At 36.6% G+C, this 115343-nt stretch carries 126 protein-coding genes and 1 pseudogene (2 of these 127 only partly in view); 40 read left to right on the top strand and 87 right to left on the bottom strand.

The window, feature by feature from the left end; genetic code table 11:
- The 7 genes from B1NLA3E_RS06490 to B1NLA3E_RS06460 form a co-directional block, all read right to left on the bottom strand.
- On the bottom strand, positions 1 to 1968 hold the 5' portion of the coding sequence (locus B1NLA3E_RS06490) for a penicillin-binding protein (protein ID WP_015593039.1). It extends 255 nt beyond the left edge of the window; only the first 1968 of its 2223 coding nucleotides appear in the window; its start codon is at positions 1966 to 1968; the stop codon falls past the left edge of the window.
- A gap of 2 nt (positions 1969 to 1970) precedes the next feature.
- Positions 1971 to 2321 carry a cell division protein FtsL gene (gene ftsL / locus B1NLA3E_RS06485; protein ID WP_015593038.1) on the bottom strand — a complete coding sequence of 117 codons (351 nt, stop codon included), beginning with the start codon at positions 2319 to 2321 and terminating at the stop codon, positions 1971 to 1973.
- Between the two features lie 31 nt (positions 2322 to 2352).
- Positions 2353 to 3288: a 16S rRNA (cytosine(1402)-N(4))-methyltransferase RsmH gene (gene rsmH / locus B1NLA3E_RS06480; protein ID WP_015593037.1), complete on the bottom strand. Its 936-nt coding sequence runs from the start codon at positions 3286 to 3288 to the stop codon at positions 2353 to 2355.
- Positions 3289 to 3330: 42 nt separating this feature from the next.
- Positions 3331 to 3762 (bottom strand): division/cell wall cluster transcriptional repressor MraZ, encoded by a 432-nt coding sequence (gene mraZ / locus B1NLA3E_RS06475; RefSeq protein ID WP_015593036.1) that lies wholly within the window; start codon positions 3760 to 3762, stop codon positions 3331 to 3333.
- A gap of 542 nt (positions 3763 to 4304) precedes the next feature.
- On the bottom strand, positions 4305 to 5939 hold the full coding sequence (bshC, locus tag B1NLA3E_RS06470) for a bacillithiol biosynthesis cysteine-adding enzyme BshC (protein WP_041580359.1): 1635 nt from the start codon (positions 5937 to 5939) through the stop codon (positions 4305 to 4307).
- A 91-nt stretch (positions 5940 to 6030) separates the two neighbouring features.
- Positions 6031 to 6423 carry a DUF3397 domain-containing protein gene (locus tag B1NLA3E_RS06465; protein WP_015593034.1) on the bottom strand — a complete coding sequence of 131 codons (393 nt, stop codon included), beginning with the start codon at positions 6421 to 6423 and terminating at the stop codon, positions 6031 to 6033.
- On the bottom strand, positions 6416 to 7324 hold the full coding sequence (locus B1NLA3E_RS06460; RefSeq protein ID WP_015593033.1) for a 2-dehydropantoate 2-reductase: 909 nt from the start codon (positions 7322 to 7324) through the stop codon (positions 6416 to 6418). The genes B1NLA3E_RS06465 and B1NLA3E_RS06460 overlap by 8 nt, the downstream gene beginning before the upstream one ends.
- A gap of 223 nt (positions 7325 to 7547) precedes the next feature.
- Between B1NLA3E_RS06460 and B1NLA3E_RS06455 the strand changes: the two genes are divergently transcribed.
- A complete protein-coding gene (locus B1NLA3E_RS06455; protein WP_015593032.1) occupies positions 7548 to 8021 on the top strand; it encodes an N-acetyltransferase in 474 nt (157 codons plus the stop codon).
- Positions 8022 to 8064: 43 nt separating this feature from the next.
- On the opposite strand, the gene B1NLA3E_RS06450 is transcribed toward B1NLA3E_RS06455, so the two are convergent.
- From B1NLA3E_RS06450 to B1NLA3E_RS06435, 4 genes are all read right to left on the bottom strand, one after another.
- Positions 8065 to 8694 (bottom strand): RsfA family transcriptional regulator, encoded by a 630-nt coding sequence (locus tag B1NLA3E_RS06450; protein WP_015593031.1) that lies wholly within the window; start codon positions 8692 to 8694, stop codon positions 8065 to 8067.
- Between the two features lie 69 nt (positions 8695 to 8763).
- Positions 8764 to 9525, bottom strand: a complete 762-nt coding sequence (locus B1NLA3E_RS06445) for an enoyl-CoA hydratase/isomerase family protein (RefSeq protein WP_015593030.1) — start codon at positions 9523 to 9525, stop codon at positions 8764 to 8766.
- A gap of 150 nt (positions 9526 to 9675) precedes the next feature.
- A complete protein-coding gene (rpmF, locus tag B1NLA3E_RS06440) occupies positions 9676 to 9852 on the bottom strand; it encodes a 50S ribosomal protein L32 (RefSeq protein ID WP_015593029.1) in 177 nt (58 codons plus the stop codon).
- An 86-nt stretch (positions 9853 to 9938) separates the two neighbouring features.
- Positions 9939 to 10466, bottom strand: coding sequence for a YceD family protein (locus B1NLA3E_RS06435; RefSeq protein WP_015593028.1), 528 nt, complete (start codon positions 10464 to 10466; stop codon positions 9939 to 9941).
- A 268-nt stretch (positions 10467 to 10734) separates the two neighbouring features.
- Here B1NLA3E_RS06435 and B1NLA3E_RS06430 point away from each other — a divergent pair, with 268 nt between their 5' ends.
- Positions 10735 to 11961, top strand: coding sequence for a nucleotidyltransferase (locus tag B1NLA3E_RS06430; protein ID WP_015593027.1), 1227 nt, complete (start codon positions 10735 to 10737; stop codon positions 11959 to 11961).
- A gap of 108 nt (positions 11962 to 12069) precedes the next feature.
- On the opposite strand, the gene B1NLA3E_RS06425 is transcribed toward B1NLA3E_RS06430, so the two are convergent.
- Together B1NLA3E_RS06425 and B1NLA3E_RS06420 are read right to left on the bottom strand one after the other, a co-directional pair.
- Positions 12070 to 13092, bottom strand: coding sequence for a SepM family pheromone-processing serine protease (locus B1NLA3E_RS06425; protein ID WP_015593026.1), 1023 nt, complete (start codon positions 13090 to 13092; stop codon positions 12070 to 12072).
- On the bottom strand, positions 13089 to 13880 hold the full coding sequence (locus B1NLA3E_RS06420; protein WP_015593025.1) for a patatin-like phospholipase family protein: 792 nt from the start codon (positions 13878 to 13880) through the stop codon (positions 13089 to 13091). The genes B1NLA3E_RS06425 and B1NLA3E_RS06420 overlap by 4 nt, the downstream gene beginning before the upstream one ends.
- Positions 13881 to 14128: 248 nt before the next feature.
- Here B1NLA3E_RS06420 and ylbJ point away from each other — a divergent pair, with 248 nt between their 5' ends.
- Complete coding sequence (ylbJ, locus tag B1NLA3E_RS06415; RefSeq protein ID WP_015593024.1) at positions 14129 to 15343, top strand: sporulation integral membrane protein YlbJ; 1215 nt, start codon at positions 14129 to 14131, stop codon at positions 15341 to 15343.
- 36 nt (positions 15344 to 15379) lie between these two features.
- On the opposite strand, the gene coaD is transcribed toward ylbJ, so the two are convergent.
- Both coaD and rsmD read right to left on the bottom strand, forming a co-directional pair.
- Positions 15380 to 15871, bottom strand: a complete 492-nt coding sequence (gene coaD / locus B1NLA3E_RS06410; RefSeq protein WP_015593023.1) for a pantetheine-phosphate adenylyltransferase — start codon at positions 15869 to 15871, stop codon at positions 15380 to 15382.
- Positions 15872 to 15885: 14 nt separating this feature from the next.
- On the bottom strand, positions 15886 to 16443 hold the full coding sequence (gene rsmD / locus B1NLA3E_RS06405; RefSeq protein WP_015593022.1) for a 16S rRNA (guanine(966)-N(2))-methyltransferase RsmD: 558 nt from the start codon (positions 16441 to 16443) through the stop codon (positions 15886 to 15888).
- A 625-nt stretch (positions 16444 to 17068) separates the two neighbouring features.
- Here rsmD and B1NLA3E_RS06395 point away from each other — a divergent pair.
- A complete protein-coding gene (locus tag B1NLA3E_RS06395; protein WP_015593020.1) occupies positions 17069 to 17458 on the top strand; it encodes a DUF7147 family protein in 390 nt (129 codons plus the stop codon).
- Positions 17459 to 17515: 57 nt separating this feature from the next.
- Here the strand turns inward: B1NLA3E_RS06395 and B1NLA3E_RS06390 are convergent, their stop codons facing one another.
- From B1NLA3E_RS06390 to B1NLA3E_RS06370, 5 genes are all read right to left on the bottom strand, one after another.
- A complete protein-coding gene (locus B1NLA3E_RS06390; protein WP_015593019.1) occupies positions 17516 to 17791 on the bottom strand; it encodes a YlbG family protein in 276 nt (91 codons plus the stop codon).
- A gap of 71 nt (positions 17792 to 17862) precedes the next feature.
- Positions 17863 to 18312, bottom strand: a complete 450-nt coding sequence (locus B1NLA3E_RS06385) for a YlbF family regulator (protein WP_041580358.1) — start codon at positions 18310 to 18312, stop codon at positions 17863 to 17865.
- 62 nt (positions 18313 to 18374) lie between these two features.
- Positions 18375 to 18800 carry a hypothetical protein gene (locus B1NLA3E_RS06380; RefSeq protein ID WP_015593017.1) on the bottom strand — a complete coding sequence of 142 codons (426 nt, stop codon included), beginning with the start codon at positions 18798 to 18800 and terminating at the stop codon, positions 18375 to 18377.
- Positions 18801 to 18868: 68 nt separating this feature from the next.
- Positions 18869 to 19108, bottom strand: coding sequence for a YlbE-like family protein (locus B1NLA3E_RS06375; RefSeq protein WP_015593016.1), 240 nt, complete (start codon positions 19106 to 19108; stop codon positions 18869 to 18871).
- A gap of 15 nt (positions 19109 to 19123) precedes the next feature.
- The gene (locus tag B1NLA3E_RS06370) at positions 19124 to 19537 is read right to left on the bottom strand and encodes a YlbD family protein (RefSeq protein WP_015593015.1); all 414 of its coding nucleotides are present in this window, start codon (positions 19535 to 19537) and stop codon (positions 19124 to 19126) included.
- 145 nt (positions 19538 to 19682) lie between these two features.
- On the opposite strand from B1NLA3E_RS06370, the gene B1NLA3E_RS06365 reads away from it, so the two are divergent.
- Positions 19683 to 20168, top strand: a complete 486-nt coding sequence (locus tag B1NLA3E_RS06365; RefSeq protein WP_015593014.1) for a PaaI family thioesterase — start codon at positions 19683 to 19685, stop codon at positions 20166 to 20168.
- Positions 20169 to 20188: 20 nt separating this feature from the next.
- Positions 20189 to 20548, top strand: a complete 360-nt coding sequence (locus B1NLA3E_RS06360; RefSeq protein ID WP_015593013.1) for a hypothetical protein — start codon at positions 20189 to 20191, stop codon at positions 20546 to 20548.
- A 98-nt stretch (positions 20549 to 20646) separates the two neighbouring features.
- On the opposite strand, the gene B1NLA3E_RS06355 is transcribed toward B1NLA3E_RS06360, so the two are convergent.
- Entirely contained in the window at positions 20647 to 21666 is a 1020-nt protein-coding gene (locus B1NLA3E_RS06355; protein WP_051120127.1) for a CAP domain-containing protein, read from the bottom strand.
- Positions 21667 to 22208: 542 nt separating this feature from the next.
- On the opposite strand from B1NLA3E_RS06355, the pseudogene B1NLA3E_RS25200 reads away from it, so the two are divergent.
- Positions 22209 to 22349 (top strand): annotated as a pseudogene (locus B1NLA3E_RS25200) (IS5/IS1182 family transposase); the annotation flags it as partial.
- Between the two features lie 841 nt (positions 22350 to 23190).
- Here the strand turns inward: B1NLA3E_RS25200 and B1NLA3E_RS06345 are convergent.
- On the bottom strand, positions 23191 to 23625 hold the full coding sequence (locus tag B1NLA3E_RS06345) for a CBS domain-containing protein (protein ID WP_015593009.1): 435 nt from the start codon (positions 23623 to 23625) through the stop codon (positions 23191 to 23193).
- Complete coding sequence (locus tag B1NLA3E_RS06340) at positions 23609 to 24262, bottom strand: CAP domain-containing protein (protein WP_041580356.1); 654 nt, start codon at positions 24260 to 24262, stop codon at positions 23609 to 23611. Before B1NLA3E_RS06340 ends, B1NLA3E_RS06345 begins: the two co-directional genes overlap by 17 nt.
- Before the next feature lie 206 nt (positions 24263 to 24468).
- On the opposite strand from B1NLA3E_RS06340, the gene B1NLA3E_RS06335 reads away from it, so the two are divergent.
- Positions 24469 to 24828: a YugN family protein gene (locus B1NLA3E_RS06335; RefSeq protein WP_015593007.1), complete on the top strand. Its 360-nt coding sequence runs from the start codon at positions 24469 to 24471 to the stop codon at positions 24826 to 24828.
- Positions 24829 to 25017: 189 nt separating this feature from the next.
- Positions 25018 to 26076: a sporulation integral membrane protein YtvI gene (ytvI, locus tag B1NLA3E_RS06330; protein ID WP_041580355.1), complete on the top strand. Its 1059-nt coding sequence runs from the start codon at positions 25018 to 25020 to the stop codon at positions 26074 to 26076.
- Positions 26077 to 26119: 43 nt separating this feature from the next.
- On the opposite strand, the gene B1NLA3E_RS06325 is transcribed toward ytvI, so the two are convergent.
- The 7 genes from B1NLA3E_RS06325 to cyoE form a co-directional block, all read right to left on the bottom strand.
- The gene (locus tag B1NLA3E_RS06325; protein WP_015593005.1) at positions 26120 to 26587 is read right to left on the bottom strand and encodes a DUF420 domain-containing protein; all 468 of its coding nucleotides are present in this window, start codon (positions 26585 to 26587) and stop codon (positions 26120 to 26122) included.
- Between the two features lie 139 nt (positions 26588 to 26726).
- A complete protein-coding gene (gene ctaG / locus B1NLA3E_RS06320; protein WP_015593004.1) occupies positions 26727 to 27635 on the bottom strand; it encodes a cytochrome c oxidase assembly factor CtaG in 909 nt (302 codons plus the stop codon).
- Between the two features lie 117 nt (positions 27636 to 27752).
- Complete coding sequence (ctaF, locus tag B1NLA3E_RS06315) at positions 27753 to 28088, bottom strand: cytochrome c oxidase subunit IVB (protein WP_015593003.1); 336 nt, start codon at positions 28086 to 28088, stop codon at positions 27753 to 27755.
- 4 nt (positions 28089 to 28092) lie between these two features.
- Positions 28093 to 28725 carry a cytochrome (ubi)quinol oxidase subunit III gene (locus tag B1NLA3E_RS06310; protein ID WP_015593002.1) on the bottom strand — a complete coding sequence of 211 codons (633 nt, stop codon included), beginning with the start codon at positions 28723 to 28725 and terminating at the stop codon, positions 28093 to 28095.
- Positions 28725 to 30593 carry a cytochrome c oxidase subunit I gene (gene ctaD, locus B1NLA3E_RS06305; RefSeq protein ID WP_187292156.1) on the bottom strand — a complete coding sequence of 623 codons (1869 nt, stop codon included), beginning with the start codon at positions 30591 to 30593 and terminating at the stop codon, positions 28725 to 28727. The genes B1NLA3E_RS06310 and ctaD overlap by 1 nt, the downstream gene beginning before the upstream one ends.
- A 27-nt stretch (positions 30594 to 30620) precedes the next feature.
- Entirely contained in the window at positions 30621 to 31688 is a 1068-nt protein-coding gene (coxB, locus tag B1NLA3E_RS06300) for a cytochrome c oxidase subunit II (RefSeq protein ID WP_015593000.1), read from the bottom strand.
- Positions 31689 to 31796: 108 nt separating this feature from the next.
- Positions 31797 to 32723, bottom strand: coding sequence for a heme o synthase (gene cyoE / locus B1NLA3E_RS06295; protein ID WP_015592999.1), 927 nt, complete (start codon positions 32721 to 32723; stop codon positions 31797 to 31799).
- Positions 32724 to 33278: 555 nt separating this feature from the next.
- Here cyoE and B1NLA3E_RS06290 point away from each other — a divergent pair.
- Positions 33279 to 34247, top strand: a complete 969-nt coding sequence (locus tag B1NLA3E_RS06290) for a COX15/CtaA family protein (protein WP_041580354.1) — start codon at positions 33279 to 33281, stop codon at positions 34245 to 34247.
- Between the two features lie 320 nt (positions 34248 to 34567).
- Here B1NLA3E_RS06290 and pyc read toward each other — a convergent pair whose 3' ends face one another.
- The 3 genes from pyc to B1NLA3E_RS06275 all read right to left on the bottom strand — a co-directional run bounded on the left by pyc (position 34568) and on the right by B1NLA3E_RS06275 (position 40074).
- A complete protein-coding gene (gene pyc, locus B1NLA3E_RS06285; RefSeq protein WP_015592997.1) occupies positions 34568 to 38008 on the bottom strand; it encodes a pyruvate carboxylase in 3441 nt (1146 codons plus the stop codon).
- 157 nt (positions 38009 to 38165) lie between these two features.
- On the bottom strand, positions 38166 to 39374 hold the full coding sequence (locus B1NLA3E_RS06280; protein WP_015592996.1) for an FtsW/RodA/SpoVE family cell cycle protein: 1209 nt from the start codon (positions 39372 to 39374) through the stop codon (positions 38166 to 38168).
- A 418-nt stretch (positions 39375 to 39792) separates the two neighbouring features.
- A complete protein-coding gene (locus B1NLA3E_RS06275) occupies positions 39793 to 40074 on the bottom strand; it encodes a YlaN family protein (protein ID WP_015592995.1) in 282 nt (93 codons plus the stop codon).
- 193 nt (positions 40075 to 40267) lie between these two features.
- On the opposite strand from B1NLA3E_RS06275, the gene B1NLA3E_RS06270 reads away from it, so the two are divergent.
- Positions 40268 to 40768 carry a hypothetical protein gene (locus B1NLA3E_RS06270; protein WP_015592994.1) on the top strand — a complete coding sequence of 167 codons (501 nt, stop codon included), beginning with the start codon at positions 40268 to 40270 and terminating at the stop codon, positions 40766 to 40768.
- A 58-nt stretch (positions 40769 to 40826) separates the two neighbouring features.
- On the opposite strand, the gene B1NLA3E_RS06265 is transcribed toward B1NLA3E_RS06270, so the two are convergent.
- On the bottom strand, positions 40827 to 42155 hold the full coding sequence (locus B1NLA3E_RS06265; protein WP_015592993.1) for a PhoH family protein: 1329 nt from the start codon (positions 42153 to 42155) through the stop codon (positions 40827 to 40829).
- A gap of 215 nt (positions 42156 to 42370) precedes the next feature.
- Between B1NLA3E_RS06265 and B1NLA3E_RS06260 the strand changes: the two genes are divergently transcribed.
- Complete coding sequence (locus B1NLA3E_RS06260; protein WP_015592992.1) at positions 42371 to 42958, top strand: YhcN/YlaJ family sporulation lipoprotein; 588 nt, start codon at positions 42371 to 42373, stop codon at positions 42956 to 42958.
- Between the two features lie 156 nt (positions 42959 to 43114).
- Positions 43115 to 44487 (top strand): IS1182 family transposase gene (locus tag B1NLA3E_RS23220; RefSeq protein WP_144061434.1). Its coding sequence is split into 2 segments (ribosomal slippage): positions 43115 to 43679 and positions 43679 to 44487, totalling 1374 coding nucleotides; the frame shifts between segments, so codons are not numbered across the junction.
- Positions 44488 to 44768: 281 nt separating this feature from the next.
- Here the strand turns inward: B1NLA3E_RS23220 and B1NLA3E_RS06245 are convergent.
- The gene (locus B1NLA3E_RS06245) at positions 44769 to 45233 is read right to left on the bottom strand and encodes a pyridoxamine 5'-phosphate oxidase family protein (protein WP_015592990.1); all 465 of its coding nucleotides are present in this window, start codon (positions 45231 to 45233) and stop codon (positions 44769 to 44771) included.
- A gap of 157 nt (positions 45234 to 45390) precedes the next feature.
- Here B1NLA3E_RS06245 and B1NLA3E_RS23715 point away from each other — a divergent pair, with 157 nt between their 5' ends.
- Positions 45391 to 45591 carry a YlaI family protein gene (locus B1NLA3E_RS23715; protein ID WP_015592989.1) on the top strand — a complete coding sequence of 67 codons (201 nt, stop codon included), beginning with the start codon at positions 45391 to 45393 and terminating at the stop codon, positions 45589 to 45591.
- 65 nt (positions 45592 to 45656) lie between these two features.
- On the opposite strand, the gene B1NLA3E_RS06240 is transcribed toward B1NLA3E_RS23715, so the two are convergent.
- From B1NLA3E_RS06240 to typA, 3 genes are read right to left on the bottom strand one after another with little or no spacing between them, the layout of a single operon-like run.
- A complete protein-coding gene (locus B1NLA3E_RS06240) occupies positions 45657 to 45947 on the bottom strand; it encodes a hypothetical protein (RefSeq protein ID WP_015592988.1) in 291 nt (96 codons plus the stop codon).
- Between the two features lie 15 nt (positions 45948 to 45962).
- Entirely contained in the window at positions 45963 to 46277 is a 315-nt protein-coding gene (locus B1NLA3E_RS06235; protein WP_015592987.1) for a YlaH-like family protein, read from the bottom strand.
- Between the two features lie 23 nt (positions 46278 to 46300).
- Complete coding sequence (typA, locus tag B1NLA3E_RS06230; protein WP_015592986.1) at positions 46301 to 48139, bottom strand: translational GTPase TypA; 1839 nt, start codon at positions 48137 to 48139, stop codon at positions 46301 to 46303.
- Positions 48140 to 48300: 161 nt separating this feature from the next.
- Between typA and B1NLA3E_RS06225 the strand changes: the two genes are divergently transcribed.
- Positions 48301 to 48480, top strand: a complete 180-nt coding sequence (locus B1NLA3E_RS06225) for a YlaF family protein (RefSeq protein WP_015592985.1) — start codon at positions 48301 to 48303, stop codon at positions 48478 to 48480.
- Positions 48481 to 48563: 83 nt separating this feature from the next.
- Here the strand turns inward: B1NLA3E_RS06225 and B1NLA3E_RS06220 are convergent, their stop codons facing one another.
- Both B1NLA3E_RS06220 and B1NLA3E_RS06215 read right to left on the bottom strand, forming a co-directional pair.
- On the bottom strand, positions 48564 to 49367 hold the full coding sequence (locus tag B1NLA3E_RS06220) for an inositol monophosphatase family protein (RefSeq protein WP_015592984.1): 804 nt from the start codon (positions 49365 to 49367) through the stop codon (positions 48564 to 48566).
- A gap of 620 nt (positions 49368 to 49987) precedes the next feature.
- A complete protein-coding gene (locus B1NLA3E_RS06215) occupies positions 49988 to 50182 on the bottom strand; it encodes a hypothetical protein (protein WP_015592983.1) in 195 nt (64 codons plus the stop codon).
- Between the two features lie 198 nt (positions 50183 to 50380).
- Between B1NLA3E_RS06215 and B1NLA3E_RS06210 the strand changes: the two genes are divergently transcribed.
- Positions 50381 to 51007 carry a DUF1054 domain-containing protein gene (locus B1NLA3E_RS06210; RefSeq protein WP_015592982.1) on the top strand — a complete coding sequence of 209 codons (627 nt, stop codon included), beginning with the start codon at positions 50381 to 50383 and terminating at the stop codon, positions 51005 to 51007.
- Positions 51008 to 51138: 131 nt separating this feature from the next.
- On the opposite strand, the gene B1NLA3E_RS06205 is transcribed toward B1NLA3E_RS06210, so the two are convergent.
- Together B1NLA3E_RS06205 and B1NLA3E_RS06200 are read right to left on the bottom strand one after the other, a co-directional pair.
- Positions 51139 to 51417: a UPF0223 family protein gene (locus B1NLA3E_RS06205; protein WP_015592981.1), complete on the bottom strand. Its 279-nt coding sequence runs from the start codon at positions 51415 to 51417 to the stop codon at positions 51139 to 51141.
- A gap of 41 nt (positions 51418 to 51458) precedes the next feature.
- Positions 51459 to 52418 (bottom strand): NAD(P)H-dependent flavin oxidoreductase, encoded by a 960-nt coding sequence (locus tag B1NLA3E_RS06200; protein ID WP_015592980.1) that lies wholly within the window; start codon positions 52416 to 52418, stop codon positions 51459 to 51461.
- Between the two features lie 277 nt (positions 52419 to 52695).
- Here B1NLA3E_RS06200 and B1NLA3E_RS06195 point away from each other — a divergent pair, with 277 nt between their 5' ends.
- Positions 52696 to 54165 carry an aminotransferase class I/II-fold pyridoxal phosphate-dependent enzyme gene (locus tag B1NLA3E_RS06195; protein WP_015592979.1) on the top strand — a complete coding sequence of 490 codons (1470 nt, stop codon included), beginning with the start codon at positions 52696 to 52698 and terminating at the stop codon, positions 54163 to 54165.
- A 63-nt stretch (positions 54166 to 54228) separates the two neighbouring features.
- Here the strand turns inward: B1NLA3E_RS06195 and B1NLA3E_RS23705 are convergent, their stop codons facing one another.
- Positions 54229 to 54357, bottom strand: coding sequence for a GapA-binding peptide SR1P (locus tag B1NLA3E_RS23705; protein WP_015592978.1), 129 nt, complete (start codon positions 54355 to 54357; stop codon positions 54229 to 54231).
- Between the two features lie 301 nt (positions 54358 to 54658).
- A complete protein-coding gene (locus B1NLA3E_RS06190) occupies positions 54659 to 54958 on the bottom strand; it encodes a DUF3055 domain-containing protein (RefSeq protein WP_015592977.1) in 300 nt (99 codons plus the stop codon).
- 215 nt (positions 54959 to 55173) lie between these two features.
- On the opposite strand from B1NLA3E_RS06190, the gene B1NLA3E_RS06185 reads away from it, so the two are divergent.
- Positions 55174 to 55608 (top strand): DUF1885 family protein, encoded by a 435-nt coding sequence (locus B1NLA3E_RS06185; protein ID WP_015592976.1) that lies wholly within the window; start codon positions 55174 to 55176, stop codon positions 55606 to 55608.
- Positions 55609 to 55808: 200 nt separating this feature from the next.
- Here the strand turns inward: B1NLA3E_RS06185 and B1NLA3E_RS06180 are convergent, their stop codons facing one another.
- A complete protein-coding gene (locus tag B1NLA3E_RS06180; protein WP_041580353.1) occupies positions 55809 to 56060 on the bottom strand; it encodes a hypothetical protein in 252 nt (83 codons plus the stop codon).
- 414 nt (positions 56061 to 56474) lie between these two features.
- On the opposite strand from B1NLA3E_RS06180, the gene B1NLA3E_RS06175 reads away from it, so the two are divergent.
- Positions 56475 to 56864 carry a hypothetical protein gene (locus tag B1NLA3E_RS06175; protein WP_015592975.1) on the top strand — a complete coding sequence of 130 codons (390 nt, stop codon included), beginning with the start codon at positions 56475 to 56477 and terminating at the stop codon, positions 56862 to 56864.
- A gap of 57 nt (positions 56865 to 56921) precedes the next feature.
- Here B1NLA3E_RS06175 and lpdA read toward each other — a convergent pair whose 3' ends face one another.
- From lpdA to B1NLA3E_RS06150, 5 genes are all read right to left on the bottom strand, one after another.
- Positions 56922 to 58331: a dihydrolipoyl dehydrogenase gene (gene lpdA, locus B1NLA3E_RS06170; protein WP_015592974.1), complete on the bottom strand. Its 1410-nt coding sequence runs from the start codon at positions 58329 to 58331 to the stop codon at positions 56922 to 56924.
- A gap of 3 nt (positions 58332 to 58334) precedes the next feature.
- Positions 58335 to 59672, bottom strand: coding sequence for a dihydrolipoamide acetyltransferase family protein (locus B1NLA3E_RS06165; protein ID WP_015592973.1), 1338 nt, complete (start codon positions 59670 to 59672; stop codon positions 58335 to 58337).
- A gap of 114 nt (positions 59673 to 59786) precedes the next feature.
- Positions 59787 to 60764 (bottom strand): alpha-ketoacid dehydrogenase subunit beta, encoded by a 978-nt coding sequence (locus B1NLA3E_RS06160; protein ID WP_015592972.1) that lies wholly within the window; start codon positions 60762 to 60764, stop codon positions 59787 to 59789.
- Positions 60765 to 60767: 3 nt separating this feature from the next.
- Positions 60768 to 61880, bottom strand: a complete 1113-nt coding sequence (gene pdhA, locus B1NLA3E_RS06155) for a pyruvate dehydrogenase (acetyl-transferring) E1 component subunit alpha (protein ID WP_015592971.1) — start codon at positions 61878 to 61880, stop codon at positions 60768 to 60770.
- Between the two features lie 400 nt (positions 61881 to 62280).
- Entirely contained in the window at positions 62281 to 62949 is a 669-nt protein-coding gene (locus B1NLA3E_RS06150; protein ID WP_015592970.1) for a YkyA family protein, read from the bottom strand.
- 212 nt (positions 62950 to 63161) lie between these two features.
- On the opposite strand from B1NLA3E_RS06150, the gene B1NLA3E_RS06145 reads away from it, so the two are divergent.
- Positions 63162 to 63308: a YjcZ family sporulation protein gene (locus tag B1NLA3E_RS06145; protein ID WP_041580352.1), complete on the top strand. Its 147-nt coding sequence runs from the start codon at positions 63162 to 63164 to the stop codon at positions 63306 to 63308.
- A 180-nt stretch (positions 63309 to 63488) separates the two neighbouring features.
- A complete protein-coding gene (def, locus tag B1NLA3E_RS06140) occupies positions 63489 to 64043 on the top strand; it encodes a peptide deformylase (protein ID WP_015592969.1) in 555 nt (184 codons plus the stop codon).
- Between the two features lie 47 nt (positions 64044 to 64090).
- On the opposite strand, the gene B1NLA3E_RS06135 is transcribed toward def, so the two are convergent.
- On the bottom strand, positions 64091 to 64861 hold the full coding sequence (locus B1NLA3E_RS06135; protein WP_015592968.1) for a Cof-type HAD-IIB family hydrolase: 771 nt from the start codon (positions 64859 to 64861) through the stop codon (positions 64091 to 64093).
- Between the two features lie 939 nt (positions 64862 to 65800).
- Here B1NLA3E_RS06135 and B1NLA3E_RS06130 point away from each other — a divergent pair.
- A complete protein-coding gene (locus B1NLA3E_RS06130; protein WP_015592967.1) occupies positions 65801 to 66013 on the top strand; it encodes a DNA-dependent RNA polymerase subunit epsilon in 213 nt (70 codons plus the stop codon).
- Positions 66014 to 66016: 3 nt separating this feature from the next.
- Positions 66017 to 67684 carry a ribonuclease J1 gene (rnjA, locus tag B1NLA3E_RS06125; protein ID WP_015592966.1) on the top strand — a complete coding sequence of 556 codons (1668 nt, stop codon included), beginning with the start codon at positions 66017 to 66019 and terminating at the stop codon, positions 67682 to 67684.
- A gap of 238 nt (positions 67685 to 67922) precedes the next feature.
- Here rnjA and B1NLA3E_RS06120 read toward each other — a convergent pair whose 3' ends face one another.
- From B1NLA3E_RS06120 to B1NLA3E_RS06080, 9 genes are all read right to left on the bottom strand, one after another.
- A complete protein-coding gene (locus tag B1NLA3E_RS06120; RefSeq protein ID WP_015592965.1) occupies positions 67923 to 68582 on the bottom strand; it encodes a potassium channel family protein in 660 nt (219 codons plus the stop codon).
- Between the two features lie 70 nt (positions 68583 to 68652).
- Positions 68653 to 69534: a DUF4349 domain-containing protein gene (locus B1NLA3E_RS06115; protein WP_015592964.1), complete on the bottom strand. Its 882-nt coding sequence runs from the start codon at positions 69532 to 69534 to the stop codon at positions 68653 to 68655.
- A 130-nt stretch (positions 69535 to 69664) separates the two neighbouring features.
- The gene (locus B1NLA3E_RS06110; RefSeq protein ID WP_015592963.1) at positions 69665 to 70207 is read right to left on the bottom strand and encodes a peroxiredoxin; all 543 of its coding nucleotides are present in this window, start codon (positions 70205 to 70207) and stop codon (positions 69665 to 69667) included.
- Positions 70208 to 70491: 284 nt separating this feature from the next.
- Entirely contained in the window at positions 70492 to 71619 is a 1128-nt protein-coding gene (locus B1NLA3E_RS06105; protein WP_015592962.1) for an N-acetyldiaminopimelate deacetylase, read from the bottom strand.
- A gap of 67 nt (positions 71620 to 71686) precedes the next feature.
- Entirely contained in the window at positions 71687 to 72397 is a 711-nt protein-coding gene (dapD, locus tag B1NLA3E_RS06100; RefSeq protein WP_015592961.1) for a 2,3,4,5-tetrahydropyridine-2,6-dicarboxylate N-acetyltransferase, read from the bottom strand.
- Positions 72398 to 72464: 67 nt separating this feature from the next.
- Positions 72465 to 73349 carry a LysR family transcriptional regulator gene (locus tag B1NLA3E_RS06095; protein ID WP_041580350.1) on the bottom strand — a complete coding sequence of 295 codons (885 nt, stop codon included), beginning with the start codon at positions 73347 to 73349 and terminating at the stop codon, positions 72465 to 72467.
- A 54-nt stretch (positions 73350 to 73403) separates the two neighbouring features.
- Positions 73404 to 74921 (bottom strand): MDR family MFS transporter, encoded by a 1518-nt coding sequence (locus B1NLA3E_RS06090; RefSeq protein ID WP_015592959.1) that lies wholly within the window; start codon positions 74919 to 74921, stop codon positions 73404 to 73406.
- 55 nt (positions 74922 to 74976) lie between these two features.
- Positions 74977 to 75423: a cyclic-di-AMP-binding protein CbpB gene (gene cbpB, locus B1NLA3E_RS06085; RefSeq protein WP_015592958.1), complete on the bottom strand. Its 447-nt coding sequence runs from the start codon at positions 75421 to 75423 to the stop codon at positions 74977 to 74979.
- A gap of 121 nt (positions 75424 to 75544) precedes the next feature.
- Positions 75545 to 75781, bottom strand: a complete 237-nt coding sequence (locus B1NLA3E_RS06080) for a YkuJ family protein (protein ID WP_015592957.1) — start codon at positions 75779 to 75781, stop codon at positions 75545 to 75547.
- Between the two features lie 179 nt (positions 75782 to 75960).
- On the opposite strand from B1NLA3E_RS06080, the gene B1NLA3E_RS06075 reads away from it, so the two are divergent.
- The 4 genes from B1NLA3E_RS06075 (at position 75961) to B1NLA3E_RS06060 (ending at position 78452) form a co-directional block, all read left to right on the top strand.
- Positions 75961 to 76917 carry an MBL fold metallo-hydrolase gene (locus tag B1NLA3E_RS06075; protein WP_015592956.1) on the top strand — a complete coding sequence of 319 codons (957 nt, stop codon included), beginning with the start codon at positions 75961 to 75963 and terminating at the stop codon, positions 76915 to 76917.
- An 18-nt stretch (positions 76918 to 76935) separates the two neighbouring features.
- On the top strand, positions 76936 to 77178 hold the full coding sequence (locus B1NLA3E_RS06070; protein ID WP_015592955.1) for a glutaredoxin family protein: 243 nt from the start codon (positions 76936 to 76938) through the stop codon (positions 77176 to 77178).
- 129 nt (positions 77179 to 77307) lie between these two features.
- Entirely contained in the window at positions 77308 to 77511 is a 204-nt protein-coding gene (locus tag B1NLA3E_RS06065) for a DUF1657 domain-containing protein (protein WP_015592954.1), read from the top strand.
- An 83-nt stretch (positions 77512 to 77594) separates the two neighbouring features.
- Positions 77595 to 78452: a DUF421 domain-containing protein gene (locus B1NLA3E_RS06060; RefSeq protein WP_041580349.1), complete on the top strand. Its 858-nt coding sequence runs from the start codon at positions 77595 to 77597 to the stop codon at positions 78450 to 78452.
- Here the strand turns inward: B1NLA3E_RS06060 and B1NLA3E_RS06055 are convergent.
- The 3 genes from B1NLA3E_RS06055 to B1NLA3E_RS06040 all read right to left on the bottom strand — a co-directional run bounded on the left by B1NLA3E_RS06055 (position 78444) and on the right by B1NLA3E_RS06040 (position 81024).
- On the bottom strand, positions 78444 to 79145 hold the full coding sequence (locus tag B1NLA3E_RS06055; protein ID WP_015592952.1) for a DUF3993 domain-containing protein: 702 nt from the start codon (positions 79143 to 79145) through the stop codon (positions 78444 to 78446). The two genes, B1NLA3E_RS06060 and B1NLA3E_RS06055, sit on opposite strands and share 9 nt — an antisense overlap.
- Positions 79146 to 79506: 361 nt before the next feature.
- Positions 79507 to 79746 carry a hypothetical protein gene (locus B1NLA3E_RS06045; RefSeq protein WP_015592950.1) on the bottom strand — a complete coding sequence of 80 codons (240 nt, stop codon included), beginning with the start codon at positions 79744 to 79746 and terminating at the stop codon, positions 79507 to 79509.
- Between the two features lie 63 nt (positions 79747 to 79809).
- Positions 79810 to 81024 carry an EAL domain-containing protein gene (locus tag B1NLA3E_RS06040; protein WP_015592949.1) on the bottom strand — a complete coding sequence of 405 codons (1215 nt, stop codon included), beginning with the start codon at positions 81022 to 81024 and terminating at the stop codon, positions 79810 to 79812.
- 123 nt (positions 81025 to 81147) lie between these two features.
- Here B1NLA3E_RS06040 and B1NLA3E_RS06035 point away from each other — a divergent pair, with 123 nt between their 5' ends.
- The 5 genes from B1NLA3E_RS06035 (at position 81148) to B1NLA3E_RS06015 (ending at position 84515) form a co-directional block, all read left to right on the top strand.
- Positions 81148 to 81912 (top strand): C39 family peptidase, encoded by a 765-nt coding sequence (locus B1NLA3E_RS06035; RefSeq protein WP_041580348.1) that lies wholly within the window; start codon positions 81148 to 81150, stop codon positions 81910 to 81912.
- A 203-nt stretch (positions 81913 to 82115) separates the two neighbouring features.
- Positions 82116 to 82991, top strand: coding sequence for a metallophosphoesterase (locus B1NLA3E_RS06030; RefSeq protein ID WP_015592947.1), 876 nt, complete (start codon positions 82116 to 82118; stop codon positions 82989 to 82991).
- A gap of 102 nt (positions 82992 to 83093) precedes the next feature.
- Complete coding sequence (locus tag B1NLA3E_RS06025; protein ID WP_041580347.1) at positions 83094 to 83330, top strand: hypothetical protein; 237 nt, start codon at positions 83094 to 83096, stop codon at positions 83328 to 83330.
- Positions 83331 to 83502: 172 nt separating this feature from the next.
- Complete coding sequence (locus tag B1NLA3E_RS06020; protein ID WP_041580939.1) at positions 83503 to 83964, top strand: YkyB family protein; 462 nt, start codon at positions 83503 to 83505, stop codon at positions 83962 to 83964.
- Positions 83965 to 84311: 347 nt separating this feature from the next.
- Positions 84312 to 84515: a hypothetical protein gene (locus B1NLA3E_RS06015; protein WP_041580346.1), complete on the top strand. Its 204-nt coding sequence runs from the start codon at positions 84312 to 84314 to the stop codon at positions 84513 to 84515.
- Between the two features lie 88 nt (positions 84516 to 84603).
- On the opposite strand, the gene corA is transcribed toward B1NLA3E_RS06015, so the two are convergent.
- Positions 84604 to 85596: a magnesium/cobalt transporter CorA gene (gene corA / locus B1NLA3E_RS06010; protein WP_041580345.1), complete on the bottom strand. Its 993-nt coding sequence runs from the start codon at positions 85594 to 85596 to the stop codon at positions 84604 to 84606.
- A 137-nt stretch (positions 85597 to 85733) separates the two neighbouring features.
- On the opposite strand from corA, the gene B1NLA3E_RS06005 reads away from it, so the two are divergent.
- Positions 85734 to 86888, top strand: coding sequence for an aminotransferase A (locus B1NLA3E_RS06005; protein ID WP_015592944.1), 1155 nt, complete (start codon positions 85734 to 85736; stop codon positions 86886 to 86888).
- Positions 86889 to 86984: 96 nt separating this feature from the next.
- Here the strand turns inward: B1NLA3E_RS06005 and B1NLA3E_RS25195 are convergent, their stop codons facing one another.
- The 7 genes from B1NLA3E_RS25195 to B1NLA3E_RS05980 form a co-directional block, all read right to left on the bottom strand.
- On the bottom strand, positions 86985 to 87161 hold the full coding sequence (locus tag B1NLA3E_RS25195) for a hypothetical protein (protein WP_015592943.1): 177 nt from the start codon (positions 87159 to 87161) through the stop codon (positions 86985 to 86987).
- An 87-nt stretch (positions 87162 to 87248) separates the two neighbouring features.
- Positions 87249 to 88127 (bottom strand): NAD(P)-dependent oxidoreductase, encoded by an 879-nt coding sequence (locus B1NLA3E_RS06000; RefSeq protein ID WP_041580344.1) that lies wholly within the window; start codon positions 88125 to 88127, stop codon positions 87249 to 87251.
- A gap of 89 nt (positions 88128 to 88216) precedes the next feature.
- The gene (locus B1NLA3E_RS05995) at positions 88217 to 88678 is read right to left on the bottom strand and encodes a hypothetical protein (RefSeq protein WP_015592941.1); all 462 of its coding nucleotides are present in this window, start codon (positions 88676 to 88678) and stop codon (positions 88217 to 88219) included.
- A 104-nt stretch (positions 88679 to 88782) separates the two neighbouring features.
- Positions 88783 to 90498: a phosphoenolpyruvate--protein phosphotransferase gene (ptsP, locus tag B1NLA3E_RS05990; RefSeq protein WP_015592940.1), complete on the bottom strand. Its 1716-nt coding sequence runs from the start codon at positions 90496 to 90498 to the stop codon at positions 88783 to 88785.
- Entirely contained in the window at positions 90498 to 90764 is a 267-nt protein-coding gene (locus B1NLA3E_RS05985) for a phosphocarrier protein HPr (protein WP_015592939.1), read from the bottom strand. The genes ptsP and B1NLA3E_RS05985 overlap by 1 nt, the downstream gene beginning before the upstream one ends.
- Positions 90765 to 91212: 448 nt before the next feature.
- On the bottom strand, positions 91213 to 91380 hold the full coding sequence (locus tag B1NLA3E_RS23700; protein ID WP_083935059.1) for an aspartyl-phosphate phosphatase Spo0E family protein: 168 nt from the start codon (positions 91378 to 91380) through the stop codon (positions 91213 to 91215).
- 132 nt (positions 91381 to 91512) lie between these two features.
- A complete protein-coding gene (locus B1NLA3E_RS05980; protein ID WP_328285164.1) occupies positions 91513 to 91716 on the bottom strand; it encodes a hypothetical protein in 204 nt (67 codons plus the stop codon).
- A gap of 297 nt (positions 91717 to 92013) precedes the next feature.
- Between B1NLA3E_RS05980 and B1NLA3E_RS05975 the strand changes: the two genes are divergently transcribed.
- Positions 92014 to 92202: a YkvS family protein gene (locus tag B1NLA3E_RS05975; protein WP_015592937.1), complete on the top strand. Its 189-nt coding sequence runs from the start codon at positions 92014 to 92016 to the stop codon at positions 92200 to 92202.
- 213 nt (positions 92203 to 92415) lie between these two features.
- Positions 92416 to 92982: a CPBP family intramembrane glutamic endopeptidase gene (locus B1NLA3E_RS05970; protein ID WP_236619611.1), complete on the top strand. Its 567-nt coding sequence runs from the start codon at positions 92416 to 92418 to the stop codon at positions 92980 to 92982.
- A 57-nt stretch (positions 92983 to 93039) separates the two neighbouring features.
- Here the strand turns inward: B1NLA3E_RS05970 and B1NLA3E_RS05965 are convergent, their stop codons facing one another.
- The 3 genes from B1NLA3E_RS05965 to B1NLA3E_RS05955 form a co-directional block, all read right to left on the bottom strand.
- Complete coding sequence (locus B1NLA3E_RS05965) at positions 93040 to 94086, bottom strand: YkvI family membrane protein (protein WP_041580342.1); 1047 nt, start codon at positions 94084 to 94086, stop codon at positions 93040 to 93042.
- A 138-nt stretch (positions 94087 to 94224) separates the two neighbouring features.
- Positions 94225 to 95919, bottom strand: coding sequence for a M3 family oligoendopeptidase (locus B1NLA3E_RS05960; protein ID WP_015592934.1), 1695 nt, complete (start codon positions 95917 to 95919; stop codon positions 94225 to 94227).
- A gap of 260 nt (positions 95920 to 96179) precedes the next feature.
- Complete coding sequence (locus B1NLA3E_RS05955; RefSeq protein WP_015592933.1) at positions 96180 to 96620, bottom strand: MarR family winged helix-turn-helix transcriptional regulator; 441 nt, start codon at positions 96618 to 96620, stop codon at positions 96180 to 96182.
- Between the two features lie 301 nt (positions 96621 to 96921).
- Between B1NLA3E_RS05955 and B1NLA3E_RS05950 the strand changes: the two genes are divergently transcribed.
- Complete coding sequence (locus B1NLA3E_RS05950; RefSeq protein WP_015592932.1) at positions 96922 to 98157, top strand: MFS transporter; 1236 nt, start codon at positions 96922 to 96924, stop codon at positions 98155 to 98157.
- Between the two features lie 366 nt (positions 98158 to 98523).
- Here the strand turns inward: B1NLA3E_RS05950 and B1NLA3E_RS05945 are convergent, their stop codons facing one another.
- The gene (locus B1NLA3E_RS05945; protein ID WP_015592931.1) at positions 98524 to 99375 is read right to left on the bottom strand and encodes an aldo/keto reductase; all 852 of its coding nucleotides are present in this window, start codon (positions 99373 to 99375) and stop codon (positions 98524 to 98526) included.
- A 34-nt stretch (positions 99376 to 99409) separates the two neighbouring features.
- A complete protein-coding gene (locus tag B1NLA3E_RS05940; RefSeq protein WP_015592930.1) occupies positions 99410 to 100393 on the bottom strand; it encodes an aldo/keto reductase in 984 nt (327 codons plus the stop codon).
- 197 nt (positions 100394 to 100590) lie between these two features.
- Here B1NLA3E_RS05940 and B1NLA3E_RS05935 point away from each other — a divergent pair, with 197 nt between their 5' ends.
- Positions 100591 to 101499, top strand: coding sequence for an AraC family transcriptional regulator (locus B1NLA3E_RS05935; RefSeq protein ID WP_015592929.1), 909 nt, complete (start codon positions 100591 to 100593; stop codon positions 101497 to 101499).
- 197 nt (positions 101500 to 101696) lie between these two features.
- On the opposite strand, the gene B1NLA3E_RS05925 is transcribed toward B1NLA3E_RS05935, so the two are convergent.
- Positions 101697 to 102719: a threonine aldolase family protein gene (locus B1NLA3E_RS05925; protein ID WP_015592927.1), complete on the bottom strand. Its 1023-nt coding sequence runs from the start codon at positions 102717 to 102719 to the stop codon at positions 101697 to 101699.
- A 195-nt stretch (positions 102720 to 102914) separates the two neighbouring features.
- Positions 102915 to 103700, bottom strand: a complete 786-nt coding sequence (locus B1NLA3E_RS05920; protein ID WP_015592926.1) for a GNAT family N-acetyltransferase — start codon at positions 103698 to 103700, stop codon at positions 102915 to 102917.
- 670 nt (positions 103701 to 104370) lie between these two features.
- Here B1NLA3E_RS05920 and B1NLA3E_RS05915 point away from each other — a divergent pair.
- Together B1NLA3E_RS05915 and B1NLA3E_RS05910 are read left to right on the top strand one after the other, a co-directional pair.
- Positions 104371 to 105732, top strand: coding sequence for an arsenic transporter (locus tag B1NLA3E_RS05915; protein WP_015592925.1), 1362 nt, complete (start codon positions 104371 to 104373; stop codon positions 105730 to 105732).
- A gap of 22 nt (positions 105733 to 105754) precedes the next feature.
- Positions 105755 to 106438 (top strand): hypothetical protein, encoded by a 684-nt coding sequence (locus tag B1NLA3E_RS05910; RefSeq protein ID WP_015592924.1) that lies wholly within the window; start codon positions 105755 to 105757, stop codon positions 106436 to 106438.
- An 828-nt stretch (positions 106439 to 107266) separates the two neighbouring features.
- Here B1NLA3E_RS05910 and B1NLA3E_RS05905 read toward each other — a convergent pair.
- The 7 genes from B1NLA3E_RS05905 to B1NLA3E_RS05885 form a co-directional block, all read right to left on the bottom strand.
- Positions 107267 to 107728, bottom strand: a complete 462-nt coding sequence (locus tag B1NLA3E_RS05905) for a GNAT family N-acetyltransferase (RefSeq protein WP_041580340.1) — start codon at positions 107726 to 107728, stop codon at positions 107267 to 107269.
- 187 nt (positions 107729 to 107915) lie between these two features.
- Positions 107916 to 108353 carry a GNAT family N-acetyltransferase gene (locus B1NLA3E_RS05900; RefSeq protein ID WP_015592922.1) on the bottom strand — a complete coding sequence of 146 codons (438 nt, stop codon included), beginning with the start codon at positions 108351 to 108353 and terminating at the stop codon, positions 107916 to 107918.
- 130 nt (positions 108354 to 108483) lie between these two features.
- Positions 108484 to 109365, bottom strand: a complete 882-nt coding sequence (locus B1NLA3E_RS05895) for a PhzF family phenazine biosynthesis protein (protein ID WP_015592921.1) — start codon at positions 109363 to 109365, stop codon at positions 108484 to 108486.
- A gap of 834 nt (positions 109366 to 110199) precedes the next feature.
- A complete protein-coding gene (locus B1NLA3E_RS25970) occupies positions 110200 to 110460 on the bottom strand; it encodes an AbiH family protein (RefSeq protein ID WP_083935058.1) in 261 nt (86 codons plus the stop codon).
- Positions 110461 to 110660: 200 nt separating this feature from the next.
- Positions 110661 to 111020, bottom strand: a complete 360-nt coding sequence (locus tag B1NLA3E_RS05890; RefSeq protein ID WP_236619640.1) for an AbiH family protein — start codon at positions 111018 to 111020, stop codon at positions 110661 to 110663.
- On the bottom strand, positions 111013 to 111087 hold the full coding sequence (locus B1NLA3E_RS25965) for an AbiH family protein (RefSeq protein ID WP_083935175.1): 75 nt from the start codon (positions 111085 to 111087) through the stop codon (positions 111013 to 111015). The genes B1NLA3E_RS05890 and B1NLA3E_RS25965 overlap by 8 nt, the downstream gene beginning before the upstream one ends.
- A gap of 552 nt (positions 111088 to 111639) precedes the next feature.
- Entirely contained in the window at positions 111640 to 112830 is a 1191-nt protein-coding gene (locus tag B1NLA3E_RS05885; protein WP_015592919.1) for a YhgE/Pip domain-containing protein, read from the bottom strand.
- Positions 112831 to 112986: 156 nt separating this feature from the next.
- Here B1NLA3E_RS05885 and B1NLA3E_RS05880 point away from each other — a divergent pair, with 156 nt between their 5' ends.
- A complete protein-coding gene (locus B1NLA3E_RS05880; RefSeq protein WP_015592918.1) occupies positions 112987 to 113604 on the top strand; it encodes a TetR/AcrR family transcriptional regulator in 618 nt (205 codons plus the stop codon).
- Positions 113605 to 114200: 596 nt separating this feature from the next.
- On the opposite strand, the gene B1NLA3E_RS05875 is transcribed toward B1NLA3E_RS05880, so the two are convergent.
- Together B1NLA3E_RS05875 and B1NLA3E_RS05870 are read right to left on the bottom strand one after the other, a co-directional pair.
- Positions 114201 to 114674 carry a hypothetical protein gene (locus tag B1NLA3E_RS05875; protein ID WP_015592917.1) on the bottom strand — a complete coding sequence of 158 codons (474 nt, stop codon included), beginning with the start codon at positions 114672 to 114674 and terminating at the stop codon, positions 114201 to 114203.
- Positions 114675 to 115065: 391 nt separating this feature from the next.
- Positions 115066 to 115343, bottom strand: the end of a protein-coding gene (locus B1NLA3E_RS05870; RefSeq protein WP_015592916.1) for a HAMP domain-containing sensor histidine kinase. 1102 nt of this gene lie beyond the right edge of the window; 278 of the gene's 1380 nt are visible here — the last part of the coding sequence; its start codon lies off the right edge, out of view — the gene reads right to left on this strand; it ends in the stop codon at positions 115066 to 115068.

Raw genomic sequence — 115343 nt, 5'->3', positions numbered from 1 at the left:
ACCATCTGTTTTTAGGACCACCTTTTCTCCTTCAAGAATTTCCTCGTTTTGAGCAGGTAGTTGCTCTATCACAGTACTTCCGTCACCAATAATAACGTGTTGCAAACCTTTTTGATTTAATGTTTCTTTAGCACCTTCAATGGACATTTGTGTAAGGTTCGGTAGTGTGTTTATTTTTGCCTTTTCCACACTTCCCGGCTTTATATTTAAATATTGAAGACTGTTTTTCATTACAGGGTTGAAAATCATTGAGACAGGTATTGAGCCATCAAAATAGCTTTCAATTTCCGGTTGCTGGACTGCTACATAAACGACTAGCTTAGGGTCATCTTTTGGAGCCATTCCTAAAAATGAGAAGACGTAATTTTTTGCTCCTGTCAAATAACCCTTTGCACCAGGAATTTGCGCCGTTCCTGTTTTTCCGGCAATATCATAACCATCAATCCGATAGCGACTTCCTGTTCCATTCGGAGATGTAATAACCGTTCCTAGGATATCTCTTACTTCCTTTGCTGTTTCTGCAGAAATTGGTGTCCCTGCAACTTCTGGTTTTTCCTCTTTAATAGTTTTGCCAGTATTCGGATCGACAATTTTGCTAATCACATGAGGTTTCATCATTTTCCCATCATTCGCAACCGCTGTCGCCGCTTGAATTTGTTGAATAGGTGTAATAGCCGTCCCTTGTCCAAACGCTGTTGTTACCTTATCAATCGGATAACGGAAAACAATGCTTCCAGATGTTTCGTTTGGTAAATCGATTCCTGTTGGTCCGTCAAAGCCAAACTTAGTTAAATATTCACGAAATTTATCAAAACCAAGTTTCTCGTTAGCTAATCGGGCAAACCCAACATTTGAGGAACGTTGAACCCCTTCAAGAAATGAAATCGTTCCCCAACCGACGCCGTTATGATCATGGATAGATTTAGAGTTTGGTGTTACTTTATATGATCCAGATTGATACAATTCATTCGGATTAAAAGCCCCTTCATTTACTGCTGCAGACAAAGTAAAAATTTTCATCGTTGAACCCGGTTCAAAGGAGTCCTCAATCGCCTCATTACGCCAGCTTTTTTCTAAACCCTCTCGTGTTTTAGGATGAAAGGTCGGTCTTTGCCCCATAGCTAGGATTTCCCCAGTTTTTGGGTCAGCGACAATAGCAATCATTTTTTGGGGCTTGTATTCTGCGACAACCTTGTTCATGGCGTCTTCCAAGAAAGTTTGGATGCTTTTGTCGATTGTTAAATAGACATCATCCCCATCATGAGCAGGGGTTATTTTTTCCTTCCCATCAGGGAGCAAATATCCCCAAAGATCACTTTCATAGTCGACCTTCCCATTTTTCCCAGTAAGAACATCGTTAAGAGTACTTTCCACCCCTAATTGACCAACCGTTTTACTACTGCCATCTTTTTCTTCCTTTTTTTCAACAAAGCCGACTAAATGGGATGCGAAAATACCATTAGGATAAAACCGTTTCTTATCACGCATAAAAGTAATTCCTGGTAGCTTTAGGGCTTCAATTTCCGTTTTGACTTGATGAGAAACATCTCTTCCTGCATTTCCAAATTCAACTTGAAATGGTCCCTTTTTTGATAACTGTTTATAAATTTCATTTTCACTCATTGGAATATATTTTGCTAGTTTACGTGCCGTCATTGCCGGGTCGACAACATGTTTTGGATTTTTAGGATCAGTTGTCATCTTTTTATCTAAAATTGCCACAATCTTATAGGAAGTTGTATCCTTAGCTACCACTTCTCCCTTCCGATCGTAAATCGTTCCTCTTGAGGCATCGATCACACTTTCCTTCGTGTATTTCTGCTGTGCTTTAGCAGCTAATACCTGACCATGAGCTTCACCCGTTATTTGCATCGAAAGATAGTGAAAAAGTAAGACAAAAAAGAGCAGGCTAAATATTACAAATAATATCGCTGCTCCAATGTTCATATTGGGTTGTTTTTTTATCATTATTACTGCACAACCTTAACATTATTTTCATTTAACTGTAATCCAAGCTCTTTAGCCTTCTCCCAAATCCGCTCATATGTGCTTAACTCACTCACTTGAACTTCAAGGTCACTGTTCACCTTTTGCTGTTCCTGAATTGATACTTTCATATCCTGAATGTCTTTATTAACATCATAGATAGAGGCTTGGTTGGAGACAATTTGTACCGATCCTATGCAAATTAACGCTCCGAATATTAACCCTAAAATTTTTTCACCAGGGGAAAACCAAGCTTTTTTCACAGTTGCTGTTTTTGATATTAGATTTTTCCGCTGCTCCGTTTCTTGCTGCAACTTTTTTGCTAAATTGCTCATTTATTTCCCTCCCGCAAAATGTTAAAAAATTTTATATGTTTTTTTCTACAACTCGTAACTTAGCTGATCTGGCCCGATTGTTTTCAACAAGCTCTTCTTCGGAAGGGACAATCGGCTTCCGAGTGATAAGTTTCATTAAAGGCTGGTATTCCTTTGGAATAATTGGTAATCCATGAGGTAAGTTTGGAGTTTCACTTGCCTTTTTAAAGGTTACCTTACAAATTCTATCTTCTAAAGAATGGAAGGTAATCACACTGATCCTCCCTTGAGGATTCAGTATATCCATCGCATCTTTGAGTGATGATTCGAAAACCCCCAACTCATCATTAACGGCAATTCGGATTGCTTGGAAAATTCTTTTTGCGGGGTGACCGCCTTTTCTCCTTGCAGGCGCTGGGATTGCCTCTTTAATGAGGTCGACTAATTCAAAGGTTGTCTCGATTGGTTTTATATCTCGGGCAGCCTCTATTTTTCGAGCTATTTGCTTAGAAAATTTTTCTTCACCATATTGGAAGAAAATGCGGACTAAATCTTCGTATCGCCATGAATTTATGACATCGTAGGCAGAAACAGAGGACTGTTTGTCCATTCGCATATCTAAAGGAGCATCATGATGGTAACTAAAACCACGTTCGGGATTGTCTAATTGTGGGGAAGAGACACCAAGATCATATAAGACTCCGTCAACATGATAAATACCCAGATCGAATAATTCTTCTTTTAGATTTGAAAAATTGCTTTTAATCATCGTAATTTTATTTTTATGTTGTGATAGCTTTTCCTTAGCGTAGGCAATAGCTGTTTCGTCTTGATCGAAGGCAAATAAATGACCTTTATCCGACAATTTGGAAAGAATGAGTTCACTATGTCCTGCACCACCTAATGTGCAATCAACATAAATGCCATCCTGTTTTATATTTAATCCGTCTACTGCTTCATGAAGCAAAACTGTTGTATGCTTAAACATGTTTTCCCACCTTTCTAATCGATTCGACTCTCTTTAGAGCGTTTAAATATCAAACCCAATCATATTTTCTGCAATTTCTGCAAAAGATTCCTCGGACTTTAAGAAATAGTCTTCCCAAAGATCCTTGCTCCATATTTCAATTCGATTAGAAACGCCAAGAACAACACATTCCTTGTCTAAATTAGCATATTGAAGCAGTGGGGCTGGGATATTGATTCTCCCCTGTTTATCCAGTTCACATTCAGTGGCACCAGAAAAGAAAAATCGGGTAAAGGCTCGAGCATCCTTTTTCGTTAAAGGAAGTCCCTTTAGTTTATCTTCCAGTAGTTTCCATTCATTGATTGGGTATCCAAATAAGCATTGATCCAAACCACGCGTTAAAATAAACATATCGCCAAGGTCCTCACGAAACTTAGCTGGTACGATTAAGCGGCCTTTGTTATCAACGTTATGATGATACTCACCCATGAACATATAAACTACCCCCACTTTCCTTTCTAAATTTACCACATCCCCCCACTTTTCACCACTTGTTTTTAGTATTCTATAATTGCCAAAGAATTCCTTTAATATTTCTAAAATTTCCACTATATATTTATTGTTTACTATAGAGTTGAATTTTATTTTTCATGCGAATCCCGCATTCTATAAGGATTTTCTATTCGATTTTTAGAATAAAAAAATAGCAAGTAAATGGAATTTTTTATTAGTTAGGTTTTTAATCGACATTTTTCTGGGTTTTACTCTTATTGTCTGTCATAAAATTGTCGAAAATTAACGCTTTTTGACCCCAAGAAAACTATCACGAGTTGAAACACCAACCCTTGCATGGAAAAGAATGAATAAGGAGCAGTATACCAACATAATAAGGCGGTGTGAGCAGAGCTAACTTCACCCAAATATAGTGAAAGATGTATATTTCTCACCACCTATAGCTAAGTTGATTCATTTATGCGGCGCTCCGCCCCTTTTCCAAAAAAAAAGAGACGATCGACATGATCAGTCTCCATTTCCTACTATATTTTGATAACTTTATGGTTTCCATCAAATTGATAATCCAATTTTGTTAGTTGACCTACCAAACCAAATCCATATTTATTGAAAAAATAAAATGGATTTAAAACCCTCTCTTGTGGAGAACCACTTGGTCTTAGTGAATTTCCAACTCGATCCATTTTTTGCAAAATCACTTCATGCTTTTTCTCGATAGATTCTTCAATCTTTGTTTCGATAAATTGGATTTGTTTCAGTAAAATAGCCTCATTTTTCTTGATTAACGGCAACAATCCCTTATCAATCGGTTCTGATTTGGCGAGTATACTATGATACTGTTTTGTAAGCTCCATTTTTAAATAAAGAAAATGTTGTGCTAAATCTGGATCCTTGACTGAATCAATAAACAAAGCTCTAAGCTTAGTTATTCCATCACGGATTACTTCATTTAAGTCCCAACCTAATTCATGTATGTCAGTTTCAACTGATCTTTCTAAAAGAGTGATATTCAATCTAGGCACAATTGGCGGCATTTTTATTTGAAAATGTTCAAAAACTTGCTTTAGTTCACTCCAATAAGCAATCTCCCCTGGTCCCGCAATGAAAGCTAAGGTAGGGAATAGCCATTCTTGCATCAGTGGTCGAGTCACAACATTATTACTCAATCTCTCAGGTTGTCCGCTTGCAATCTCTATTAAAGTATCGAAAGAAAATTGAATGGATCCATTCTTTCCTACAAATAGATTAGTTTCAGGCTGAAATTCCAGTAAAATGCGAGATTGGGTGACTTCATCATAGTAAAAGATGTTTGCCGCATTTTCATTAATCTCTATTGCTTGACTAAAACCAAACTGCTTTAATTTCTGCTGCTGATTGAAAACTACTTCTGTCATTTTTTTATTATCAGTAATTTGGCGAATAAAAAAGCTTGATTCTAGACTTCGCAGCTTTTTATTGCCAGAATCAATGATTAATAAACCGAATTCTTTGAACATCTCCATAATGATAAAAGCGAAAAAATCAACAAAGGTTTCAGATTGTTCTATTGCTTTATGAGCAAAGCTGAGAAGTTCCTTCGTATGGTCTGTCTCTCCGAAGGTTTCAATAATCTTTTCGACCCATGTAAAACATTTGACCTTATCAATTCTAATATCAGAGACCATTTTCTTTTCAAAAACAACTTCAGGATAGGTAACTTTTTTGATTCTTTTATCCACTTCTGCAAAAACATGATTTACTTCCATATAATCATGGTCCTCGCCCGCAATCCAAAAAACTGGAACAACAGGAATACCAAGCTCTTTTTCCTTTTGATTTGCTAAAACTATAATTGAAATTACTTTATGTATGGTATATAGAGGTCCTGTCAACACGCCAGCCTGTTGGCCGCCAATCACCACTACACTATCCTCATTCTTTAGCTTTTCGATGGAGTGTTTTACTTGCGGAGAAGATGGGAATCGATCCATAAAAAATTCAATATGTTCAGCTACCTCTTGCCTCAGAAACGAACGCTTTTTTAATTCCTCTACACGCTCAATGTAATCCGATGCCTCTTGATAGCGATAGTGAAAAAATTGTTGTATATCTGGTGTTTGTGCCAAATAATCAGTTGCAAACCGGTTATTTGCCGGGAGCGAGAGATTTAACATCTCCATTGATGTACTTCCTTTCTTGTCAACGAAATTCATTCCTTAATGAGTATAGCATTTTCACATTTGAAAAGAAAAAATCTTTGCCTTAAGAACATTAAGGGGATAGTAGATTGCTTACTCTTTGGAATAATCCAAGTATCAGTAAAAAAATATGCGCTGTGAAGAATAGTAAAAAATTCATCCGCCAAAATCCCTTGAAAATTGGACGAAAAACAATTTCATGCTTTGTTTTCCAATGAATAAACACAAAAACTAATGCTACTAAAATTAATACCAAAAAAATAGCCCACAAAAACGATTTTTGCCATAAAACAAAAATGATTTGGTTAACAGATAGTATGAGCAAAATGGTGCTCCAATCAATTGCCAAATGAAATGCTCGACGGCTGCTTTTGAATATTTTTTTACTAACGAAGTAAATAACGATAAATCCTAACAGTGGTACCGTTACAAAAGCTGCGATGACATTAGCAAAAAGCTCAGACATTTAGATTGTCCTTTCCTTTATACTCCTTTCCTCTTACAAGGTTGTAAAATAGTCTAACAACCGGAGCATATATATCATTGTTTTCTGCCTCTTCAAGCAGGTATCCTAAAATTGCGTCAACCTCGGTTTCCTGGTTTCGATCCAAATCCTTCAGCATCGACGACCGATTTTGAGCCGTATTATTACAAACCTTCACAATATGATTGAAGTAATCGGTCTGATTATCAAGTTTTAAAATCTTGGTTAATTCAGAAAAAATATTCTGGAGTATTTTATAATAATAGGGATTATCAATTAATTCGCCATTCTGAACTTGTAAAACCGCCGTTAATGGATTAATCACTGCATTCACAATTAATTTTTTAATGAGCATGTTGTAATATTCTTCTTCAAATACGAATGGAAACGAACTAGGGATATCCTGTGTGAGTTTTTTTAGATACTCTCTATCTCCCCGAAATACCGCAACCCGTGTTACTCCATCGCCATTGTGGTGAACCGTATTTCCATTCTCCCGATATGCACCATGTTCAACAGACCCAACATATACCTGTTGATGAGGAAGAGACGATAATTGCTTAACATGACCCATACCATTCTGCAAGAAGATAAGCCTTCCCCCTAGATCACCCCGCTTTGAGACCACGGTTAGAACTTGACCCAACTGATATTGTTTTACAGTAACAAAAGTAATATCTTCAAGACCTGCCCAACTATCAACTTGAACAGCAGATACATGGGCATGTTGAAGTTGTTCCTTTTTCTTCAACCAAATTCCCTCTCTGTTAATTAAATCTGCCTGTTCTATTGTCCGGGTATAAATTGTGACTGAAAATGCCTGGCTAAGGTAATAAGCATACAGAAGCCCTATAGAACCTCCACCAATAATTCCAATTCTCATATACGCAAACCTTCTTCAATTGTTTACTTCATATTTTAACAGAATTTAATGAAATGAATAGTACTAGCTTATCGCAAAGATAAAATTGCAGAAATTTTTGAATTTTTGTTATATAATGAAAAATAACGATATAATATAGAAATGTGATAGTTTTCACTTAACATTTCCTTAATACACATTCCAACAACACCGTTTTGTGACTATTGGATATAGGAGGAGAAATATGGAAGTAAAAGCAGAGAAATTAAGGGTGAATTATAAAACTTTAGAAGAGTTCACAAAATTTAAAGAATATGGTCTTCAGGAATTATCCATGGGAGAGGATTTAGAAGCTAACATTATTGAAAATGATAGCGCTTCCCCGTTTTATGGCATTTATTTTGCGGACAAATTAGTTGCCAGAATGAGCTTATATCAGGTTGATGCACGGTATAACCGATATTTCAGTCCTCCCAAGGATTATTTAGAATTGTGGAAGCTAGAAGTATTGGCGGAGTACCAAGGTAAAGGGTTTGGTAAAGCTTTAGTTGAGTTTGCCAAAAGCTTTGGTTACCCAATTAAAACAAATTCTCGTGTTAAATCAAAAGAATTCTGGGAAAAAATGGGCTTCTCTCCAGTACGTTATGATACTGGGCGCGATTTAGGTGAAAATCCACTCATCTGGTTTCCAGAAGGATTCAAAGAACAAATCCTATAAGTTAATGAAGGAAAGCGGACAAACCATTGTCCGCTTTCCTTCATTATTTTTCAACTCTTTCAAGATTTCCGTTTTTATCCATTTGGAATTTTACCTTTTGCTGGCGATCCTCTTCTTGTAGTACGACCATTTTTCTCGCCCGTTCCATTATCTCAATTAACGCTCGATAATCTTCCTCAATGATTCTAAGTTCTTTCGATAATTTCTCATTTTCTGCTACTAAAGAGGTCGATTGTTTCTCTAGATTTTTTATTTTCATTTCATATTTTTCAATATTCTCTACTTGGACACTTTGCTTTTCTGCCTTCTCATATAAACCTTTTATTAAATCAATGATAACGGGAAAGGGTGGAAGGGTTTTTTGTTCTGGTTTATAGACAAGACCACTTGAAATAACGTCGTCAGCTACTAGATGTTCCACTTCAAAATCATCCACATGCTGTTTCTTGGTTTCTTTTCTCTGTTTCTTTGCTAGTTCTATTCCTGATTGGTATTGCTTCCTCACAAAAGAATTCCATCGAAAACCGCACGCTGCTGATGTTCTAGACAATTGCCTACCTACTTCTTCAAAAGCTTGTAGCTGTGTACCGCCGTCTCTGATATGGCGTAGTACCACCTCAGCAAGCAAAAGGTCTTCGTCCTGAGACCAAGCGTCTTGACGTGTTATTGGCATACTATCCCTCCTAGTCTTTTTATTCATTCATATGCATCTACTAGAAAAGATAGAATTCAAAACACCTATTTACTTACGAGTTAAAAAGCTATTTACAACTGCGTGATGAGCATCGGACTCCCAAAGACGCGCACAAGTTCGCACTTCTTCCTCAATTCTTGCTTTTATACCTGACTGAATCCATTTTCGAACAAGCATTGACTTATAAGCCTCTAAAACTCCTGGTTCAATAGCAAAAACATTTTTATAATAATCTAAACAATTTTCTAGTGGGTCACCTTCAAACACAGCATCTATGAATCCAAGCTCCACTAAGCTTTCAGCCTTGTGCATCTGTGCTTCCATTAATAATTTCATCGCGCCTGATGCAGCAATTTTTTCATAGAGAATGGTTCCCCCACCCCACCCAGTAGTAATTGCTAGTGTACCTTGGACAAATCCAGCTTTTGCGCCCGATTTAGCAAATCGGAAATCACATGCTGCAGCTAATTCACAACCACCCCCCATTGCTGTACCATTGATAAGAGCGATGGTAGGCTTAGGCAGCAAAAGTAATTCAACAAGGATTTTCGACATTTTTGAGAGCATATTATAAGCTTGTTCCTCTGTTTTTAACTCATGAAATACTGATAAATCTCCTCCAGAGCAGAAGGCTTTTTCACCTTCTCCAGTTATTATGAGGGCCTTCAATGAATCACTTTTCATTCTTTCAATGACAATTTCTAAACCTTCCATAATGTCATAGTTAATCGCATTTCGTTTTTCAGGTCTATTGATTGTAAATAATAGGAGCCCTTGCGGCAATTCTTCAATCTTGTATGCGTTGTTCATGTCAATCCTCCAAAATATTGCTTTTTTCTAATTGTAGAAATTATCCGACAATTTTGCAATCATTTCTTCCTAAATAGCAGAAAAAGATCATAAAACGACAAAAAGCACAAGGAGCATAAGGCTCCTTGTGCTTTTTATCAAGAGGAAAAATTAGTCGTTTGCTACAACTTCTTTTCCTTTGTATGTTCCACAAGCTTTGCATACACGGTGAGCAAGTTTCATTTCACCACAGTTTGGGCATTCTGTCATACCTGGAACTTGTAATTTGAAATGCGTACGGCGTTTTCTTTTCACAGTTTTAGAAGTTCTTCTAAAAGGTACAGCCATTCTTCCCACCTCCTTAAAGAGAATTAAGAATGAAATGAAGTTCAGATATATTCAGATCTTCACGTTTCTTTTTTTGTTTCCTCTGATCAAGAATCAGAAGAAGAATCTTTTTGGTCAAAAAACTTTGCAAGTCCTGCAAGACGAGGATCTACTTTTTTAGTCAAATCCTGTTCTTGAATCACTTCCCAATCTTTTCCTGACTGAGGAGCACCTTCGCCACTTTTTACATCTTCACAAAAAACTTGCATTGGAACCTCAAGAGAAAGAATTTCTTGAATGACCGGCATTAGATCAATCACATCACCTTTTACTTGATGGACTTCATCATCAATAGAATAGTCCACTCCATTTAGAAGGAAGGTTTCAGTTGTTTCAACACTAATTGGATAATTTACATCAACTAAAGTACGAGAACAAGGCAGGATTAAATGACCTTTAATCGTTAAATGAAAAGTCACGTCGGTTGAACTGATATCAGCTCTTCCAGATATATGCATAGGAGAAACAGAACGAATCGATGGTTCCACTTTGCTCATATCATCTACTTGAATCGTTTCATCTATTAAAAGATCCTTGTTTCGATATTTTTGTAACTGACTAATTGTCCATTTCAATTGAATCACCTCAAGGCAACAAAGGTAATTATAGCTTCCATATAATTATTTGTCAATATTTTTTCTTTACAGTATCGAAAAGCGGAAGTGGCTTGCCCAGGGGCGACAGGCATAAGACGAGACGGCCGAAAGGTCGCTCTTAGATAGAACATGGTAATGCGGAAGCGTCACTTTTATCATTTTAACCATTATTATTAAAATATGCAAAAACACTTGAAAACAAAATCTGTGACAGTTATGGTAGATGGTAAACTGAGGAGGAAAATATATGAAAGCAGTTGGTGTTATTGTCGAGTACAATCCTTTTCACAACGGACATGCATTTCACTTAGCAGAAGCAAAGAAAACTTCTGGAGCAGAAATTGCTATTGCCGCAATGAGTGGAAATTTCCTGCAACGCGGAGAACCAGCCTTAGTTTCTAAATGGACAAGAACAGAGATGGCATTAGCAGCGGGGGTCGATATCGTTTTTGAAATCCCCTATCAGTACGCAACTCAACAAGCTGAAATATTTGCCAATGGTGGAGTTTCTCTACTGATTGCTGCAGGATGTGATTCTATTTGCTTCGGGAGTGAAGACGGCAACATCGAAGCCTTTGAAGAAACCTATTCATTTATGAAAAAAAATGATGGCTTTTTTCAGCAAAAAGTAAACGATCATATCCAAAAGGGAGTTAGTTATCCTAGGGCACTTTCTCTAGCATTTACGGACCTATTTCCAGAAGATACGTTAGTCGATTTAACTAAACCTAACAATATTTTAGGATTTCAGTATTTGAAGGCCGCAAAAAAGCAAAACCCGATGCTAAACATGTTTACTGTTGCAAGGAAAAACGCCGCTTATCATGATGAGAACTTTTCCTCTGAAACCATTGCCAGTGCAACAAGTATTCGTAAAGTTTTATTTTCAGAAAATCAGCAGTTTGACCAAATACAACCCTATCTACCAAGTTCTACTTTAGAGCTATTAAAGGAATATCAATTAAAATATGGGGAATTTCACCACTGGGACCTGTACTGGCCATTTTTAAAATTTAAACTACTCCAAACTAGCCCAGAGGAACTAAGGAATATTAATGAAATCGAGGAAGGAATTGAAAACAGGCTATTATCACAAGTAATTGGGGCAGACTCCTTCACAGATTTTATCAACCGTCTCAAAACAAAACGATATACCAGGACACGATTGCAGAGAGTTTGCCTGAACCTGCTAACCAACGCTAAAAAAGAAGAGATGGCGGTCATCGATGATGCTGTTCCATATTTACGTCTTTTAGGCATGACGGATAAAGGGAGAGAATATTTAAATAAACAAAAAAAACACTTTAACATCCCACTCATTTCCAAACTATCCTCCTATAAAGGTAAAGAAATACAATTAGATATTCGCTCAGCCAATATCTATCAATATGGTTTAACAAAATCCAAACCTGAGTTAAACCATGAATATAAGAAAACACCCATATTACTCACAAAAAAAGGAACTGACCAATAAAAATCTGGCCAGTTCCTTTTTATTTTTTGGCTGTGTTAAATTAGAATGTTGATTTCCGCTCCAATCACATTGTGCAAAAAAATCAACAATGAGCTTTAACACAGCCTATTATTTTTTCATTTTTAGCTTTTCTAAATAGGCAACAGCATCATCAAATGTTTCAATCGGAACAATTTTCATGGAGGTACCGATATCCTTTGCCGTTTTAACTGCCATCTTATAATTTGAATCAGACACGCCTTTTTCCTCTGGAGCAAAGAAGATTTCAGCACCAGCTTTATCCGCTGCTACAATCTTTTGCTCAATCCCACCAATTCTTCCGACAGTACCATCTGGTGAGATTGTACCTGTCCCGGCAATCTGGTAGCCCTTTGTTAAATCAGTTTTCGTTAATTGATTATAAATCTCTAAAGAAAACATGGTCCCTGCAGACGGTCCTCCTATTTCCTCAGAATCAATCGTAACCTTAGGGTGGACCTCAATTTGCTTATCATCTACTAATCCGATTCCGATTCCAACCTTATTCTTATCTTTGGAAAAGGTTTGAACGGCCAAGGATACGGTATGTGATTGTCCATCCCGTTCATATGTAACCTCAACTTTATCCCCAGGTTTTTTTACACCTATGTAATCGATAAATTGATCCATTGATTCAAATTCTTTTCCATCGATCCTCGTTACTCGATCTCCCGGCTTTAGTTTCCCTTCTGCAGGCATATTTGGGATAACCTGAAGAACATATACACCATTAAAACGGAATTTAACCGGAATATTAGCCTTTTTGTAGGCAACTTCAATGGCATTCGTTTTTGAACCCTCCATCATATGGAGCTGTCTGACATTATATTCCTCATCAGTCTCATCTTTGCTTCTCACTTCTTCAACGGGGTATATTTCTTGGTACTTACTAAATTTAGCGATCGTGTAGGCATATATATTAGCCTTTCCCATCCTTATTGTTGTTAACATGAAACTACCTTTCTCACCATTGCCATTTTCAACCTCGATGATTGGTGCTAACTCTTTTGCCATACCAGGTTTTGAAACATAGTACGGTAAATAATAAAATGAGCTAGCGACGAAAAAAATCCCGGCGATGATGAGGAAACGAAGATAGTGTTTTTTCCTCATTCTGAATGTGTCCCCTTCCACTGATCAATCATATTCTTAATATTATTAACATGTTTTTTGGCTTCCTCTTCCCCAATAGAAATGATGTCTTCAATATTGGTAAAAGCCTTAGAACTATATTTTTCCACTTGAGGCCGAATCATGACATCTGAAGCAATCATTCTATGGTCCACCAGTTCCATTTGCATGATATCGATGCTTTGCATAATCACGTCGAAAATGGAACTTACCTCGGTATTCGTTTTCACCCGCGAAACATCTACCGCAATGATAAACTCTGCGCCCATTTCTTTGACAACAGAAACAGGGATTCGATCGACAACTCCTCCGTCAACCAGGAGCCGTCCATTGATTTTTTCTGGAACAAATATACCAGGAATCGAAATACTTGCTCTAACAGCTTCTGCAATTGGGCCCTTTGTAAAAACCACCTTTTCCCCTGACATAAGATCAGTGGCTACAACGCCAATCGGAATGTCTAGATCCTCTATATTTTTCCCATGGGTGAAAATTCTAATTAAATCTTTCACTCTTTTTCCTGCAATAAATCCCATTTTAGGGACAGTAAAGTCAAGATAATATTTGCGTTTGAAGGCACTGGAAATTTTATATAGCCGATCCATATCCAAACCAGCCCCAAAAAAACAAGCGATCATCGCACCCATGCTACTTCCAGAAATAAAATCAATCGGAATTCCTTCTTCTTTTAGGACCTTTATTACACCCAAATGGGCGAATCCCCGTGCTCCACCCGAACCGAGTGCCAAGCCAATTTTCGGACGTGGCAAGAAGATTTCCCCCTTTTCATTTAGCATATTTTTTAGGATTATCAGTTTTATTCTTATGGTCTAATCTACATTTCTATGAGTATATTGTGATATATGGGGACAAGACATTGTCTATTATATTCACTTACTTAGCAGGTGACCTTGAATTTCTAATAGTAGTTCTTTTAGCTGTAGGCAATTAATGATTTTTATTTTAACACTGTTTCCCCTTATTGCACAGTAACTACCCTTTTTAGGAGGCTCAGTCGGTGTATCGTTCAAAGTTGAAGACCATTCTCCTTGCATGCTCAGTTACAATTATGGCTGTTTCAATTATTGCCTTTCCCCAAGAATCTGTTGATGCCTCAATTCGGGGACTAAATATGTGGTGGGAAATTGTATTTCCTTCTCTTTTACCGTTTTTTATCGTTTCCGAGATGTTGATTGGTTTCGGAGTAGTCAAATTTATTGGAGTCTTACTTGAACCATTGATGCGGCCGATTTTTCGTGTACCAGGGGTTGGCGGATTTGTTTGGGCAATGGGGATGGCCTCTGGATATCCTGCTGGTGCCAAACTTACTGCAAGGCTAAGACAGGAAGGCCAGTTGACTAGAATTGAAGCAGAAAGGCTTGTCTCATTTACGAACTCCTCCAATCCCCTGTTCATTTTCGGAGCAGTTTCAGTTGGTTTTTTTTATAATCCTCACCTTGGCGTGATTCTTGCCCTATCACATTACTTTGGGAATATATGTGTGGGAATCCTTATGAGATTCCATGGCAAAGTCGAAGAGACAAAAGAAAAGGGGAGACCTAGAAAATCCAAGCTTCGTTCGGCCCTTTCCGCACTCCATCAATCTAGAATAAATGATAACCGTCCCATTGGAAAGCTTCTAGGTGATGCCGTAACATCCTCCGTACAAACTTTAATGATGATTGGCGGGTTTATCATCTTATTTTCTGTTATTAATAAGTTACTATTTTATTTGCACATTACCGGATTTCTTTCTAGCATGTTAGAATTATTTTTTCGTTTTCTTCATTTCCCTGAAGCGTTGAGCATCCCTTTTATTTCAGGATTATTCGAAATCACATTAGGAAGCCAACTCACAAGCCAGGTTACCGATGCAACACTTTTACAGCAGACCATTATTACCAGCTTCATTTTAGCTTTTAGTGGACTTAGTGTACAAGCACAGGTTGCTAGTATTTTAGCTCAAACCGATATTCGTTTTCAGCCCTTTTTTATTGCTAGGTTTTTTCATGGAATTTTCGCGAGTATATTTACCTACCTTTTTTGGGAGCCCATCTATGAACGCTTTTATTCAACAGAACAGCCATCTAACGCTCTTCCTGTTGGATTAATCGGAGAAAACAACTGGATGTATAATACTTATCATTCCTTTATCCATGTAGGACCGATTATCACTATATTGACTCTAAGCCTCTATGTAATGATCCTCTCAAGGAACATCTATAAGAATTAAAAAAACGAGCACAAACAAAGTGCTCGTTTTTTGCCATTATTTTTTTAGCGCAGCAAACTTATTATGTAACTCCTTTGCTACTATTGGTGGAACTAATTCGGAAATGTCTCCATCATATTTCGCGACTTCTTTAACAATACTAGAGCTTAGAAACGAATATTGATTGTTCGTCATGATAAAGAATGTTTCTACATCGTCATTCAATACTCGGTTCATTGAAGCATTTTGCATTTCATACTCAAAGTCAGATATGGCACGAAGACCACGAATTAATGCATTAGCATTTACACTTTTTGCATAATCCACTAGTAGACCATCAAATGCGTCAACCTTCACATTCGGGATATGTTTAGTAACCTCTTTAATTAATTCAATTCTTTCTGCCACCGAAAATAACGGAGTCTTAGTTGAATTATTTAACACACTAACATAAATTTCGTCAAAAATCTTAGCCCCACGAACGATAATGTCCAAATGTCCGTTTGTAATTGGATCAAAAGTACCTGGACAGACAGCAATACACGGCAAAACTATACCCCCTACTATTCAACATCATTTTCAAAAATTGTAATATGAATTATCCCATACTGTTCTTGCTTTATTTGGTGTAGATTTCCTATCGCCTCAGGCAATTCGACTTCATGACTATGTTCACAAACAATGATCCCTTTTGGAACAATAATTCTGTTATGGTCTAATTCAGTCATGAGTGACAGGAGTTGTTGTTGTTTATATGGAGGATCCAAAAAAACAACATCAAATGAAAGCCCTCTTTTGTTTATCGCTTTAAGAGCTCTATTTGCTTCATTTCGGTATATTTCTGAATATTCATCTAAGTTGCAAAATTTAATATTTTCTTTTATAGTTTGAATGGCTTTCCCATCTCTGTCAACAAAAATAACTTTTTCAAGTCCTCTACTTAAACCTTCAATGCCCAATCCGCCACTTCCAGCAAATAAATCGAGTCCTATTCCCCCTTCAAAATAAGGTCCGATAATATTAAAAATCGCTTCTTTCACCTTATCTGTCGTTGGCCTTGTTGTATTTCCTGGCACTGCTTTTAAAATCTTCCCTTTGCTTTTTCCGGAAACCACTCTCAATGTTAGATCACCACAACTTTTTCATTTTCAATATTTTTTTCTATCCTACCACATAAGGTCATTTGTATCCAATCTTAACTTATTCACAAAAATGATCATTAAAATACCTAAATTAGGTATAATGCAGTTCATTGTGGAAATAATGTAAGTAACAACATCTATTCGAGGATGTTGTTGCCAACCGCGGAGAAGACTTACGTTTCCCCATAAGTTCTTCCTCCGGTTTCTCCTCTCCCTTTGCCTTCTATCCTTAATAGTAAGGATATAGAAGGGCCCTGCAAAAATTTGCAGGGTTTTTTCTTTTGTGAAAGGCTCTGTTAAACTAGAATGTTGATTTCCGTTCCAGGCACTCGCTTTCCGCGGGCGGTCCGGGAGCCTCCTCGGCGCTTTCGCGCCTGCGGGGTCTCCCATGACTCGCTTCTCCCGCAGGAGTCTCGCGCCTTCCACTCCAATCAACATTTTGCAAAAAATTAACATTGAGCTTTAACAAAGCCCTGTGAAAATCCTCCGATAATTCACTAAAAATTTCGCCATTTCTTTAAATATAGCAGTGCTTTTCCTTCTATTTTTCAAATAAGCATGGTACATTATTATGGACTATTATGTTGTTTTGGAGGACTTTGTTATGATTCAACGTTTTATTGAACTAGGTGAAGGGTATTCTGATCTGTACGAATTAATTGAAATTGCCAAATCGAATCAACATCGATTATTAAGAATGATGGCTTTCCATTCTGTTGATAATGGGAAGGATGTCACTTCACTGGCTGTTATATTAAATCCTACTAATCCCGGTAATTTCCAACCAATATATTTGTCCAGAGAAGGCATTCCCAACCCCAATATATTGCCAAATAAACGATTTAATCTATTTCGTGAAACAGCAGAACAATTGGAAAAGAATGTGATTGAACTTACCGTAAAACCATCGAGTGAATTTGCCGAAAAAGAGTTGTTTTACCAATACTTAATTGGAATCCTCAGAATGAATCGCTATATTCCATTTTTACATTAAATGAAAAAAAACGACAAGGCTAAGGGTTTTCCCCAACCTTGTCGTTTTAATTTATGATTATATTCCCATTTTGTAATCGTATTCTTTCGCTTTATCAGGCTTAGAATTTTCAAATTCCAAGCTTAAAAATGGCTTATAAGATGGCTCCACTTTTTTCACAAAAGAATAAGATTGCAATTTTGCGGTTAATTCCTCAGCATCATCTTGGTTGCAATATAAAACCACATATTTCATTTTTTTTGAAACAAAATGAACGTTGCCAAATTTCCTAAGCATTTTGGCCTGCTTCAAAGAATAAAGCCATACGATAATTCCTTGCCGAGAACCAAACATTCTGTATTCCCCTTAAGACTTTTTTATAAGAATAGCATACAGACAATATACTCGCAATCATGTTGGATTGTTTATTTTGAAGAACATCCGCAACTTCCCCCAGATCCACAACCACCACCACAGGCGGAGAGGCTATCAAAGTGTGGATTTCCAGTTGGAACTTTTATATTTTCTGAAACTGAATGACCTATAATTTTACTTATTTCATCTAGGAGTGTTTGAAGTTCATTTTCAACCTGTTTAAAGGTTCCCACAAGAGGATCAAGGTCCATTTCTCGCTTAACTTCTCGGACACTACTCATGACTAGTTTATAATTCGGATGGTATTTTCCGAATCTTTGAACTTCCTCATATTGGTCCTTTACGCTCATAAATGCTTGTATTTTTCGCTGCGATTCCTTGTTTTTTTTCAAAAGAAAAAAACATTCTCGATATCGGTCGGCGATATCTGAATGGAGAATCATGGCGGCAAGTTGATCGGTTGTGTCTAAAAGTTGCATTCTTTCGAATGTAGCAAGCAAATTGCTCACCTCCGTTTCATATTTTATCATGAAACGATACCGAAAGCGAACAACGGGTACATTCAAGGAATAGTGACTGTAAATTCCTCTTTTAGTGAATAGGGTTGATTATGTAGATTCACTACTTGCAATTCGATTGTGTGGTCCCCTACTGGCATTCCTTTTATGATGAAAACAGAGGAATAGATTTCATCCGTTTTTTTTCCATCAACATAAACAATTAATTTTCCAGTCTTTTTATTACGATTATCATTTCGAAATGAAATGTCGGACAGCATACATTCTACAAACAGATTTTTCCCCTTAACGTAATGTCGGACGAAAAATGGAGATTTGTTCTGGATACCTGAAACAGGGACATTGTCCTCGTTATTGATCGGTGTTCTAGTTGATAAATCCGTGTTAAATTCGGGTTTAGGTATATCCTTATGACAAGCAGATAAAAATAAAAGCATAAAGACAGGGGTTAGCCTAAGTATCCCCATCATTGTCCATCACTCCTTTATGCTTTTATTGTTTACAGCCATTCCTTTTTTACTCATAAAACAGACCTCGTTTAAGATTGAGAATTCATTGTTTGAAACATACTCATCATCATTGACGCCATTTGGACACTATTGGTGAACTTTTCAACCTGATGTGGAAACGTTTTTTTATAATGATGCATTGAAGATATTTCTAAAAGCTGTAATTCATGAGGATTTCTTGTAAGTTTCCGATACCATTTTGGCTGCTCACGGATAAATTGAAGTAGTTGAGGGCTACTATTTAAATAGTCTAAAATCTCTTTTCTCATCAAAAATCTCCCTCATTAATCCTTTCTAAAATTGAAAGGATGTGGTGGTTGCTGCTGGTTTTTTGGGATTGGGTTTGATTGATTCCCACCTTGAAATTGTGAAACAACTCCTTGGATTGCTGCAAGGGCTTGACTTAAATTATTGATATGACTCTCAAATTGTTGCGCGTCCATCTTTTTTACTGCCCCCATTATTTGACCAATCCAATCCGTTTTTGACTCTGTAGTGGTTGTGGTAGTAGCAGGATCTTTCTTGTCCCCGTCGCGAAACTCATTCCAGCGAGGATCTTCTTCTCCAAGTAGGTACCAGTCCTCATACAACTCCTGCCAAGTACATTTCTCACTCCGTACTTTTTGAATCATTTTAGGATTACTTTTCACAAATTGTTTGAACTTTTCAATTGAAGGATGAAGCTCCTTTTTCTCCATTTTTCTCACCCCAAAAATGTTACAATACCTACAATACGATATGATTGTTTGAAAAAATGGTGAAGTCTATTAAGTGTTTAAAAATTCAAAAAATTATTAAAAAATGATACAATAAAGAAAGATTTTTGAAGAAAGAGGTTAAAACATGAAGAATGAACTTCAAGAAATACTTGATACCTGCATCCAAGAAGCGGAAAATGAAGACTTAGAAATATTAAATGAGGTCCTCCGGGCAGTCCGGAACAAGCAGGCTCAGGGTCAAGGTGTTGGATTTATTGGTGCTTTACTTCAAATGGAACGGAAAATAGATGGTCAAAAATGTGAAGTTTCAATACCTATTAATCCTGTGGTTTTGAACTCATTAGGGATTGTTCATGGAGGGATTACTGCAACCATAATTGATTCTGCTATGGGGTCACTTGCGAACTCGCTCCTTCCACATGGTTATGCAACAGTTACAACAGGATTAAATATTCATTATATCGCTCCTGGAATCGGTGAATCACTCCGCTGTGAAGCTCATGTAGAACATAAAGGGACAAAAACGATGGTATTATCTGCTAAGGTCTATCGTCCCGATGGGAAAAAGGTAGCCAAGGCCACTGGCAGCTTTTTTATTATTGAAAAATAATTCATTACAAGGTGATTTAAATGGTGACTGCCATTGTCATACCAATTATATGCTTTTATTTTTATTACCTAACCTACAAAGAAAGCAAAGCTTTCAAAGAAAAATGGACAAACTTGGATCAGGTAAAAGAAGAAGCTATTCTTTCTGGAAAAATTATCAGTATTAAAGAAGAAAAACAACTATATTATCATCATCACTATATTCATATTATAGAAATCAGATTACAGACGTCCTTTAATATAATCACCGCTAAAAAAATAACCCCGATTAAAGGGTCCTTTGAAACATATAAAATGAATACTGGTGAAATCGTCAGCATTTATGGGAACTGGGAAAAGGAAGAATTTCGAATTTCAAGAATCATTAGGAATTTGGAGTAACAAAAGGATTGATTAAAAAGAATGAAACAGTGGGGGCAGGAAAAAAGATTCTCCTGCCCCCATTATCATAAAATAAATGAGTCCATTCTTTTTTATTACTATTTTTGGATAAAATCTTGGGTATAGTGTTTGTGAAAAACTCCAACACCTATATGTGTGTACTTATCATTCAAGAGGCTATCACGATGCCCCTCACTGTTGAGCCATCCTTCCATTACGGCAGGAGCATCCATATAGTTAGCAGCTATATTTTCTCCAGCAATTTGGTATTGGATATTGGCTGTTTTAAGCCGGTCAGATAATTCACCAAATAGTTTAGAATTATGAGTGAACGTGTTGGAATCATACATATCCTTACTATGCAAAAATGCGACCTCTGCTGTGGCTTCGTCCCATTTTAAAGGTTTTACGTGATAACGTCTTCGCATGATATTTGTTATATCAAATATTTGTTGCTTACTCCCCTCTTCGATCCTTCTCCAAGAGTCATCACTAAGGGGTTCATTTTCTAATAGTTCTCCGCGATAGACTAGCTCGTATGGCCGCTGAGTGACCAACGTCTTTTCATTAAAAAAGCGGACACTTGACAATTCCCCTGTAAATTTATCAATCAGAAGTTGGACATATATATCGCCCAGTTTCACTAATGGTCTTGTATTCATTTCATCTTCTGACATTTCAAAACGATATGAGGTTTCTTCATATGTAAAATTAACTCCAGCATCAAATATTACCTTCGAAAAAAGATCTTCAACGGATTGTCCAATTTTAAATGGAGCTATGTTTACTTTCTCTCCAATGGCGTATAAAGTGACTATTTCCCCATTTTCAACACCCACTTGCATGTAGCCCTTAACATCATCATAAATCCACCATTCATAACCATATGAGGAAAAGTCTTTACGATTTGGTTCTCCGTAGGATGATACAAGGACATCAACCTGTTTCCCTATTAATGTAGATAGCCCCTCAGTAGGTCTATTTAATTCGGAAACACCTTGTTGTGATGCATTCTGCTTTAATTCCTTATTCTTGTCTGGAGAAGCGTTTTCCTTCATATATAATCCGTCTGATTGATTTGGATTTTTCACATTTAGATAAAATCCAGCTGTTAGCATAATTCCAACTAAAAATAATATTTTTATTAAAGTACCCAGGCCATGCCCCCCTCTCTATAAGTTTTCATTACTGTATAATTGCTATTTAAAAATATTATAGCATCTAAACCACTATTTATATAGCAACAGGCTTTATTGATGCCTTGATTTCATATACCCTAAAAGCAAAAAGGCTCACCACTTGGTGAGCCTAGGCTGTCGAGAAACTCTCGACAGCCTATTATTTTACCAAAAACTTTAGTGATTCACCGCGTTAATTTGTTATAACACAATTGATTATTATTAACAAATAGGCTGTTCTATAGGTATGTTGATTTCCGTTCCAGACGCTTCGCTTTCCGCGGGGCGGGCGTGAGCTTCCTCGTCGCTAAAGCTCCTGCGGGATCTCACCTGTCCCGCTGCTCCCGCAGGAGTCTTCGCGCCTTCCACTCCAATCAACAGGGCGCTTCCAATTCAGACCTTCTACTCAACCAATAAATAATAAAATAAGTGGAGAAATCATTGTTTAAACCAAAAGAGTCTAGCCAAAGTGATATGAATTTGTGTCTATTGATGAATTAGTTCCAGCCTATCGCCTTCTTCGATTGATTGACAAATATATCGATTTTTCGTTTCTTCTTGAAAAGGTCCGTCCTTATTATAGAGATGATAATGGACGTCCTACTGATCCGCTTATTCCTTTTTAAAGGCTCTTTTCGTAAATTTTGTTGCTCTTTAAACTTAGATGTTCCCACAAAGGGTTTTTTCGGACAGCTTTTGAGAATTCGAGGACAGTCACGGAAAAATGGGAATCAAAGAACCGCAATGATGCCCAAAATCCAAGAGTCGCTGAAAAATGGGAATCAAAGAGCCTCAATGATGCCCAAAATCCGAGAGTCGCTGAAAAATGGGAATCAAAGAGCCTCTTTAGTGCCCAAAATCTGAGAGTCGCGAAAAAATGGGAATGAAAGAGCCTCTTTGGTGCCCAAAATCTGAGAGTCGTGGAAAAATGGGAATGAAAGTGCGGCAATGATGCCCAAAATCCGAAGTGGCAGGAAAAATGGGAAACAAAGAGCCATACTGATGCCCAAAATCCGAAGCGTCGTCCGAATGCACGGAGCATTCGGACAGCATTTTTTTCACAAAGATTGTTTTTTTCATAGGCTTCGCTACTGCGGATTACGCTGATTGAAAAATGTAAGGAACAGGGCTCTCCTTACTGCAACCTGCCAAAACATAAAAAAATGGCAACCCATTTAGTTAGGTTGGATATGGTATGTTGTAAATCTTTTTGTTGATTTGCCTCCTGTTGATTGGAGCGGAAGGTGCGAAGACTCCTGCGGGAGCAGCGGGACAGGTGAGATCCCGCAGGAGCTTTAGCGACGAGGAAGCTCACGCCCGCCCCGCGGAAAGCGAAGCAACTGGAGCGCAAATCAACAGGTCCGTTAGCATAGACAATCTAAAAATCGACATTTAACGCAATGACAAAATGCAAAGCCCACTTTGGTGAGCTTTGCATTACTTCTGTAAAGGAACCTATTAGTATTAATGTTGGATTTCACTTTGCCCTGGTTCAGAGATTTCCGTTAGAGCAACTTTTGCTTGGTCATCAGTTAACTCATCTACTGCGAAATCTCCTAATGAAACAATGCCAACCAACTGATCACCTTCAACCACTGGAAGTCGTCGTATTTGGTTTTTAGCCATGATTTTGGCTGCCTCTTGCGTTGTGGAATCAGGTGTGACCGTTATTAAACGTTTGCTCATAATTTCCTCTACTTTAGAAGAGGCCGGATGTTTCTCTGCAATGCACCGAAGAACAATATCCCGGTCCGTTATCATTCCTACAAGTTTTTGGTTATCAACAATAGGAACTGCACCCACATTCCATTCTTTCATTTTTACCGCTACTTCAAATACATTATCAAGTAACGAGCATGTCTCAACATTTTTTGTCATCAAATCATTGATATTTCCCATCAACATCACTCCTATTTTTTTCAATGATAATGGCTGTCCAATAATGACCATGCAACCCACCTCTTGCATAACCTATTCCCACATGGGTCGCCCTTTTTTCTAGTATATTGCTTAGATTGACTTGTGAGTTAACCCAAGTACTAAACATTTCATCAGCCGTTGTTGGTCCTGCCCCTATATTTTCAAGAACAAATGAAAAGGGAATATGAAATGTAGACAACATAACTGTAGGATTACCATAGGTTGGAGATTTATGCGAAACGTATCCATGATTTTTCATATCAAGGGCTTTTTTATCAGCAATAGCTGATAGCTTTTCATCATTTATCAATAATGGCAAACCAGCGCTGCTCCGTTCTTTATTTATTAAATGAAGCATTTTCTCCAACTCATTTTTCCTTCCTAGTTGAAGATCAGGAAGATAAAGGGTATCACCAGGAAAGATGATGTTTGGATTTACCACTTGTGGATTCTCTCTCAGTAGACTTTCAAAATTTACACCGTGTATTAATGAAATTTTCCAAAACGTATCCCCCGATTGAACTGTGTATTTCGATACCGCATAGACATTTTTCTCGAAACAAAGCCAGACAAAAAGTATGAAAAAAAAGGTAATTACTTCTTTTTTTAACTTCATATCCTTGCTCCTTCCGTAATTCTTCCTTATATAGTTTCTCCAAATAAAAGAAAAAAAAATAAAATCAGAAAATATAGTAAAATCTCTTCTTTCGAATTGCAACTTGATGATTTTTCTACTATTATTAAAATGAGAAAACTTGTTGGGATTGTTAATATATACCTTTCCAACCAAAAGTTCGTGGATAGTTAGTAGGAGGGACAAACATGAAATTAGAAAAAACTGGTCTTGAAAATGTAAAAGCGGATTTAAATCGTTTGGATGATGTCATGCTAGAGCTTGGGTTAGTTCGAGAAGGACAATGGGATTATGATCGTGTTACATATGACAGAAAATTCGAAATGGCTGAAGGAGTCTTTTATCTTCGAGTTCAAGGTTACGCAACCGAAGGGGATGTCGGTGCCCACAAAGCTGTCATTCAATTAATCACACCACTGCTTGGAAAGCATTACTTTCCACATGGGGTTGAATACGGCGAAGGAGAAAACTTCCCAAAATCTCTTGTAACACAATGCGAGAAAATCTTAGCAGATTTACAAAGTAAAATAGCTACATTTGCTTTATAAGAAAAAAAGAAGGCGCATTCAAACACTGAATGCGTCTTTCTTTTGTCATCCTCCTAGGAATTTTAAAATAGATTAATGATTGCTTATCTTTTTCTAAACATACTATAATTTAAATAAAGAAATGAAATTTTTTTTTTGAAATGTTTTTAGTAGATTATGCAGGTCGTGGCTTGGAAGGGGGTAAAAGTTTTGATAAAATTGCTTACCAAAAGAAGATTTTTAATTTTGCTTGTGGTTATGATTGCAGTGAGTATTGCCTACATTGTTTTACCTATATCCCTACCATTAATTATTTCATTTATTACTGCGCTTTTACTTGAGCCATTTGTTAAAAAACTGCAATATAAGCTTAAAATAAAACGGAGGATCTCAGTACTAATTGTTTTTATATTTTTTATCCTATTATTAAGTTTGTGCAGTTATTTTATTACAACAAAAGTTATTGCTGAAGTCATCAAAATAGTTGAAAATTCCCCCTTCTTTATTAATGAAATGTCGAAAAAATGGGTTAACATTGAAGCATATTTAATGACTCTTAGTAAAGATTTACCACCTGTGGTTATTAAACAAATAAGCTTCCAGGTCCAACAATTCTTAGATAATTTCAAGGATAGCTTATTGTCTTATGTAAATATTAATAATCTAAAAGCAATCCTGACCAATATTCCAAATTACCTAGTAAGTTTCATTGTATTTTTAGTAGCATTATTCTTATTTTTACTAGATTTGCCGAAAATTAACGAAAATCTTTATCAACATTTATCAGAGAAAACAACGACAAAAGTTACGATTATGTCATCAAGATTGTCATATGTTGTTTTTGGATTTCTTAAAGCTCAATTTCTAATCAGTGTTATTATTTCAATTCTTTCACTTATAGCCTTACTGATTATTACCCCGGAAATTGCAATAGTCATGTCATTACTGATTTGGCTGATAGACTTTATACCTATTTTCGGAGCGATAACCGTTTTAGCTCCTTGGGCTCTGTTTCAATTATTAACAGGGGGCATGGTATTAGGTATAGAATTAGTGGTCCTAATATGCATATTGCTTGTAGTAAAGAAAATGATAAAGCCAAAATTAATAGGGACACAAGTTGGTCTCTCACCGTTATCCACTCTTGTAACGATGTACTTAGGTTTCAAAATTTTAGGGCTTATAGGAATTATTGTAGGTCCATTTCTGCTCATTACTTTTAATGCCGCGCGAGAAGCCGGAATGATCAAAATGAACTTCAAAATATAAAACGAGCTGGAGGATATCCGCTCGTTTTTATTTACATATTTTATTACAATCCTAATATTGCTTTAATCACAGATGTTGTTTCCCCACCATGGTAGAATACGTAAAGAAGCAAGTATACTGCAACCCCAGTTATACCTGTAAAAAACCAAATAAAACTAGTTATCGGCCCTAATTTCCGATGAGTTTTCAAATTGTTTTTATACCCCGTTACCAATGAGATGATTCCAAATACTGCTCCGACAGTTGCTAAAGTGATATGAAAGATAAGGAAAATAGTATAATATATCTTAATATCATCTGGACCGCCAAATGAAGTGTTTCCAATAAAAATTGTTCTGCTTGCATAAATCAAAAAGAAAATAAGTGCGAAAATAGCTGCCAAAGTCATAGTCTTTCTGTGTGTTTCAATCTTCCGCTGTTTGATTTGTACCCATCCTATTGCTACAGTGATGGCACTTAGAACAATAAACCCGGTACTAATCGTAGGTAATACTGGTATTGAATTCATCATCTAACACTCCCCATTGAATTAACTCTCCTGAAACAATTTTATGGTAAGATTCAACATATTTCAACAAATAGCTGACTTTTCTCAATATTTATTCAATCAAGACACAAAAAAGGTGGCATCTGTTCAAAGATGCCAACCTTCATGATTTAACTAAATCCGAGTACAGATTCGCATCTTCATCAGCTTTACCCTCTTCTATATCTTGACGATACCACTTAAAGAAAACTTGAGCTAGAACTGTACCATAAACAATTTCTTGAATAATTTTCATTAATACTCCTCCAAGCTGCTGGTCTTGAATCAACGGCATGGAATTAAACATTTCTGGTCCACTTAAGTTAAGTGTTGATAGGGTTGCCGGTGGAACACATAATTGCAATGCTTCCATCCAAACCTTTGGATCAGAATACGTATGATACATTGGTGTATCTGAAAATATAATCAGTGCACAAGCTGGGGTGATAAGGATACCATTCGCAAAAATATAACCAACTTTTTTAATCCCACTAAGGGATTGATTCTCCGATAAGTCATTCACCAACGGCCACCACATAAAGATTGCTAGGAAAAATAAAAAAATGGTATACGAAGCGTGTAACCACATATCAGTTTTAATGAAATCAAAAATGAGCGGAATATGATAAAACGAAAACATACCGTTAAATAAAACCAAAGCAATAAGTGGTTTTGTAAAGAATTGAAAAACATTCTTTATTATGGTATTTTTCAAGATTTTTCTCCAAATCCATTTTGGTATCCCAGAAATAAATAATGGCGCTATCACCAAGTATAGAAAAGCCATTTGGATCATATGAGCATAAAACATTAAATGTCCCATTAAATCAAGTGGAGATCCCTTTATGGTATATAAAAGGACAATTGCAAAAATAAATATACTGGCTTCAGTTTTAGTGATTGGTTCACTGTCAGAAATTTTCTTCTGATATTTAACTGTAACTAAATAATATCCGACTAATACTGCACATAATGTTAGAAGAAAATATGGACTCCATAGGGCACGAAAACCAAAGATATCAAGAACAGGCATCTTTCTCTCACCTCTATAATTTTAGTAAAGCTAAATTGGTTCGTAAAAATTCTGGGAGTGTCATTTCAACATAATGTCAAAAAGGAAAATCAGCGAAGCTGATTTTCCTCCTAATAATTACCACCAAATAATTGTCATAAAGGCAAGAACCGTTACTGATCCTACTACTGCTCCTGAGTAAAGGAATAGTTTTGGTGCTTCATGACCTTTATGGTTCATATGCATGAAATAATATAACTGGAATATCACTTGTACAACCGCGAGAAGAAGAATAAAAGGAACTCTAAACCAGTTAGAAAAATCCTCATATGCGACTGTTGAAAATGCAATTAAGGTAAAGAATATCATAATTGCAAATGAAACAACCTGATACTTCATTTCTTCCGCACTTTTCTTGCGACGATATTCAATGTCAACTCTAGGGTTACCTGAACTTGGTTGTTGATGTGCCATCAGTTTATCCCACCATTCCCATTAAATATACTACTGTAAAGATGAATACCCAAACAACATCAATAAAATGCCAGTAAAGGCTAGCAACATAAAACTTTGGTGCGTTGTATAGGCTTAACCCACGTTTTGAATTGCGAATCATCAAAGTTAGTATCCACGAAAGTCCAAACGCAACGTGTCCACCATGGAAACCTACTAATGTATAAAACGCAGAACCAAATGCACTACTTGTAAAGGTATGATGAAATTCATGGACATAATGATTAAATTCATATACTTCCAATCCTAAAAAGCATGCCCCTAAAAGAACGGTAATTCCTAACCAAAGTTGCATTTTTTTGAATTCAAAATTCTTCATATGGTACATTGCATAAACACTAGTCAAAGAACTTGTTAACAAAAGCATTGTTGCAGCAAACGTAAGAGGTAGTTCAAATAGATCTTTTGCAAGTGCATGGCTTGAATTTGGAACCTTATCCTTTAATGCGAGGTAGGTCGCAAATAACGATGCAAATAGCACTGTTTCTCCACCAAGGAAGAACCAGAATCCAAGGAATTTATTTTTGGCTTCAAGGGTGGCTTTCTCAGGCGATGCTGGCCATGTTTCCAACGTCATTTTTTCTTCATGAGCAACCATTATGCCTTAACCCCCTTGTTGTCATCTTGTAAATCTTCTTTATGAATATGGTATCCATGATCGTCTTTAACCGAACGCATGAACATTGAACCTAATGTAATAACAAATCCACCAATTAAGACAGGTAGACCCCAACTATATTCTGTACGGTACATAGCACCAAAGGCTACTACAAATAAGCCTAAGGATATCATGAAAGGTATGAACGAATTATTTGGCATATGAATATCACCAAGCGGTTCAGCAGGTGTCATTTCCGTTTTACCATTCATTTTTTCAATCCAATATGGATCTAATCCACGAACAAGTGGTAGTTGTTTAAAGTTATAGAATGGTGGTGGCGAAGAGATTGACCACTCAAGAGTACGTCCGTCTCCCCATGGGTCATTCCCAACCTTTTCATTTTTCACTTGTGTTATAACCACATTCAATAATAAGATGATGACGCCTACAGCCATGAAGAATGCACCGACTGTACTTATTAGGTTTCCGGTCTCCAACCCTTGTCCAGGTAGGTAAGTGAAAATCCGGCGTGGCATCCCCATAAGTCCAAGGAAATGTTGAACAAAGAATGTTAAATGGAAACCAATTAAGAATAACCAAAAAGTAATTTTCCCTAAAGTTTCATTTAACATAGTTCCAAACATTTTTGGCCAATATAGATGTGCTCCACCTAATAAAGCTAAAACAACTCCACCTACAATTACATAATGGAAGTGAGCAACAACAAAATAACTATCATGGTATTGATAATCTTGAGCTGCTTGTGCAAGCATTACTCCAGTTACCCCTCCGGCAACGAATGACGGAATAAATGCAACAGCATAATGCATTGGTGTAGTGAACTTAATGCTTCCACCCCACATTGTAAACAGCCAGTTAAAGATCTTGATCCCAGTCGGAACGGCTATCGCCATTGTCGCTACTGAGAAAATCGCATTAGCAACTGGTCCCATACCCGTTGTAAACATGTGATGAGCCCAAACCATGAAACCTAAGAACCCAATTAACACGGTTGCAAAAACCATGGAAGAATATCCGAATAGGCGTTTTCTTGAGAAGATTGCGAAAATTTCTGAGAAAATTCCAAATGCCGGCAATACAAGAATATATACTTCAGGGTGTCCGAAGATCCAAAAGAAATGTTCCCAAATAATTGTATTCCCACCATTAGCTACATCGAAAAAGTTTGAGCCGAATAAACGATCAAAAATCATTAAGAATAAGCCAATAGTTAATGGAGGAAATGCGAACAAAATTAGTGCTGAAGTGACAAAACTAGTCCACGTAAACAACGGCATCCGCATATAAGTCATACCTGGTGCTCTCATATTAATAATCGTAACAAGGAAATTAATCCCCCCGATTAATGTCCCGGCACCGGATATTTGTAAGCCAAGTGCATAAAAGTCAATTCCATGACCTTTCGATGCTAATGACAAAGATGCGTATGATGTCCAACCTGCATCAGGTGCTCCACCTAAAAACCAAGAAAGATTTAGGAAAATACCCCCAAAGAAAAACAACCAAAAACCTAATGCATTTAAAAATGGAAATGCAACATCTCGTGCTCCAATTTGCAAAGGAACAACTGCATTCATAAATGCAAAAACCAGCGGCATTGCTGCCAAGAAAATCATCGTAGTACCGTGCATGGTTAAAATTTGATTAAAAAGCCCAGCACTAACAAAATCATTATTTGGAACAGCAAGCTGAATGCGAATGAACATTGCTTCAAGACCGCCTAAAACAAAGAAGAGCCCACCTGCGACAAGGTATAAAATCGCAATTTTTTTATGGTCAACAGTTGTTAAATAGTCCCAAAGAGCTGCTCCAAACCCCTTTTTCTGAGCGTAGCTACTCACCATTTTTCCTCCCTTTTCAAAAATCCCCTGTTATTTCTGAACTTTTAAGCCCATCAAGTATTCAGCGACAGCATCAATCTGCTGGTCTGTTAATTGTCCGTATGTTCCTGTCATCTTGTTGCCAGGCTTATGAGATTCAGGATCCTTGATCCATTTTTTAACATTTTCTTTATTGTGATCTAACACTCCTGCTACCCTTGAACGCTCGCCAAAATTAGTTAAATTTGGTGCCATTCTTGCTGCCTCAGGTGTTTTGTTAGATGGGGTTACTGCGTGACATCCAATACAACTTTTATTGAAAACGTCTTGACCTTGTTGTGCTAAAGCTGTATCAGCCTTTTGTGGTTCTTTAACATTTTGCATGTCTTTGACCCACTTATTAAACTCTGTTCGTGAAACGGCTTTCACTTTAAAATCCATTAGTGCATGTGATGGGCCGCAAAGCTCTGCACATTTTCCATAGAATAAGCCGCCAGCCTTTTTAGCTTTTTTACCGTCAAACTCCAACCAGAACTTATTAACATTATCGACATTAGTATCCATTTTTCCGCCTGCTGCAGGAATCCAAAATGAATGTTTAACATCGGATGCTTTTAGGTTGAAATATACTTTTTCATCGGTTGGAACAACTAATTCTTGACTAGTTACAATTCCTAAATCTTTGTAATCAAATTCCCACCAATAAAGATTAGAACGTACATTTACTACAAGTACGTCGGATTTGCCATCTTTCTTATTATCCATTTTTGATACGTTTGCAAAATTGAATGTTGCTGCAACAGTTGGAACTGCCATTATAAGCAGTAGGATAATAGGAATAACAGTCCAAATAATTTCTAATTTGTGACTTCCTTCGATCTGTTTTGGAATCTTGTCATCCTTCCGGCGAAATCGAAATAATACAATTAAGAAAATAAGTGTGACAACTAGGATTACTCCCACCATTATCCACGTACTGAGCATCATAAGGTCAAATTGCTTTTTTGCAACTTCACCAGCCGGCTTTAGTGTTGATAGAAATGGTTTCCCACAGCCGGACAAAATGAGCATCATGACGGAAAATAATGAAAACAGTTGCCATTTCGCAAGTCTTTTCATTGCTTTACCAAACCCCTCTTTCGTAAAATATAATAAAATTTCTGAGTAAATCTATGGATAAATCCATTCTTTATTTCCCCTTTAATAGAGAATGGAGTTCCTACAAAATTAAATCAACGTTACAATTACCATTGCCACAAACATAATGGTCAAATACTGTAAAGAGTATATAAACATTAGTTTTGCCCACTTCATATCATCCTTCATTTTGTATCCAGATAACCCTAGTAGTAACCATCCAACATTCAGCAGAGATGCTAGAATGAGAAACGGCATACCTAGTGATTGTAAAAAGAAAGGTAGTGGCAATAATGCGATAACCCATAAAATCATATGATTTTTTGTGGTTTTAAACCCCTTTACCACTGGAAGCATTGGAATTCCAGCTGCCCGATATTCCTCAACTCGTCTCATTGCAAGAGCGTAGAAATGTGGAGGTTGCCAAACAAACATAATTAAAAATAAAAACCAGGCTATAGGATCAAGATTCCCATCAACAGCTGCCCAACCAATTAGCGGAGGTACAGCTCCAGAAATACTTCCAACAATCGTATTTGAAACATATAATCTCTTAGACCACATTGAATAGAGACCTACATAGCTAATAACTCCAATTAAACCAATAATTGCTGCGGAAATCGTCGTTAATAATAGAAACGAAATTCCGAGTGCGATTAAAAATAGCCCCAGCACAATAACCCAATTTGGATTAATTTTACCTGTTACGGTTGGTCTGCTTTTTGTTCTTTTCATCAAATGATCGATGTCTCGATCTATAAAATTATTTAAACTACATGAGCCTGCGATAATCAAGGATGATCCAATCAAGGTGAACAGGACTATATCCAAATGATCAAGAAAATGATTATTTGTAAAATGTAGTGCAAGCCAGATTCCTGTAAATGTTGTAATTAAGTTTGAATTAACTATTCCTATTTTGATTAGTGCAAAGAAGTCTTTTAACATAGTGGTTTCTGGAATATCAGTATGACTAGAATCTATAGTTGCTTCCCCAAAACCTTTTGGATTCGACATATACCTTCCTCCTTTTCCCTTTTTTGCGAGATTACTTTTCTATTTATAAATGTCCTGAGCCAGTCAGTTTAATAGATTTTCAAAGTTGTATATTCAATTTCCTAATTTTCACTATTGACATTATAAAAATATCGTTAATTATTCACCTATATCAAAACGATTTCTTTTCTCACTGTATATTAAATCACACTTTTGGTTATTTTTGTGAAGTTTTTTTGAACATTTTATATATTTTTTTTGTCCAAAGGGAAAATGGAGGTAAAATGATATTCTATTGCTATAGTAAAAATACGGGTAATATTGTTTTAATATTCAATAATTTAAAGATAGAATTCCATTCTAAGTTACTAATTTTCTAAGTTATACTATAATATATTCAGTGAGAATTCTAATAGTTGTAAAAATTCCTGTAATTGTGTACTATCGAAAATGCAATCATTTTCTTTATTTCTATTTTTTTTAGTAGAAATTCTCGAAATATGTCCTCTTCATTATATATGTCAATACATTTTATTGACAAATAATTAAACTTTCATTTTTAGGATGTGATATTTTGTGCGTAGGTCTTTAAAATTATTGGCTGTTTTAACAACGATCGGTATGCTACTGGTATTGTTAGGAGGAGCTCTTGTCACAAAAACTGGTTCTGGTTTGGGATGCGGCAGGTCATGGCCATTGTGTAATGGAGAATTTGTCCCAAGCGACATTACCTTTGAGTTAGTGATCGAGCTTGCTCACAGGCTAGTCTCTGGGACAGTTGGAATGATGGTCCTCATATTGTCCATTTGGTCGTGGAGGTCTATTGGACATATACGGGAAACTAAATTTTTAGCTTTCCTTTCGTTTTTCTTCCTCCTTTTACAGGGATTAATAGGGGCCGCAGCTGTTTTATGGGGACAAAACGGTTTTGTTCTTGCTCTTCATTTTGGTATATCTCTTATTTCATTTGCCTCTGTCTTTCTATTAACACTGCTCATATTTGAAGTTGATAAGAAATTCAATGCTGAAAAATTAGTAATTGATAAACGGTTGGGTAAACATATTATCGGAGTAACGATATATAGTTATATTGTGGTTTACACGGGGGCTCTCGTTCGGCATTTAAAGGCCAGCCTAGTGTGCCCAGACTGGCCTTTATGTTTTAATTCATCCGCTTCCCTCCCTACAAATTTAAATGAATGGGTGCAAATGGGACATCGATTCTTTGCTGGTCTGATCTTCTTGTGGATTGGTTATATTACAATAATGGTAATAAAAAATTATAAAAATCAAAAGGTTTTATATTGGGGTTGGATCATAGCCTTTATAGTTGTTTGCTTGCAAGTAATTGCTGGGGCATTAGTTGTTCTCTCTAAAATCAATTTATTTATAGCATTAGCACATGCATTTTTTATTTCGTGCCTATTCGGAATCTTAAGCTACTTCCTGCTCCTTACTTTTCGAAGTAAGAGCAATGCTTTAAAACTTGGAGAAAAATCTTCAGTTACAACGAATGCAACACAGCCACCTTCAAAGACCATATAAAAAACAGGTCTGAACATAAAGTTCAGACCTGTTTTTTTGTTTTGGCTGTTTTCGTAAACTTTGTTGCTATTTACCAAAAGAGAAGTATGGTTGATTTCCGCTCCAGGATGCTCGCTTTCCGCGGGGCGGGCGGTGAGTCTCCTCGGCGCTAAAGCGCCTGTGGGGTCTCACCTGTCCCGCTGCTCCCGCAGGAGTCTCGCACCTTCCACTCCAATCAACTTCTTTATAACAGTTTGCTTTTCACAAAACCTATTTAAAAAACAACAATCTTTTAGAAAAGAGCCTTTGTTTTTCATCCTTCTCATTCATAGCATTACGAATTATTTAATTAACTCAATTAATAAATCTCCTGTTTGAATCGCTTCACCATTTTTCACAAAAATATCTTTTACGATACCAGAAAAAGGTGCTTGAACCGTTGTTTCCATTTTCATAGCCTCTGTAATAATAAGATGATCACCTCGGTCAACTTTTTCACCTTTTTCAACAAGAACTTTTACTACAGTACCTGGCATAGATGCAGCTAAATGGTTTTCATTAGTTGGATCCGCCTTAATTTTTGCTGTCACAGTCACTTTAATACTTTCATCTTTGACAACAATTTCCCGTGGTTGTCCATTTAATTCAAAATAAATGACTCTTGTTCCATCAGCCTGCGGTTGCCCAACCGCTACAAGTTTCACAATGAGAGTTTTTCCTTTTTCAATTTCTACTTCAATTTCTTCACCAAGACGCAAACCATAGAAAAAGGTTGGTGTATCTAGAACCGAAATATCACCAAACTGGTCTACCTTTTTCGTATAATCAACAAACACCTTTGGATAAAGTGCGTAGGCAATTACATCAAAATCAGTCGGCTCTGTTGCTATCTCTGCCGTTAATTTCTCTTTTAATTTGATAAAATCAACATTTTCAAGGAGTTCTCCTGGTCGAACGGTAATTGGTTTTTTATCTTTAAGAATGATACGTTGCAATTCCTCAGGGAATCCACCATATGGTTGTCCTAAGTAACCTTCAAAGAACTCAACAACAGAATCAGGGAAGTCAAGGGTACTGCCTTTTGTTAAAATATCCTCTTCAGATAAATTATTTTGGACCATAAATAGAGCCATGTCACCAACGATTTTTGATGAAGGTGTAACTTTGACAACATCTCCAAACATTGAGTTTACGCGGGTATACATTCTCTTTACGTCATCCCATTTTTCGCCTAATCCTACCGCTTTTGCTTGTTGTTGAAGATTACTATATTGACCACCTGGCATTTCGTGTTGATAAACCTCAGTATGAGGTGCCATCATACCAGACTCAAAGTCATTGTAGTATTTACGAACATCTTCCCAATAGTGAGACAGCTGTTCAAGTGCTTCAATATTAACATCAGGTTTACGCTCTGTGCCCTCAAGCGCGTAGTAAAGTGAATTGGCACTTGGTTGGGATGTCAATCCAGCCATTGTACTTAACGCAACATCAACGATATCAACCCCAGCCTCGATTGCTTTTGCATAGGTGTAAATTCCGTTACCACTAGTATCATGTGTGTGGAGATGAATCGGAATATTAACCGATTCTTTTAACTCCGAAATTAATCGATAGGCTGCCTGAGGCTTTAATAGACCTGCCATGTCTTTAATCCCTAAAATATGTGCACCCTGTTGTTCTAACTCTTTTGCAAGGTTTTTATAATACTGTAGATTATATTTAACTCTTGTAGGATCGTCGATATCACCGGTATAACAAATCGCCGCTTCAGCAATTTTTCCATTTTGACGAACAGCATCAATGGCTATTTCCATACCTTTTACCCAGTTCAAACTATCAAATATTCTAAAAACATCAATCCCCGTTTGCGCTGATTTCTCAACAAACTCACGAATAACATTGTCAGGATAGTTTTTATATCCGACTGCATTTGATGCCCTGAGGAGCATTTGAAACAGAACGTTTGGAATTTCTTTCCTTAATTCCTGTAATCTTATCCACGGGTCTTCATTCAAGAAGCGGTAAGCAACATCAAAGGTCGCTCCCCCCCACATTTCAAATGAAAACATGTCAGGCAACAATTTTGCTGTCGGTTCAGCGATGTGTTTAATATCGGTTGATCTCACCCTTGTTGCTAGCAACGATTGATGAGCGTCTCTAAATGTCGTATCCGTAAGCAATACTTGATTTTGCGATTTAATCCATTTTACTAAGCCTTCTGGGCCCTGCTCATCAAGGATTTGTTTTGTTCCGTTTGTATAATCAAAATTGTAATTCAGCTTTGGAATTCTTGGCTTTTCAAAAACTGGTCGTTTTTTCCGCTCGATCCCTGGGAATCCATTTACCGTGACGTTAGCGATATAGGATAACATTTTTGATCCGCGGTCTTTACTTGTCAAAACCTGAAACAATTCAGGATTTTTTTCTAAAAATGAAGTATCATACTCACCTGTAACAAACTTTTCATGTCTCACAACATTCTCAAGGAATGGAATGTTCGTCTTAATACCACGAATCCTAAATTCTCTTAAATTTCGAACCATCTTTGCAGCTGCATGTTCAAATGTTAGTGCACTAGTGGTCAATTTAACTAGAAGGGAATCATAGTAAGGAGTAATGATTGCTCCTGTATAGGCATTTCCAGCATCCAACCTTACACCAAATCCGCCTCCGGAACGATAGGCCATGATTTTCCCGGTATCCGGCATAAAATTATTTAATGGATCCTCAGTTGTTACTCGGCATTGAATCGCATATCCATGAATGCTAATTTTTTCTTGATGTGGAATTCCTACAATATCTCCAAATAGTTCGTGACCCTCAGCAATCAAGATTTGTGATTGAACAATGTCAATTCCAGTAACCATTTCGGTAATCGTATGCTCAACCTGCACACGGGGATTTACTTCAATAAAATAAAATTCTTCTCCAGAAAGTAAAAATTCCACAGTGCCCGCATTTACATAATCAACCTTTTTCATTAGTTTTACTGCAGCTTCACAAATTCTTTCTCTTAGGTCCTCTGAAATCGAAACACACGGAGCAACTTCCACTACTTTTTGATGACGCCTTTGCACAGAACAATCACGCTCGTACAAATGGACAATATTCCTATGATGGTCCCCAAGAATTTGTACTTCAATATGTTTCGGATTAATGACTAACTTCTCTACATATACTTCATCATTCCCAAATGCTGCTTTTGCCTCTGATTTAGCACGAGAAAAAGCCTCTTGAACCTCTTCAGGATGATTGACGATACGCATCCCGCGCCCGCCCCCACCTAAGGAAGCTTTAATGATAATTGGGTAGCCGAATTGAGCTCCAAAAGCAGCCACATCACTTACATCGTTAACTGGTCCGTCACTTCCTGGAATTATCGGGATATTAGCAAGCTGTGCTTGCAATCTGGCCTTCACTTTATCACCAAACATATCTAGGTGTTTTAATTCAGGTCCAATAAAAATAATTCCTTCTTCTTGACAGCGACGTGCAAAGTGGATATTCTCCGATAAAAAACCATATCCAGGATGAATTGCATCTGCCTTACTATGCTTAGCTATTGCAATGATCCCTTCAATATCAAGGTAAGCGTCGATCGGTTTTTTTCCCTCTCCAACTAAATAAGCTTCGTCTGCTTTATAACGATGGTATGTGCCGGAATCTTCTTTCGAATAAATCGCAACAGTTCGAATATTTAGCTCGTTACAAGCCCGAAAAACCCTAATCGCAATTTCACCACGATTAGCTACCAACACTTTAGTGATACGCTGATTCAATTCAATCACTCCATCTTTATGTATTTTAGAAAAGCACCAGGTGCCTGCCTTTCGGAATAGACCTCAAGTCGATTGCACCTAGAGCTAGACATTCATCAAAGTTCTTCTTTTAGTTTTTATCTTTTTTAGAAAAGCGCAAGGGTTTGACCCCTGCGCTTTATGAAGGAAAATGAACCGGCTTTGAGGGTGACTTTTTTGATGCCACCGCTAGGTTTCCACTTTCCTTAGATTTATATTTTTGCTCATAATTTACGAACATTGATACATTAACTAAGATCCCCATTGCTACCGATAGTTGAAGAATTGATGAGCCTCCATAGCTAACAAAAGGAAGTGGTACGCCCGTTAAAGGCATGAGTCCAGATATTCCTGCTAGGTTTGTAAAAGATTGGATTCCAATCATACTAGAAATCCCGATTGCAAGCAGGGTCCCAAACGGGTCCTTACACTTCGCTGCAATATAAATACCTCTCAACACGATAAAGCCCAATGCTAAAATCACAAATCCTACTCCCCATATCCCCAACTCTTCAGCAATGACTGCCATAATAAAGTCAGTATGTGATTCGGGTAAATAACCAAGCTTTTGGACGCTATGGCCTAACCCTAAACCATTGACGCCTCCGGAACCTATAGCTAAATATGAATTCACTAGTTGGTAACCCGAGCCTTGTTCAACAGAAAATGGATCATTAAATGCTTCAAAGCGGCTTAATCTAGTACTCGAGAAGACTTCATCCTTTAATAATAGGATAAAGGGTAAAACAAATAGAAATCCCATCGTAATTAGTTTCATTATATTTTTAAAATTCATTCCCGAAGAAACAATAATCATAGCAGCAATGGCAAAAATAATGGCAGCAGTACCGAAATCAGGCTGAATTGCTACTAACAAACATACTATTACCAAATAAACGACTGGAGGAACTACCCCTTTATTAAATTCGTTAATATAGCTTTGCTTCTTTGCATAAACTGCTGATAAATAAATGATGACGCCAATTTTCACAAATTCCGATGGCTGAATACTTCTTGTCCCAACCTGAAACCAACTTTGAGCATTTCCGGCAACATGTCCAAAAATAAATAAAGTTGCAAGCCCCAAAAAAGAGCCACCAACAATAAATGCTAGGAATTTTGTTCCTTTCATAATCTTATAAGGGAAGATTGCCATAAAGGTAAAAACAATTGATCCGATTATTAAATTTAGTTTTTGCTTTTGATAAAAATAATCACTGTGGACTCCATACCTTTGAACGGCGGAAACCATACTAGAACTATAAATCATCACCAAGCCAAATAAAGATAAAAGAATCAGAACAATAACTAACGTATAATCATATGACTTTAAAATCTTTTTTACCATTCAATCTCTTCCTTATCTTCCGGGTTGTTTTTAGTTATTCTATTAATATGGAAATTATCCTGCTTTAACGGGAAGAAAAGATAGAATTATTTTAACATAAGATTTCTTGCCTTCCTATTAATTTGCCATACAATTCATTATATTGATAGCATTTTTTATTTGTTTTTTTCTTCCAACACCATCTTCACTTGCTTTTTATACAAAAGGCTCTGTTAAACTAAGATGTTGATTTCCGTTACAGGCGCTTCGCTTTCCGCGGGGCGGGCGGTGAGCCTCCTCGGCGCTAAAGCGCCTGTGGGGTCTCACCTGTCCCGCTGCTCCCGCAGGAGTCTTCGCGCCTTCCACTCCAATCAACATTGAGCTTTAACACAGCTATACAAAAAAACCCAAACATCGTAGCTTGTTTGAGTTCCATTGTTTATTTTCTTAGTGAAGCCTCGTGTAATGCAGAGAGCTCTCTCTCTAACTGATCCAGTATATCTTTTCCGTCTTTTTCATTGGTTAAGCCAAGTCGTACTGCAAAGTCTATCTCACGAGATAAGCCAAACATCTGGGTATCTAATACCTCTTCATAAAGTGGACACTGAGGCATAGTTAGGTTGTCCATCTGTACCTTAATAAGCTTCAATATCTTATCAGCGTCCGCCTTTAACAAGGCGTTTGCTCTTTCTCGATGATCAATAATCATTTCCGACGCCAACATTGATCCCCCCGTTTCCGAGCCATTACCTATACTTCTTTAAATTTTACCTGTTTAAAGAGTAAAATGCAACAATTATAACAAGCTCAAGTTTAAAACACCCTAGTCTCTATTTATTCGAATTCCATTAATAATGACATTTTTCAGAATAGACGATATACTTATCTTTATTGTAATGTGAGGGGGACAAAATGTGGGAAATATTATACAAATAAAAGGAAGCGTCAAATATTCGATAACCCTAGACCCTAGTGTTTGGATTTTTGATGATCGAAAAATAGATTTAAATACATATTTTGAATTGGCAAGCGAGGATAAACCTGATGAACTATCTCAGTATAAAAAAAATATTTCTAAACAATGGGACCGAGAAATCACCGAAGGTGCTGCAATTCCGCAAGTAAATCCCTCAAAACGGAAGTTTGAGAAGGAAAAATTATTGACGGGATCTTTTGGTATTCCAATGAAGCCATTTTTGAAAAATACTGAACCTGATAAAGAGGCACATTCTTTAATCATTTTAACTAATGATCAGGAAGTGGAAATACCATTAGAAGAAGCTTATAACCTTATATTTGGCTTTTCAATCAACGGAAAGCCCCTAACTCAGGATGGTCCCGTACATATATATTACGGTGATGGTTCAAATAAAAACACGCCTATTAAGAATGTTAATGGATTGCGTGTAATTTAATTTCCTAAAAGGGCTGATCTAAATCAGCCCTTTTGTATCAAATAATCTAATGGCATTCTTAGAGTAGATCAGCTGCTAATTGTGCTAAACTGGATCGTTCACCTTTTACTAACTTTACATGTCCTGATACTTTTTGATCTTTAAATTTCTCTACAACATATGTAAGTCCGTTGTTGTAGGCATCTAGATAAGGGTGATCAATTTGTTCTGGATCCCCCATTAAGACAATTTTACTCCCCTCTCCCACCCTCGTTAAAATAGTTTTCACTTCATGCTTTGTTAAATTTTGAGCCTCATCAATAATAATATACTGATCTGGGATGCTTCTTCCCCGAATATAGGTTAATGCCTCCACCTCGATAGAACCCATACCAGCAAGGATTGCGTCCAATTCACCTGGCTTTTTAACATTGAATAAATATTCCAGATTATCAAAAATCGGCTGCATCCACGGTCTAAGCTTTTCTTGCTTTTCCCCTGGCAGAAAGCCTAAATCCTTTCCAACTGGTACAATTGGTCGTGCTACTAATAATTTTTTATATTGCCCTAAATCTTCTGTTTGCATTAAACCGGATGCCAACGCGAGTAAGGTTTTCCCCGTCCCGGCCTTGCCAATAAGTGTGACAAGCGGAATGTCCTTTCTTAGCAAAAGTTCTATTGCCATGGTTTGTTGCACATTACGTGGACGTATCCCCCAAATATGATCATGATCAAATACTAATTTTTTTATTTTTTTCCCAAGTGAATCCACAATCCCAAGTGCTGACGTCGAGCTCCCTAATGAATCCTTCAGCACCACGAATTGGTGTGGATAGTATGGGAAATTTGAAATATCTGATATCAATAGTTCGTTTTTCTCGTAAAATTTACCTATCATCCCAACCTCAATATATTTTTCGACAAAACCTGTATAAATATGGTCAAAATCAACAACTCTGTCACTCAAGAAATCTTCCGCTAATAATCCAATGGCATCTGCCTTGACTCTTACAAGAGCATCTTTACTTACCAAAATGACAGGTCTGCCGTTTTCTTTTGTTTGCTCTTCTAATGACAAATTTTTAGCTACGGCAAGAATTCTATTATCATTTGTTTTTTCCACAAAAATCTCTTGTAATTGCTGAAATGACCGATGGTTTAATTCAATCCTTAAAATACCGCCTGTTTCTAATGGGATTTTTTCATGAAGTTTTCCTGATTCTCTTAGGTTGTCAATTAAACGCGAGACCTGTCTTGCATTTCTCCCAATTTCATCCATATACCTTTTTTTCGAATCAACTTCCTCTAAAACAACTGCTGGAATAACCACTTCATTATCTTCAAAGGAGAAAATGGAGAAAGGATCTTGCAACAGGACGTTTGTATCCAACACATATATTTTACTCAATCTCATGCCTCCCGCTCTTCTTGATCTATCGTTCTTCCCTGAACGAACCGCTTGTCAGCTGGGACTTTTTTAAAATATATGATTAGGCGCATAAAGATAGAAGAAATTTTACAGAATAATCGATAGATGTACTTTTAAATTATTTTTCTCGGATTATTAAATATCATTTTTTTCGCAAATACTATAGGGACACGACAGTGGAGGTGACCTACAATATGAGAGTTATTGGAATAGTATTGATTTTCATTATTCTGTTGGGTGGATGTGGTACGCAAAATAAGACAATGGATAATGGTAAGCAAAATTTAATTCATGTTAAAAATAGTACGATTCAACAGGTTGACAGAAATACTGGTCAAGAGATCTCGAGACATTTGGTTGAATTAGCGACAGGAATCCCTAATGTTCGTGACGCAACAGCTGTAGTGTTAGGTAACTATGCTATAGTTGGAATTGATGTTGATTCGGATATTGACCGTTCAAAAGTGGGGTCTATAAAATATTCAGTTGCCGAAGTCTTAAAAAATGATCCTCAAGGAGCTAGAGCAGTGGTCATTGCTGATCCTGATCTTACCGCACGCCTTAAAGAAATTTCTCAGGACATCAAAAATGGAAATCCAATATCCGGGATCATGAATGAACTATCAGATATTTCTGGACGACTAATCCCTGAAGTTCCTGCTGATATGATTAATCCTAAAGCTAAAAACTCTACTGAAAATCCAAAAAAACAACTAAATAATTCAGAAAAGCAGCAGCTTGAAAAAGAACAACAAGACCAATCAAAACATCAAAAGGATTAACAGAACAAAAAAGCTAGAGGCACACCCTTATGGGTGTGCCTCTAGCTTCAGGCTGTCGAGAAACTCTCGACAGCCTATTATTTTGTTTAATTACTTTAACAATTTACCGCGGTAATATAGTATAATATTCTTATCAAGAATAGGACGGTGAATAGAATGTTCAAACCCAAAAAAGCTGTTCAAAATGAAGCTGAATTTGTTTTTATCGAAGATTTGGTGCCTCAAAATCACCTTTTAAGAAAGGTGGATAAATATATTGATTTTTCATTTGTTGGAGAAAAGGTTCGGCCCTATTACTCAGAAGATAACGGTCGTCCAACTGATCCAATTCTGCTTTTCAAGATGATGTTTATTGGATATTTTTATGGCATTCGTTCGGAACGTCAATTGGAACGAGAAATTCAAACTAACGTTGCTTATCGATGGTTCTTAGGATTGAAGCTAAATGACCCAGTTCCTCATCATTCAACTATCAGTTGGAATCGAAGAACACGTTTTAAGGAAACAAACATCTTTCAAGAAATATTTGATGAAATTGTCCATAAAGCCATAAACCATAAGATGGTTGGTGGGCGTGTTTTATTTTCGGACTCGACTCATCTTAAAGCGAACGCCAATAAGAATAAATTCACTCGTGAGGAAGTTGAAGTGGAAACTCGCGAGTACATAGATGAGCTGAATAAAGCAATTGAGGATGATAGACTAAATCACGGAAAAAAGCTTTAAAAGAACGAGAGGAGGTGACAGAGACAAAAGTGATCCGAAAAAGTACAACGGATCCTGAGTGTGGATTCATGTCCAGGGAAAATAAGCAGGAAATGTTCTGTTATCTGGACCACCGTACAACAGACATGAAGTTTAATATTATAACGGATGCCTACGTAACTCCAGGAAATGTCCATGACTCTGTCCCTTACCTCTCTCGCTTGGACCGTCAAATCGAAAGATTTGGATTAAAAGTAGAAGCAGTCGGATTAGACTCTGGTTTTCTTACAAATCCTATTTGTAAAGGGCTCCATGATCGAAATATTTTTGGGGTTATTGCGCATAGAAGATATCATCCAACTAAAGGTTTATTTCCAAAATGGAAATTTCAATATGACAAAAAAAGAGATCTATATACTTGCCCAAATGAACAGGAATTAGTGTATCGCACGACTACAAGAGAAGGATATCGTGAATATAAGTCAAACCCAAAGAAATGTGCAGAATGTCCTCTGTTGAAGGAATGTACGAGATCAAAAAACAAGACGAAGGTCGTCACCCGACATGTATGGGAAGAATATAAGGAGAAGGTGCGGCTCAATCGTCTATCAAAATCAGGAAAAATGCTTTATAAATTTAGGAAAGAAAAAATTGAGCGAAGCTTTGCAGATTCAAAAGAACTGCATGGGCTTCGCTATTGTAGGTTGCGAGGGTTGAGGAATGCGAGCGAGCAGGTGTTGCTTACTGCAGCTTGCCAAAATATGAAAAAGATTGCCACACACTTGTCTAGGCTAGAAAAAGTGTGTGGCAATACCTCAAGTTGATTTACTTTAGGTTGATTGGAGCGGAAGGTGCTCGACTCCTGCGGGAGCAGCGGGACAGGTGAGACCCCGCAGGCGTGTAACGCCGAGGAGGCTCAGCGCCCGCCCCGCGGAAAGCGAGCACTTGGAGCGGAAATCAACCGGCCAATTAGCAGGCTAAATAAAAAATTGCCGAGAAAAATACTCTTTCTCGACAATCTGAAGCTAGAGGCACACCCTTATGGGTGTGCCTCTAGCTTTTTTAAATTCGCAAGAATATTGTTTTAGAACCAATTTCTACGAGTTTATACAAGTGCCTCTTTTTTTAAAGCATCCATAACTTGCTTATCAAGCTTTGCAGCTGCAGCTTTATCATATGTCTTATCATATTGAGGTTCAACCGTGATTTTTGAACCATAAAACATGACATCCCTAACCTCATTTATTTTAATTTCAACAAGGGCAAGCTTTAAAGGCACCTCAGGTAATTTTTCATTTTTGATGTTTGCGCACCCACTGATTGAATAGGTTGATTCATTTGCAATAATATTCACAACCACATGTTGATTATGAAGAATATTTTGGATTATTCTGGAGCGATTATCTACTGCAAAGTAGATTACTTCTTCATTTATGGCCAAAATCCAAGAAATGGCACTAACGTTAGGTCCACCGGATTCAAAATCAATCGTGGCTAACGTGGCAAAACGTTCCTTTTGTAATTGTTCAAATAATGGTTTGATTAAATTCGGTTCTACTTGATTTGCCATACTAAAATACCTCCTTAAGCTACCATTATTTTACTACTATCCAATTTGTTCATCAACTTTATCGCATCAACCAAATATTATCAAAGGTCGTAAAATAATGGTATAATATAATAACTAATAGACCTATAATGTGATGATTGAAATTTGAGGTGCTGATATGAGAGTAAAGTGTTTTCTTTGTGATAAAATCGAATCGATTGGGGATGACTCCCCGTTAGCTAAACGTTTAAGAAACCGACCAATTCATACGTATATGTGCAATAGTTGTGAAGAGAGAATTACTGAGAAAACGAACACAAGAATTGCCTCTGGAAACTTCCGGCTATACCGGCAGGCTTCTGAGGACGATAATTGGTGAACTAAAAAAAGCATGAAAAAAGAGGAGATAGAAGGTTTAATACAAACCTTAAAGTCTCCTCTTTTCTATTCTTTTGGATAAATTTGAAATTTTTCAGGCTCATCTTTGATTTGGTTTAACATCACTTCAATTAATTCAATCGGGAAACGAGATATTTTCTCTTCTCCAGCTTTTTCATAATTGACGATGTACATACGTTCATCTTTTAAAACCTGAATATTTTTTAATCCATGCTCTGTGATTAAAATATCCTCAAAAAGTTCCTTCGTTTCAACCGCTGGAAAATCCTCTGGTCTTTCATCGCTGACAACCTTTATGGTAAGCCAGTTATACAAAGCATCTTGTAATGATTTCACGCTTGTTCCCCCAAATTATCCAAGACCCGCATCTTGTTTTTTTTGTTGGTGAAGACGTAATTTATAAATGATAAGGATTAGCGATGCAACAACTAATCCTTCAGCGACAGGTAAAAAGACACCAAGGAATGTTAGGATGGAACAACCTAAAATCAAGAAAATATAAACCATAATGGACTTACCAATTGGTAATTTTTTAGCAAATCCCAACTTATAAACTAGAATGGATAAACCAATAATTGTTGCATAAAGTAACCACATTCCAACCTTTGGATTTTCATTCACTCTATATAGGGCAGCAAAAAAAGACAAACGCTCCGCAATATCCATTTCCGGTAATTCCCCCTCTTACCTTAAGCTTGTTCAGCAGATTTCTTCTTCTTTGTCGTTCTTTCTCGCTCGCTTTTTTCAAGAATTTTCTTGCGCAAACGGATTGATTCTGGTGTTACTTCACAATACTCATCTTCATTTAAATATTCTAACGACTCTTCAAGCGTCATGATACGAGGTTTTTTCATTGTTGCAGTTTGATCCTTATTAGCTGAACGCACATTCGTTGCTTGTTTTACTTTCGTAATATTAACAGTTATATCATTTTCTCTTGTGTGTTCACCAACAATCATACCTTCATATATTTCAGTACCAGCATCAACGAAGATGATTCCACGGTCTTCAACTTGCATAATACCATATGTGGATGTTTTTCCTGACTCCATTGAAACAAGGACTCCTTGGCGTCTTCCACCTACTTGACCTGTTGCCATTGGTTGATAGCTATCAAAGGTATGGTTAATGATTCCATAACCACGAGTTAAAGTTAAGAATTCAGTTGTGTATCCAATTAATCCACGTGCAGGTACATTAAAAATCAAGCGTACCTGTCCTGATCCATTGTTGATCATATCAAGCATTTCGCCTTTACGAGCACCAATGGACTCCATTACAGACCCTGTATGTTCTTCAGGAACATCAATTTGTACACGTTCAACAGGCTCACAACGAACTCCATCGATAACTTTTACAATAACTTCTGGTTTAGAAACCTGAAGCTCATAACCTTCACGACGCATGTTTTCAATTAAGATTGAAAGATGAAGCTCCCCACGTCCTGATACAACCCAAGCATCTGGAGAATCGGTATTTTCAACACGAAGGCTTACATCAGTTTGTAATTGCGCACGAAGACGCTCTTCGATTTTTCTTGAAGTAACAAATTTTCCTTCTCTTCCTGCAAATGGACTGTTATTAACAACGAACGTCATTTGTAAAGTCGGTTCATCAATTCGGAGTACCGGCAGCGCCTCTTCGTGTTCAACAGGACATACTGTTTCACCTACGTTAATATCTTCCATTCCAGATAAGGCGATTAAATCCCCAGCATATGCTTCTTGAATTTCTTGACGTTTAAGTCCAAAAAATCCGTATATTTTCGTTACACGGAATTGCTTAACAGTACCATCAAGTTTCATCAAGGCAACTTGTTGCCCAACATGAATCGTTCCACGGAAAACACGACCGATTCCAATTCTACCAAGGTAGTCACTGTAATCAAGTAATGCAACTTGGAACTGAAGAGGTTCCGTTCTGTTATCAACCGGAGCAGGAATATGTTCGATAATGCCTTCATACAATGATTGCATATTCTCATCTTGCTTAGTTGGATCTGTACTTGCCGTTCCATTGATAGCGGAAGCATAAATAACTGGGAAATCTAACTGTTCTTCTGAAGCTTCTAGTTCGATGAATAAGTCTAAGACTTCATCAATTACTTCTTCTGGTCTTGCAGCGTCCCGGTCAATTTTATTCACGACAACAATTGGAGTTAAATTTTGCTCCAATGCTTTTTTCAATACAAAGCGTGTTTGTGGCATACAGCCTTCATATGCGTCAACTACAAGTAACACACCATCAACCATTCTCATAATCCGCTCAACTTCTCCACCAAAATCGGCGTGTCCAGGGGTATCAAGAATATTAATTCTTTTATCTTTATATTGAATTGCTGTATTTTTTGCAAGGATCGTAATTCCACGTTCTCTTTCTAGGTCATTAGAATCCATCGCTCTTTCCTCGACATGTTCATTCGACCGGAAAGTACCTGCTTGTCTTAACAGTTGATCTACTAGGGTTGTTTTCCCATGGTCAACGTGAGCAATAATAGCAATATTGCGAATATCTTTTCTTAATTTCAAAAAATTCCACTCCTCTTTCTTCGTAAGACCCCATTGTCTTTGGATAACTGAACTATTATAACACAAATGATTAGAAACCTATAATCATTTTGTAGTACAATATAAAATAACTAAAATTGGAAGGGTTTTAAACCTCTCCATATTACAAAGGGGAAAAACGGATGAAACAAATTAAATGGGTATTTTTATTATTTGCAATAATGACCGCAGCATGTATGATAGGAATCGGAATTGCTATTGCTGAAAAAAGCATGATTGGAATCCTACTTTGCATTATTGCTACAGTGGCTTCATTTGGACTCGGGTTTTCATTAAAAAGAAAACTACTTAGTAACCAATAAATTCCGCTCTTATTATTCAATTTAGGCTGACTCCTACCCATAAAGAGTCAGCCTTTTTATTTTGATTATGTCCAACCTTTTCCTTACCAATCCCCATCCTGCAAATATTTCTTTAAAACTTCCTGATGTAACCCTGGTTTTGAAAAAAATATTGTATTTTGTCCTAACAGATTGATTGGTTCACCTCTTAACGTTGTAGCAATCCCACCTACTTCCTCTAAAAGAATCATCCCTGCAGCAAAATCCCATGGGGAAAGTCTTAAGGTAATATAAGCATCAAACCGCCCTGATACGACGTTAGCGATTTCCATTGCCGCTGACCCATATGATCTTGTTCCTCGAACGTCCCTGACTAATTTTGCTAGTATTGAAGGATCAATCCTTGTGTTCTCTGTTACCCACGTGGCATTTAGTCCAATAATCGCTTCATTTACCTGTACCTCTTCTAATTCAGGTAGCCTTGTATCATTTAAATAGGCCCCATTCCCCTTAAGAACGTGGTACAATTCGTCATGGACTACATCATAAATTAGTCCGACTTTTCCGATTCCTTTCTCGTAAATACCAATGGAAATGGCAAAATTTCTTTGTTGATGGATAAAATTAATGGTTCCATCAATAGGGTCAATGATCCAAACAATACCTGAAAGTTCTTCAGGATTGTCTCCATATCCCTCTTCTCCAAGAACAAAATGATCTGGAAATGTAGTTCTAATCTTCTCAATAAAATATTTTTCCGTTTCTTTATCCATGTTTGTTACAAGGTCATTAGGATTGGATTTAGATTGAACATTCAGTGTTTCCGAAAAAGAAGCCCTAATTTTCGCACCAGCTTCTTTAACCCATTCCTTTGCATATGTATCAATTTTTTGCCAATTAGTCATCATAAAAATCCTCCCATTAGGCACTTTCTTATGTCAATTCCACCACTGTTTTCTTATCAGATTCGTTGTACAAATTACTATGGACACGAAATTTCAATTGATAGTCAATATTCATTTTCCATGTTTTTCAAGCTTGTTTAAATTATACTCTCTCTTCCTATCCCCATACAAACAATAGCGCTTTTCATTTAAATAGGTCTTATTTTAAGGCTGTTTTCGTAAACTTTGTTGCCATTTACTAAAAGAGAAGTGTGGTTGATTTCCGCTCCAGGTGCTCAGCAAACCGCGGGGCGGGCGGTGAGCCTCCTCGGCGCTAAAGCGCCTGCGGGGTCTCACCTGTCCCGCTGCTCCCGCAGGAGTCGAGCACCTTCCGCTCCAATCAACTTCTTTATTAACGGTTTTCTTTCCAAAAACCTATAAAAAAACAACAATCTGTTAGAAAAGAGCCTTTTTTAAAAATGGCTGTGTTAAAATTACCTGTTGATTTCCATTCCAGGAAAATAATAAACGAACTCCATCTTTCTAATTGGAGTTCGTTTTCAAAATACTTTATTTAACCTAATTTTGACATCCATTTTTTACAGTCCATGCTCCTTTGGCCTTAAAAAAAATATAATACCTTATTAAAGTGCTTTTAGTCTAATTAACTCAGTTCTTATTTTTTCTAATTTTTGCTTGCAATCTTTTTTCATATCATCATTTTTTTCACTCATTGCTTCGAACAAGGTAGCTAGTTCATAATCCATTTCCATCCTTAATACTGCAGTTCTTTCATTAACGATTGCTTTTTTACGATTTGAGTTCACTAATTGTTTCAATAGCACTCTCTCCCTTCCTTTGAGTTAATTTAATTTTCAGATTATTTTTATTATTATAATATGAGGAAATCTCATTTGATGCAACTAATTTGTGCTCAAACCTACTAGATTAAATATTTTATTGCATCAAGCAACAAATTTCCGGTTATCCCCCCTGTATGCTACAATGTTTTACAAATTCTGCTGGAGGTTTTTTTCATGTTGTTTTCAGGTTTTAAGAATGAGGATTTTGACCTATTTAATATTGAAGGTTTAGAAGAACGAATGGATGCCTTAATAAAACTAGTTCGACCAAAACTTGATTTTTTAGGAAGACACTTTGCTCCAAGCTTAGCCACTTTAACTGGCCAAGAAATGTATGCACATGTGGCAAAACATGCGAGGAGAACAATTAATCCCCCTAATGATACTTGGGTTGCTTTTGCGCAAAACAATCGTGGGTACAAGATGCTCCCCCATTTTCAAATTGGACTGTGGGAAAGTCATTTATTTATTTGGTTTGCGATAATATATGAATGTCCTCTAAAAAATGAAATAGGCAAAAAACTAGAATCGAATATTAATCAAATTTTCAGGTTGACCCCACTTGATTTTTCTTGGTCAATTGATCATATGAAGCCTGAAGCAAAACAACATTCTATGATAAGTGAAGAAGAATTACGCGTGATTTTCGAGCGATTACATACAATTAAAAAGTCCGAACTGTTATGTGGTTATCAAATCCCTCGTGCAGAGGTGGTTGAAATGAGTCCCGAGGAATTATTGCAAAAAATCGATTCAGTGTTTAAAAATCTCATTCCATTATACAAAAAGAGTGTTATTTAACACTATAGACTGTCGAGAAACTCTCGACAGTCTATTATTTTCACCTGAAAACTTTAGTAATTCACCACGATAATTTTTTATTATAATTAGGAGGTTCCAATACAGACCTTCCGCTCATCTTTTGGTTTAAGTCATCTTTTTTTCATTTTAATGATTTTCAAACCATTTGATTCTTTTCCAGCTTTAACCGTTAAGTAAGGGGAAAAACCGCTAGTCTCTTCAAATTCAGCACAAATTTTCTTTTCTTGAGCCTTACCTGGGACAATCTCCTTAAAGCGTCGATACGCCTTCATCAGTTCTTCCCGGTCAATCCCTTTCTCATATCCTTTTTCAACACATTCAAAAAACTTAATTACATCAACAATTTCATTTGTAGACCAATCAATTTCAATTGGATATTGATATTCCATTTGTTCACCTCAGAAATTAATAAATATGAATCAGCTTATCATTATTTTACCCATTTTGCACAAACGGCTTCTGCTTCCAAAACCATACGGTTGATTAACTGTTCCACAGTAGGGATATCTTTAATTAATCCGGTAACTTGTCCTGCCCACGCAAAGCCATCTTCAGTTTTTCCATCATATATATAGCGTTTGTTTGAATTTCCACTAATATAATCCCTTAATCCATCATATCCACTGTTTTCGTTTTCTAGTTCCAAAATTTTATTTGTCCACGTATTTGCTAACGCTCTTGCTGGGGCTCCAATAGACCTTTTGATGACAACAGTATCATTTTCAGTACTTGAAACAAGGGCTAGTTTATAAACCTCATTTGCATGAACACATTCCCTCGTGGCAATGAACCTCGTCCCCATCTCGATACCTTCCGCTCCAAGTGCTAATGCAGCGAGTAATCCTCTTCCATCGCCGATCCCCCCTGAAGCGATGACAGGGATGCTAACGGCATCAACAACTTGGGGGATTAATACGAAGGTACCAGTATCGTTTCTCCCCAGATGTCCGCCTCCTTCTTGTCCTACAACCATTACAGCGTCTGCCCCTAATTCTTCTGCCTTTTGAGCTTGTCTTTTAGCAGCTACTAAAACTAGCTTTTTTATGTTAGTTCCTTTTAACTGTTCAAAAATCGGAGCTGGATTTCCACCTGTCATTGTTATTACAGGGACATCTTCCTCAATCGCAACCTCAAGCATATGGGAATATGCTCTTCCATGTTCACCAATTGCATAATTTACTCCAAAAGGCTTGGATGTTAATTCCCGTACTTTTCGGATTTCCTTTCGAAGTGCTTCAGGACCATCTAATGACATCGCTGTTATCTGTCCTAAACCCCCAGCATTTGAAACAGCTGCAGCAAGTTCAGAGTATGCAAGATACGCCAGTCCCCCTTGTATAATCGGATATTGAATATTTAATAATTCTGTAACCCTCGTTTTGAAATTCATTTCTCCACTCTCCAAAAACTTTTTCCTTAAACATTCTATTTTCTGAAGATATAATCCTGTTTTTTCCTTAAAATTCTATTTTACGAGGGTAATATCTTGTTTTTACCAAAGACTATTAAAAGAATAAAGGCGACTTTTTTTGTTGTTGAATTATTATGAATATGCATCTTAATTTATCGCTATGCAAACATAATGGTTAATGCTATAATTCATGTGTTTTATAATTTTTTATCCTTAATTAATTAATTTAATTTTAGTAAAGAGGTGTGGGAAAAAATTGTCACAATACAATACACCGTTATTTGACGGGTTAATTAAGCATGCCAAAAAAAATCCAGTCCAGTTTCATATTCCCGGACACAAAAAAGGCGCCGGAATTGACCCGGCCTTTAGAAATTTTATAGGCGATAATGCACTCTCTATCGATTTAATTAATATTGGTCCCTTGGATGATTTACATCAACCAAAAGGCATTATTAAAGAGGCACAAGATTTAGCAGCGGAAGCCTTTGGCGCTGATCACACATTCTTTTCGGTACAAGGAACAAGCGGTGCAATCATGACAATGGTTATGGCAGTTTGTGGACCTGGTGATAAAATCATCGTACCAAGAAATGTTCATAAATCAGTTATGTCTGCGATTGTTTTTTCCGGCGCTATCCCTATCTTTATCCACCCAGAAATTGATGAAAAATTAGGTATTTCCCATGGAATTACTACTGAAGCCGTAGAGCATGCGCTTTTGCAGCATCCTGATTCTAAAGGAGTCCTAGTCATCAATCCAACTTATTTTGGGATTGCTGGAGACTTAAAGAAAATTGTCGAGATTGCCCATTCTTATAATGTACCAGTCCTTGTTGATGAAGCACATGGGGTTCATATTCATTTTCATGATGAACTTCCACTTTCTGCTATGCAAGCTGGGGCTGACATGGCTGCTACGAGCGTCCATAAACTTGGGGGATCCTTGACACAAAGCTCGATTCTTAACCTTAAAGAAGGCCTCGTATCTTATAAAAGGGTCCAAACGATTTTAAGTATGTTGACGACCACGTCCACATCTTACTTATTGCTTGCCTCTTTAGATGTTGCAAGAAGAAGATTAGCTACAGATGGTCATGATTTGATTCAAAAGACGATTACTTTAGCTGAATCTATTAGAAGCAGAGTCAATGCTATTGAACATATATACTGTGTTGGAAAAGAAATATTGGGGACAAAAGCAGCGGTGGATTACGACCCCACCAAACTAATCATTTCAGTAAAAGACTTAGGTCTTACTGGGTATGCAGTAGAAAAATGGTTGCGGGAAAAGTATAACATTGAAGTGGAAATGTCTGATTTGTACAATATCCTTTGTATTATTACACCTGGAGATACTGAATTCGAAGGGGACATTCTTGTTCAGGCTCTACAACAATTATCGACTGAATATCACCATTTAGCTGAAAAGGTTCATACAAAAGTCATGCTTCCTGACATCCCTCTTTTATATTTAACACCAAGGGATGCCTTTTATGCTGATACTGAGTCTGTCGCTATCGAGCACTCTGTCGGTCGCATAATTGCTGAATTTGTTATGGTTTATCCCCCAGGAATCCCGATTTTCATTCCTGGTGAAATCATAACTGAAGAAAATTTACTTTATATTCATGAAAATGTTGAGGCAGGTTTACCTGTTCAGGGTGCAGAAGATGTTGAATTAAAATCACTTCGAGTAATCAAGGAACAACGAGCTATTAAATAATGGGTTACTCAAATTAGCAAATTAAAAAAGCATGCCTCTGCATGCTTTTTTAGTTTAAATCTATTAATGTTCTTCCGTTTGTACCTTTTCATGGTCATGGCAGCATTGGCATTTAGAGTAGAGAACCGTTACTTTTTCATCTTCAAAATGATCAATAGTCAAATCACAAGATTGGCAAACAATCGTTCCCATCTTAGGATCTCCCTTCCCTTCGGAAAATTACTAAATTTGAAAGCGCTTCAGCTTTCTTAATTACATAATAATATAGCACTTTTATAATTTCAAGCCCAAATTGTATAACACATTAATTTTCCAGCGATTTATTTTCTTCATTTATTCACAAATAGAACCTACGGTAAATAAGTAGTATGTCACATTAAAAAAAAGGCCGACCTCGCAACATCATATCCTATATCCAATTAGTAATTGAATATAGGATATTAATGTATTTGCGTTGTCAGGCACCTTTTAGCTTGCTTTAAGAAAGTAACTCTTATTCATATTGTGGTTCATATGGGACACCTTGTATTGCACTATGGAAAAATTCAATTAAATCTTCTGCCTGTTTTTCATCAGTTATTTTAAAGGCAGATTTTAAATACTCAGAATCTTCAAGGTCTTTAGGATCGAGGAGTGCAGAGCGGCCTGTTTGCATGCAAACAACGAGGGGCTTTCCAAAAAACATATTGGTGTAGACGATACCAAAATCATAGCGGGTTTGTTCAGTGGTAAATCCAGTAAATCTTACTTTCACCTTTTCTTGTTCATCATAGAGTTTTTCGAAGATTTCCATAAATGACCTCCTTTTATTTGAATATTTAGAATTTTATTATAACTCATTTTTTAGGCACTTTCAAGGTTATTTATTTTCGAAAGGGGTCCATTACTCAAAAACAGTCCTTTATACTTAAATTTTCATTTGAGCTATACTTCGAAATCAAATGGAAACACATGGTATAATGGTAACGAAAAAGTCATCATTTACATTGGGAAATTGGGGGATGAAAAATGACACAAAGTGCATATATTAAGCTTGTACCTGCTTCTGTAAAACAAAATGTCACAACCGATGATATTAAATCCTATTTTAATTACTATAAGGATATTACAGCAAAAACCGGGGACCTCATTGATTGGAAATATGATGGTTCAGCCTTTCCATATGAAATAAAGGAACAGGAAAACAGTCTGGGAAAATGGTTTTATTTATTTTCTTCTAAAGATCGCTATCACGCCATTCTAATAGGAATTGATCAAGAGTTCATTCGAAATGAAGCTGGAACAGAAACTGAACAAACCTACATTCAAATCACGTTAACAGAAAACTCAACAGTCGGGGACAAGGGGAAAGCAAATGAATTTTGCAAGTTTCTAGCTAAAAAACTCCAAGGAGAACTACACTTATTTAATGGAAGAGTCATGTACTTCTACCCAAGGAAATAAGAAAAGCGGAAGCGGCCGGTTAGAGACGTATGGACTGGAGCTCTCCGACTGAGATAAAGGAAACACGGAGAGAAAAGCGATTCGATGTTGACATATCGTAAGGAGGAAAGTGAAGTCCACTAGGCGCTGGAGCTAGACAGATAGAAAAGCGAAGCGGCTTATAAAAACAACTGACGACCAATCCAAAGTTGGTCGTCTCTTTAGTTTGCAAAATGGGTAATGAGCGGCAAAGAAACATGTACAAGGCTATATAAGGAAAGACTTACCAATGTAACTATCGCCGTTTTCCTTACAGATTTGATAACAATATTTCCAATTACAAAAGCTAAATAAAAAAAGACAAAAAACATTAAACGGTTATAAAGCGGTTGGTCATGTTTAGAAAGCCATTCGATAATCGAATAACCACTCCAAATAATTAACTGTATCATCACGACTACATAACTTTTCATCCACATCCCCATTACCTACCCATACTTTCACATTGTTATAAGTCATTATATGTTGGGAATATATAAGATATTTTTCATTTGTGTAACATTTAAATGACAAGCAATTCTTTTTATTTCCCCTATGATAAAATATGGCTACTTAGTACTGAAAAAATATAGGAATTTTTTACTATAAGGCTCTGTTAAACTAGAATGTTGATTTCCGTTCCAGGCGCTTCGCGCACCTTAGGGGCGGGCGGTGAGCCTCCTCGGCGCTAAAGCGCCTTGTGGGGTCTCACCTGTCCCGCTGCTCCCGCAGGAGTCTTCGCGCCTTCCACTCCAATCAACACTGTCCAAAAAATCAACAATGAGCTTTAACATAGCCTACTATAAAAATAGAATCTATTTGAAAAATTAGAAAAGTGAGGCGCCGTAATGAAAGGTCTGCCATTGTTGTTACTTGCTTCATTGTTGGTGATGACTGGTTCATGTAGTAATTCTAATGAAAAAGAACTAAAAATAAAGCATGATGTGAAACAAATCGTATTCTTCTCCAATGAAGCCGATTATACAGGTGAAGCCCCCTATTACGACGCCTTGATAGAATTAAAGAAAAGCTTTCCAACTGAAGTAAAAAAAATGCTTGTGTTTTCACCCACAAAGGCAAAACAATATTTTAAGACCTATCATATCGACTCATGCCCTGCCTTACTAGTTATTTATAACCGTAAAGTCATAGTGAAAATAAATGGAGATGCCACAAAGGAGGACATCATCGAACCGATTGCTGAAGTCCTTTCTAATGACCTTACCCAAAACCAATAAATATTGTACCCACGAAAAAAAAGTCCTTTTCCAGTTAACTGGAAAAGGACTTTTTTCTTATTTTACAATGTGGATTGGATGTCCAATCGCAACCTCGGCTGCTTCCATTGTAATTTCTCCTAAAGTTGGATGAGCGTGAATCGTCATCGCTAAATCTTCTGCAGTCATTCCTGCTTCAATCGCCAATCCTAATTCAGCAATCATATCAGAGGCACTTGATCCTGCGATTTGTGCTCCAATAACAAGACCATCAGCTTTGCGAGTCACAAGCTTTAAGAAGCCATCCGTCGCATCTAGTGCCAATGCACGACCGTTAGCCGCAAAAGGGAATTTTGAAGCATTTACTTCAAGGCCCTCTTCTTTAGCCTGTTTTTCCGTATAACCGACAGAGGCTAGTTCAGGATCTGAAAATACAACAGCAGGAATACCAAGATAATCAATTTCCGTTTGTAGTCCCGCAATCGCTTCGGCAGCAATTTTCGCTTCATAAGATGCTTTGTGGGCAAGCGGTGGTCCAGGTACAATATCACCAATTGCATATATGTTACCAACGCTGGTACGACATTGTTTATCTATTTTTATAACACCCCGGTCAGTCATTTCAATACCAACCTGCTCTATACCAAGTTCATCTGTATTTGGACGACGACCAACCATAACAAAAACATAGTCAGCTTCAACAGCTTTTTCTTCACCTTTGACTTCATATTTTATTGTGACAGAGTTTTCTGTTTCCACAACACCTTTTGCTAAAGCATTGGTAATGATGTCTGCCCCTTTTTTCTTTAGGTTCTTTTTCACAATAGAGGACATTTGCGTCTCAAAACCATTTAGAATTTCGTCAGTCCCTTCAAGAATCGTTACCTGAGTCCCGAAGTTTGCATACGCTCCACCTAGCTCAGTTCCAATATAACCGCCGCCGATTACGACAATTTTTTTAGGAATTTCAGGCAATGCTAGGGCACCTGTAGAATCAAGTACTCGTTTTGAATATTTAAAGGCTGGGAGCTCAATAGGTCGAGATCCCGTTGCGATAATTGCATGATTAAAAGTATAGGTTTGTGCAGAGTTTTCATCCATCACACGAAGAGTGTTCGCATCTACAAAGTAGGCTTCACCACGAACAATGTTTACCTTGTTTCCTTTAAGTAATCCTTCAACACCGCCAGTAAGCTTTTTAACAACTCCCGCTTTCCATTCCTGAACCTTGGTAAAGTCAACTTTAACATTCTCTGCAGTAATACCAATGGATTCAGAATGTATTGCAGTTTCATATTTATGTCCCGCAGCAATTAACGCTTTGGATGGTATACAACCCACGTTTAAACAAACTCCACCAACAGCTCCTTTTTCGACAATAGTTACCTTTTGGCCGAGTTGAGCAGCGCGAATGGCTGCAACATAACCACCGGGTCCTGCACCAATGACAATTGTATCAGTCTCAATTGGGAAATCTCCTACTACCATGTTTTACGCCTCCATTAACAATAGTTCCGGATCGTTTAGCAATTTTTTAATATGATTAAGTGCATTTTGAGCAGTGGCTCCATCAATCATTCTGTGGTCAAAACTTAGTGACAATGAAAGTACAGGAGCAACAACGATTTCTCCACCTCTCACAATCGGTTTTTCTGCGATTCTACCGATTCCGAGGATTGCCACTTCCGGATGGTTAATAACTGGGGTAAACCACTGACCGCCTGCAGAACCAATGTTTGAAATGGTACAGGACGCACCTTTCATTTCATCTGGTGCTAGTTTTCCATCTCTTGCTTTCGTAGCTAGCTCATTAATTTCATTGGAAATATTGAAAATTGATTTTCGATCAGCATCTTTAACTACCGGTACAAGTAAACCTTTCTCAGTATCAGCAGCAATTCCAATATTATAGTAATGTTTGTGAACAATTTCTCCTACAGCATCATCAAGAGATGTATTAAGAGCAGGGAATTCGCGAAGTGCACTAGTAAGTGCCTTCACAACGTATGGTAAGAAGGTTAACTTAATGCCTTTTTGAGCGGCTACCTCTTTGAATTTTTTACGATTTGCTACAAGCTTTGTCACGTCGATTTCATCCATTAATGTGACATGTGGAGCTGTATGCTTGGAGTTAACCATTGCTTTTGCAATTGCCTTCCTGATCCCGCTCATTTTTTCACGTGTTTCAGGGTATTGCCCTTGTGGAATAGCAGAAATAGTTGCCGCTTTTTCAGGCTGGACAACTTGATTTTCCACTTGTTGTTCCTGAGCAATAGATACAACAGCAGCACCACCAGCTGAAAATGCATCTATATTTTCTTTTAATATACGGCCATTCTTACCCGTGCCACTCACTAACCGAATATCTACACCATTATCGCGGGCATATTTACGAACTGAAGGCATAGCAATAATGCGACGGTTTGGATCCACTTCCGCTTGCGACTTTGCAACTGCTACTGGGGAGGCTTGTGTTGGTGTTTCAACAACTGCTGGAGTCGATGCAGTTATTGGAGCAACTGGGACTTCTACCTTCACCTCTTCTTTTGTATCTTCTTCGTGGTCACCTTTAAATTGAATATCCTCATATCCTGGCGCATCAAACGTCACCAATACTTGACCGACCGTTGCTACGGTTCCTTCTCCTATTAAAACTTCCTCAACTGTACCTGCAACTGGAGAAGGAATTTCTACAACAGCTTTGTCATTTTGTACCTCACATAACACATCGTCCTCTTGGATTTTATCTCCAGGTTTCACAAACCATTTAACAATTTCACCTTCGTGAATACCTTCACCGATGTCAGGCAATCTAAATTGAAATGCCACTGGATTCACCCTCCTAATAACGTTCTAAATAATTATTCGTTCATATCTCAAACAAAAAACTAGGGAAATACTGGCGATTTCAGTTTTTATCTCCAGCATTAATCATATATAAATTTAGAATGACAACACCTTTTTAGCCGTTTCAATCACATCTTTATAATTTGGAAGCCAAACGGATTCTGCTTGCGGGAACGGGAATACTGTATCAGGCGCAGTCACACGCAATACAGGTGCTTCCAGACTTAAAATAGCACGATCGTTAATTTCTGCAACAACATGCGCTGAAATACCAGCTTGTTTTTGTGCTTCTTGAACCACAATAGCACGACCTGTTTTTTCAACAGATGCGATAATGGTCTCGATATCAATCGGACTTACAGTTCGCAGGTCAATCACTTCAATAGAATGACCTTCTTTTGCTAGTTCTTCTGCTGCCTTTAATGACTCATGAACCATCGCACCATAAGTAACAATCGTAAGGTCTGAACCTTCACGTTTCACATCAGCTTTCCCAAGTGGGATTGTATAAGCTTCTTCTGGAACTTCTTGACGGAAAGATCGGTATAACTTCATATGTTCAAGAAAAATTACTGGATCATTGTCACGGATTGATGCAATGAGAAGCCCTTTAGCATCATATGGAGTCGATGGAATAACAACCTTTAATCCTGGCTGTTGAGCCATAAGGCCTTCTAAACTATCTGCATGCATATCTGGAGTGTGTACGCCTCCACCAAACGGCGAGCGAATGGTAACAGGTGCATTGTATCTACCACCAGATCGATAGCGCATCCGAGCTAGTTGCCCAGAAATGGAATCCATAACTTCAAATACAAATCCAAAAAATTGAATTTCAGGGACTGGACGGAACCCTTGCAAGCTAAGACCAACGGCTAAACCACCAATAGCAGATTCAGCTAACGGAGTGTCAAATACTCGTTCTTCACCGAATTCTTTTTGCAGATTCTCAGTTGCCCGGAAAACACCACCATTAACCCCTACATCTTCACCAAAAACTAATACATTAGGATCATTGCGAAGCTCAGACCGAAGAGCATCGGTTATCGCTTGAATCATTGTCAATTGAGCCATCGTTTACTTCGACTCCTTTGCTTTGTATATTTCATATTGTTCTTTTAAGTTAGAAGGCATTTCTTCATACATAATGGACATTAGATCAGTCACTTTTTGTTTTGATGCAGCATCTGCCTTTTTGATAGCCTCTTTAATATCTTCTTTTGCCTTTTCTATTACTTCACTTTCTTTCTCCTCATTCCAAATCCCCTTATTTTCAAGGAATTTCCGAAAACGAACCAATGGATCCTTCTTTTCCCATTCATTATCAAGGTCAGCTGTGCGGTAACGAGTTGGATCATCTCCGGCCATTGTATGTGGTCCATATCGGTAAGTTAAAGTTTCAATTAGTGTTGGTCCATCGCCATTAATTGCACGCAGGCGAGCATCATGAGTTGCCACATACACGGCTAATGGGTCCATCCCATCAACTTGGATACCAGGGATACCTGCTGCAACAGCTTTTTGAGCAAGCGTCTTTGTTGCTGATTGCTTGTTAACAGGAGTCGAAATGGCAAATCGGTTATTTTGAACAATAAAGATGGCTGGGGCTTTGAATGCACCTGCAAAGTTCATTCCTTCATAAAAATCTCCCTGAGAAGTTCCGCCGTCTCCTGTATAAGTAATCGCTACGGATTTTGCTCCACGTTTTTTCATTCCAAGGGCGACACCAGCAGTCTGAACATACTGAGCACCAATAATAATTTGTGGATGAAGAACATTTACTCCCTCAGGAACATTCATTCCCTCCATATGACCTCTTGACCATAAAAATGCTTGGAATAAAGGCAATCCATGCCATATTAGTTGCGGAACATCCCGATATCCTGGCAAAATGAAATCTTCTTTTTCTAAAGCAAATTGTGAAGCCAATTGAGAAGCCTCTTGACCAGCAGTCGGTGCATAAAATCCTAAACGCCCTTGGCGGTTTAAAGAGATTGATCGTTGATCAAGAATACGTGTATATACCATCCTGCTCATTAATTCTTGTAATTGTTCGTCACTCAATTCAGGCATAGCAGATTCATTAACAACTTGGCCCTCTTCATTTAAAATCTGTAAAGTTTGAAATTGCTCTTCTACTATTTCAAACTGTTTTTTTATATCCAATTGTGTTTTTGTATTCGATTTCATAAGAGTCACCTCTTCCTTTCAATAAAAGAATATAAATGTAGAAATAGACATATCAAAAATAGGATTCCCCAAAACATGCAAGATTAGAAGTGAATTGATATATGACAGTTTTGTGAAATGTGTATGATAACTAACACTCTGTATTAGTTATTTTAAAATAAAAACTAATACAATGACTTCCTAATGATTTCAGTTTACACCACACAAAATAACCACGTCAATCATAACAACTTATCTTTTTTCACATTTTGTACATATCTTTATTTTCGCCCCTGTACTATCGATTTTTCAAAAACTGTACTATAAAACCAATAGTTTTTTACTTCTGTTATAGTGATAAATGTCACTTTAACATAATAAAAAGAACCGACATAAATGTCGATTCTTCTTTTAAACTATCTTACTTTGCTTCACTGACTTTTATCCCCGCTTTTTTGTAAAAATTCAACTTCGTTTCATTATACTTCTTAGTTTGTTGATTAAACTGCTCATTCGCTTTTAGGACCTTATCATAAGTTTCATTAATTTTAGTAACTTGATTATCCAATTGCTCCATTGAAGCCTCTTTATCTTTAAGCATTTTATACAATTCAATATCATATTGTGTGCCCAACATGTAATTCTCATATAATAAATCATGAATTTCATATCGCTTATTCATCAGTTCATATAAATCATTCGCCCTATTTTTTAAATCGGAATCATCTAATTTTGTAATGAAAGGGGAAATGGTTTCAAATTTCTTTTTTGATGCAATTAAACTTTTTTGTTCTTTTTCCATATGTTTTTCTCGCTCTAGGACAACGGAGATAGCTTCATCTGAAAGCTTAACAATTTGGTCATTTTCCTTGCTTCCTAAAGAAATTATTTTTTCATAAAGATCTTTTTCTTTTTGTTCAAGCTCCACTAATGGCTTCTGCTGCTCCTCAAAGCCTTTTTCCTCATCCACCACATTTTCCATCACTGTGAACATTTTCTCTACTGGTGTTTTTTGACCAAAACAGCCGGTTAAAGAAAAAGAAACCATTAATAGTAAGGTGAAAAATTGTATTTTTCTTATTTTCGACACATAGAAACCCCCTAACCTTCTTCCAATTCTTACTATATCGATTGTTATGATATTTGACAATAGTAGGTAGCGAGTGTTATGTGAATCAAAAACAACTTATTCATATTTCTATTCAGTTTATGTTTAGGCAACAGCCTATACCAATTTATTTTTCATTACATAAGTTATATTGAACGTCTAGATGACGAATCAAATTCAAGGAGGTTGACCTTATGTTTGGATATGGTGGTTATGGATATGGTGGATGTGGTGTAGGTTACGGTGGTTGTGGTTATCCGGTTGGAGGATTCAGAGGAGGTTTCGCGCTCATCGTTGTCCTCTTTATTCTTTTAATTATAGTCGGAAGTGCTTTCTGTTAATTCATAAATGAATTCTTAGGGAGGGGGATGTTTCCCCTCTTTATAATAAAACTCTTGGGCTTTTCTTGTTAACTTTTTTATAATTGTTTGTTAGACTACATACATAGTATTCAGATGTAAATATTATTGAATTTTTTACAAAAATAATGAAAAAATATTTTATGGGAGTGTAATACAGCTATGCTTACAATGGAAGACATTATCAGGGACGGGCATCCTACGTTGCGTCAAATTGCAGAAGCGGTACCAATACCTGCTTCAGAGGAGGACAAAAAAATTCTGGCTGATCTTTTGGAGTTTGTCCAAAATAGCCAAAATCCAGAGATTGCTAATCAATATGGTCTCCGCCCGGGAATTGGGCTTGCAGCTCCGCAAATCAATATTGCTAAACGGATGATCGCCATCCACGTCCGGGATGAAAAGGGAGAATTGTTTAGTTACGCTCTCTTTAATCCAAAGATCGTTAGTCATTCTGTGGAAAATTCTTTTTTAAGCTCTGGTGAGGGTTGCCTCTCTGTAGACGATCCTTTTCCTGGATATGTGCCAAGACATGCAAGAATTACGGTGAAAGCTATCGACTTAGATGGAAAAGAAGTGAAATTAAGATTAAAAGGACTTCCTTCGGTTGTTTTCCAACATGAAATAGACCATCTTAACGGAATCATGTTTTACGATTACATCAACAAACAAGACCCCTATCATCACCCAGAAAACGCAATTGAAATTGAGAGATAAAACAAGCTTGTGATCCGTTTTTTGATCACAAGCTTGTTTTCTATTCATTAAATTAGTTCTAATTCCTTTAAACCATGCCAAATTCCGTCTTGATCTACGTCTTTTGTAATCAATGTAGCATGCTGTTTCAACTCGCTTACAGCATTTCCCATGGCAACAGCCGTTCCAACTGCTTGAAGCATCTCCATGTCATTTAATCCATCTCCAAATGCATAAACATCTTCAATCTTAAAACCTAACCGATCAATCAATTTTTTTATTCCTTCTGCCTTAGACCCACCCTTTGGCAGTACATCGACTGAATATGGATGCCAACGAACAAATTGAAAATGTGGGTATTCATCCGAATACAAATGTTCTTCTTTCTCTTCAACAAACAACAGTGATTGTAGAATATCTTTATTATGATAAAAGGTTGCATCCTGTTCAGGATGAGCTAGTTTTAAACTATCCATACTTTTTTCAATATAGTAGTGATGTGGAACATTTGATTTCATTGTTTTTTCATTCATAAATACAATCGGATGTCCGTACGAGTTTGCATTTGAATGCAAGCGATCTAGTTCATCCGTATGTAATGGATTTGTATAAATCACTTCATTTTCAAAAACAACATACTGTCCGTTGTAGCTTACATATGAATCTATATCTAGTTCATTTCTTAATTGTTCAAACATAAACGGTGCTCTACCTGTTGCAATTGCAACAAACACCCCATTTTCCTTTAGCTGCTTTACTGCCTCTTTCGTTTTAACTGGGAGTTTTTTTTCGTGATCTAACAATGTTCCATCAATATCAAAAAAAACAATTTTACTCATCTAAGAAGTTTCCCCTTTACTATAAAAAATAGGCTGTTTTCTAAAAGATTGTTGTTTTTTAAATTGGTTTTGTGAAAAGCAAACCGTTGATAAAGAAGTTGATTGGAGCGGAAGGTGCGAGACTCCTGCGGGAGCAGCGGGACAGGTGAGACCCCACAGGCGCTAAAGCGCCGAGGAGGCTCACCGCCCGCCCCGCGGAAAGCGAGCATCCTGGAGCGGAAATCAACCACTCTTCTCTTTTAGTAAATATCAACAAAGATTACGAAAACAGCCGAAAAATAACAGTTAATTTAGCAGATCTATACCTGCAAATAAACCCTAAACTTTTCTGTTAAAGTTGTCAATTCATGTTCGATTATGATTTCCATCTTTAACCATGAAAAATAAGTCAAATAATTCATATACTAGTAAGAATAATAAAAAAATCAAGGTCCATTTTTTTAAACAATCTTTATTTACTTTACATTGGACAAGGATTGTTTAAAATAAGAAGTGAGGAGATGATCCACAATGTTAAAGAAGCTTAGAAAGAAGCTTTTAAAACAGTGGAAAGAATTGCTTCGAAAAAAATCCATTGCATAGTTTTTGAGCCCTTCAAACTTGCGAAGGGCTTCTTCCTTATTGTAAATTGGTAATTAACGGACCACATACCTTAATTGACCTTACCCTACCTTCCCATGAATAATTTGGTACAATAAGAAAATAAATGAAAAACCTTTAAAACTTATATATAATAAGAAAAAGCCCAATAATATTAACAAAATCAAATATTTAAGATTCGTCCGCGATGATTTTGTTACTCCCTTCTAAAAGCTTTTCCTACATAAATTTACTCATGGAGTTAGACATAAAGCTATTTCTATGACGCTTTATTACTTTAACGAAGTTAAAGTATCTAATTTATATAAAAAGAAATTACGGATTAAGGAGAGATTTAAAATGATTTTCAAAGTTTATTATCAAGAATCTAGCAAGCAGGTAGCTGTACGTGAAAATACTAAAACACTTTACCTTGAGGCGGAGTCTGAACTAGATGTTCGGAAAAAGTTAGCACATAAAGCTTTTAATATCGAGTATGTACAAGCAGTTAAAGGTGCATTTTTAGAATATGAACAAAAAAATGAAGACTATAAAGTATTGGAGATTGAATAATTTATGAAATTTGTCAAAAATGATCAAACAGCCGTATTTGCCCTAGGTGGCTTAGGGGAAATTGGAAAAAACACCTACGGAGTTCAATTTCAAGATGAAATTATATTAATTGATGCGGGAATTAAATTTCCAGAAGACGAGTTACTTGGAATTGATTATGTAATTCCAGATTATTCTTATTTAATAAAGAATGAGGATAAAATTAAAGGATTATTTGTTACCCATGGTCACGAGGACCATATCGGGGGAATTCCATATTTGCTTCGCGAAATCAACATTCCGATCTATGGCGGGAAACTCGCTCTAGCTCTAATAAAAAATAAGTTAGAGGAACATGGATTATTAAGAAACGCAAAGCTTTACGAAATTAAGGAAGAGGAAATTATTAAATTCCGAAAAACGTCCGTTTCATTTTTCCGAACTACACATAGTATCCCGGATTCGTACGGTATTGTAGTAAAAACTCCTCCTGGACAAGTAGTCCATACAGGTGATTTTAAATTTGATTTTACTCCTGTAGGTGAACCTGCAAATTTAACAAAAATGGCTGAAATCGGAAAGGAAGGAGTCCTTTGTCTTCTTTCTGATAGTACGAACAGTGAAATTCCTAACTTCACGATGTCAGAGCGTCGAGTTGGTGAAAGTATTCATGATGTATTCCGAAAGGTTGATGGTCGTGTCATTTTTGCAACCTTTGCATCAAATATTCATCGACTTCAGCAAGTAATAGAAGCTGCTGTTTTAAATGGGCGAAAAGTTGCTGTTTTTGGAAGAAGTATGGAAGCAGCAATAGAAATTGGACTTGATCTGGGATATATTCGTGCTCCTAAGGAAACTTTTATTGATGCGCAGCAAATTAATCGGATTCCTGCTAACAAAGTAACCATTTTATGTACAGGAAGCCAAGGGGAACCTATGGCAGCACTTTCTCGTATTGCTAGTGGAACACACCGTCAAATTCAAATTATCCCTGGGGATACGGTAGTTTTCTCATCATCACCTATTCCAGGAAATACAATAAGCGTTAGCAGAACCATCAACATGCTCTTCAAAGCTGGTGCGGACGTAATCCACGGTCCATTAAGTGATATCCATACCTCTGGACATGGTGGACAAGAAGAACAAAAATTAATGCTCCGTTTAATCAAGCCTAAATTTTTTATGCCGATTCATGGTGAATACCGTATGCAAAGAATGCACGCAAAATTAGCGGTTGATTGTGGTGTAGCAGAGGAAAATTGTTTCTTAATGGACAATGGTGAAGTGCTTGCCCTTAGCGATAGCTCGGCTCAAGTTGCTGGTAAAATCCCATCTGGTTCCGTTTATATTGATGGAAGTGGTATCGGTGATATCGGAAACATTGTGTTACGAGACAGAAGAATTTTATCTGAAGAAGGTCTTGTAATCGTAGTCGTTAGCATTAATATGAAGGACTTTAAGGTTGCAGCAGGTCCTGATATTATTTCTCGTGGATTTGTTTATATGAGAGAATCGAGTGATCTTATCAATGATGCTCAAGTATTAATCACGAAGCATTTGGGAAAAGTGATGGAACGTAAAACAACTCAATGGTCTGAAATAAAAAATGAAATTGCCGATACACTATCTCCATTCCTTTATGAAAAAACAAAACGTCGACCTATGATTTTACCTATTATTATGGAAGTTTAAACAAAGCGGAATAGAAATGCACCAGAATTAATTAACACAATAATAGGTACTAGAAAACGCTCAGAGATTAAAAACTCTGAGCGTTTCATTATTTTATTCTCGACTAGTTACCCAATTGACGCTCTTTTCATCTTTTCGGGCGCTACTTCACTGGAGTAGTTACCCAATTGACGCCTTTTTCATCTTTTTGGGCGCTACTTTCAAGATTTATACTCGAAAACCGAATTCGTTAATGTTTTTAATGGGTTGCTTTTTTTTCGAAGCGATTAATATCTACATCCGCCCCAATGACAATTAGTACATCATCTGCTTGAATGACTTCATTTGCTTGTGGAGAAACAATAATATTTTTCCCTCTTTTAATGGCAACAATATTAATACCATATTTGGCACGAATGTCTAAATCGATAATAGAATGTCCTCCCAATTTTCCATTGGCAACAATTTCAACAATGCTATGTTCTTCAGATAGCTCGAGATAATCTAATACGTTATTAGAAGAAATATTGTTAGCAATTCTTCTCCCCATATCACGCTCTGGGTGGACAACGTGATCAGCACCAATTTTCCGTAAAACCTTTTCATGATAATCGTCTTGAGCTTTTACGGTAATATTTTTTACCCCTAGCTCAATTAGAATAAGTGTTGTTAAAATACTTGATTTGATATCATCACCGATGGCAACAATAACATGATCAAAATTTCTGAGACCAAGACTTTTTAGTACATTCTCATCTGTAGAATCTGCTACAACCGCATGTGAAGCAATCGTCGAAAATTCATTCACCAAATCTTCATCGCTATCAATAGCCAATACTTCCATTCCTTGTTCAGCTAACGTGCGGCATATACTTCCACCGAAACGGCCTAACCCAATAACCGCAAACTCCTTTTTCACTCCAACATCCCCCAAACAACACATTCTATTATTTGTACTTATTTTAGCATATCTTTTAGAATTAAGGTTACTAGGCTCTTTTTTTACGTCTGAGGAAGAAAAAAACAACACCGATTATAAGTCCCACAACCAGCAAAATTGGAATATTACCGAATATCAATACTGCAACACCTGACAACGTTATTAAGATCCAGTTTATGCTCGTCATAAATTGCTTTTTGGTCTTCTCTATCGTGTTCAAATCTGTCTTTTCTAACGCTGGAACGGAAATTTTATTTTCACTTAGAGCAATCGTAATAGTGGAAAAATCAACCTGATTGTCTAAATATTTTATTCTTCCTGTTATTTGTTCAATTTGTTCTTGGACAGTAGCTAGATCAGTAGAGATTTTTAATAAATCCTCTGTTGTTGTGGCTTTTTGCATAAAATCTAACAGCCTGCTTTCCACTGCCCTTTTTGATTTAAGCCTCGACTCTAAATCAACGTATTCCTCTGATACGTCAGAGCCACTGACATTCCGCTGTTCAACCTTAACAGCTAGTCTCTCAGCTTGATCTAAAAACTGTTCAAAAGATCCTTGTGGGACCCTTATTGTAAGCGAGGCATGATATGTTTGGTCACTATCTTGATAAATGTTTGATTGAATGATATAACCTTCAACATTTTTGACCGCTTGCTCAAGAAGTTTGTTTGCCTTTTTTAAGTCCTTCACTTCTAATTGTAGATCTGCGGTGTAGATTACCTTTTGGTTTGGTGAAGTAGTTTGATTACCCTTTGCATTGATTGGTGGTACATCTTTTTCATTTTTTGATTGAGCTTTAGAACTTGTTACAGAATCAGATTGCTGGACTTCATTTGATCCAAGGCTCTTTTTTTCTTGAGTATTTCCACTGCATGCACTTAACAGGAGCATGATAAAGATTAAGAACGGTAGATAACGCTTTATAAACATCACAGTCCCCCCTATTTCCGAATTAAACAATTGACGAAAATTAATCCTAAAAGTTTCAAAAGGAGATAAAACAGAAAAAAGAAGACCTAACGTAGTTGTTAGGTCTCCCTTGAGAAGTCAGATGATGATATTAAAGTGTAGCTTGTCCAGGTCTCCAGTTCGCTGGGCAAAGACCACCAGTTTGTAATGCTTGAAGAACGCGTAAAGTTTCATCAACATCGCGACCAATATTGTTGTGATGAACAACTGCATACATTAGTTCACCTTCAGGGCTGATGATGAATAATCCGCGAAGTGCAATTCCTTCTTCTTCAATAAGTACACCATAGTCACGAGCAACAAGATGATTATGATCAGCTGCCAATGGATATTTTAATTCTCCAAGGCCATTATCTTTACGATCTGTATTAATCCATGCTAAATGTGTGTGAATTGTATCTGTTGATACGCCAATTACTTCTGCATCAAGATCTTCAAATTCACTATAACGTTCAGAAACTGCAACGATTTCTGTTGGGCAAACGAAAGTGAAGTCCATTGGATAGAAGAATAATACAGTCCACTTATCATTTTTCATATTCTCTTCTAAACTTACTTTTCCAAATTCTTTGTTTGGCAATACAGCATCCATTTCAAAGCGTGGAGCTTGTTTCCCTACTAAACGTTCTGACATCAAAAATCCCTCCAATTTTAAATTCAATGAGGATTGTACCCTCATGTATACCCTGTTCACATTTTTTATTATATTAGCTTTTTTATTTTTAGTCAATATTAAATTATAATAAATTTAATAAAGTATTAATTATAATAAAGGTAAAAAAAGCACCATTACATGGTTTTCCCTCTATCTATGGTTCTTAAACTGTTTATTAGTCAAAAGGGTGCCAATTCACACGCGGTTTCAGCTATATTTTATCATTACCTATACATAAAACCCAAATGAACAGCCTTGTCCTATCAACGATTTCCTTTAAAATTAATATAATTTATGATCCCTGCGATTCCTTCCTCTATTGCTTTTTCATTTGGAAGTAATTTTGAATGATGAAGTCCATATTCAGACTCCACGCCTAACCAAAACATGAAACCAGGAATATCCTTTAACATATATCCAAAATCTTCTCCAGTCATGGCTTCCTTACATTCTACGACCTTCATATCCGTATGGTTTGCAACAAAGTCCATAAACTCTAAGGTTAATTCGTGATGATTATATACTTGATAATACATTGCGCCAAAATCAACCTTGGCTTGACATTGGAAACCAACTTCTATGCCATTTACAATGGCTTGAACCCTTGCCTGTACTTTTTCCATCGATTCTGCCGAGAGGGTGCGGATTGTACCTTCTAAACGCGCTCTTTCGGCAATTATGTTTTGAACAGTACCCCCCGCTATTTTCCCAATTGTGATAACCGCACTATCTAATGGGTCAACGTTTCTGGAAACGACAGATTGTAGCTGTGTTACTAATGTACATGCAGCTAAAACCATATCAATGGTTTGATGTGGATAAGCAGCGTGTCCTCCTTTTCCTTTTAAATCGATAAATAATTCCGACGTATTAGCGAAAAGAAGACCAGGTTTTACTGCGATTGTTCCAACAGGATATTCAGGAGCAATATGGAGTGCCATAATCATATCTGGCTCCCATCCATCCAATACATTAGAGTTTAACATCGGTTCAGCCCCACCAGGACCCTCTTCTGCTGGTTGAAAAATAAATACTAAATGATCATCGATTTGATTTTCCACAAAATGCGTTAGGACTCCTAATGCTATACTCATATGAAAATCATGGCCACAGGCATGCATATTGCCAGGGTGTTGAGAATGAAAAGGCAGTTCCGTTTCTTCTGATATTGGTAATCCATCTATGTCTGTTCGATAGGCTATTGTTTTATTAGCCGAGCTTCCTTTCACTCTCACAACAAGTCCTGTTTCCCAAGTCCTTATTTCGATTCTTTCTTTTGGAAGGGTATTTAGGTAATCTAACAGGTATTTTTGGGTCTTAAATTCCTGAAATCCTAGTTCTGGTATTTGATGAAGTTCTCTTCTTATTTCTACAAAAGGATGTAAGGTCATTTTATCCATCTCCTCTCTTAACTAGAAAAAACGTGGACCCTTGGACCCACGCTTTCAGCTCCAAACTTTATAGTTGACGAAGCCCTTGAATAATTTCCGTTTTTGATTTTGTTTTTTCATCAATTTTCTTGATTTCACGAGCAGGGGTACCAGCAACCACTGTATGTGGTGCAACATCCTCAATAACAACCGCTCCTGCAGCCACAACTGCACCCTCACCAATACGCACACCTTCTAATACAACGGCGTTTGCACCGATAAGAACATTATCTTCCAATATAACCGGTTGAGCTGATGGTGGCTCAATTACCCCCGCCAGAACGGCACCTGCACCAACATGACACTTTTTCCCGACAGTCGCGCGTCCGCCTAACACAGCGTTCATATCAATCATTGATTCTTCTCCGATGACCGCTCCAATGTTAATAACAGCACCCATCATAATCACGGCATTATCACCAATTTCCACGTGATCACGGATAATCGCACCTGGCTCAATTCTCGCTTTAATATTTTTCGTATTTAACAGTGGTATAGCAGAATTCCTACGGTCATCTTCAACAATATAATCTTCTATTTTTGCTTGGTTAGACTCGATAACCTCATTGATTTCGGACCATTCCCCAAATACAACACCAGAGTTTCCATTGATGAAGGTTCTAGCATTTTCACCAAAATTAATATCGTCTAAATCCCCTTTTAGATAAACCTTTACCGGGGTCGATTTTTTACTGTTTTGAATAAATGAAATTATTTCGTTTGCATCCATCATTTTCATGAATGTTCCTCCTTTATGTACATATAAAAATAATTTATCAGACAATTGTTTTGAAGACAAGAAAACACTACTGCTTTGATTCTAATAAATGCTCTTGAATGAGTTCAACAAAGACTTGTACTTGCTTAAGCTTAAAAGCTGATTCATATCCTAATAGCCAAGTATCCCTTTTTAAGGGCTCGCCATTCTCATTCATCAGGGGAATCTTAAAAATATCTTTTTCGGAATTTTTCAAGGTAATCCCCGGCAAAATGGTGTAGCCAATCCCATTAAAGGCCATTTGCTTGCAAGTTTCAATCTGGTCGACCACCACAGTCCTTTTTGGAACTGTTTGAAATTGTCGATGCCACCAATTATGGATTTCCTGGTAATAATTCGAATCACTCTTAAACTGAATAAATGGACGATCCGTTTCCAATACTTGTTCAGGTTGGGTTATTTCTGTATCTACTAAGAAGAGGTTATCTTCAAATAAATGCATCTTGATGCCTTTCCAATCAGGTGTACCACGAATAATACCGATATGAACTTGACCTTCATATATTGACTTTAATATTTCACTACTCCAACCGGTAATCAAGGATATTTTTGCTTGTGGATATCGATTCACAAACTTTTTCAGCACCTGTGGAAGCCAATTTTGGCCGACAATAGATGCTACAGCAATTTTTAACGTCCCATGAACTTTAGAATTTAGTGCATGAATTGATTCCCGGACATTGTCCTCTTTATCAAGTACCTCATTTACAAATGTTATCACGATTTCACCAGCTGGGGTAAGCGTGAGTCCTTTTTGAGAGCGAATGAACAACCTTGTTCCCCACTCTTTTTCTATTGTTTGGAGCCGTTGAGATAATGCAGGCTGTGACACAAATAAACGCTCAGCAGCCTTTCTCATATTCATTTCTTGGGCTAAGACGGAAAGAAAGTGGAATTCTGATAAAGAAGACAAGCTATTTTACCCCTTTAATAAATGTTTTATGATTATCATTTAGCTAAATTTATTCTATTCATTAGCTGTTGCTTTCTTAGGTAGGAACATAACCAAAATAAAACTAGAAGTAGCTAATAGAAAAACAACTAAATAGACCGAGTGAAGTGCGGAAGTCAAACCTTCCTGGAGAATGAGCCTAACTTTCAGGGACAAATGGTTTCTTTCATTTTCATTCAATAAAATATTGACTGAATCAATTGTCATCTTTTCAGTTGCTGGTGAGCTTTTTAAATGAGCATATAGTTGACTGTTTAATATCCCACCAAGTAATGCTGCTCCTACGGTATTCCCCAGATTTCTCATAAACATATTCGCTGCTGTGGCAATTCCACGTTGCTCCCAGCCCACTGTACTTTGGATCAAGACAATAAAAGCCGTACTTGTTAACCCCATTCCAATCCCAATAAAAAATGAACCTACAGCAGCCCAGAGTGGTCCGAGCTCAGGAGTTAACGCAATAAACATAATGCTGCCAAGAATAAGAGATACTCCACCGATAATCGAGGTGTTCCTAAAGCCGTACTTTATCATAAGTTTTCCAGAAGCTGTTGAAGCAATTGGCCACCCGATAGACATAGTTGTTAGGGTAAATCCAGCAACGATTGGAGATTGCTCCATAACCCCTTGTACAAAAGCAGGCAGAAAGCTTGATATACCAATTAACATAACTCCTGTGATTAACGAAGCCACGTTGGCGATTAAAATTGAGCGTTCCTTCCAGATTGAAAATGGCATCACCGGTTCTGCTGATCGCTTTTCCTGCCAAACAAACAAAAGAATTGCTAACATACTTACACCGAAAAAACTAATAGCGGGCATGGAGGACCACTTCCAGTTCGTCCCTCCCTGTACCAAAACAATCATTAAAGTGAAAATTGCGATGGATAATAAACCAGCACCAAAGTAGTCAATTTCCCGCTTCCTCTTCTCAATTTTTTCATGAAGAAACATCCAAAGACCAACTAAGGACAAAAGCCCTAGCGGAATATTTATCCAAAACACAAACCTCCAACTTACAAATTGAACGAGAAATCCACCTAGTACTGGACCCGAGACGGCTGAAATCCCCCATACACTTGCAAGGTAACCTTGAACCTTTGCTCTTTCCTCTGTTGAATAAATATCTCCAACAATGGTAGTGGCAATCGGCATGACTGCTCCTGCACCAAAACCTTGAATAAAGCGAAATAATATGAGCATTTTCATAGAATTGGCAAAACCACAAAGAATCGAGCCGATTAAAAAGAAAATGATACCGAATGTCAAAATCGGTTTTCTACCAAATAAATCTGATAATTTTCCGTAAATAAGTACGGTTACAGAATTCATTAGCAAATACCCCGAAAACACCCAGCTATACAATGAAAAGCCACCTAAATCAGAGACGATATCGGGCATCGCAGTAGAAACAATCGTTGCTTCAATTGCCCCCATAAACATCGCCAACATAATAGCAGCTAAGACAAGTGGACGTTTCGTTTGCTTTTGCACCGTCTTTTTTGCCCATTGCTCCTTGTAGGCATCTTCCATTGACTCACCTCCATCTCAAGTTTTTTCGCAGAAAAAACAAGCTCCAAATCAGGAGCTATTTTTTACTAATTATTTGTACAAATTTATTTAGTTGTAGAAGCACTGCTCTTCTCGTTAAAATTCCTTCAAAGACGCCATGGCCATCCTCAACACATAAAAAGGGATGATCCACTAAAAGAGATAAACTTGATTGAGGGGAAGATTCAATAGTCAATGTTGGTGTGTCTTTAATCATGATTTCTTCAACCCGTATCTGCTCTAACTTTTCAAACTCAATGCGTTCTAGACCTAGAATTGCCTCCATAATAATTGGTGTACTGATTAATCCATGTAACTTGTAGGTAGGATCTAAAACTGGAATAGCTGAATAGCCACTTTTAGTTAAGACTAATAATGCATGTTCCAGATTATTTCCGATTTGTACATGAGCAACCCGTTCAGAAGGTATCATCAAATCTTTCACTGTGTACTCTGAAAATCCCCCACCTTGAAGTCTTATCATCTCCGAAAACTCCCCATTTTTGATTTAAATCTTTCTCATTTTAACATAGTTTTCCCCTACTTGCTTTTTTAGGAGTCTGAAATTAAAAAGAAAAAGGAACCTTTTCGGCTCCTTTTTCTTTTTATTGAATCAAGTCAAAAATTTCAATAGCAATCATATCAACGTTATCAAACTGATATCGTTTCGGCTTCTCTTTTTCATTGTATACTTCTAATTCATAGGTAGCTGTTTTTGGATTGTATGTAACCTGGCATTTTCTTTCGCCATTCACCTCAAAAAAGCGTTGTGCTGGTTCCCCTCCATTAGCTTGATCTTGGAGGTTTTTTAACCGAGTTAAAATTCCTTGTAGCTGTGACACATGTACCCTCTCCTTTCTACGAAAACAAACATTTACTATTAGTTTTCTCAGATGGCAGTATTCTATCCAAAAGGATAAAATTCAGAAAATTCAATACTTTTTTCTTTACTTGCCAATATTAACAGAATAAAATAATGAGAGACAATGTACAAGTAAAAGGTTAAAAAGGAAGTGATTTTTTGTCAAAACCAGTAAAATTAGGGGAGAATTTTTACCTGATTGACGATTATGATTTAAAACAGCCTGATCGAACAGGAACGTACGTTTTAGTCGAAGAAGAATTAACCATCATCGAAACCTCCGCTAGTCCATCAATTCCCTATTTGCTTCAAGGGTTAAAAGATTTACAAATATCGCCCATAGATATCAAGTATATTATCGTTACCCATATTCATTTGGACCATGCCGGGGGCGCCGGGCTTATGCTTGAACACTGCCCAAATGCAAAAGTCATTGTTCATCCAAAAGGGGAAAGACACCTTGCCGACCCTTCAAGACTGATTGCCGGTGCGCAAGCTGTATATGGTGAGAAATTCTCTGAACTATTTGATCCGATTCTTCCCATTCCTTCAGACCGACTTATCAGCATGCATGATCAAAGCAAACTAAAAATTAGTCCAAAGTGTACACTTAGATTTTTTGATACACCTGGCCATGCAAATCATCATCTCAGTATTTATTACCCAAATGTCAATGGGATGTTTAGTGGAGATACAGTTGGAGTTTTTTATCCACAACTTTATCGTGATGGTATTGAACTATATTTACCTTCAACTTCTCCTAATCAATTTGATCCAGACAAAATGCGTAATTCCATTTCTATGTTTGAAAATATGAACTTAGACTCCATTTACTTTGGTCATTTTGGAATGTCTCGGTCTCCACAGGAAGTTTACAGACAAGTTAGGTTGTGGTTAAATATTTTCATAGACGCAGCACGGCTTGCATTCCAAGAACATACTCAATTCAATGATCGAGTTCAATTAACCGAGCAAATACTTTCCCAGAAAATATCCGAATACTTAACTTCAAATGGGATATCCTCGGATCACCCAGTATATGAAGTCCTTACTATAGACATAAATGTTTGTTCAATGGGATTAATCGATTACCTCGAACGGCAAGCAAGGAAATAATATTTTGGAGGAACCCTTTTGAGTAAAATTATTTTGTATTCCCAACCAGATTGTCCCCCTTGTGAAGTTACTAAAAAATTTCTTAAGGAATACGGCTTTTTATACACAGAAAAAAATATTAAAGTCGATAAACAGGCTCGTAATGAACTAATTAACAAATACGAATCATATTCTACCCCAACGGTTGTCATCGAAGATCACGTTATTCGTGGATTTGACCTAAAGGAACTTAAAGACTTACTTAACATTAAAGAAGACTGACTCTATTTTTAGAGGCAGTCTTTTTTATTTATCCAAATAATTACCAATATTATTTTACATAAGTCTACCGAAATTTGAAAAAATACACTTTGTAAGCAAATTAAAAATTCGAAAGAGGGAATTCACGAAATGACTGTAGGAACTCAAGTAATGACAACAATTGCTAGCCTAAAAAGCGCTCAAGCAAGCTTTGAAACATTTGCTTTAGGAACAGAGAATAAGGGGGCAAAGCAATTATATCAAGATGCAGCAAAACAAACCCAATCCATTATTGATAGCATTGAGCCACGCCTTCAGGAAATCCAAGACGAAGAACCGCAATATAAACAATAGATTTCTGATCGAGGCTGACTCGAAAAATTAAGGAATGAGTCAGCCTTTTTCATTATTTTACAACTTAAATTGAGGTGACTACCATGCCAGAATGGGTACTAATTATTGGTCGTTCATTTGTATTTATTGCTCTCTTAATTATTATCACAAGAATATTAGGAAAAAAACAGATCTCCGAAATCACATTTTTTGAATATGTTTCTGGAATTACGATTGGGAGCATAGCCGGCGAAGTTATCATGGGGCTTGACCGTAGTATATATCACGGCATAATTGCCATATTTATTTTTGGCTTAATAACCTATACAGTTGATTTTATTACTATTAAAAGCAAAAGGTTTAGGGATATCGTTGATGGAAAGGGAAGCGTATTTATTAAGGACGGCAAAATATTGGAAGATAATCTAAAAAAAGAGAAATATTCACTTGATGATTTAGGTTCCTTACTGCGAGGAAAAAATGTTTTTAACGCTTCAGAAGTTGAATTCGCGGTCCTTGAAGCAAATGGGGATCTCAGTGTTCTCCTTAAAAAGGAGAATAGACCTCTTTCAGCAAAGGATCTTAATATTAAAGTTGCTAGTGAAAAAGAACCCCAAACTGTTATCATGGATGGAAAAATTATTGATAATGCCCTTTCAGCTAGTGGTAAAAATCGGGGCTGGTTAACAATTGAGTTAGACAAGCTCGGCGTAACACTCGATAATGTATTTTTTGCCCAAGTTGATTCTTATGGAGACTTAACCATAGATGTCTACGATGATCAATTAAAAGTCCCTTCTCCTCAACAACGTCCACTTTTATTGGCGATGATTAAAAAATGTCAAGCAGACATGGAATCATTTGCATTAGCGACAAACTCAGAAACAGGCAAACAAATGTATGTAAAAAACGCTCAGTTACTTCAAAAATTAATTACTACCCTGCAACCCTACTTAAAATGATGATGTGAAACTACCGTCAATGGGGGCACCAAAATTCTCCCACTGATGGTTCATATCATTTTCGTTCTTCAAAGGAATACTCAATCTTTGCGAAAAAATGTCGAGTGAACTTTTTTTGATTATACGATTAAAGAGAAAATGTGGAAGGATGTGACCTTTTTTTTCTGAACTGAGGGTTTCTTTCTGTGTTTGTTTTCCAAGATTGATCACCTGTTCAGGAATTTTGTCATAGATGGTTCCAGACACCTTCCATCGCCCATTAAATTGTTCAAGAAGAATCCCTTCATAATGACTATCATAGCTTACCGGTCCCTCTTCATTACTAGGGAAAAATTCATAAACATACATTTTGTGCTGATAAGGAACAATTTTTGTTTTCTCAGTAAGTTTAAAAAATGGGATGTAATAAAGTGCAAAATCTGATCCTAGTGTTATATATTTTCCATCAGTACCAACCAAATTCTCATTTAAAAACATTTTCATGTATTCTTGCGAGAAATAAGGAGTCAATATTTTTTCTATTTCTAGATAATTTCGCTCTTTTTCACTTAATTTAACTTGGGCTTTAAAGGCTTCTTGTAAAAAATCAAGAGCTTGTGCACGATCATTGAAATTTCCACTGGCATAAGCATGTACTGGGAGCAATAAAAGAACAGTAGCTAAAAAAACAGCCTTTCGAATATATTTACTCATTTCCTGCCTCCTCCAATTTTACTATGTATAAATATTTTACCTTGATTATTCCTTTTTCTCGAAACAATCGTTCGTTAATTTTCATCATTTTTTGACATTATTTTTTGAAAATAGCGCAAAATCCGGCGATTTTTGAAATAGGCTCCGTTAAACTAAAGTGTTGATTTCCGTTCCAGGCACTCGCGCACCTTAGGGGCGGGCGGTGAGCCTCCTCGGCGCTTATGCGCCTGTGGGGTCTCACCTGTCCCGCTGCTCCCGCAGGAGTCTTCGTGCCTTCCACTCCAATCAACATTGTGAAGAAATCAACATTGAGCTTTAACATAGCCTTGAAATAAAAAAAGGCCCCATTAAACGAGGCCAATTACCAATTACTTGTTTGGGCAAAAAAGATGACAATAAGAATAATCAGGACAAAAAATATCGCGTAAGTCAAGAAAATAGGATTTCTGAAATAGGCATGATTTTGGACTTGATGTGGAATTTTGGTATCAAGCTCACTTTTTAACACCTTTTGTCCCTTCGCTAAAATCAGTGTATAGATGAATGACAAGGCTAATATGGCCATTGCCAACCCTAATAGGATCGTTGTATAAGAACTCATGCACGCTTTCACCTCTTTAAAATTAAAATTCCGCGTAGCACCGTTTTTTATACATGATCTATTTTAGATGAGTCCTTCATGCTGATACAAAAAGCTATATGATAAGTCAATAAATACATAATCATTAGCGTTGACTGGATAAGAAAAGGTGCGGATTGTTTCACCAGTTTCTATATCACTATATAAATCGGACAGAATCCCTTTTCTTTCATATCTCATTTTAATAATATTCTCCAAAAAATAAGGTCGCCAGCTCCAATTTTTATTGAGGTATTCATTTTGTACTTTCCATTCCTCATTTTCAAAAAAGAAATTGGGAGTTTTTTGAAATCCATCTTCATCACATATATAAATTCGAAAAGCAATGTGATCCATCATCTTGACTAAAGTCTTTAAAAGTTCTTCATAATCGAGAACTTTCCGATTTTTATTGATAAACTCCTGCATCCTCACCTGAAAGTTTTCAGTAATAGCATAGAGGGATTCTAATTTTCTCTTTTCATTCGCAATAAAGGTGTGGCACTCATCTTTTAGTCGGTCTTTCAGCATATCTCTTTCAACAAAATGATCACATGGTCTACATAAATAAAAGCCTTGATAATAACGACCACCGTTCTTCCAGGCAAACTGAAGCTGAAATACCATTTCAACGTTTTCAAATAAAAGGGTTGCCCCTATTTTACGAGCCAAGAGAGATAACGAATATAAAACATCCTGAAATGCAGGACCTGTCCCGGTTGATCTTAATGCTTGTAAATCCACTTTTATGATATCAGGTGCTAGTTCACCGATTCGATCTAAATGGCTACTATCGTTCGCTACCTTATCTATTGCCAATTTCATTCCATATGTCCGATAATAGTTTAACAAATGATCTAAATGATCAAATGGACCTTTATAATTACGCTCGGAAATCTCTAAGACGATCCGATTCATTGAAATTCCTTTTTCCTGGTATTGCATTAGCAGCTGTAAAAATTGTTCCCCATGATCATGCATGAGGATATTTGCATCGCGATTGATAAATAACAAGACGTCCTTTTCCAGATCAACTGCCATTTCTAAAGCCTTTGTCAAAACCGTATTATCCACTTCAAGTCGATATTCGTCAGGTATTTGATCATCAAGAAAAAAAGGACCTAAAGACTCTATCTCTGTCTTTCCTCTATATCTCCCCAAAATTTCGTAGCCAATTACACGATGCTCGTCTGCACTGAATATCGGTTGAAAAAAAGGGATAACATTATCTAAATCAGTTATGATATCCAATGCGTCCATTCACTTAAACCTCCAAAAAAAACCTTTTATTATAAAACTTCGTTGGCAACATAATACCATCATAAAAGCAGATTGAAAATCAAAATATAATATAGAGCCGGAAATCGAAAGGAAGATATCAAAATGCGAAAAACATGTTTTGTGGTCATCCTTTTACCGTTGCTCGGGTACAGTCATGCAAATTTCGCCGAATCATCTCATGACAACGGAATAGCTACCAAATTTAAACCAATAGCTCAAAGTCCAATTATCCCGTCAACTCAGGTCAATAATTCATCCTCAAATCAAGCAAAAAAATTCCTTTTGGATGTCCCATTAATTAAGCAAAATCCTGAATTAAAATATGGCTGTGAGGTCACCAGTCTGACGATGATGCTTCAATTTGCTGGTGTTAATACAAATAAAATGGAGCTATTTTCTAAAATCAAGAAAGATCCTGATGCTATTCAAAGATCAAGGTCAGGTGACATCATAAGATGGGGGAATCCTAACGATGGCTTTGTGGGGGATATGACTGGAAAAACTGCTGGTTATGCCGTATTTGACCAACCCATGGAAGACTTGGTCAATGACTACTTACCCGACAGGGCTGTGAATTTAACCAATCAGAGCTTTGATGAGGTTTTAAAGCATGTTGCACATGGGTATCCCGTTGTTGTTTGGACCACTGGTGATTTCCGTCTGCCAGATCGCCCAGAGTCTTGGTTACACGGCAATCAAATCATTCACACGCCGCTTGATTTGCATGCAGTCGTATTAGTAGGCTTTGATGAAAAATTCGTGTATATAAATGACCCCTTGGCAGGAAAAAAACAGCATGCAGTTGATAAGCAACAATTCCATACATCATGGCTAGCCCTTAAATCCAGGGCGATAAGTTACCATTAATCTTTATTTCACCTCACTTTTTTAGTGAGGTTTTTTATTTATAGAAAAGCTACCTTTCAACAGTCCGATGTTTGTTTTTCATACATATTGTTTACAGTTGACAAGTATATATTAATTGACGGCAATCATGTAAATAACCTCTATCTCGATTCATTTTATTCCTGAAATAAATATGAATATCGAATCCGAATGGGAGTATTATTATGCTTAAAAAGGTTTCTAGAAGATTTTTCTTAAAGAGGTTTCTACAGTTTGGAATGATTACATTGGGGTCAGGTACTGGCATCTATTATTATGCTCGAGATATAGAAACACGGATGCTGAAAATAACAGAGCATATGATTGAACACCCTCATATTCCTGTTGGGTTTGATGGCTGTAAAATAGTTCAATTTAGCGATACCCATCTTGGATTCCAATATAATCTTAATCAGCTTGAAAAATTAATCTCAAAAATAGACGCTATCGCACCAGATATCATTTTCTTTACTGGAGATTTGATGGATGCACCTAATCAGTATGAACATCAATCAAAGATCACACCTCTTTTGAGCAGTTTAAAAGCCCCCTTAGGAAAATTTTGTGTATATGGAAATCATGATCATGGTGGTTATGGCTCCGATATTTTCCAATCAATAATGAGTCAATCCGGTTTTACAATACTCCAAAATGATTATAGAGCAGTCAAGCTATTAGATGGAAGTTTGATCTATATTATTGGCTTAGATGATGCCATGCTTGGCAAACCAAATCTTGAACAAGCTCTAGCAGATATTCCAGATTATTCTTATAAAATATTATTAAGCCATGCACCAGATTTAGCTGATCAAGCTCTTTCTTATGGGATTGAATTACAATTAAGTGGACATAGCCATGGAGGTCAAATCAAAATCCCATTTTTTGGTGCATTGGTCACGCCACCTTTTGCTGAGAAATACACTGAAGGCTTTTACGAAATTAAAAATCAATCTCAAAAATTAACCCTATATGTAAATAGGGGGATAGGGACAACCAGGCTTCCTTTTCGCTTTTTATCACATCCTGAATTAACTATATTTCAGTTAGCGGCCAAAGGTTAATTGACTCTTTCTTAAGAACTCAACCTCCTCTGACAGGCTCATTCATAGATGGTTGCCATACAATAACATGAAAAGCCAAGTTTCGCTGAGGAGGAAAACTAAGTGAATTATGATTATGCCTACTATCCACGTGGTGCAGTACAGCACTATCAAGATGAACGTTTTTTCGGTTTCGGATTACTTCCGTTCGTCGCAGGTTCTGTTTTAGGATTAGCTGCTAGTCCTTTTTTATTTAATCGTCCCTATTATCCACCGCCATATCCACCTTATCCGGCCTATCCACCATTTCCAAGTCCCTATGGATATGGTGGATACCCCGGTCCAATACGACCATATTAAAAGGATTTAAGATAGAGGTTCCGATTTATTTTTCTGTTTATTTCCAACCATTTACCCAAAAGGAAGCATTAGCTGCTTCCTTTTTTATAGGTCAAATGAAATGGCATTCCCTTTGACCTATAAAAAGGTTATAATAAGATATACTCTTTGAAAGGAGATTATTACATTGACCCTGGGAAGTATTAACCCTCAAAAACTGATACCGACAGTTGAAAACCTCTCGCAAGCGATCTTCATTGTTAATCGGCATGCAAAAACAGCCCCAAACCCAAAGTATTTGTATAAGTTAAAACATGAAGCTTTAAAGAAGATGCTCCGTGAAGGAAAGGCAAAAAAAGTTGGCCTTCATTTTTCAGCAAACCCAAGGCTTAGTCAACAGCAATCTGATGTGTTAGTTGTAAGTGGAAATTATTCTTTTCATATTCCCCCATCAAAAGAAGATTTCACCCATCTCCCCCACTTAGGAAAGTTAGATGACCAAGTTAAGAATCCGAAAACAAGACTTCCATTAACCGTTGCCAAACAATTATTACAATCATACACCGGTATACGTGAGAATGAAGGTCCGGAAAAAAATAAGCCTCGGCAAAATCAAAAACCTCAATTTAAAAGACTAGGCGAAAGTTATTTTTAAAATCTTATCATCTTTCTTTCAGGCATAATCGTTTTGGACAAGCTTTTACATTAAAGGGATTTCCAAAAAAACGGGTGAAACAATGGACCTATGTCCTGTTCGCCCGTTTTTTTATCTTAATGTAATTGGTCGTTTTCACTATTTAGCAACATCTTGATACTATTTCTGTGATTTTTTTAACAATTATCGATAGTTTTGTGAACGTTGCCACTACCACCTAGACCTTTCTAACAAACAGGAATACAATACAAGCATAAAGAGGAAATCGGAACAATTTTCCAAGTGAGTTGATAATGTCATGTTCACATATCGTTTATGTTCAATACATTAACAAGGAGAGATATTTGATGAAAGGAACAGCCATCCTATTTCAACCGAATCAAAAAGTCACAATTATTGAAAACGTTGATCACATAGTTTATGAAACTCTTAAGGAACAATGCGGGTGCGAACACTGCAATTGCCAAGTGGAAAACAAAATGGTGGATTTTGGAGCAATTTCTCCAGTGTTTTGGCATGCAGAAGAAGTTGACTGGGCATACGGTTACTAAGAAAACGGAATGGAAGTGGCTCCTCAGAGGCTGAAGCTACACAATAAATAAGAAACCATTGAACCTCTTGGATTTCTCCAAGAGGTTTTTATTTTAAATTTATTTTTCTCTTTTTACGTTCGTTCACTTTTCCAATGGTAAACCAACCTTTAGAACGGAAATAATAAAACATAAGAAGGGCTACTAAACCCATTAGACCTAAAATAATAAAATAACCATACTTCCATTGGAGCTCAGGCATATGTACAAAATTCATCCCATAAACCCCTACTATAAACGTGAGAGGCATAAAAATCGTCGTAATAACGGTTAACGTCATCATGATACTGTTCATTGTATTAGAATTCACCGACAAATAGCTATCGCGAATATCTGAAGAAAAATCACGATATGATTCTAACATTTCGACTAGTCTTAATAAATGGTCTTGAACATCATAAAAATATAGTTTTTGTTCCTTCAAATGATTTAATCGTTCTGAATGGATTATTCTATAGAGTAAATCGCTCATCGGCAGGATCGTTCTTCTGAGCTTAGATAAGTCAGAACGAATATCGAATAATTTTTTGATTAGCACTTGGACACTCTCTTGATTAGAATTATCTTCAATCGAATTTAGCAGCTCCTCTATCTGATAAACGGGTGCAAAATAATCATCAACAAGCCGATCTATAATTGCATGCATAATAAAAAATGGTCCCTGCATGAGACTTTTATCTTTTTTCATACGATCCCATAAATTATTCAAGTCACGAACAGGTCTTTCTTGGTAGGTCACAATAAATTGGTCCCCAACAAACAAATCTACCTCGTACGGTTTAAGGGATTCTTGATTGATAGCATGGGCTACTATAAAAATGTAGTTTTCGTAAAAATCAAGCTTCGGGCGTTGGGTGAATTCATCTAAGCAATCTTCTATTGCCAAAGGATGAAATTTAAAAAAACTTTTCAATAAACTGGCCTCTTGATCTGTTGGATTAACAAAATCTACCCAAAACCATTTTATGTCTGTTTGCTTAATTTCTGTTATGGGAATATCGTAAATTATGTTATCATCTTTTATTGCACATGTTCGAATCACGGTGACACCCCCATCCCTTTTCAAATATATCCCATTCTTCCACTTTTGTGCTACTTTTATTATATTGTATTTAATAGACATCGATTTCTGGGAACATGGTAAAATAGTGAATAACCTTATCGGAAGGATGAAAAATTTTGGATCAATTAATCAACAGAAACGTAAAAGAAATTGAAATATCAGGAATCAGAAAATTTTTTAATATGGTTGCTGATACGAAAGATATGATCTCGCTAACCATTGGACAACCAGATTTCCCTACGCCAAATCATGTTAAAGAGGCAGCAAAAAAAGCAATTGATGAGAATTTTACATCTTATACTCATAATGCCGGTACCATTCAACTACGTCAGGCAGCTGCAAATTTTTATCAAGAAAAATATGGTATTTCATATAGCCCAGAAACAGAAGTAATAATCACTACCGGCGCAAGCGAAGCAATCGATGTCGCCTTCCGAACCATTTTAGATAAGGGAACTGAAGTCATTTTACCAGGACCTGTCTATCCAGGTTATGAACCGATTATCCGCTTATGTGAGGCTACTCCTGTATTCGCTGATATTCGGAAAAATCAATTTAGATTTACAGCTAAATTAATCGAACCATACATTACTGAAAAAACTCGGTGCATTGTCCTCCCCTACCCCTCAAATCCAACTGGGGTCAGTTTAACTGAAGAGGAGTTAAGAGAAATTTCCGAGTTAATCAAAGACCGAAATATATTTATTTTAGCAGACGAAATTTATAGTGAATTATCATTTGAAAGACCCCATACTTCGATTGCCAAATACGCGAAGGAAAAAACAATTGTCATAAATGGACTATCTAAATCTCATTCAATGACTGGTTGGAGAATTGGCATGCTATTTGCCCCTGAGGGGATAGCTAAACATATTATTAAGGTTCACCAGTACAACGTTACCTGTGCAAGCTCTATTTCGCAAATGGCAGCTCTTGAAGCGCTAACAGTAGGTATTAATGATGCCCTCCCAATGAAAATAGAATATCAAAAACGAAGAGATTATGTACATAACCGGCTTCAAAACATGAACCTTGAAGTCATCAAACCAGATGGTGGATTTTATTTCTTTGTAAAAAATCCTCCTACTAAGCTGAATTCTTTTGATTTTGCTCTATCATTGGTTCATGAATCAAAGGTTGCAGTTGTTCCAGGTAGTGCTTTTTCACAGCTTGGTGAAGGATATTTCCGTATTTCTTATGCATATTCACAAGAAACGCTTGAAGAAGGATTAAACAGGTTAGAATCGTATGTTAGGGAACATCTATCTTAAAATAATTGGAAAGGGTCAGACCCTCTGACAGCCTAATATAGAATTATCTATATTAGGTTGATACTAAAGGAAGTCCGACCCTTTTGTTTTTCTTATTTATCCCTTATATTCGCCATTATTTTTTGAGGCTTTTTCTTTTTTTGCTTTATCTTTATGAATTTTGTTGGTTGCCGCACTTCCCATTTCATGTGCAAACTCTTCATTTAAAACTGCTGAATCAAACCCTTTTTTGTTTTTCTGCTGCGGATCATTCTTTTTATTTCTTTTTGCCATGAACAATATCCCCTTTCTAATCTTTCACTCTTATTTTCGATTTCTAGGGAATAATCATTCATGGTAAACCTTTCCGTAAAAAAAACTTTAATTGCTCCAATATTTATAAAGTGCTTGAGTCCCGCTATTTTCTTCTCCTTGATCAACCAATTTTCCATATAATGACCTAGCTAACGCTAAACCAGGAACCTCTAATCCCATTTGTTCAGCTTCTTGCAAAGCAATATTCATATCCTTAATAAAATGTTTAATATAGAACCCTGGTGCAAAATCACCAGCGATCATCCGTGGTCCTAAATTGGATAAAGACCAACTCCCGGCAGCCCCAGATGAAATGCTTTTTAATACTAACTCTGGATCAAGCCCAGCTTCTCTAGCATAAACTAACGCTTCACATACACCAATCATATTGGAAGCAATAGTAATTTGATTACACATTTTTGTATGTTGCCCTGAACCGGCTTTGCCTTGATAGACGATATTTGTTCCTAATAATTGTAGAAGAGGCTCAACTTTTTGAAAATCTTCATCATTTCCGCCCACCATAATCGAAAGGCGGGCTTCTTTGGCCCCAATATCTCCACCGGAAACTGGTGCATCCAAAGCATGAATTCCCTTTTTACTTGCCTCATGCTGAATTTTAACAGCTAATGAGGGAGTTGAAGTAGTCATATCAAGTAAATATGTATTTTCTTTTCCGTTAGTGATTAACCCGTCTTCTCCTAAATATACCTCTTCCACATCAGATGGATAGCCCACCATTGTGAAAATTACATTGGCTTTTTCTGCTACTTCTTTTGGTGTATTTGCCCAATTTGCACCCTTTTGAAGCAACATTTCTGCCTTTTCTTTTGATCTTGTATAAATAATTAATGAATACCCTGCAGATAATAAATGACCTGCCATACTATTCCCCATAACTCCTGTTCCGATAAAACCAATTACTGTGTTTGTCGGTTGAAACATCATCTAAAACTCCTCTCTTTTTTCCATCTCCTTTCATTTTAACAGTATTTTATCTTTAAGAGAATTTTACAATTCTTTTTGTTAATAGTTTAAAGCTGTGTTGAAAAGTTTGTTAAAAAGGCTTTCCCTAAAACCTGTTGGTCATTAAAAACCTCAATGGAAATTGCTCGATCATCCACTATCATTCTCTCAATTTCAAACGGGTGAAGATCCAGTTTAAGTGTGATTGGGGTAATGTAAATTGCTTGTTGATCTGATTCATTTGCCTCTAAATATTCTCCTGAATAAACGATATCTTCGCCATAAATAATCTCATTTGTACCTAATGCGGTCGCCAATTGATGATTGTGAATACTTACTTTAACTTTATAAGGTTGATCAGAATGTAAGAGGCGATTATTGATTTTTAAACGAAATTCTAGCTCATTATTTTTTGTCAGCACCGCTTCTGCATACTTGTTAGCAATAATTTGATTTGAAAAAGAAGTGCACCCTGTAATTTGTGAAAGCAGCAAGAATAGCAGTAGACATGAAATAACTTTGTTTTTCATCCAAAATCACCCTTTTATGTCTACCATTTCCGTATTTTTTACAGTATAAACACTTCTTCAAAAAAAAAAGCCAACTACTTCTAGTCGGCTTCTAAACATTTCACTTATTTAGCTGTAGCTTTTTCAATTGCTGCAATGGATTGTGAGGTTGTACTCATTTGTAGAACTTCAACTGCTAAATTTTCCATATCTGACTTGTTAAGGCGACTTATAAGTGAACGTGCTTTTAAGATCGACGTTGCACTCATTGAAAACTCATCTAATCCTAAACCAAGTAGGACTGGAATCGCCATTTCGTCTCCAGCCATTTCACCACACATACCTGTCCACTTACCTTCTTTATGTGAAGCATCAATAACCATTTTCACAAGGCGAAGAATGGATGGGCTATATGGCTGATACAAGTAGGAAACGCGTTCATTCATACGGTCCGCTGCCATAGTGTACTGAATTAAATCATTTGTTCCAATACTAAAGAAATCAACTTCTTTAGCAAATTGGTCGGCAAGAATAGCTGTTGACGGAATTTCCACCATGATTCCCACTTCAATTGTGTTAGAAACAGTGATACCCTCATTCACTAATTTTTGCTTTTCCTCTTCCAGAACTGCTTTTGCTTGACGGAATTCATCAAGTGTCGCAATCATTGGGAACATAATTTTTAAATTTCCGGCAGTACTTGCTCTTAATAATGCTCTTAATTGAGTACGGAACATCCCTTGTTCCTCTAGGCATAAACGAATGGCCCGGAAACCAAGAAATGGGTTCATTTCTTTTGGTAAACTTAAGTATGGGAGTTCTTTATCTCCACCGATATCAAGTGTACGTACAACGACAGGTTTTCCTTCCATACCCTCTAAAACAGCCTTATAAGCAGTATATTGCTCTTCTTCTGTAGGAAGTTGATCTCTGCCCATGTAAAGGAATTCTGTTCGATAAAGGCCAACACCTTCACCACCGTTATTTTTAACACCAACTAGATCATTTGGTGTACCAATATTTGCGGCTAATTCAACATGGTGTCCATCTGCAGTCATGGTCTTTTCATTAACAAGCTTTGCCCACTCTGCTTTTTGCACTTCATAATCTGCGTGTTTTTTCTCGAATTGCTTCACCACGTCATCGGATGGGTTAATATGAACTTCTCCACTTAGACCATCAACTATGACTAGATCCCCGTTGTTAATTTCCTCAGTTGCCGTTTTTGCTCCAACAACAGCTGGAATTTCCATTGAACGTGCCATGATGGCTGAATGAGATGTTCGACCACCAATATTCGTTGTAAACCCTTTTACAAATTTACGATTTAACTGAGCCGTATCTGAAGGTGTTAAATCTTCAGCAACAATAATAACTTCTTCCGAAATCATACTTGGGTTAACAAGGTCCACTTTTAAAAGATGTGCAAGTACCCGCTTGGTTACATCGCGAATATCAGCTGCACGTTCTTTCATATACTCATTATCCATTTGCTCAAATAATGTGATGAACATGTCTGCAGTATCTTTTAAAGCCGATTCAGCATTAATCTTTTCAGTCTTAATATTTTCTTCAATCGGATTCAAAAGTTCTGGGTCACTTAACACAAGAAGATGTGCTTCAAAAATAGCTGCTTTATCAGCACCTAATTCATGATGAGCACGGTCACGAATTTGCTCAAGCTCTTGTTTGGCTTTTGCTATTGCAGCTCGAAAACGTTCAATTTCCATATTAGAATCTTCAACAGTTTTCTTACTGAAAGAAAGGTCTGGCTCAACCAAACGATATGCTTTTGCGATTGCAATCCCACTTGACGCCGCAATTCCGATTAATGAACTCATTATTCAGCTAGACCTTCTTTTTTTAATGTATCTTCTAAGCTTTGTACCGCTTCTTTCTCATCATTGCCCTCTGCAATGATTTTAATTTCTGCACCTTGACCGATTCCTAAAGACATTACACCCATAATGGATTTTAAGTTTACCTTTTTGCCTTTATATTCAAGCTGAATATCTGAATTGAATTTACCCGCAGCTTGTACTAAAAGTGTTGCTGGGCGAGCATGAATACCTGTATCTGCAGTTACCTTATATTGTTTTTCAACCATTGTATAATCCTACTCCTTTTCTAATTGCATTTTGTGAAGATGAAAAATGCGTCCAATTTTAAACTTAAAATAATTCGAGGATTTACCTAAAAAGCCATAAATATCTTTAAAACAAATAAATAGTACTTTGAGACACCAATAACTTTACTTATTTTTTCCTCAAACTTGTTATTCATGTATAACTTTTATAAAAACAAATGAATGATTTTAAGTTGTCTGACATTCCACATCTCTAATTGAAAGAATAGCATTTCTACGCATGTTTCGACAATAAAAATGTGCATATTTTCACGTATATAAAATATTCAATTTATTAAACGCTTTCATTTGTACATTATTTCACAAACTATACAAAAAATCGGAATCGCATGTTCGGCTACAATTTCTAAATAGAAATTTCCTTAATAATAATAAAGTAGTGTTACGATTAAATAACACTACAAAATAGTCAAATTCCCCATAATTGGTAATGTAGATTAAGCAATTCATCTAGTTCTTTACTCGTTTTTAAAGTCTGATGGCTTAAAAATCCTGTTCTAGACGCTACTAACACCATTTCACTCCGCTTATTTTCAATTAAATATAAAAGCTCCTCTTGAGTATCGAACAAATTCATGCTTGTCACCTCTTAGGCTTTTAGAATTATTGTACAACTTGTTTCGGAGGAAATATAGGTATTTTGTCACATAAATCAAAATATTTTGTTAAAATTCAAAAATTTTGCATATTATTTATTTAGACACGGTTTCTAACTTCTGGGATCATCCGTATACTGATACATTACATCTCCCCCCCTAAGAGCTATACCCCGAATGTGCTTAAAATCATCACGATTAACCAATACTTTGCGAACTGGTAAAAAGTCTTCTTTTTTAACAAAAAACTCATTGAGTTCCTTGCTTTTTAATTTGTTAAATATTTCATTAATGGTCTGTTCATTCAATTCAATCACCATACCTATTTTTTTAAAAATTATCATTTTTATTCTAAAAACTATTCAATTCTTATATCCGATAATTGTACCTAAATTTAAGGTCCTCTGTCTATTCTACTTTTAGTTTGGGTTGTAATGAAAAAGCCAGTATTCATGCGAATCATGTAGAAATTCAGAGAAAGGTAAAGGAATATTGTCGAATTAAAAAAAACAACTAAAAATAACGGATAAAATCGCTGAAAATGATTTACGAATCTGGTAAAGTAGTGCAAACTGTTACTTATAAAAATATTAATGACAAGGGAGAGAGGGTATTTGAAAAGAGCACAAGTTGGAAACGTTATCGAGTTTAGAGAAGGCTTACAAGGAATCGTTGAAAAAGTGAATGAAAACTCAGTAATTGTTGATTTAACTTATATGGACAATTATCTAGACCTTGAACTTGATCAGAGAACTGTCGTCAATCATAAAAACTATAAAATCATTAAAGAGTCCGCCATATAAAAAGCAGTTACATTGCTTTTTATATGGTGTTTTTTTTGTAGTAAATTCTAAGCTTATTAAACGTTCAGCAAACAATCCGCAAATTTTTGTCTTTACTCTTTACACATACATATTTTATTATTAGTTTGTTAAAATAGAAAATAAGGTCTCAGGAAGGGGTTTCTTAAGATGAGAAAATGCGCTTTCGATTTTCGATTCATAAGTGGGTTTCTTTTGGCGCATTTACTTATGTTTTTTACTTTTCACAACAAAGTGGTTTTCTGGTATTTTTTCACTGCCACTATGTTGTTACTAATTTGTTTTGTTGTTGCTAAAGATAAATTAGATGATAAATTATCCGTATTTAAATACCTCTTCACTGGTATAGTTTCTGGAGCCCTTCTCTTTGGTCTATTCTGGATAGGAAACCAGTTCATTGAACTAATACATATTCCAGTTTCAAATCAAATCTCTGCCCTTTATAAACGGTTTGGCCCACATATGTTTTGGCAATACCTGGCATTGATTTTAATCGTAGTGCCAGGAGAAGAAATATTTTGGCGAGGATTTGTGCAGAAACGCCTAGTTAACTATCTCAGTACCGGAGGAAGCATTATAGTTTCCGCCATTATGTATTCATCAGTCCATCTTTATTCTGGGCAATTTATGCTGCCGTTTGCAGCACTCACTGCAGGATTACTCTGGGGCTGGCTTTATGCCTGGAGGAGAAGTATTCCACTAGTCATTGTCTCACATTTAGTATTTGATTTATTTCTGTTCGTTCTTCTTCCATTTCGTTAAGCAGCCAATCCTTTCGGATTAAAGGCTGCTTTTTCCATTTTTATGAAGAGATTTTTATTATGGTTTTTTTGAATCTAGTGGTTTCATCCATAATAAGGCAATGAAAGCTAAACTAAAATAACCAAAAGCAGGATATAAATATGAAAGAAGTGTCCCATAATCAACAAGACTAATAAAATAAGTACTTAAAAAAATGAAAAATATAATCGCAATGCTGGAGAGACCGATATATTTTCGAAGCTGACGTTCAAGTCCAAACACATTCCCTATCACCGAAGTAAATATCTCTCCATAAATAATGAAAACATATATCCAATAAAGGCTTGATGCTATGTTCTTTACAATAACAGCCATGGGAACCTCATATGTTTCTACATTGGGGAGCATTATTAATACCACATGGCTGCATAAAAGGATTAAGGTCAGTGCAATACCTCCGAGAATTCCGCCCCACTTAATTGTCTGTTCATCTTTAATTTCGTTGGCAACAGGTACCAGGACTGCTTGCGCAAGCAATAAATTAAATGCAGCATAAGAAAACGGGGTCACAACTGCTTTCCAGCCATCCGTCAAAAAGGGGATGGTCAGTAGTTGTTCAGTAAAATGGGGGAAGCCCACTGAAATGAACATTAAGATAAAGCAAAATGAAATCATCATCGGTACAACAAATGTATTTACAATAAACAAGCCTTTCATGCCTATAACCAGAACGAGGACTGAAAGACCAATCGTTATGAGAATTCCTAATGTTTTAGGCAAATTCAATTGCTCACTAAATACGGCTCCAGCACCGGAAAGCATAACAGCACAAACGCCAAGAAGCATTAATAAAGTCAGGATATTGATGATCCTTCCAACAAGCTTCCCAAATAAGAATTCATTAAACTCTTGATACGAAGTAGCTCCAACCCGTGCTGCTAATATCATTAATTTTGAACCTAAAATAATGAGTAAAGAACCACTAACAATTATCCCTATAAATCCAATTAATCCAAATCGAGAAAAAAACTCTACTATTTCTTTCCCTGTGGCGAAGCCAGCTCCCACGACTGTTCCTACATAAACTGCTGCTATTTGAAAGGATGCACTCCAATTTGGTTTCAAGTTTAGTTCCCCCTTCTTATCTATGTATATGAAGGGAAGGACAATCACAGACGAGCTTTTTAAAACAACCTTCCAAGGAAAGCAAAAAAAAATTAAATGAGACTGACTTAAAGGCCAGTCTCATTTAATTTTTTTTGGTTATAGGGTAGTGTCGTCAACTGTATCTAGCCATTTTTCAATTTCATCGATTACGGATTTTAGGCAACCATCTTCAAAAGGAGAGATCAAATGTGCCTCTGCAACAAGCTTAGTAAAGGGCTCACTTCCTCCAAGTTTACATAGCTTTACATAGTCCTCCCAAGCAGCTTTCCAATCCTCTTTCGACCGCTTCCAAAATTGAAACGCACAAATTTGTGCTAAAGTATAATCAATGTAATAAAAAGGTGAATTATAAATATGAGCCTGGCGCTGCCAAAAACCACCGTTTTCTAAATAGGTGAAACCGTCATAATCTTTATGTGGCAAGTATTTTTTTTCAATCTGTCTCCAAGTGGACTTTCGCTCATCTGGTGTTGCCTCAGGATTCTCATAAACCCAATGTTGAAATTCATCAACAGAAACGCCATAAGGCAAGAAAAGTAATGCGTCACTTAAATGGGCAAATTGATATTTATCCGTATCTTCCTTGAAAAAGTGTTCCATCCAAGGCCAGGTGAAAAATTCCATACTCATTGAATGAATTTCGCATGCCTCGTAGGTCGGCCAGTAATACTCTGGAATATCATAATGTCTGCTTGAAAAAACTTGAAAAGCGTGTCCTGCTTCATGAGTTAAAACATCAATATCTCCTGATGTACCGTTAAAATTTGAAAAAATGAACGGTGCTTTATAATTTTCGATAAATGTACAATAGCCGCCACCAGCTTTCCCTTTCTTGGCCACTAAATCCATTAATCCGTTCTCTGTCATAAAGGAGAAAAATTCTCCCGTTTCTGTAGAGAGCTCCTCGTACATTTTTTGACCATTCTCGATAATCCATTGCGGACTTCCCTTTGGAGTTGCATTACCTGATTGAAAGATAATCGATTCATCGTAATATTTTAACTTTTCTACCCCAATCCGATTTCGTTGTCTTTCCTTTAATTTCGTGGCCAATGGAACAATAAATTCCTCTACTTGTCTACGAAATTTAGAAACCATTTCGGCATTATAGTCGGTTCGACTCATTCGATCATAGGCAAGTTCAACAAAACTTGAATACCCTAGGATCCTGGCAATTTCTGTTCGTACCTTAACCAAATCATCGTAAATTTGATCAAGTTTTTGTTCATTTTTAGCCAAAAAGCCAAACCGTGCTTCATTAGCTTTGATTCTCATTTTTCTATCTGGGGACTCTCCAAATGGTTCTAGCTGAACAAGGGTTAGCTCTTTTCCTTCAAACAAAATTTTTGCGGAGGCAATCAGCTTCGTGTATTCACTCGAAAGCTTATTTTCTTTTTGCAAAAGCGGTACGATTTCTGGAGTAAAAGTCTTCAATTGTGTCTCGGCAAGCGCAAAAAGTTGTGTACCCCACTTACTTTCCAAATCTTTGCGGTACTTAGAGTTCACTAATGCTTGATAGTATTTCGTGACCAAACCTTCCACCTCCGGCTCAATCTCATCTATGTAATCTTGTTCAGATTTATAAAATTCATTATTGGTATCAATAGAATGGCGGATATAACAAAGATTTACCATTGTACCAAAGTTATTACGTACCACATTTATTTTTTCAATCGCTTTAATTTGTTCCGCAACACTACTTGCTTGATTAAATTGTTCAAGTCCTATTTGAAACTCAGACTCGATTTCACTGATATTTGGTCGAGTATAAAGATAATCTTCAAATTTCAAAGCTGTTAACCCCCTTACAAGATTTGTCTTGCTAATACGATTTTGATGAGAAACTGGTTATTCCCTTTTTCTGATGCAAACATATTTTTTTGCTACATTTTGAAAACAGCATCATCAATGCTAGGATGCTGATAATAGAAAAAGCCATTAAAAGGCTGTGTTAAACTTACCTGTTGATTTCCGGTCCTATCACCAGGTGAGCATAATAAACAATGCGCTTTAACAAATCCTCAAAAAAAAAAGCAGTCTTTAACCGCTTTTTAATATTTCCCAGCTGCAATACCAAGCTTTTTTAATAATTCAATTGCCGTATTTTTTTCTTCATTTGATAGTACTGACATCATTTCATCAATTTTTTGTGCATGTTCCGGAAAAATTTCGTCAATAAACTGCTTTCCTTCATCAGTGATTTGAGCGTAAGTAACGCGGCGATCATTGGGACATGCCACGCGCTTTAACAGCCCTTTTTGTTCTAACTTATCAACCACATAGGTAATACTACCGCTGGCCAGCAATATTTTCCCGCCAATTTGTTGCAGTGGCTGATCTCCTTTGTGAAATAGAAGCTCTAAGACTGCAAATTCTGTTGGATTTAAGCCCTTTTCAGCAATTAACTTATTAGCTTGTTCATTTAGCGCTTTATAGGAACGTGAAAGAACAATAAATAATTTTAATGATTGACTAATTTGATCAGAAATCATATTTCATTCATTCCTTTATTTTTTAATGGAAATATCTTGAATTCAAAATAATTATATAAAAATTACATTTAGCTGTCAATTGTGCAAGCAAATTTTCAATCAATCACTAAACAATTTGTGACACCAATATTTCAAAACGACGAGATGATCCTGGTCTCGTTTTGGCACCCTATCCTAAATAAAAGATTTTTTTGATATTATCATGCAAATATATACTATTTAATTCAAAAATTTTGTAAGATACCTAGTATAAGAGAAAACGTTCGCAAGGTGAATAATAAACCGGGAAGAGGAGAAAAAGATGAGTCATCAAGCTGTTTCAATTGGTTCCCTGAGTAACAAACAGGGAACGACTGCCTATAAAATATTATTTGTAATTGGCTTATGCCATTTGCTAAATGATTCTCTTCAAGCTGTGGTCCCAGCTATGTTCCCAATTTTAGAAAAATCAATGGGACTTTCCTATACGCAACTAGGAATGATTGCCTTCTCGTTGAATATAGTTGCCTCAGTTTTACAACCGATTATCGGAATGATTGCCGACAAAAAGCCTAGACCATATGCACTGCCTATCGGTCTTTCCATAACGATGGTTGGTGTGCTTGGACTCGCATTTTCCCCACGTTTTGAAATGATCATTTTCTCTGTAGCCTTAATAGGTCTTGGATCAGCCATCTTCCATCCTGAAGGATCAAGAGTAGCATTTATGGCCTCTGGTCCACGTAGAGGTCTTGCTCAATCTATTTATCAGGTTGGTGGTAATTCTGGTCAAGCGTTGGCCCCGTTAATTACAGCAATTATTCTTGTCCCACTTGGTCAAAAAGGTGCATCTTGGTTTTCAATCGTTGCTGCTACTGCTGTTGGATTGTTGATATTTATTGCCCGGTGGTATACCCAAAGGTTTCAGTCTGATCGAGCAATGATGAAGTCCAAAAAGGATGTTAACACTAAAAAGAATGCTAAAGTCCCAAAAACAGTATGGGTAGCATTGACTTTAATATTATTTCTTATTTTTGCCCGCTCGTGGTATATTTCCGGAATGACCAATTATTATGCGTTTTATGCGATTGAGAAGTATGCCTTTACTATTAAGCAATCACAGATGTTTTTATTTGCCTTTTTGGTCACTGGAGCAATTGGAACATTTTTTGGTGGACCACTGGCAGATCGGTTTGGAAAAAAGAATATCATTTTTCTATCCATGATAGGATCTGCTCCACTTACAATTTTGATACCGTTTGTCCCAAGTACCATTGCTTTTGCTCTCCTTGCAGTTTCAGGCTTTTTACTTATGTCGAGCTTCTCGGTAACGGTGGTTTATGCACAAGAATTATTCCCAGGAAAAATCGGAACCATGGCTGGATTAACAGTAGGTTTAGCCTTTGGAATGGGGGCTTTGGGTTCAGTCGGACTTGGCTATTTAGCTGACTTAATCAGTTTACCGAGTACCATCATCTTTGTTGGGACATTACCATTGTTGGGGATTATAACATGCTTCCTTCCTTCGGATAAAAAACTGCAAGAGTTGTATTCATAAATTTCAAAAAAGCGCCCGATTGCGGAAGATCATTACTTACACTTTAATCAAGATAAGCACACGTTTAAGTTTAATTCTTCAAAATGTAAAAGTTATCAAATTATTTTCTATAAAGGCTCTGTTAATCTAGAATGTTGATTTCCGTTCCAGGCGCTTCGCTTTCCGCGGGGCGGGCGGTGAGCCTCCTCGGCGCTAAAGCGCTTGCGGGGTCTCACCTGTCCCGCTGCTCCCGCAGGAGTCTCGCGCCTTCCACTCCAATCAACTTGTGCAAAAAATCAACATTGAGCTTTAACACAGCCTCTATAAAAAAAGCCGATGTTCCTGGAAGGAAATCGACTTTTTTCTTGTAAATAAGGAAACAAAGTATTAAATCTCAAGTTTACGGGTAGCAATCCATTTCACCATTGCAGGATCCCTATGTGAAAAGAATAAGCTCTCTTTCGTATCTAGCGTAGTGATTAGGTCCATATCCTCCTGGTTTAATTCAAAGTCAAAGATATTAAAGTTTTCGACGATTCTTTCCTTGTGAACAGACTTTGGAATCGCAACAACTCCTCTTTGAATCAACCAACGTAATACCACTTGTGCAACGGATTTATTATACTTTTCGGCTATGGAAACCAGAATTTCGTTCTGGAACATGTTATTTTTTCCTTCAGCAAATGGCCCCCAAGACTCTATCTGAACATTGTTCTCTTTCATAAAAGCATGACTTTCGATTTGTTGAGTGAAAACATGTGTTTCTACCTGGTTAACTGCAGGAACAACTTCATTATGAATAATCAAATCAATCAGGCGGTCTGGATGGAAGTTACTTACTCCGATAGCCCTGATTTTTCCTTCACGGTACAATTCCTCCATTGCACGCCAAGAACCATATACATCACCAAATGGCTGATGGATTAGGTATAGGTCTAAATAATCCAATTGAAGTCTTTTCAGTGATTTTGCGAATGCTTTCGTTGTGCTCTCATAACCAGCATCCTGAACCCAGAGTTTTGTTGTAATGAACAATTCCTCTCTTGGCACACCGCTCCGCTTGATTGCTCTGCCGACTGCTTCTTCATTAAGATAAGAGGCAGCAGTATCGATTAGACGATATCCTCCCATAATCGCGTCGTAAACAGATTGTTCACATTCATTTTCATCCTGAATCTGAAAAACACCAAATCCGAGAATTGGCATTTCAACACCATTATTTAAAGTTACTTTTTGCATATAAAATCCTCCTGTTTTCTATATAGAACATCTGTTATTTACCTACCCTATTTGCGTATTCCGCCGGATAGCGATCTCCCGAGATCTCAATTTTAGATAAGGCATCATTCAAGTCATTGAGCTCCTCAGTGCTCAGTTCAATATCTGCCGCCCTAAGATTTTCATCGAGACGCTCCAATTTCCGCGTGCCTGGAATCGGAACAATCCATGGTTTCTGAGCAAGCACCCATCCAAGTGCGATTTGGGCTGGGGTTGCGTCTTTTTCTACTGCAATCTTTATTATCAAATCAACCAACACCTGATTTGCCTCGATATTCTCAGGTTGGAAGAGAGGAACAATGCTACGGAAATCTGAGCGACCGAACGTTGCATCCTTTTTAATTGTTCCGGTAAGGAATCCCTTCCCCAATGGACTGAAAGGAACAAACCCGATTCCCAGTTCTTCAAGGGTAGGCAATAGCTCTTCTTCAGGACTTCTCCACATCATCGAGTATTCACTTTGAATAGCAGCCAGTGGATGAATCGAGTGTGCACGCCGAATCGTTTCCACACCTGCTTCAGAAAGCCCCCAATGTTTAACTTTACCTTCCTTGATTGAGTCTTGTACTACTCCCGCTACTTCCTCAATCGGCACATTTGGATCAACCCGATGCTGATAATAGAGATCAATGGTGTCAACTTTTAAGCGATTTAGCGAGCCTTCAACTGATTGCCGAATGGTCTCCGGCTTGCTTTCAAGCACCTGCTTGCCATTATCCATTTGAATACCAAATTTAGTCGCGATAACCACTTTTCCCTTAAAAGGAGCAAGGGCTTCCCCTACCAATTCCTCATTGCGATATGGACCATATACCTCTGCAGTATCGAAGAAAGTAACACCTCGGTCAATTGCCTCATGAATTAGCGAAATCATCTCTTTTTTGTCCGAGGCAGGACCGTATCCATGGCTCATGCCCATACATCCAAGGCCTACGGAGGAGACCTCCAATTCACTTTTTCCTAATTTACGTTTTTTCATGTGGATTAAACTCCTTAACCTATTTTGTTGAGATGTAAGGGTAAAAAACTTTGACTCCCTTATTATGCAACAAAAAAATAGGGAACCCTTATATCATTCCTACCAAATCATTGCCTAATCCTCTAACACTACTTACGTTCCGGAGGAATATGTATTAGTATGGAACTATAAAAAAATAAGGACACAAGGAGGTTATTATGTCTAAACCAATCGATAAACAGCGGGCTGAACTTACCCAAATTATTGAGGGGCAGACTGGCAAAGACGGCTCTCATGAGACTGCTATTCCTTCTTTATCTTTCTCTCGCTTCTCTAATATTACCGGTCCAAGTTACGGAGTTTACATGCCCTCATTATGCATTATCGTTCAGGGTAGGAAGGAGGTATTTCTGGCGCAGGAGCGCTATGTATACGGCCCTGCGGATTACCTTGCTGCATCCGTTAACTTGCCAATCACCGGTATAGTCACGGAAGCTTCTTATGAGAATCCATATTTGGCTCTGAAACTCGAATTTACGGCAAATCAAATCTTGGAGGTTTTACAGGATTCTCAACTGGCTGTTAACCAAAAAGAAAATGCTAAGAGAGGCATGTATGTTAGCAAAATAGAGATATCTCTGTTGGACGCGGTAACCAGGTTAGTCCGTTTGCTAGAGACTCCGAATGATATACCAGTACTTGCACCTCTTATCATCAAGGAAATCATCTATAGGGTTTTACAGGGGCAGCACGGGATTACGCTAAGGCAAATTGTAGTAGAAGGAAGTTCCACTAATGGAATAAGGGATGTTATTGACCATATCATGAATAACTACGATCAGTCGTTTCGGATTGAGGACCTTGCAGAAATTGCGAATATGAGTGTTTCTTCGCTTCATAGGCACTTTAAAGAGGTAACAGCTATGAGTCCTATTCAGTACCAAAAACAATTGAGGCTACAGGAATCACGTCGTCTGTTATTTTCCGAGTCAAAAGATGCTACCGAAGCTGCATTCCGAGTAGGCTACGAAAGTCCATCTCAATTCAGCCGAGAATATTCCCGTATGTTTGGTTTACCACCTAAAGAGGATATTAAGCGGCTGAAAGAAACCTATTCCCCTTCCTAATGGTGGGGGTCATTCTTGAATCTATTATGCTCAGAAAGAATGAATTTCATATATTAGTAATTCAACAATCTAAGATTTACTATTTAGAAGAAAGTCTCAATACCGTTGGAAAACATAAAAAGGACACTTTTCTTATTTTAAAAAAGCGCCCGATTGAGGAAGATCGTTTCAAAAACTTTATTGAAGAAAAGCACCCGTTAAAGAAGGTTCTTAATACGTTTTAATGCCTCATCTATATCAGCCTGAGAGATATCTTTATGCGTAACAAACCGTAAAACACCGGCTGTGAATTCAGTTGCTAATATTCCAACTGCCTTTAGTTCGTAAATCAGTTCTCGAACTGACTTTCCTGTTCCTTGAACATTTGCCATAACAATATTCGTCTGAACAGTTTCCAACTCCACGGTAATACCAGGTATTTGAATTAACCCTTCTGCTAATTTTTTAGCTTTTTCGTGGTCCTCATTCAATCGTTCTACCATACTTGTTAATGCTACTAGAGCAGGTGCAGCTATAACCCCTGCTTGGGGCATTGCTCCACCTAGTCTTTTACGCCAATTTCTTGCATTAGCAATACACTCTTGCGAACCTGCGAGAATAGCACCTATTGGAGCTCCTAAGCCTTTACATAAACAAATTTGGACGGTATCGGAATATTGTGCGTATTCATCGACTGAAATAGATGTGGCAACAACGGCATTAAACAGTCTTGCACCATCAATATGTAACTTGGTACCGGATTTACGACAAATAGAATACAAGTCCTTGATATTATCTAAAGGTACAATTGTGCCACCTGAATAGTTATGTGTATTTTCTAAGCATAGGAGACTAGTATATGTTGACTCTCCAGGCATTCTAATGGCACTACGCACTCGTTCTGGATCTAATGTGCCTTTATCACTAGAAATGGGCCGTGTCTGAACGCCAGCAATAATAGAATGAGAAGCTGCTTCTTGAACAAAGATATGTGAATGTTCTTCCACCAGAATTTCTGAACCTGGTGATGTTTGAGATAATATGGCTAGTTGATTTCCCATTGTGCCTGAAGTGACAAACAAAGCAGCCTCTTTTCCCAACATTTCTGCTGCTGTTTCCTCTAAACGATTAACTGATGGATCCTCTCTAAAAACGTCATCTCCCACTTCGGCATTATACATTGCTTTACGCATTTCTTCCGTTGGTCGAGTACCAGCATCTGTTCTAAAATCTATAATCATTCCCTTAACTCCTCTCGTCCAAAAAGCCACCGAAACAGCTGTTAATCATCTTCAACAAACGCCCCAGCAAACTCACTCTTTAACGGAGGCAATCGTAGTGTATGTTGAAATCTAGGGCTGTTGAAGGGTTCGTACTTATTCAACATTAGCACCTGACAGTTCAATAAGAAACATCAAATAAGGAAAGTCATTTTATTATCCTTGAATTTCCTTAATGCTTTTCCCCCCTAAAAATGCGTGTCCCATTTTCATTTTATCGACTGATTGAAATCCATATTTTTGATATACTTTTTCTATTGATTCATTTATCGGAAAAACCCAAAGTTTCTTAATTCCTCTATTTATAACTTCCTTTTGTATAAATTGAATAATTTCACCTATTAAGCCCTTTCCTCTATATTCTTCAATTGTAGCTACACTTTCCAATCGAGCTTGATTACCATCTTCAAAAATACAAGCCGTGGAACAAGCTATTCCATCGTATCGAAGAAGATAATGTGTGAAAGAGGGGTGATTGAATTGCTTCTCATAAACTTTCTCAATCGATTCCTTTCCTCCAAATTCTTTAATGCTACACTCTATCTCTAAAGCTTCCTGAAAATTTGATTCTATTACTTTTTCAATAGTAGTTCTGTTGTTATTATCGATATCAATAATTCGATTATTCCATAATTGAACAGGACTAATTAATTCCTCATATCTAAATTTTTGATTTTTTAACTCAGAAATTAGATTTTGTTGAATATCTAAGTTATAGATATAGAATCTAGGTATGATTTTTCTGGATGTATAATAGCTGCTTACTTCTTCAATTACTAACTGTGGATTATCATGCGCATCACTAATATGTGCGTAATTTGCGTCATAATAATTTGGTTGGCTATCATTACAGAAAATTGAACCCCACGAGGTATCTATCCGATTTGAAAAAGTTTCCAAATACGCAAAATCCAGTAAAAGAATATCTTGTATACTTATCATATAATTACTCCTAGAATTTATATTAAATACATTTAATCAATGACTAAATTATAGCGTATTTCAAATTCCTTCATGCTCAATAAGCTTATTCAATTAAATGGCCCAATTCATTAAGAAGAGCGCATTTCTTACTGCAGAAATGCGCCCGTTTGTTGAAGAAGAAATCACATTTAATTGAGTAGCTGTTTATCATTCTTTCCCATTATTTTTTCCAAAAATTAAAGTTCCAACATTTTCATTGGGGTCTGTAGAGGACCTATATGCATATCGTTGAGTAATTTGCAATCAAAAAATTGTAGTTTATGGCAGTCTATTATTCTTCAGAATCACGAATACTGAAACTTTGTTATTAAAGGTTTTTGTACGTAATACGAATTTTTTACTAATTCGAGTGGAGCTTAGGGCTTCGCTTTTTCTTTTTGCCCTTTAAGATCTAATTATTCAATTTCCATGATTTATTTATAGAGACAATTGCTGATAGTTTTTAGCGGAATTATAGAAAAAAGGGTTTTCACCCCAATGCATGTCTACTACCCGATACATATAGATACAGTACAACATTACAAGAAGGATAGATGGAAGGGGGGGACATGAGCGGAATTACCCTGGAGGAGGTACGGTCGTCTCATGACAATATCCAGAAAAATCAGGAAGAAGAAAGGAGAATAATATGTTTCAACCAATGGTTTGGATAACCATTTTAGCTTTTTTGGGTACCCTCGTATTTATTCTGTGGAGACCTAGAGGTTTGAATGAAGCTATACCTGCTGCGATAGGTGCGGTTATTGTCTTGCTCAGTGGGAGTGTTTCATTTTCAGATTTAGGTGTCATTACAGATACCATCAGCGGTGCTGCCATTACCATAATGGCAACGATCATCATGGCGATTGTTTTAGAAAGTTTTGGTTTTTTTCACTGGGTGGCAGAGAAGCTAGCCGCAAAAGCAAAGGGGTCAGGCATTCGATTATTCTGGTATGTCAATCTTTTATGCTTTCTCATGACACTCTTTTTCAATAACGATGGTAGTATTTTAATTACCACTCCTATTTTAGTCATGTTGTTAAACAACATGGGCTTAAAAAACCATCAAAAAATTCCGTATTTGCTGTCTGGAGGCTTAATTGCAACCGCGTCCAGTGCTCCAATCGGTGTAAGTAATATTGTAAATCTAATTGCTTTGAAAATTGTGCATATGACTTTGTATTTGCATACAGCGATGATGTTTGTCCCTGCAACGCTTGGTTTACTATTCTTAGTTGGGCTGCTCTTCCTTCGCTTTCGTAAAATCTTACCGAAAACCATTCCTACTAGTGTTACGGGTCTAACATTACCTTCTTACCATCCGCTCAAGCCAGGTCCTCAACATGCTTCAGAGAAGGCTCGTTCAAGATTTATGCTCTACGTCCTACTATTCGTATTTGCTGTCCGGGTCAGCCTCTTTGTTGCCTCATTTTTCGCCATTCCAGTCTCCCTTGTGGCGGTTCTTGGATCGCTTGTACTTTTAGGATGGCGGTGGGCTTATTTAAAAATACCTCCTGGCGATATGCTGAAAAAAACGCCGTGGTATATTATCATTTTCGCCTTTTGTATGTATACCATCATATACGGTCTAAATAATATTGGTTTAACGCACTGGTTGATTGGAATTATGCAACCTATGGTTTCTGGAAGCCTGCTCCATGCGAGTGTGTTGATGGGAGTGCTACTAACCGTACTTTCCAATCTATTTAATAATCACCCAGCGCTTATGGTTGGAACACTCACGTTAACAAATATGCATCTAGATCTGCTTTCCTTGAAAATCGCCTATCTGGCTAACATTGTTGGCAGTGACATGGGATCGTTGCTGCTTCCGATGGGAACGCTGGCTACGCTGATGTGGATGCACATTGTAAAGAAGGGAAAAGTCAGAATCACTTGGATGGAATATATGAAAGTCACCTTTGTCGTTATTCCACCTACTGTATTGTTCACATTAGTTGTTTTATATTATTGGGTTTCCAGTCTTTTTGGCGATGTCCTTCAAAGATAAGACTATATGAGAATAAAGGAGAATGAAGATGCTTATAGATTTCTTAGATTTAAAAGGAAAGAAAATTGAGGTTGAGATATCGGGTGGCAGTTTTCACAAGGGAATCCTAATCGATGCCGGGTTGGACATCGTTGTTATGTACGAGGGCAGAACAAACTCCTTCCTCTACATTCCATTTGTTCATATTCACAGATTAAAAGAGATTAGCATTATAGATGATGATACCTCTTACGATGATCCGCCTTCAGTAAAACCAATTGAAACCGAGGCAATATCCTATCGTAAAACATTAATGACTGCTAAAGGTCTGTTCGCCAAGGTTTACGTCACTGGGGATAAATCCATTCATGGCTATTTAACCAGCATCATGAACGACTATTTTGTTTTTCACTCCCCTGCCTACAAATCCATATTTGTATCGATGGACCATGTAAAATTTTTAATTCCGTACCCGCCAAATACAACACCATATTCCTTAGACAATCAGCATTTTCCGTTAAATCCGCCTCCATCATCACTAGCCAGAACCTTTGGTGATCAGTTGAAAAAATTAGAAAACCAATTAGTTATTCTAGATGGTGGAGACAATCCTGAAAAAATAGGCTTCCTCCAAAAGGTTCGAAATAACAAAGCGATTCTGATAACAGCAGACAGGGAAACGGTTTATCGAAATTTAGATCATATCAAAACAATTCAATTACCGTAATGAACCAGGTTAATGGTATTGATATAAATATTTTCATCATTAACAAAGGGTAGGTGATCTCCATTTTGTTAAGAAACAAAACAAAAAAATAATCCACCCTGTGTTTGCCGACGAGGAAGGATTACTCATTCGCTTCTTGCTTCGTATAATGGACCGTGGTATTTTCTACACGGTCTTCTTTTATGGTTTACTACTGTCATGATATGTATTTTAAAAAATATTGCTAAAGTAAATATTTTCCACTAGATAATTATCAAATATTTGAATACTGTACAAATGAACCACATAAATTTTAAATCAAAAATAAGACTAAACCAAAAAACCTTAAAATTTTTGGTATATAACACAGTTAATACGAGTGGGTTTTTTTGTCCTACATGTATCCGTAGTTCTACACCAACAGTTAGCTACGGATACATTATTCAAAAACGTTATATTAGCCTAATCATTAAAAATGATAGAACATAAATTATTAGTGGGTATTAGTCATGCATCTAAACCTTTTGAACCGCCGTTAACGCGGTTTTTTTGATTCGAGGCAAAAATAAAAAGAGGACTTATTGCAGCAATATAGTGTAATAAATATTTGAATTTTTTTAAGAAAATTAGGCTTTAAGTCTATCCTTCGTGTTTCTTTTGGGAAAGTAATCATTTGTTCTTCAATTAACCTGCTTCTTTAATTATAATCCCTCACAAACTTCATACTATTATTAACAAAAATATCAAATTTTGTTTGAGACTCTTATTCAATTAAATGGCCCTAAAAAGAAATAAGCGCTGATCCTTGTTAATGGATAGCGCCCTTTAACTGAATAAAAAAGTTTATACTTAACTAATTTCATAAAATAACCATTCAGATAATTCTCCACCCATTTTATTGTAAAGGGATTGTGCTACGACGTTATCCGTTGCAGTTTCCCATGTCATAGATGAAAAATCGTTTTCCCGTATGTAATCTAAACTAGTTTGAAATAACTTTTCACCAACTTTTTTTCCTCTTGCATACGGAACTACATATAAGTCATTTAAAATCGCCTGTTTCTTGACCTTTAAGGTGCTAAAAGTAAAATACAAAGTGGTAAATCCTAATAATTCCCCGTTCTCTTCAGCAACAAATTGAAGCCCACTTGAAGGATTTTTAAGTAAATAATTTATCAATCCAATTAATTCATTTTCTTTAGGTTCAGGTTGTTTATAAAAATCCACAATATACTGCTTCATAAGTTTGTATAGTTTAGAAACCTCTTGATTTAATACTGGTCTAATTAATAAGTCATTACTCAATCTCATTCTCCCCCTGAAATAATTTTTTACAATTATAACATTTCTTGTTCATCACAACTGCCCCGATAGACAATAAAGAAAAAGCGATACTTCGTTATTGAAGCATCGCGCCCGAATGCGGAAGATTGTAAAATGCGAAAAAACCGCAAAAATTGCACTAAGTTATTTTACTAAAGCACAGCTCAAGAAAGGATTATTTTAAAGATGCTTTAAACACATAACTTACTTTGTCATAATTCATTCTATCTTCATAAAAATGGTGTGCATCTGTACGCTGTAATCCCGAAGATAAGGCAACACTTTCATAATTATTTTCTTTTGCCCATTCATGAACATATGTAAGTAGTTTTTCTCCGTATCCTTTTGAACGCTTATTAGCATTTGTAACCAAATCACAAACCCAAACAAATCTACCATAATAAAGTGTTATCATTGGCTTAAAGCCAGTAACCGCAACAATTTCATCATCATCGAGTAAAGCGAATATTTTGTATCTATCTTTTTCCTGTGCATCAATTACTAATTCAAGATAAGAACTTTCATCAAGATGAGTTCGTAACTGCTTCATAATTGGAAATGCTTCAATAATTTCATTACGTGATTGAAGTTCCTTAATTGTTAAAGTATTCATAATAAAATCCCCTTTTTAGAATTTTTAGTAAATTAAGTTTATCACATCTTCTTGTTAAACCTACGTCGTTAGTAAAAAAGCGACTGCTCTTATTGAACAATCGCAACCGTTAGCCGAAGAAGGAAGATTATTATAGAAACCATTCACCCTGAGCAATTTTTTCTACTTTTCCTCCTACATAAATGCTGATTTCCCCGTTATCATCAGTTGCCTGTAAAAACAATAAAGAAGGTCTTTTAATTTCATATCCTTGTTCTACACTGATATTTATTTTGTTTTTTTCAAAATATCGGTATTTAACTAAGTAAGAAGCTAAACATCCATTAGCACTTCCAGTAGCCGAATCTTCTGGAACACCATAATAATCTGCAAAATCTCGAACATTTAAATCATTTTCAGAATTATACGTTTCAGGAGAAAAAACCATAATTGCTTTTGCTTCAGTATGATTAATTAACTCAAAGTATTTTTCTTTATTTATCCTTACTTTTTTAACGGCTTCTAGAGATTTTAAAGGTACAACAATCACTGGAAGTCCAGTTGAAACCTCTTGGATAGGAAATCTATCATCTATGTATTCTTTATCTATATTTAAAATATCAGAAACCTTATTTGTATCTAAAATCCGACCAAAAGTTGGTTTATTTTGTTTCATCCATAGAATTTCTTCTTGATTATCGAACGTGACGGGAATCTGTCCAGCTTTAAAATTTAAAATAAGTTTCTCCAGGGGTTCCTCTAAAATTTCATTTTGAATGATATATGCAGTTCCTAAAGTCGGATGTCCAGCAAAAGGAACCTCTTCATTAGGTGTAAAAATACGAACGTCATAACCATCATCTTTTTTTGTATCTGATAAGATAAAAGTAGTCTCAGAAAAATTAATTTCCTTGGCTATTTGTTGCATTTCACTATCTGAAATGTTTTCGGCATTTTTAAAAACAGCAAGTTGATTTCCTGTATATTTCCTTTGTGAAAAAACATCAACAATAGAATAATTTATTTTCCCCATAAGTCTCCCCTTGTTTCCATTTGTAATATTTTATATAATATACCATTTATTTCATTTTAAATTAAGTAAAAAACAATACGATATTATTTACCTAAACTGCCAGTTACTTCAAAAAGAAAAGCTGCTAATATGTTGGCAGCCTTTATCTTTCACAAAAGCGCCCGATAGTTGAATAACTAAAATAACTAACCTATATCCTTTAATGTATTCTAAGAGTAAATTTTGTAAGTCTACATTGTTGATTCATTAGGTCCTTAAAGGATTTTTATTCTTAAAAAGAGAATCTAAATAATATATAAGAATATTCAAGGTGGGGAGTAGTATGAAACAAGATTTTAAAAAGAAAAAAATTTAAATTAATTATAGAAAGCAATTACAGGAGAAAGATGCAAAAGATTATAACAAAGAAATTATTATTACTGCTATTATGCTAACAATGATACTGCTAGTGTTTTTTCTGTTTGACTATAAACCATTTCAAAATAAAGATATCCAAATAAGGGAAGTAGAAATAAAAAAGTAAATATATTCTCAATCTGAAGGAAACTTAACCTCTTACCCTTTTTTTAACAAATATTCCTCTTCAGTTATCTACCTCGTTTGTCTAATAACTTAAAAGCAGCCCTCTGTTAAAGGAATGCTCCCAATTGTTGAATAACTTCATTGTATCCAATTCTAGAACTATTTCCATTCATCCCAATTAGGTTTTAAAATGCTATCCTCAAATCAGATTATGGAAACATTAAGTATCTTTCAAATTCTATTTTTATGCTTACCCCTCTTACTAACGCTACAGAAACAAGCATTTGTATTCTAGAAATTCATTTTATCTATTTACAAATCACAGAGTCTAAAGAAAGAAGCTTTGTTATCAGAGATTGAGCATCTTTCTAGACTCCTTTTATGACTCACTATCTCACCTGTACTATAGTAACTCACATACCAGCGTGTATTTTCATGACACAGATTTGTTGCTATCTGTTGAATATATGGTAAATCTACATCCGACAAGCTATGTCCCATAATAATAATCTCATTATATTTATAAGGTGCGCTTAAAAAAAACCATTCTTTGCAATTACAGAAGCTGTTGATTTGTGTGTAGTTGCATAATACTGCCTAATCGAATCATACGCTTCGTCAGCTCTTACATCACCATAAACCAAATCCAAATTACTCTGAGGCTTTCCTACAGCATGATCAAGAATGATTTAAGAACGTTCATGAACAATTCTATTGTGTATATGTAGAACCTTCTCATCTTCAATTCCATACAAGCTTTGTAAAGTTGGTGTTTAATTGAAATTCAGGTAATGAGAATCCTTAACTTCAGCAAAACAATTAGCAATCCCTTTACTCATTTTAGTTGGCAAATCAATACTGCATATCCATTTAACAAATTGCGATTTTAAGCCATTGCTCATATACCAAGTACCTTGTTCGATAAAGTACTGGAATTCATGATGATACCTTTCACTCCAATTGTCATCTGCATAAGAGACTAGACTGTCAGAGTAATAATCAAACATTAGTTGAACATCGATATTAGCCAGATTTGTTTCAAAATCCGACCATAAATCCTCTTGGAACATATTGAACATCTTCATCGTTCTTAATATTTCTGTCTCAGTTTTCAAGAGGTAATCCCTAAAAATTCCAGTAACTTGTTTTCATTCCATGGTGAAGATCAAAACCATTTCCAATAATAAGAAGTCTTTTCATAATCTCGCCTACTTTTACAAGTTAGTTCTCAAAACAATAGCTATCGCATTTCAACTGCACATAATCCTCTACATTTAAATTTTATGATTTGTGTAAAATGTTTCAAATTGATTTCTTAAGAAATTCCAGCTCTATACCCGAAGTAAAGTAAGTGACTACCTTTTAAAAAGGTAGCTACTTATATTATTTTAGTTAAACTTGCTAATTTCATTAACGCTCTCTTCAACCAGTGATTAATCTTTATCTTTTTGAATCTCTTTGGGACATTACCCATTCCACTTAAAAACCTCATTTACTTATGATACGGTTCACCACTATTGATGCAAAATTTACTCTTCAACTATCTGGCCCTAAAATGAAAATAGACGCTGATCCTTATTAAAGGAAAGCCCCGATTGTGGAAGATTAAAAAAATTTAAAATAGCCTCTAAAATCGACCTTTATTTATTGAGCTAACTCACCCGTTTGTTTAAGTACATTCCCTTTAAGTACACGACTCTGATGGTTAAACCTGACAACAAATAGTTCAACGTTACATCATGCAATTACCTTTTACATATTTCGAGAATCAGATGCTACATCCTTCAACCTATTATGTTTTAAAGCAGTACCCAGTATGACAACCATGCTTACCGATCCAATCCAAACAAGGACAGAAACTGGAGTATTCCAGGTTAACCCTTCACCAAAGAAGAATAACTCCCGAAGCCCTTCTATCATAAATCGCATTGGCAACCAAGAGTAAACCCAATCCCGATAAAATGGGGACATCATTTCTGGTGCCATTGCTAGTAAAGGTGCTCCAAAGAATAACAATAAGGCAAAGACCGGAAGAAATTTAATCCCAACTAATGAAAGTACAGCTAAAATCATTAGGATGAAGCCAAATGAGGTAATTGTTAAAAATAAGGCTGTATCAAGGAAATCTGGGATATTCAGTCCTACCATTCCCTCTGCTATCCATGTAAGGCCAAATCCAATTACTAGTGATACAATAGCACTCATCAAAATTTGCCCTACCTTTGTGACAAGACTTTCTTTTCGAGTGCTGATCGGCAATTTACTAAAGGCAAGAAAGAGAATCGCTGCAATAGCCAAACTTGCTATCCATAATGGCTGGAATAAAGAAATAGGAGAATTTCCGTTAGCACTATGGCTTCCGATTTCATTCACATTTGTGACTTTCTTTGCGATTGGTACTGCAAGGCTTGCTGCCTGTTTCGCCGTTAAAGTTGCTCCTTGCTTTTCAAAACCATCCAGTAATTGTTTACGGACAGTGCTGTTCATGTTGTCTACTACTCCATTTAAAACCTGTCCCGCCATCGTTGAAGCAGCTGTATTCATTCCCTGATTGATAAATATTTGTACTTCTGGTGCAGAAGGTGCTGGCGTCCGTAATGATGCTTGCTTCGCACTAAAGTCTTTCGGAATGACCAATGCTGCATAATATTTTTGATTATCCAACCCTTTTTGTACTTCGTTTTCGGACTTTACTTTAGCCCATTTCACAGCAGGGTCTTCATCCTTTGCGGTTGCTGAAGTCTTTTGCATCATTTCAACAATCGTTTGCCCCATATTCATTTTTGGTTGATTAGGAATTTCCACTCCTTCATCCTCATTTACAATTGCAATAGGCAGATTTTTTGGCTGTGGTTGGACCGAGGGAAATAAGGTCAGTGAAAAAATAAAAATGACTGCTAATGCAATAAATGGCGAACCTAAAAACAATTTGTTTTTGAACATATATTTTTTCCTCCCTGTTTTTTTGTTATTATAATAAACAACCTGTTGTTTATTTTATTATTGAATCCTTTTCTGTTCAATAATCAAAAATGGCACATGTGTCGGTTATCGAACACCTTTAATAATTGTGTTGGATAAAATTAAGGAGGAATTACCTTGCGAGATAATAATACGGATTTACGGGTCATTCGGACAAAAGAATCCATCCGAGATGCACTAGTAAAATTAATCGATGAAAAAGGGTTCGAAGCAATTTCGGTTAAAGACATAACAACAAGAGCAAAAATAAATAGAGGTACATTTTATGCGCACTATCAAGACAAATTTGATTTAATGACAAAATGCGAAGAAGAAATCATGCTTGAAATGTCCAGAATTGCAATACATAAATTCCCAGGTGTTATTGCAGCACTCGAAACTAACTCACCAACATTAACACCACTTCCCCTCGTAGTTTCCATATTCGAATATATAAATGAAAAAAGTGGATTTATGAAAGCAGTGTTAGGTCCAAAAGGAGATTTATCTTTTCAATCAAGGCTGAAAGATTTTATGTGGAGAACACTGTTTGGAAATAATCCAGACGCACCTCTTAAGGAGGAAAAGTTACTAGTTCCGGGACAATATTTAGCTTCTTACGTTGCATCTGCACATATAGGAGTAATTCAACAATGGTTGGATAGTGGCAGGAAAGAATCTCCTCAAGAAATGGCTCGAATTCTATCAACTATTACAGTTAATGGACCCTTCTTTGCTGCTGGGTTAAAAAAATAAATTAGTTAAAGGAACAGTACCTAAAAAAAGCTGGTACTGTCCCTTTATTACGCTTTTTCAACTAACTTGCCCTTATCTACAGTATGTTTTTTCACCGTATTCATAGTATTTTAAGATACTAAAAATGCCTAAAATCTATCTTTGTGGAAGCATTATCTACAGTATGTATTTATCGTATTCAACGTACACAAACATAGGACATTACTTGGAGAGGTGGGTATGATATGCCCGTTTGCCTGAAGAAACAACTGCATCAGCCTTTCAAGACAAATCGTGCCCACAGAGGCTCCAAGTCAAGTCCTTAAACACCTTATCAATGGCTACATATAGTCAATGATAAAAGAGCTATTCTATCAACTTTTTTATGAGGATACTGTAGATAAGCCACTTTTAGTTTAAGCGATAACCCTCACAAACTCTTCACCCTTACTAATTTTCTTTAAACGTGTTGTTCCACAATCTTGCCCTAAACAAAAATAAGCGCTTCTCTTGTTTGAGAAATGCGCCCTATAATGGAATACCTAAAATATGACCTCAGTCAAAGAGTTTCTTAATTCCTTTTTCATCATTAAATCATTTTATATAGTATAGGTGTTTTAACTTAAATTATTTCCCCACAAAGCATTTAAAAACACAATATATAGCGTGAATAATCCAGTTATTATAGTGAAGATTATCGGGATAATTCTTAAAGTTTTGTTTTTTCTTATTGTTATTATAAAGACAACAAAAGAAAATATTGCAAAAACATAATAAAGATAAAACATTAGATAATGTGTTAGTGGTCCCAAAAATAATCCAAGTACTGAAAATTGAATTAAAAAAGCCAAAATAGAAATAGCTACCCACCTCAGCTCATTTCTAATTGATACTATATTTTTAATGGAGAATAGTATTGAAATTATGACTAATGCAGCAAGCAGCCATTCGTATAAGAAAAACAATGATTCATTGTTTACGGCAAAATAATATCCAAGAACGGATAACGGTATGATTGTAAGTAGTAAATAAACATTTAATTTGAGATTAAAGGTTTGTTTAATTTTTTTCCCCTCCTTTTTATTGCCCATATTGGATAACTTCTTGTAATCATATTACCATAAAAATCCAATCCATAAATTAAATGGCCCTTTACATAAAGAAAGAGCGCAATTTCTATTCTGGAATTGCGCCCGATTGTGGAAGATTGTTTTCTGCTCTTAAGTATATTTTAAACAGCATTTTTCTAAATCTAAGTAATATTCTTTCTTCTTTTTAAGGCGTACTTTCTCACACTTAAGGTTTTACTTATGATACGGTTAACCGTATCGCATCTAAATGAGGAAATTATAATTTTTATAGTAGCATTCAATATTATTTCTCTATAAAGCAGCCTATGTTTCCTGGGTGTAGGAAAAATCGGCCTTTTTCATGTCGAAATTTACTTAGCGTTTTGTTGGTAGGATCCCATATTGAGTAATTCTATCCAATTGGCAATTCCACAATAAAAGTAGTTCCTTCATTTTCTTTACTTCTTACATTGATACGGCCGCCGTGCAAGTCGATAATCGTCTTGACAATTGATAAACCCAGGCCGGTGCCCTCGACTGTTCGTGTACGTGCCTTGTCCGCCCGATAAAAGCGATCAAATATTCTATCTAATTCTGTTTCATTCATCCCAATTCCTGTATCTTCAAAGGTTACGATGACGGATTCTTCTTTTTTATCAATAGATATTTCAATGCTGCCATTCGGTTTGC

The sequence above is a fragment of the Bacillus sp. 1NLA3E genome (assembly GCF_000242895.2).
In the GTDB taxonomy this organism is placed as follows: domain Bacteria; phylum Bacillota; class Bacilli; order Bacillales; family Cytobacillaceae; genus Bacillus_BU.
The sequence above is the reverse complement of the archived record's forward strand: the minus strand, read 5'-3'. Positions and strand labels throughout refer to the sequence as shown.

What these genes read in the sequence shown, in the direction of transcription:
- B1NLA3E_RS06160 (WP_015592972.1), bottom strand. Translation starts at nt 60,764, where the DNA reads ATGGCTCAATTGACAATGATTCAAGCGATAACCGATGCTCTTCGGTCT.
- B1NLA3E_RS06425 (WP_015593026.1), bottom strand. Translation starts at nt 13,092, where the DNA reads ATGAGGAAAAAACACTATCTTCGTTTCCTCATCATCGCCGGGATTTTT.
- B1NLA3E_RS06130 (WP_015592967.1), top strand. Translation starts at nt 65,801, where the DNA reads ATGATTTTCAAAGTTTATTATCAAGAATCTAGCAAGCAGGTAGCTGTA.
- B1NLA3E_RS05920 (WP_015592926.1), bottom strand. Translation starts at nt 103,700, where the DNA reads ATGATAAGTATACAAGATATTCTTTTACTGGATTTTGCGTATTTGGAA.
- B1NLA3E_RS06370 (WP_015593015.1), bottom strand. Translation starts at nt 19,537, where the DNA reads ATGGAGAAAAAGGAGCTTCATCCTTCAATTGAAAAGTTCAAACAATTT.
- B1NLA3E_RS06245 (WP_015592990.1), bottom strand. Translation starts at nt 45,233, where the DNA reads ATGGCAAATCAAGTAGAACCGAATTTAATCAAACCATTATTTGAACAA.
- B1NLA3E_RS06045 (WP_015592950.1), bottom strand. Translation starts at nt 79,746, where the DNA reads ATGAGTTCTTATACAACGATCCTATTAGGGTTGGCAATGGCCATATTA.
- B1NLA3E_RS06380 (WP_015593017.1), bottom strand. Translation starts at nt 18,800, where the DNA reads ATGATGGGGATACTTAGGCTAACCCCTGTCTTTATGCTTTTATTTTTA.
- B1NLA3E_RS06185 (WP_015592976.1), top strand. Translation starts at nt 55,174, where the DNA reads ATGACACAAAGTGCATATATTAAGCTTGTACCTGCTTCTGTAAAACAA.
- ctaG (WP_015593004.1), bottom strand. Translation starts at nt 27,635, where the DNA reads ATGCCTGTTCTTGATATCTTTGGTTTTCGTGCCCTATGGAGTCCATAT.
- B1NLA3E_RS06105 (WP_015592962.1), bottom strand. Translation starts at nt 71,619, where the DNA reads ATGACCTTACATCCTTTTGTAGAAATAAGAAGAGAACTTCATCAAATA.
- mraZ (WP_015593036.1), bottom strand. Translation starts at nt 3,762, where the DNA reads ATGTTCATGGGTGAGTATCATCATAACGTTGATAACAAAGGCCGCTTA.
- B1NLA3E_RS06325 (WP_015593005.1), bottom strand. Translation starts at nt 26,587, where the DNA reads ATGATGAATTCAATACCAGTATTACCTACGATTAGTACCGGGTTTATT.
- B1NLA3E_RS06335 (WP_015593007.1), top strand. Translation starts at nt 24,469, where the DNA reads ATGAAATTAGAAAAAACTGGTCTTGAAAATGTAAAAGCGGATTTAAAT.
- ctaF (WP_015593003.1), bottom strand. Translation starts at nt 28,088, where the DNA reads ATGGCACATCAACAACCAAGTTCAGGTAACCCTAGAGTTGACATTGAA.
- B1NLA3E_RS06465 (WP_015593034.1), bottom strand. Translation starts at nt 6,423, where the DNA reads ATGTCTGAGCTTTTTGCTAATGTCATCGCAGCTTTTGTAACGGTACCA.
- B1NLA3E_RS23715 (WP_015592989.1), top strand. Translation starts at nt 45,391, where the DNA reads ATGAGAGTAAAGTGTTTTCTTTGTGATAAAATCGAATCGATTGGGGAT.
- dapD (WP_015592961.1), bottom strand. Translation starts at nt 72,397, where the DNA reads ATGAAAATGATGGATGCAAACGAAATAATTTCATTTATTCAAAACAGT.
- pdhA (WP_015592971.1), bottom strand. Translation starts at nt 61,880, where the DNA reads ATGAAATCGAATACAAAAACACAATTGGATATAAAAAAACAGTTTGAA.
- B1NLA3E_RS06460 (WP_015593033.1), bottom strand. Translation starts at nt 7,324, where the DNA reads ATGAGAATTGGAATTATTGGTGGAGGTTCTATAGGGCTTCTGTATGCT.
- B1NLA3E_RS06040 (WP_015592949.1), bottom strand. Translation starts at nt 81,024, where the DNA reads ATGGACGCATTGGATATCATAACTGATTTAGATAATGTTATCCCTTTT.
- B1NLA3E_RS06365 (WP_015593014.1), top strand. Translation starts at nt 19,683, where the DNA reads ATGAAGAATGAACTTCAAGAAATACTTGATACCTGCATCCAAGAAGCG.
- B1NLA3E_RS05955 (WP_015592933.1), bottom strand. Translation starts at nt 96,620, where the DNA reads ATGATTTCTGATCAAATTAGTCAATCATTAAAATTATTTATTGTTCTT.
- B1NLA3E_RS06145 (WP_041580352.1), top strand. Translation starts at nt 63,162, where the DNA reads ATGTTTGGATATGGTGGTTATGGATATGGTGGATGTGGTGTAGGTTAC.
- cbpB (WP_015592958.1), bottom strand. Translation starts at nt 75,423, where the DNA reads ATGATAAGACTTCAAGGTGGGGGATTTTCAGAGTACACAGTGAAAGAT.
- B1NLA3E_RS06210 (WP_015592982.1), top strand. Translation starts at nt 50,381, where the DNA reads ATGTTGTTTTCAGGTTTTAAGAATGAGGATTTTGACCTATTTAATATT.
- B1NLA3E_RS05925 (WP_015592927.1), bottom strand. Translation starts at nt 102,719, where the DNA reads ATGATTATAGATTTTAGAACAGATGCTGGTACTCGACCAACGGAAGAA.
- B1NLA3E_RS06310 (WP_015593002.1), bottom strand. Translation starts at nt 28,725, where the DNA reads ATGGTTGCTCATGAAGAAAAAATGACGTTGGAAACATGGCCAGCATCG.
- B1NLA3E_RS05945 (WP_015592931.1), bottom strand. Translation starts at nt 99,375, where the DNA reads ATGCAAAAAGTAACTTTAAATAATGGTGTTGAAATGCCAATTCTCGGA.
- B1NLA3E_RS06375 (WP_015593016.1), bottom strand. Translation starts at nt 19,108, where the DNA reads ATGAGAAAAGAGATTTTAGACTATTTAAATAGTAGCCCTCAACTACTT.
- ctaD (WP_187292156.1), bottom strand. Translation starts at nt 30,593, where the DNA reads ATGGTGAGTAGCTACGCTCAGAAAAAGGGGTTTGGAGCAGCTCTTTGG.
- B1NLA3E_RS06060 (WP_041580349.1), top strand. Translation starts at nt 77,595, where the DNA reads ATGCCAGAATGGGTACTAATTATTGGTCGTTCATTTGTATTTATTGCT.
- rnjA (WP_015592966.1), top strand. Translation starts at nt 66,017, where the DNA reads ATGAAATTTGTCAAAAATGATCAAACAGCCGTATTTGCCCTAGGTGGC.
- B1NLA3E_RS06280 (WP_015592996.1), bottom strand. Translation starts at nt 39,374, where the DNA reads ATGGTAAAAAAGATTTTAAAGTCATATGATTATACGTTAGTTATTGTT.
- B1NLA3E_RS06360 (WP_015593013.1), top strand. Translation starts at nt 20,189, where the DNA reads ATGGTGACTGCCATTGTCATACCAATTATATGCTTTTATTTTTATTAC.
- B1NLA3E_RS06055 (WP_015592952.1), bottom strand. Translation starts at nt 79,145, where the DNA reads ATGAGTAAATATATTCGAAAGGCTGTTTTTTTAGCTACTGTTCTTTTA.
- ftsL (WP_015593038.1), bottom strand. Translation starts at nt 2,321, where the DNA reads ATGAGCAATTTAGCAAAAAAGTTGCAGCAAGAAACGGAGCAGCGGAAA.
- B1NLA3E_RS23700 (WP_083935059.1), bottom strand. Translation starts at nt 91,380, where the DNA reads ATGAATTTGTTCGATACTCAAGAGGAGCTTTTATATTTAATTGAAAAT.
- B1NLA3E_RS06220 (WP_015592984.1), bottom strand. Translation starts at nt 49,367, where the DNA reads ATGATGACTAATTGGCAAAAAATTGATACATATGCAAAGGAATGGGTT.
- B1NLA3E_RS06035 (WP_041580348.1), top strand. Translation starts at nt 81,148, where the DNA reads ATGCGAAAAACATGTTTTGTGGTCATCCTTTTACCGTTGCTCGGGTAC.
- B1NLA3E_RS06015 (WP_041580346.1), top strand. Translation starts at nt 84,312, where the DNA reads ATGAAAGGAACAGCCATCCTATTTCAACCGAATCAAAAAGTCACAATT.
- B1NLA3E_RS06340 (WP_041580356.1), bottom strand. Translation starts at nt 24,262, where the DNA reads ATGAAGTTAAAAAAAGAAGTAATTACCTTTTTTTTCATACTTTTTGTC.
- lpdA (WP_015592974.1), bottom strand. Translation starts at nt 58,331, where the DNA reads ATGGTAGTAGGAGATTTCCCAATTGAGACTGATACAATTGTCATTGGT.
- B1NLA3E_RS06030 (WP_015592947.1), top strand. Translation starts at nt 82,116, where the DNA reads ATGCTTAAAAAGGTTTCTAGAAGATTTTTCTTAAAGAGGTTTCTACAG.
- B1NLA3E_RS06115 (WP_015592964.1), bottom strand. Translation starts at nt 69,534, where the DNA reads ATGTTTATAAAGCGTTATCTACCGTTCTTAATCTTTATCATGCTCCTG.
- B1NLA3E_RS06205 (WP_015592981.1), bottom strand. Translation starts at nt 51,417, where the DNA reads ATGGAATATCAATATCCAATTGAAATTGATTGGTCTACAAATGAAATT.
- B1NLA3E_RS06345 (WP_015593009.1), bottom strand. Translation starts at nt 23,625, where the DNA reads ATGGGAAATATCAATGATTTGATGACAAAAAATGTTGAGACATGCTCG.
- B1NLA3E_RS05875 (WP_015592917.1), bottom strand. Translation starts at nt 114,674, where the DNA reads ATGGGCAATAAAAAGGAGGGGAAAAAAATTAAACAAACCTTTAATCTC.
- B1NLA3E_RS05995 (WP_015592941.1), bottom strand. Translation starts at nt 88,678, where the DNA reads ATGAAAAACAAAGTTATTTCATGTCTACTGCTATTCTTGCTGCTTTCA.
- B1NLA3E_RS06450 (WP_015593031.1), bottom strand. Translation starts at nt 8,694, where the DNA reads ATGCCAATAACACGTCAAGACGCTTGGTCTCAGGACGAAGACCTTTTG.
- ptsP (WP_015592940.1), bottom strand. Translation starts at nt 90,498, where the DNA reads ATGAGTTCATTAATCGGAATTGCGGCGTCAAGTGGGATTGCAATCGCA.
- B1NLA3E_RS06175 (WP_015592975.1), top strand. Translation starts at nt 56,475, where the DNA reads ATGAAAGGTCTGCCATTGTTGTTACTTGCTTCATTGTTGGTGATGACT.
- B1NLA3E_RS05950 (WP_015592932.1), top strand. Translation starts at nt 96,922, where the DNA reads ATGAGTCATCAAGCTGTTTCAATTGGTTCCCTGAGTAACAAACAGGGA.
- def (WP_015592969.1), top strand. Translation starts at nt 63,489, where the DNA reads ATGCTTACAATGGAAGACATTATCAGGGACGGGCATCCTACGTTGCGT.
- B1NLA3E_RS05915 (WP_015592925.1), top strand. Translation starts at nt 104,371, where the DNA reads ATGTTTCAACCAATGGTTTGGATAACCATTTTAGCTTTTTTGGGTACC.
- B1NLA3E_RS06135 (WP_015592968.1), bottom strand. Translation starts at nt 64,861, where the DNA reads ATGAGTAAAATTGTTTTTTTTGATATTGATGGAACATTGTTAGATCAC.
- B1NLA3E_RS06355 (WP_051120127.1), bottom strand. Translation starts at nt 21,666, where the DNA reads ATGCTAACAGCTGGATTTTATCTAAATGTGAAAAATCCAAATCAATCA.
- B1NLA3E_RS06065 (WP_015592954.1), top strand. Translation starts at nt 77,308, where the DNA reads ATGACTGTAGGAACTCAAGTAATGACAACAATTGCTAGCCTAAAAAGC.
- B1NLA3E_RS05935 (WP_015592929.1), top strand. Translation starts at nt 100,591, where the DNA reads ATGTCTAAACCAATCGATAAACAGCGGGCTGAACTTACCCAAATTATT.
- coxB (WP_015593000.1), bottom strand. Translation starts at nt 31,688, where the DNA reads ATGAAAAGACTTGCGAAATGGCAACTGTTTTCATTATTTTCCGTCATG.
- B1NLA3E_RS06190 (WP_015592977.1), bottom strand. Translation starts at nt 54,958, where the DNA reads ATGGAAATCTTCGAAAAACTCTATGATGAACAAGAAAAGGTGAAAGTA.
- rsmH (WP_015593037.1), bottom strand. Translation starts at nt 3,288, where the DNA reads ATGTTTAAGCATACAACAGTTTTGCTTCATGAAGCAGTAGACGGATTA.
- B1NLA3E_RS25195 (WP_015592943.1), bottom strand. Translation starts at nt 87,161, where the DNA reads ATGGCAAAAAGAAATAAAAAGAATGATCCGCAGCAGAAAAACAAAAAA.
- B1NLA3E_RS06455 (WP_015593032.1), top strand. Translation starts at nt 7,548, where the DNA reads ATGGAAGTAAAAGCAGAGAAATTAAGGGTGAATTATAAAACTTTAGAA.
- B1NLA3E_RS05885 (WP_015592919.1), bottom strand. Translation starts at nt 112,830, where the DNA reads ATGTTCAAAAACAAATTGTTTTTAGGTTCGCCATTTATTGCATTAGCA.
- B1NLA3E_RS23705 (WP_015592978.1), bottom strand. Translation starts at nt 54,357, where the DNA reads ATGGGAACGATTGTTTGCCAATCTTGTGATTTGACTATTGATCATTTT.
- bshC (WP_041580359.1), bottom strand. Translation starts at nt 5,939, where the DNA reads ATGGAGATGTTAAATCTCTCGCTCCCGGCAAATAACCGGTTTGCAACT.
- B1NLA3E_RS06260 (WP_015592992.1), top strand. Translation starts at nt 42,371, where the DNA reads ATGAGAGTTATTGGAATAGTATTGATTTTCATTATTCTGTTGGGTGGA.
- B1NLA3E_RS05985 (WP_015592939.1), bottom strand. Translation starts at nt 90,764, where the DNA reads ATGGTTGAAAAACAATATAAGGTAACTGCAGATACAGGTATTCATGCT.
- B1NLA3E_RS05900 (WP_015592922.1), bottom strand. Translation starts at nt 108,353, where the DNA reads ATGAATACTTTAACAATTAAGGAACTTCAATCACGTAATGAAATTATT.
- B1NLA3E_RS06225 (WP_015592985.1), top strand. Translation starts at nt 48,301, where the DNA reads ATGAAACAAATTAAATGGGTATTTTTATTATTTGCAATAATGACCGCA.
- B1NLA3E_RS05895 (WP_015592921.1), bottom strand. Translation starts at nt 109,365, where the DNA reads ATGGGGAAAATAAATTATTCTATTGTTGATGTTTTTTCACAAAGGAAA.
- B1NLA3E_RS06200 (WP_015592980.1), bottom strand. Translation starts at nt 52,418, where the DNA reads ATGAATTTCAAAACGAGGGTTACAGAATTATTAAATATTCAATATCCG.
- B1NLA3E_RS06430 (WP_015593027.1), top strand. Translation starts at nt 10,735, where the DNA reads ATGAAAGCAGTTGGTGTTATTGTCGAGTACAATCCTTTTCACAACGGA.
- B1NLA3E_RS06235 (WP_015592987.1), bottom strand. Translation starts at nt 46,277, where the DNA reads ATGGATATTGCGGAGCGTTTGTCTTTTTTTGCTGCCCTATATAGAGTG.
- B1NLA3E_RS06180 (WP_041580353.1), bottom strand. Translation starts at nt 56,060, where the DNA reads ATGAAAAGTTATGTAGTCGTGATGATACAGTTAATTATTTGGAGTGGT.
- B1NLA3E_RS06395 (WP_015593020.1), top strand. Translation starts at nt 17,069, where the DNA reads ATGATTCAACGTTTTATTGAACTAGGTGAAGGGTATTCTGATCTGTAC.
- cyoE (WP_015592999.1), bottom strand. Translation starts at nt 32,723, where the DNA reads ATGTCGAATCCAAAAGGTTTTGGGGAAGCAACTATAGATTCTAGTCAT.
- B1NLA3E_RS06390 (WP_015593019.1), bottom strand. Translation starts at nt 17,791, where the DNA reads ATGTTTGGTTCTCGGCAAGGAATTATCGTATGGCTTTATTCTTTGAAG.
- B1NLA3E_RS05905 (WP_041580340.1), bottom strand. Translation starts at nt 107,728, where the DNA reads ATGAGATTGAGTAATGACTTATTAATTAGACCAGTATTAAATCAAGAG.
- rpmF (WP_015593029.1), bottom strand. Translation starts at nt 9,852, where the DNA reads ATGGCTGTACCTTTTAGAAGAACTTCTAAAACTGTGAAAAGAAAACGC.
- B1NLA3E_RS05910 (WP_015592924.1), top strand. Translation starts at nt 105,755, where the DNA reads ATGAAGATGCTTATAGATTTCTTAGATTTAAAAGGAAAGAAAATTGAG.
- B1NLA3E_RS06110 (WP_015592963.1), bottom strand. Translation starts at nt 70,207, where the DNA reads ATGTCAGAACGTTTAGTAGGGAAACAAGCTCCACGCTTTGAAATGGAT.
- B1NLA3E_RS05940 (WP_015592930.1), bottom strand. Translation starts at nt 100,393, where the DNA reads ATGAAAAAACGTAAATTAGGAAAAAGTGAATTGGAGGTCTCCTCCGTA.
- B1NLA3E_RS06090 (WP_015592959.1), bottom strand. Translation starts at nt 74,921, where the DNA reads ATGGAAGATGCCTACAAGGAGCAATGGGCAAAAAAGACGGTGCAAAAG.
- B1NLA3E_RS06445 (WP_015593030.1), bottom strand. Translation starts at nt 9,525, where the DNA reads ATGAACAACGCATACAAGATTGAAGAATTGCCGCAAGGGCTCCTATTA.
- B1NLA3E_RS06000 (WP_041580344.1), bottom strand. Translation starts at nt 88,127, where the DNA reads ATGTTTCAACCGACAAACACAGTAATTGGTTTTATCGGAACAGGAGTT.